This is a genomic window from Bradyrhizobium sp. UFLA03-84, assembly GCF_002289535.1.
Lineage (GTDB): Bacteria > Pseudomonadota > Alphaproteobacteria > Rhizobiales > Xanthobacteraceae > Bradyrhizobium > Bradyrhizobium viridifuturi.
Genome location: NZ_NSJY01000016.1, coordinates 165,749 through 274,310, shown reverse-complemented (window position 1 = coordinate 274,310; position 108,562 = coordinate 165,749). Strand labels below are relative to the sequence as shown.

Annotated in this window: 113 protein-coding genes, 1 tRNA gene and 1 pseudogene (2 of these 115 cut by a window edge); 72 read left to right on the top strand and 43 right to left on the bottom strand. The window is 65.3% G+C overall.

All coding sequences use genetic code 11. The features are described 5' to 3' along the window. The 3 genes in view from CK489_RS31300 to CK489_RS31290 are tightly spaced (at most 11 nt apart) and all read left to right on the top strand, a layout consistent with a single transcriptional unit that may run on beyond the window. Positions 1-478 carry the 3' portion of a DUF4166 domain-containing protein gene (locus CK489_RS31300; protein ID WP_095735031.1) on the top strand. Its footprint begins 188 nt before the window's first position, so 478 of the gene's 666 nt are visible here — the last part of the coding sequence; its start codon lies off the left edge, out of view; its stop codon occupies positions 476-478. After that, a complete protein-coding gene (locus CK489_RS31295; RefSeq protein ID WP_095735030.1) occupies positions 475-1,911 on the top strand; it encodes a TIGR01777 family oxidoreductase in 1,437 nt (478 codons plus the stop codon). Before CK489_RS31300 ends, CK489_RS31295 begins: the two co-directional genes overlap by 4 nt. Before the next feature lie 11 nt (positions 1,912-1,922). Then, positions 1,923-2,348 (top strand): hypothetical protein, encoded by a 426-nt coding sequence (locus CK489_RS31290; protein ID WP_095735029.1) that lies wholly within the window; start codon positions 1,923-1,925, stop codon positions 2,346-2,348. 18 nt (positions 2,349-2,366) lie between these two features. Here the strand turns inward: CK489_RS31290 and CK489_RS31285 are convergent, their stop codons facing one another. Further along, positions 2,367-3,224 carry a LysR family transcriptional regulator gene (locus tag CK489_RS31285; RefSeq protein ID WP_095735028.1) on the bottom strand — a complete coding sequence of 286 codons (858 nt, stop codon included), beginning with the start codon at positions 3,222-3,224 and terminating at the stop codon, positions 2,367-2,369. Positions 3,225-3,339: 115 nt separating this feature from the next. On the opposite strand from CK489_RS31285, the gene CK489_RS31280 reads away from it, so the two are divergent. Further along, the gene (locus CK489_RS31280; protein WP_050630843.1) at positions 3,340-3,765 is read left to right on the top strand and encodes a tautomerase family protein; all 426 of its coding nucleotides are present in this window, start codon (positions 3,340-3,342) and stop codon (positions 3,763-3,765) included. 3 nt (positions 3,766-3,768) lie between these two features. On the opposite strand, the gene lipB is transcribed toward CK489_RS31280, so the two are convergent. After that, positions 3,769-4,497, bottom strand: coding sequence for a lipoyl(octanoyl) transferase LipB (gene lipB / locus CK489_RS31275; RefSeq protein ID WP_095735027.1), 729 nt, complete (start codon positions 4,495-4,497; stop codon positions 3,769-3,771). Positions 4,498-4,557: 60 nt separating this feature from the next. Between lipB and CK489_RS31270 the strand changes: the two genes are divergently transcribed. From CK489_RS31270 to CK489_RS31260, 3 genes are all read left to right on the top strand, one after another. After that, positions 4,558-4,803, top strand: coding sequence for a FliM/FliN family flagellar motor switch protein (locus tag CK489_RS31270; RefSeq protein ID WP_021080574.1), 246 nt, complete (start codon positions 4,558-4,560; stop codon positions 4,801-4,803). A 92-nt stretch (positions 4,804-4,895) separates the two neighbouring features. Beyond that, a tRNA-Leu gene (locus CK489_RS31265) sits at positions 4,896-4,980 on the top strand. A 250-nt stretch (positions 4,981-5,230) separates the two neighbouring features. Continuing rightward, positions 5,231-5,605, top strand: coding sequence for a hypothetical protein (locus CK489_RS31260; protein ID WP_095735026.1), 375 nt, complete (start codon positions 5,231-5,233; stop codon positions 5,603-5,605). A 9-nt stretch (positions 5,606-5,614) separates the two neighbouring features. Here the strand turns inward: CK489_RS31260 and CK489_RS31255 are convergent, their stop codons facing one another. Together CK489_RS31255 and CK489_RS31250 are read right to left on the bottom strand one after the other, a co-directional pair. After that, positions 5,615-6,988 (bottom strand): polysaccharide deacetylase family protein, encoded by a 1,374-nt coding sequence (locus CK489_RS31255; RefSeq protein ID WP_095735025.1) that lies wholly within the window; start codon positions 6,986-6,988, stop codon positions 5,615-5,617. 96 nt (positions 6,989-7,084) lie between these two features. Continuing rightward, positions 7,085-7,900: a polysaccharide deacetylase family protein gene (locus CK489_RS31250; RefSeq protein WP_095735024.1), complete on the bottom strand. Its 816-nt coding sequence runs from the start codon at positions 7,898-7,900 to the stop codon at positions 7,085-7,087. A gap of 83 nt (positions 7,901-7,983) precedes the next feature. Between CK489_RS31250 and mgtE the strand changes: the two genes are divergently transcribed. Beyond that, entirely contained in the window at positions 7,984-9,405 is a 1,422-nt protein-coding gene (mgtE, locus tag CK489_RS31245) for a magnesium transporter (protein ID WP_095735023.1), read from the top strand. 94 nt (positions 9,406-9,499) lie between these two features. Then, on the top strand, positions 9,500-9,820 hold the full coding sequence (locus tag CK489_RS31240) for a helix-turn-helix domain-containing protein (protein ID WP_050630847.1): 321 nt from the start codon (positions 9,500-9,502) through the stop codon (positions 9,818-9,820). A 130-nt stretch (positions 9,821-9,950) separates the two neighbouring features. Here CK489_RS31240 and CK489_RS31235 read toward each other — a convergent pair whose 3' ends face one another. After that, positions 9,951-10,478, bottom strand: coding sequence for a DUF6428 family protein (locus CK489_RS31235; protein ID WP_502694154.1), 528 nt, complete (start codon positions 10,476-10,478; stop codon positions 9,951-9,953). Positions 10,479-10,527: 49 nt separating this feature from the next. Between CK489_RS31235 and CK489_RS31230 the strand changes: the two genes are divergently transcribed. The 6 genes from CK489_RS31230 (at position 10,528) to CK489_RS31205 (ending at position 13,995) form a co-directional block, all read left to right on the top strand. Continuing rightward, complete coding sequence (locus CK489_RS31230; RefSeq protein WP_095735022.1) at positions 10,528-10,887, top strand: ArsR/SmtB family transcription factor; 360 nt, start codon at positions 10,528-10,530, stop codon at positions 10,885-10,887. Then, positions 10,887-11,573 carry an aquaporin gene (locus CK489_RS31225; RefSeq protein ID WP_095735199.1) on the top strand — a complete coding sequence of 229 codons (687 nt, stop codon included), beginning with the start codon at positions 10,887-10,889 and terminating at the stop codon, positions 11,571-11,573. Before CK489_RS31230 ends, CK489_RS31225 begins: the two co-directional genes overlap by 1 nt. Then, complete coding sequence (arsC, locus tag CK489_RS31220; protein ID WP_095735021.1) at positions 11,570-11,992, top strand: arsenate reductase (glutaredoxin); 423 nt, start codon at positions 11,570-11,572, stop codon at positions 11,990-11,992. Before CK489_RS31225 ends, arsC begins: the two co-directional genes overlap by 4 nt. Beyond that, a complete protein-coding gene (locus CK489_RS31215) occupies positions 11,989-13,152 on the top strand; it encodes an MFS transporter (RefSeq protein ID WP_095735020.1) in 1,164 nt (387 codons plus the stop codon). Before arsC ends, CK489_RS31215 begins: the two co-directional genes overlap by 4 nt. 129 nt (positions 13,153-13,281) lie before the next feature. Then, complete coding sequence (locus CK489_RS31210; RefSeq protein ID WP_050630852.1) at positions 13,282-13,491, top strand: hypothetical protein; 210 nt, start codon at positions 13,282-13,284, stop codon at positions 13,489-13,491. A 75-nt stretch (positions 13,492-13,566) separates the two neighbouring features. Beyond that, positions 13,567-13,995, top strand: a complete 429-nt coding sequence (locus tag CK489_RS31205; RefSeq protein WP_095735019.1) for a DoxX family protein — start codon at positions 13,567-13,569, stop codon at positions 13,993-13,995. 43 nt (positions 13,996-14,038) lie between these two features. On the opposite strand, the gene CK489_RS31200 is transcribed toward CK489_RS31205, so the two are convergent. Continuing rightward, the gene (locus CK489_RS31200; RefSeq protein ID WP_095735018.1) at positions 14,039-14,926 is read right to left on the bottom strand and encodes a LysR substrate-binding domain-containing protein; all 888 of its coding nucleotides are present in this window, start codon (positions 14,924-14,926) and stop codon (positions 14,039-14,041) included. A gap of 80 nt (positions 14,927-15,006) precedes the next feature. Here CK489_RS31200 and psrA point away from each other — a divergent pair, with 80 nt between their 5' ends. The 16 genes and pseudogenes from psrA to tolA all read left to right on the top strand — a co-directional run bounded on the left by psrA (position 15,007) and on the right by tolA (position 33,292). Further along, on the top strand, positions 15,007-16,137 hold the full coding sequence (gene psrA / locus CK489_RS31195) for an iron-containing alcohol dehydrogenase PsrA (protein WP_095735198.1): 1,131 nt from the start codon (positions 15,007-15,009) through the stop codon (positions 16,135-16,137). Positions 16,138-16,165: 28 nt separating this feature from the next. Continuing rightward, a complete protein-coding gene (gene phnA / locus CK489_RS31190) occupies positions 16,166-17,410 on the top strand; it encodes a phosphonoacetate hydrolase (RefSeq protein WP_095735017.1) in 1,245 nt (414 codons plus the stop codon). A gap of 23 nt (positions 17,411-17,433) precedes the next feature. Continuing rightward, positions 17,434-18,882 (top strand): phosphonoacetaldehyde dehydrogenase, encoded by a 1,449-nt coding sequence (gene phnY, locus CK489_RS31185; RefSeq protein ID WP_095735197.1) that lies wholly within the window; start codon positions 17,434-17,436, stop codon positions 18,880-18,882. A gap of 84 nt (positions 18,883-18,966) precedes the next feature. Next, positions 18,967-20,283: an MFS transporter gene (locus CK489_RS31180; RefSeq protein WP_095735016.1), complete on the top strand. Its 1,317-nt coding sequence runs from the start codon at positions 18,967-18,969 to the stop codon at positions 20,281-20,283. Between the two features lie 377 nt (positions 20,284-20,660). Further along, complete coding sequence (locus tag CK489_RS31175; RefSeq protein ID WP_095735015.1) at positions 20,661-21,965, top strand: MFS transporter; 1,305 nt, start codon at positions 20,661-20,663, stop codon at positions 21,963-21,965. Between the two features lie 55 nt (positions 21,966-22,020). Beyond that, a complete protein-coding gene (locus CK489_RS31170) occupies positions 22,021-22,800 on the top strand; it encodes a maleate cis-trans isomerase family protein (protein WP_095735014.1) in 780 nt (259 codons plus the stop codon). Then, a complete protein-coding gene (locus CK489_RS31165; RefSeq protein ID WP_095735013.1) occupies positions 22,793-23,599 on the top strand; it encodes a GntR family transcriptional regulator in 807 nt (268 codons plus the stop codon). Before CK489_RS31170 ends, CK489_RS31165 begins: the two co-directional genes overlap by 8 nt. Further along, positions 23,596-24,360: an aspartate/glutamate racemase family protein gene (locus tag CK489_RS31160; RefSeq protein ID WP_095735012.1), complete on the top strand. Its 765-nt coding sequence runs from the start codon at positions 23,596-23,598 to the stop codon at positions 24,358-24,360. The genes CK489_RS31165 and CK489_RS31160 overlap by 4 nt, the downstream gene beginning before the upstream one ends. After that, positions 24,360-25,772 carry a dihydropyrimidinase gene (hydA, locus tag CK489_RS31155; RefSeq protein ID WP_198961069.1) on the top strand — a complete coding sequence of 471 codons (1,413 nt, stop codon included), beginning with the start codon at positions 24,360-24,362 and terminating at the stop codon, positions 25,770-25,772. Before CK489_RS31160 ends, hydA begins: the two co-directional genes overlap by 1 nt. A gap of 45 nt (positions 25,773-25,817) precedes the next feature. Next, on the top strand, positions 25,818-26,702 hold the full coding sequence (locus CK489_RS31150) for an alpha/beta fold hydrolase (protein ID WP_095735011.1): 885 nt from the start codon (positions 25,818-25,820) through the stop codon (positions 26,700-26,702). A 152-nt stretch (positions 26,703-26,854) separates the two neighbouring features. Further along, positions 26,855-27,826: a 2,3,4,5-tetrahydropyridine-2,6-dicarboxylate N-succinyltransferase gene (gene dapD, locus CK489_RS31145; RefSeq protein ID WP_095735010.1), complete on the top strand. Its 972-nt coding sequence runs from the start codon at positions 26,855-26,857 to the stop codon at positions 27,824-27,826. Between the two features lie 124 nt (positions 27,827-27,950). Next, a pseudogene (locus tag CK489_RS42420) lies at positions 27,951-28,139 on the top strand (helix-turn-helix transcriptional regulator); the annotation flags it as partial. A 130-nt stretch (positions 28,140-28,269) separates the two neighbouring features. Further along, positions 28,270-29,970: a phospholipase C gene (locus CK489_RS31135; protein ID WP_245350559.1), complete on the top strand. Its 1,701-nt coding sequence runs from the start codon at positions 28,270-28,272 to the stop codon at positions 29,968-29,970. A gap of 46 nt (positions 29,971-30,016) precedes the next feature. Continuing rightward, the gene (locus CK489_RS31130; RefSeq protein WP_245350558.1) at positions 30,017-31,366 is read left to right on the top strand and encodes a cytochrome-c peroxidase; all 1,350 of its coding nucleotides are present in this window, start codon (positions 30,017-30,019) and stop codon (positions 31,364-31,366) included. Between the two features lie 43 nt (positions 31,367-31,409). After that, positions 31,410-32,195, top strand: coding sequence for an aldo/keto reductase (locus tag CK489_RS31125; protein WP_050630859.1), 786 nt, complete (start codon positions 31,410-31,412; stop codon positions 32,193-32,195). A 185-nt stretch (positions 32,196-32,380) separates the two neighbouring features. Further along, positions 32,381-33,292, top strand: a complete 912-nt coding sequence (gene tolA / locus CK489_RS31120; protein WP_050630860.1) for a cell envelope integrity protein TolA — start codon at positions 32,381-32,383, stop codon at positions 33,290-33,292. Between the two features lie 210 nt (positions 33,293-33,502). Here the strand turns inward: tolA and CK489_RS31115 are convergent, their stop codons facing one another. Beyond that, positions 33,503-34,180, bottom strand: a complete 678-nt coding sequence (locus CK489_RS31115; RefSeq protein WP_050630891.1) for a DUF599 domain-containing protein — start codon at positions 34,178-34,180, stop codon at positions 33,503-33,505. A 121-nt stretch (positions 34,181-34,301) separates the two neighbouring features. Between CK489_RS31115 and CK489_RS31110 the strand changes: the two genes are divergently transcribed. From CK489_RS31110 to CK489_RS31090, 5 genes are all read left to right on the top strand, one after another. Further along, a complete protein-coding gene (locus tag CK489_RS31110) occupies positions 34,302-34,955 on the top strand; it encodes a glutathione S-transferase family protein (RefSeq protein ID WP_050630892.1) in 654 nt (217 codons plus the stop codon). A 116-nt stretch (positions 34,956-35,071) separates the two neighbouring features. Continuing rightward, positions 35,072-35,440 carry a YidB family protein gene (locus tag CK489_RS31105; RefSeq protein WP_050630861.1) on the top strand — a complete coding sequence of 123 codons (369 nt, stop codon included), beginning with the start codon at positions 35,072-35,074 and terminating at the stop codon, positions 35,438-35,440. 218 nt (positions 35,441-35,658) lie between these two features. Then, a complete protein-coding gene (locus CK489_RS31100; protein ID WP_094194249.1) occupies positions 35,659-35,862 on the top strand; it encodes a hypothetical protein in 204 nt (67 codons plus the stop codon). A 153-nt stretch (positions 35,863-36,015) separates the two neighbouring features. Beyond that, positions 36,016-36,972 (top strand): hypothetical protein, encoded by a 957-nt coding sequence (locus CK489_RS31095; protein WP_095735007.1) that lies wholly within the window; start codon positions 36,016-36,018, stop codon positions 36,970-36,972. A 141-nt stretch (positions 36,973-37,113) separates the two neighbouring features. Continuing rightward, positions 37,114-37,554 (top strand): DUF1489 family protein, encoded by a 441-nt coding sequence (locus CK489_RS31090; RefSeq protein WP_095735006.1) that lies wholly within the window; start codon positions 37,114-37,116, stop codon positions 37,552-37,554. Positions 37,555-37,596: 42 nt separating this feature from the next. On the opposite strand, the gene CK489_RS31085 is transcribed toward CK489_RS31090, so the two are convergent. Beyond that, positions 37,597-38,343: a hypothetical protein gene (locus tag CK489_RS31085; protein ID WP_050630864.1), complete on the bottom strand. Its 747-nt coding sequence runs from the start codon at positions 38,341-38,343 to the stop codon at positions 37,597-37,599. A 144-nt stretch (positions 38,344-38,487) separates the two neighbouring features. Continuing rightward, complete coding sequence (gene panC, locus CK489_RS31080) at positions 38,488-39,339, bottom strand: pantoate--beta-alanine ligase (RefSeq protein ID WP_095735005.1); 852 nt, start codon at positions 39,337-39,339, stop codon at positions 38,488-38,490. A 274-nt stretch (positions 39,340-39,613) separates the two neighbouring features. Between panC and CK489_RS31075 the strand changes: the two genes are divergently transcribed. Then, positions 39,614-40,537 (top strand): division plane positioning ATPase MipZ, encoded by a 924-nt coding sequence (locus CK489_RS31075; protein ID WP_050630866.1) that lies wholly within the window; start codon positions 39,614-39,616, stop codon positions 40,535-40,537. A 227-nt stretch (positions 40,538-40,764) separates the two neighbouring features. On the opposite strand, the gene CK489_RS31070 is transcribed toward CK489_RS31075, so the two are convergent. After that, positions 40,765-41,850, bottom strand: coding sequence for an alcohol dehydrogenase catalytic domain-containing protein (locus CK489_RS31070; RefSeq protein ID WP_095735004.1), 1,086 nt, complete (start codon positions 41,848-41,850; stop codon positions 40,765-40,767). A 103-nt stretch (positions 41,851-41,953) separates the two neighbouring features. Between CK489_RS31070 and CK489_RS31065 the strand changes: the two genes are divergently transcribed. The 3 genes from CK489_RS31065 to CK489_RS31055 all read left to right on the top strand — a co-directional run bounded on the left by CK489_RS31065 (position 41,954) and on the right by CK489_RS31055 (position 44,826). Then, entirely contained in the window at positions 41,954-42,730 is a 777-nt protein-coding gene (locus tag CK489_RS31065; protein ID WP_095735003.1) for a helix-turn-helix transcriptional regulator, read from the top strand. A 321-nt stretch (positions 42,731-43,051) separates the two neighbouring features. Beyond that, positions 43,052-43,996 carry an alpha/beta hydrolase family protein gene (locus CK489_RS31060; protein ID WP_050630869.1) on the top strand — a complete coding sequence of 315 codons (945 nt, stop codon included), beginning with the start codon at positions 43,052-43,054 and terminating at the stop codon, positions 43,994-43,996. 89 nt (positions 43,997-44,085) lie between these two features. Next, the gene (locus CK489_RS31055; protein ID WP_095735002.1) at positions 44,086-44,826 is read left to right on the top strand and encodes a vWA domain-containing protein; all 741 of its coding nucleotides are present in this window, start codon (positions 44,086-44,088) and stop codon (positions 44,824-44,826) included. Between the two features lie 10 nt (positions 44,827-44,836). On the opposite strand, the gene CK489_RS31050 is transcribed toward CK489_RS31055, so the two are convergent. After that, positions 44,837-45,244 (bottom strand): DUF302 domain-containing protein, encoded by a 408-nt coding sequence (locus CK489_RS31050; protein WP_095735001.1) that lies wholly within the window; start codon positions 45,242-45,244, stop codon positions 44,837-44,839. A gap of 128 nt (positions 45,245-45,372) precedes the next feature. Here CK489_RS31050 and CK489_RS31045 point away from each other — a divergent pair, with 128 nt between their 5' ends. Further along, the gene (locus tag CK489_RS31045) at positions 45,373-46,092 is read left to right on the top strand and encodes a DnaJ domain-containing protein (RefSeq protein ID WP_050630870.1); all 720 of its coding nucleotides are present in this window, start codon (positions 45,373-45,375) and stop codon (positions 46,090-46,092) included. A gap of 242 nt (positions 46,093-46,334) precedes the next feature. Here CK489_RS31045 and CK489_RS31040 read toward each other — a convergent pair whose 3' ends face one another. Then, positions 46,335-48,122: a D-alanyl-D-alanine carboxypeptidase gene (locus tag CK489_RS31040; protein ID WP_095735000.1), complete on the bottom strand. Its 1,788-nt coding sequence runs from the start codon at positions 48,120-48,122 to the stop codon at positions 46,335-46,337. Between the two features lie 422 nt (positions 48,123-48,544). Here CK489_RS31040 and CK489_RS31035 point away from each other — a divergent pair, with 422 nt between their 5' ends. After that, positions 48,545-48,880, top strand: coding sequence for a phasin family protein (locus CK489_RS31035; protein WP_021078275.1), 336 nt, complete (start codon positions 48,545-48,547; stop codon positions 48,878-48,880). A gap of 73 nt (positions 48,881-48,953) precedes the next feature. On the opposite strand, the gene CK489_RS31030 is transcribed toward CK489_RS31035, so the two are convergent. Further along, complete coding sequence (locus CK489_RS31030; protein ID WP_095734999.1) at positions 48,954-50,855, bottom strand: TadE/TadG family type IV pilus assembly protein; 1,902 nt, start codon at positions 50,853-50,855, stop codon at positions 48,954-48,956. 168 nt (positions 50,856-51,023) lie between these two features. Next, complete coding sequence (locus CK489_RS41070; protein WP_143278268.1) at positions 51,024-51,389, bottom strand: hypothetical protein; 366 nt, start codon at positions 51,387-51,389, stop codon at positions 51,024-51,026. Here CK489_RS41070 and clpS point away from each other — a divergent pair. Both clpS and clpA read left to right on the top strand, forming a co-directional pair. Next, complete coding sequence (clpS, locus tag CK489_RS31025) at positions 51,382-51,714, top strand: ATP-dependent Clp protease adapter ClpS (RefSeq protein WP_050630893.1); 333 nt, start codon at positions 51,382-51,384, stop codon at positions 51,712-51,714. The genes CK489_RS41070 and clpS overlap by 8 nt on opposite strands. Before the next feature lie 260 nt (positions 51,715-51,974). Then, complete coding sequence (gene clpA / locus CK489_RS31020) at positions 51,975-54,383, top strand: ATP-dependent Clp protease ATP-binding subunit ClpA (protein WP_050630873.1); 2,409 nt, start codon at positions 51,975-51,977, stop codon at positions 54,381-54,383. An 87-nt stretch (positions 54,384-54,470) separates the two neighbouring features. Here the strand turns inward: clpA and CK489_RS31015 are convergent, their stop codons facing one another. The 3 genes from CK489_RS31015 to CK489_RS31005 form a co-directional block, all read right to left on the bottom strand. Continuing rightward, positions 54,471-55,892 carry an MFS transporter gene (locus CK489_RS31015; RefSeq protein WP_095734998.1) on the bottom strand — a complete coding sequence of 474 codons (1,422 nt, stop codon included), beginning with the start codon at positions 55,890-55,892 and terminating at the stop codon, positions 54,471-54,473. A gap of 163 nt (positions 55,893-56,055) precedes the next feature. Continuing rightward, positions 56,056-56,409 carry a PilZ domain-containing protein gene (locus CK489_RS31010; protein ID WP_050630875.1) on the bottom strand — a complete coding sequence of 118 codons (354 nt, stop codon included), beginning with the start codon at positions 56,407-56,409 and terminating at the stop codon, positions 56,056-56,058. A 232-nt stretch (positions 56,410-56,641) separates the two neighbouring features. Next, on the bottom strand, positions 56,642-57,598 hold the full coding sequence (locus CK489_RS31005) for an AraC-like ligand-binding domain-containing protein (RefSeq protein ID WP_050630876.1): 957 nt from the start codon (positions 57,596-57,598) through the stop codon (positions 56,642-56,644). 208 nt (positions 57,599-57,806) lie between these two features. On the opposite strand from CK489_RS31005, the gene CK489_RS31000 reads away from it, so the two are divergent. Both CK489_RS31000 and CK489_RS30995 read left to right on the top strand, forming a co-directional pair. Beyond that, a complete protein-coding gene (locus CK489_RS31000) occupies positions 57,807-58,817 on the top strand; it encodes a carbon-nitrogen hydrolase family protein (RefSeq protein ID WP_095734997.1) in 1,011 nt (336 codons plus the stop codon). Positions 58,818-58,853: 36 nt separating this feature from the next. Beyond that, positions 58,854-59,906 (top strand): phenylacetaldoxime dehydratase family protein, encoded by a 1,053-nt coding sequence (locus CK489_RS30995; protein ID WP_095734996.1) that lies wholly within the window; start codon positions 58,854-58,856, stop codon positions 59,904-59,906. Positions 59,907-60,019: 113 nt separating this feature from the next. Here the strand turns inward: CK489_RS30995 and CK489_RS30990 are convergent, their stop codons facing one another. Then, a complete protein-coding gene (locus CK489_RS30990; RefSeq protein ID WP_050630879.1) occupies positions 60,020-60,871 on the bottom strand; it encodes a LysR family transcriptional regulator in 852 nt (283 codons plus the stop codon). Positions 60,872-60,973: 102 nt separating this feature from the next. Between CK489_RS30990 and CK489_RS30985 the strand changes: the two genes are divergently transcribed. Continuing rightward, positions 60,974-61,978 carry a bile acid:sodium symporter family protein gene (locus CK489_RS30985; RefSeq protein WP_095734995.1) on the top strand — a complete coding sequence of 335 codons (1,005 nt, stop codon included), beginning with the start codon at positions 60,974-60,976 and terminating at the stop codon, positions 61,976-61,978. Positions 61,979-62,132: 154 nt separating this feature from the next. Here CK489_RS30985 and CK489_RS30980 read toward each other — a convergent pair whose 3' ends face one another. Next, a complete protein-coding gene (locus CK489_RS30980) occupies positions 62,133-63,062 on the bottom strand; it encodes a glycine/sarcosine/betaine reductase selenoprotein B family protein (protein WP_050630881.1) in 930 nt (309 codons plus the stop codon). Between the two features lie 91 nt (positions 63,063-63,153). Between CK489_RS30980 and CK489_RS30975 the strand changes: the two genes are divergently transcribed. The 5 genes from CK489_RS30975 to tsaA all read left to right on the top strand — a co-directional run bounded on the left by CK489_RS30975 (position 63,154) and on the right by tsaA (position 67,105). Continuing rightward, a complete protein-coding gene (locus tag CK489_RS30975) occupies positions 63,154-64,269 on the top strand; it encodes a lytic transglycosylase domain-containing protein (RefSeq protein WP_245350557.1) in 1,116 nt (371 codons plus the stop codon). A gap of 205 nt (positions 64,270-64,474) precedes the next feature. Continuing rightward, entirely contained in the window at positions 64,475-65,227 is a 753-nt protein-coding gene (locus tag CK489_RS30970) for an AzlC family ABC transporter permease (RefSeq protein WP_050627473.1), read from the top strand. Beyond that, complete coding sequence (locus tag CK489_RS30965) at positions 65,224-65,568, top strand: AzlD domain-containing protein (protein ID WP_050627472.1); 345 nt, start codon at positions 65,224-65,226, stop codon at positions 65,566-65,568. The genes CK489_RS30970 and CK489_RS30965 overlap by 4 nt, the downstream gene beginning before the upstream one ends. 61 nt (positions 65,569-65,629) lie before the next feature. Then, the gene (locus CK489_RS30960; protein WP_063781809.1) at positions 65,630-66,610 is read left to right on the top strand and encodes a Bug family tripartite tricarboxylate transporter substrate binding protein; all 981 of its coding nucleotides are present in this window, start codon (positions 65,630-65,632) and stop codon (positions 66,608-66,610) included. Positions 66,611-66,613: 3 nt separating this feature from the next. Beyond that, entirely contained in the window at positions 66,614-67,105 is a 492-nt protein-coding gene (tsaA, locus tag CK489_RS30955) for a tRNA (N6-threonylcarbamoyladenosine(37)-N6)-methyltransferase TrmO (protein ID WP_050627471.1), read from the top strand. A 62-nt stretch (positions 67,106-67,167) separates the two neighbouring features. On the opposite strand, the gene CK489_RS30950 is transcribed toward tsaA, so the two are convergent. The 4 genes from CK489_RS30950 to CK489_RS30935 form a co-directional block, all read right to left on the bottom strand. After that, positions 67,168-67,590, bottom strand: coding sequence for an HIT family protein (locus CK489_RS30950; protein WP_050627470.1), 423 nt, complete (start codon positions 67,588-67,590; stop codon positions 67,168-67,170). A 52-nt stretch (positions 67,591-67,642) separates the two neighbouring features. Continuing rightward, positions 67,643-68,893: a GNAT family N-acetyltransferase gene (locus tag CK489_RS30945; protein WP_095734994.1), complete on the bottom strand. Its 1,251-nt coding sequence runs from the start codon at positions 68,891-68,893 to the stop codon at positions 67,643-67,645. 155 nt (positions 68,894-69,048) lie between these two features. After that, the gene (locus tag CK489_RS30940; protein ID WP_095734993.1) at positions 69,049-69,801 is read right to left on the bottom strand and encodes a glycerophosphodiester phosphodiesterase; all 753 of its coding nucleotides are present in this window, start codon (positions 69,799-69,801) and stop codon (positions 69,049-69,051) included. A gap of 3 nt (positions 69,802-69,804) precedes the next feature. Then, positions 69,805-70,272, bottom strand: a complete 468-nt coding sequence (locus tag CK489_RS30935) for a RidA family protein (RefSeq protein WP_095734992.1) — start codon at positions 70,270-70,272, stop codon at positions 69,805-69,807. Between the two features lie 263 nt (positions 70,273-70,535). On the opposite strand from CK489_RS30935, the gene CK489_RS30930 reads away from it, so the two are divergent. Then, complete coding sequence (locus tag CK489_RS30930) at positions 70,536-71,399, top strand: cell envelope integrity EipB family protein (RefSeq protein ID WP_095734991.1); 864 nt, start codon at positions 70,536-70,538, stop codon at positions 71,397-71,399. A 251-nt stretch (positions 71,400-71,650) separates the two neighbouring features. Further along, positions 71,651-72,052: a RidA family protein gene (locus CK489_RS30925; RefSeq protein ID WP_050627467.1), complete on the top strand. Its 402-nt coding sequence runs from the start codon at positions 71,651-71,653 to the stop codon at positions 72,050-72,052. Between the two features lie 127 nt (positions 72,053-72,179). On the opposite strand, the gene CK489_RS30920 is transcribed toward CK489_RS30925, so the two are convergent. Continuing rightward, a complete protein-coding gene (locus CK489_RS30920) occupies positions 72,180-73,490 on the bottom strand; it encodes a DNA polymerase IV (RefSeq protein ID WP_095734990.1) in 1,311 nt (436 codons plus the stop codon). Continuing rightward, on the bottom strand, positions 73,469-73,768 hold the full coding sequence (locus CK489_RS30915; protein WP_050627466.1) for a DUF3572 domain-containing protein: 300 nt from the start codon (positions 73,766-73,768) through the stop codon (positions 73,469-73,471). Before CK489_RS30915 ends, CK489_RS30920 begins: the two co-directional genes overlap by 22 nt. Positions 73,769-73,996: 228 nt before the next feature. On the opposite strand from CK489_RS30915, the gene CK489_RS30910 reads away from it, so the two are divergent. Together CK489_RS30910 and CK489_RS30905 are read left to right on the top strand one after the other, a co-directional pair. After that, a complete protein-coding gene (locus tag CK489_RS30910) occupies positions 73,997-74,362 on the top strand; it encodes a response regulator (RefSeq protein WP_028336390.1) in 366 nt (121 codons plus the stop codon). A gap of 15 nt (positions 74,363-74,377) precedes the next feature. Beyond that, entirely contained in the window at positions 74,378-75,751 is a 1,374-nt protein-coding gene (locus CK489_RS30905; RefSeq protein ID WP_050627465.1) for a PleD family two-component system response regulator, read from the top strand. 157 nt (positions 75,752-75,908) lie between these two features. On the opposite strand, the gene CK489_RS30900 is transcribed toward CK489_RS30905, so the two are convergent. Beyond that, positions 75,909-77,114, bottom strand: a complete 1,206-nt coding sequence (locus tag CK489_RS30900; protein WP_245350556.1) for a serine hydrolase domain-containing protein — start codon at positions 77,112-77,114, stop codon at positions 75,909-75,911. A gap of 133 nt (positions 77,115-77,247) precedes the next feature. Continuing rightward, positions 77,248-77,850, bottom strand: a complete 603-nt coding sequence (locus CK489_RS30895) for a TetR/AcrR family transcriptional regulator (protein ID WP_095734989.1) — start codon at positions 77,848-77,850, stop codon at positions 77,248-77,250. Positions 77,851-77,983: 133 nt separating this feature from the next. Between CK489_RS30895 and CK489_RS30890 the strand changes: the two genes are divergently transcribed. The 3 genes from CK489_RS30890 (at position 77,984) to CK489_RS42690 (ending at position 81,316) form a co-directional block, all read left to right on the top strand. After that, positions 77,984-79,216, top strand: a complete 1,233-nt coding sequence (locus tag CK489_RS30890) for an MFS transporter (RefSeq protein WP_095734988.1) — start codon at positions 77,984-77,986, stop codon at positions 79,214-79,216. 498 nt (positions 79,217-79,714) lie between these two features. Beyond that, complete coding sequence (locus CK489_RS30880) at positions 79,715-81,112, top strand: ammonium transporter (RefSeq protein WP_095734986.1); 1,398 nt, start codon at positions 79,715-79,717, stop codon at positions 81,110-81,112. Positions 81,113-81,184: 72 nt separating this feature from the next. Beyond that, positions 81,185-81,316 carry a hypothetical protein gene (locus tag CK489_RS42690; RefSeq protein WP_283806267.1) on the top strand — a complete coding sequence of 44 codons (132 nt, stop codon included), beginning with the start codon at positions 81,185-81,187 and terminating at the stop codon, positions 81,314-81,316. A gap of 97 nt (positions 81,317-81,413) precedes the next feature. Here the strand turns inward: CK489_RS42690 and CK489_RS30875 are convergent, their stop codons facing one another. Both CK489_RS30875 and rpmG read right to left on the bottom strand, forming a co-directional pair. Then, positions 81,414-81,944, bottom strand: a complete 531-nt coding sequence (locus CK489_RS30875) for a hypothetical protein (protein ID WP_050627461.1) — start codon at positions 81,942-81,944, stop codon at positions 81,414-81,416. A 109-nt stretch (positions 81,945-82,053) separates the two neighbouring features. Then, entirely contained in the window at positions 82,054-82,221 is a 168-nt protein-coding gene (rpmG, locus tag CK489_RS30870) for a 50S ribosomal protein L33 (protein ID WP_018271988.1), read from the bottom strand. Positions 82,222-82,441: 220 nt separating this feature from the next. On the opposite strand from rpmG, the gene CK489_RS30865 reads away from it, so the two are divergent. After that, a complete protein-coding gene (locus tag CK489_RS30865) occupies positions 82,442-82,990 on the top strand; it encodes a hypothetical protein (protein WP_050627460.1) in 549 nt (182 codons plus the stop codon). A gap of 21 nt (positions 82,991-83,011) precedes the next feature. Here the strand turns inward: CK489_RS30865 and CK489_RS30860 are convergent, their stop codons facing one another. Next, positions 83,012-84,337: an LLM class flavin-dependent oxidoreductase gene (locus tag CK489_RS30860; protein WP_095734985.1), complete on the bottom strand. Its 1,326-nt coding sequence runs from the start codon at positions 84,335-84,337 to the stop codon at positions 83,012-83,014. A gap of 379 nt (positions 84,338-84,716) precedes the next feature. Here CK489_RS30860 and CK489_RS42415 point away from each other — a divergent pair, with 379 nt between their 5' ends. Next, positions 84,717-85,001 carry an SGNH/GDSL hydrolase family protein gene (locus tag CK489_RS42415; protein WP_245350554.1) on the top strand — a complete coding sequence of 95 codons (285 nt, stop codon included), beginning with the start codon at positions 84,717-84,719 and terminating at the stop codon, positions 84,999-85,001. A 27-nt stretch (positions 85,002-85,028) separates the two neighbouring features. Here CK489_RS42415 and CK489_RS30850 read toward each other — a convergent pair whose 3' ends face one another. The 4 genes from CK489_RS30850 to topA are packed head-to-tail and all read right to left on the bottom strand — an operon-like array spanning position 85,029 to position 91,390. Beyond that, the gene (locus CK489_RS30850; protein WP_050627458.1) at positions 85,029-85,778 is read right to left on the bottom strand and encodes an NUDIX hydrolase; all 750 of its coding nucleotides are present in this window, start codon (positions 85,776-85,778) and stop codon (positions 85,029-85,031) included. A gap of 37 nt (positions 85,779-85,815) precedes the next feature. Continuing rightward, entirely contained in the window at positions 85,816-86,253 is a 438-nt protein-coding gene (locus CK489_RS30845) for a DUF983 domain-containing protein (protein WP_050627457.1), read from the bottom strand. 4 nt (positions 86,254-86,257) lie between these two features. Beyond that, a complete protein-coding gene (gene rnr / locus CK489_RS30840; protein ID WP_095734984.1) occupies positions 86,258-88,621 on the bottom strand; it encodes a ribonuclease R in 2,364 nt (787 codons plus the stop codon). Beyond that, positions 88,622-91,390, bottom strand: a complete 2,769-nt coding sequence (gene topA, locus CK489_RS30835; RefSeq protein ID WP_095734983.1) for a type I DNA topoisomerase — start codon at positions 91,388-91,390, stop codon at positions 88,622-88,624. Between the two features lie 295 nt (positions 91,391-91,685). Here topA and CK489_RS41925 point away from each other — a divergent pair, with 295 nt between their 5' ends. After that, positions 91,686-91,859 carry a hypothetical protein gene (locus CK489_RS41925; protein ID WP_198961068.1) on the top strand — a complete coding sequence of 58 codons (174 nt, stop codon included), beginning with the start codon at positions 91,686-91,688 and terminating at the stop codon, positions 91,857-91,859. A gap of 97 nt (positions 91,860-91,956) precedes the next feature. On the opposite strand, the gene CK489_RS30830 is transcribed toward CK489_RS41925, so the two are convergent. After that, the gene (locus CK489_RS30830) at positions 91,957-92,436 is read right to left on the bottom strand and encodes a winged helix-turn-helix transcriptional regulator (protein ID WP_050627454.1); all 480 of its coding nucleotides are present in this window, start codon (positions 92,434-92,436) and stop codon (positions 91,957-91,959) included. Positions 92,437-92,597: 161 nt separating this feature from the next. Between CK489_RS30830 and CK489_RS30825 the strand changes: the two genes are divergently transcribed. Both CK489_RS30825 and CK489_RS41920 read left to right on the top strand, forming a co-directional pair. Continuing rightward, a complete protein-coding gene (locus CK489_RS30825; RefSeq protein WP_095734982.1) occupies positions 92,598-93,371 on the top strand; it encodes an SDR family NAD(P)-dependent oxidoreductase in 774 nt (257 codons plus the stop codon). Between the two features lie 160 nt (positions 93,372-93,531). Then, positions 93,532-93,702: a hypothetical protein gene (locus tag CK489_RS41920; RefSeq protein ID WP_094193845.1), complete on the top strand. Its 171-nt coding sequence runs from the start codon at positions 93,532-93,534 to the stop codon at positions 93,700-93,702. A 56-nt stretch (positions 93,703-93,758) separates the two neighbouring features. Here CK489_RS41920 and CK489_RS30815 read toward each other — a convergent pair whose 3' ends face one another. After that, the gene (locus CK489_RS30815; protein WP_050627453.1) at positions 93,759-94,367 is read right to left on the bottom strand and encodes an FMN-dependent NADH-azoreductase; all 609 of its coding nucleotides are present in this window, start codon (positions 94,365-94,367) and stop codon (positions 93,759-93,761) included. 99 nt (positions 94,368-94,466) lie between these two features. On the opposite strand from CK489_RS30815, the gene CK489_RS30810 reads away from it, so the two are divergent. Further along, entirely contained in the window at positions 94,467-94,865 is a 399-nt protein-coding gene (locus CK489_RS30810) for a winged helix-turn-helix transcriptional regulator (protein WP_095734981.1), read from the top strand. A gap of 139 nt (positions 94,866-95,004) precedes the next feature. Here CK489_RS30810 and dprA read toward each other — a convergent pair whose 3' ends face one another. Continuing rightward, entirely contained in the window at positions 95,005-96,120 is a 1,116-nt protein-coding gene (gene dprA, locus CK489_RS30805) for a DNA-processing protein DprA (RefSeq protein ID WP_095734980.1), read from the bottom strand. 103 nt (positions 96,121-96,223) lie between these two features. On the opposite strand from dprA, the gene CK489_RS30800 reads away from it, so the two are divergent. Continuing rightward, positions 96,224-97,462, top strand: a complete 1,239-nt coding sequence (locus CK489_RS30800) for an amidase (protein WP_095734979.1) — start codon at positions 96,224-96,226, stop codon at positions 97,460-97,462. Positions 97,463-97,576: 114 nt separating this feature from the next. On the opposite strand, the gene plsY is transcribed toward CK489_RS30800, so the two are convergent. From plsY to CK489_RS30785, 3 genes are all read right to left on the bottom strand, one after another. After that, positions 97,577-98,173 (bottom strand): glycerol-3-phosphate 1-O-acyltransferase PlsY, encoded by a 597-nt coding sequence (gene plsY, locus CK489_RS30795; protein WP_095734978.1) that lies wholly within the window; start codon positions 98,171-98,173, stop codon positions 97,577-97,579. A gap of 232 nt (positions 98,174-98,405) precedes the next feature. Then, entirely contained in the window at positions 98,406-99,707 is a 1,302-nt protein-coding gene (locus tag CK489_RS30790) for a dihydroorotase (protein ID WP_095734977.1), read from the bottom strand. Between the two features lie 5 nt (positions 99,708-99,712). After that, the gene (locus tag CK489_RS30785) at positions 99,713-100,666 is read right to left on the bottom strand and encodes an aspartate carbamoyltransferase catalytic subunit (RefSeq protein WP_026192854.1); all 954 of its coding nucleotides are present in this window, start codon (positions 100,664-100,666) and stop codon (positions 99,713-99,715) included. A gap of 186 nt (positions 100,667-100,852) precedes the next feature. Here CK489_RS30785 and CK489_RS30780 point away from each other — a divergent pair, with 186 nt between their 5' ends. The 5 genes from CK489_RS30780 (at position 100,853) to CK489_RS30760 (ending at position 105,207) form a co-directional block, all read left to right on the top strand. Next, positions 100,853-101,620: a M15 family metallopeptidase gene (locus CK489_RS30780; RefSeq protein WP_095734976.1), complete on the top strand. Its 768-nt coding sequence runs from the start codon at positions 100,853-100,855 to the stop codon at positions 101,618-101,620. Between the two features lie 128 nt (positions 101,621-101,748). Further along, entirely contained in the window at positions 101,749-102,162 is a 414-nt protein-coding gene (locus CK489_RS30775; RefSeq protein WP_050627447.1) for a hypothetical protein, read from the top strand. A gap of 26 nt (positions 102,163-102,188) precedes the next feature. Beyond that, a complete protein-coding gene (locus CK489_RS30770) occupies positions 102,189-102,641 on the top strand; it encodes a hypothetical protein (protein WP_095734975.1) in 453 nt (150 codons plus the stop codon). Positions 102,642-102,775: 134 nt separating this feature from the next. Beyond that, on the top strand, positions 102,776-104,419 hold the full coding sequence (locus CK489_RS30765; protein WP_095735193.1) for an acyl-CoA dehydrogenase family protein: 1,644 nt from the start codon (positions 102,776-102,778) through the stop codon (positions 104,417-104,419). Positions 104,420-104,436: 17 nt separating this feature from the next. After that, entirely contained in the window at positions 104,437-105,207 is a 771-nt protein-coding gene (locus CK489_RS30760) for a CPBP family intramembrane glutamic endopeptidase (protein WP_050627488.1), read from the top strand. 5 nt (positions 105,208-105,212) lie between these two features. On the opposite strand, the gene CK489_RS30755 is transcribed toward CK489_RS30760, so the two are convergent. Further along, positions 105,213-105,887, bottom strand: a complete 675-nt coding sequence (locus CK489_RS30755) for a hypothetical protein (protein WP_143278267.1) — start codon at positions 105,885-105,887, stop codon at positions 105,213-105,215. A 405-nt stretch (positions 105,888-106,292) separates the two neighbouring features. Here CK489_RS30755 and CK489_RS30750 point away from each other — a divergent pair, with 405 nt between their 5' ends. Continuing rightward, complete coding sequence (locus tag CK489_RS30750) at positions 106,293-107,504, top strand: ABC transporter substrate-binding protein (RefSeq protein WP_095734973.1); 1,212 nt, start codon at positions 106,293-106,295, stop codon at positions 107,502-107,504. 38 nt (positions 107,505-107,542) lie between these two features. Here CK489_RS30750 and CK489_RS30745 read toward each other — a convergent pair whose 3' ends face one another. Next, the gene (locus CK489_RS30745) at positions 107,543-108,469 is read right to left on the bottom strand and encodes an AEC family transporter (protein ID WP_095734972.1); all 927 of its coding nucleotides are present in this window, start codon (positions 108,467-108,469) and stop codon (positions 107,543-107,545) included. Between the two features lie 2 nt (positions 108,470-108,471). After that, a protein-coding gene (gene ruvX / locus CK489_RS30740; RefSeq protein WP_095734971.1) for a Holliday junction resolvase RuvX crosses the window boundary here: on the bottom strand, positions 108,472-108,562 show its 3' end. It continues 392 nt past the right edge of the window; only the last 91 of its 483 coding nucleotides appear in the window; its start codon lies beyond the right edge, outside the window; its stop codon occupies positions 108,472-108,474.

The following is a 108,562-nucleotide window of genomic DNA, read 5'->3' as shown; positions in this document are numbered from 1 at the left end:
AGCCGCGAGCAGCCGCGCCGGCTGGTGGCTGGCGCAGGTTGCGCGGCTGATCGGCGGGCCGCTCCCGACCGGCAGCGAGACGCGCGTGCCGATGATCGTCACGGTCACCGAGGACGCCGCCAGCGGCGGCCAGATCTGGACCCGCATCTGCGCGCGGCGCGACGGCTTCCCGCAGGTGATTCATTCCGCCAAGCGTTTTGCCGGCCCGACCGGACTTGAGGAGTATGTCGGCTTCGGCCTCAGCATGGCGCTGACGATCGCGGTCGAGCACGAGGCGCTGGTGTTTCGTAGCGTCGGCTATTCGCTGCAGCTCGGTCCATTCCGGCTGTTGCTGCCCGAATGGCTCACCCCCGGCGATCTCACCGTGACCCATTCCGATCTCGGCTGCGGCGACTTCCGCTTCACCTTGGAGATCATCCACCCGCGTTTCGGCCGGCTGATCCGTCAGTCCGCCGTGTTCAGGGAGGCTTCGTTATGACGCCGTTACTGTGGATCCTGGTCGCCATCCAGATCGCGATGGGCGCGTTCGATACCTTCTATCACCACGAATTCACCGAGCGGCTCGCATGGCGTCCCTCGCAGCGCCATGAGCTGCAGCTGCACAGCGTGCGCAACATGCTTTATGCGCTGCTGTTCCTGGTGCTCGGCTGGCTCGAGGTCCACGGCATTCTTGCGATCGCCATCATGGCCGTGCTGGTCGTCGAGGTCGTGATCACGCTGATGGACTTCGTCGAGGAGGATTTGAGCCGGAAGCTGCCGCCGAGCGAGCGGATCAATCACACGCTGCTGGCGATCAATTACGGCGCGATCCTCGTGCTGCTGGTGCCCGTGCTGATCGGCTGGGCGATGCTGCCGGCTGCCGTCGCGCCGGCCTTTGCAGGGCTCCTGAGCCTGTTCGCGACGGCCGCGGCCTTTGGAGCTGCGCTGTTCGGCGCACGAGACTTTGCTGCGGCCACGCGCCTCGCACGGATGGCGAGCCGGCCGGCCGCGACGCTGGTCGAGAAATTGCCAGCGGGGCAGACCGTGCTGGTGACCGGCGCGACCGGCTTCATCGGCAGCCGCCTAGTCGCAAGCCTCACCGCGTCGGGCCATCAGGTAATCGCGCTGATCCGCAATCCGGCGAAGGCCGAGATGCTGCCGCCACCGGTGGCGTTGATCACGAGCCTCGATCAGTTGCCAGCCGAGACCAGGATCGACGCCATCGTCAATCTCGCGGGCGAGCCGATTGGCAACGGGCTTTGGACCGAGGCCAAGCGCCGCAGGATCATCGCCTCGCGGATCGACATGACGGCCGATGTCGTCAAGCTGATCGCGCGGCTCGAGCGCAAGCCGCAGATCTTGGTGAGCGGCTCCGCGATCGGCTGGTACGGGCTTTGGCAGGACCAGGTGCTCACGGAGTCGGCGAAGTCCCATGCCTGCTTCAGTCACGAGCTGTGCGAGGCCTGGGAGAATGCGGCGAAGCCCGCCGCCGACCACGGCGTGCGCGTGGCGTATTTGCGGATCGGCCTCGTGGTCGGTACCGATGGCGGCTTCATCACGCGGATGCTGACGCCGTTCGAATTCGGTCTCGGCGGGCCGCTCGGCTCCGGCAGGCAGTGGATGTCGTGGATCGAGCGCGACGATCTGGTGCGCCTGATCGCCCATGTGATCGCGAAGCCTGAGTTTTCGGGACCGGTCAACGCAACCGCGCCGATCCCGGTGACCAACACGAAATTCACCGAGGAGCTGGGACGTCGCCTGCACCGGCCCACGATCTTTCGCGTGCCGGCCGCGCTGCTCCGTGCCGTCGGCGGCGATTTCGCCAATGAGCTCTTGCTCGGCGGCCAGCGCGTGTTGCCAAACAAGGCGCTGAGCAACGGTTTCGTGTTCCGGCACGAGACGCTACGCAGCGCGTTCGACGCGATCTTGTAGAGGAGGGGCGTATGTCCAGCACGTGTTGTCGTTCAATCGGCGGCTGGCTCGCGGGCTGCGGCGCCGCGACCGCGGTTCTTTCCGGTGTCGTCCAGACCATTCTGATGATCACGTCGGGTGGCAACATAACGAGATTGCTGGGCGGCATCGTCGTGCTGCTGCTTCCGTCGGTCGTGGTCTTCGTCATCACCTGTCTGCTCACCGCAATTCCCGCGGCGTTGGTCGTCTGGCTCGCCGAGGAATTCCGAATCCGGGCTGCCGGCTTCTTCGCTTGCGCCGGCGCTGCGATCGGCGCGTTGAGCATCAGCGTGCTCGTTCGCTCGCCGGCCGTCTGGACTTCAGGGCTTGTTTGTCTGTTCATCGCGGCCGGATGTATCGCGGGCCTGACCTACTGGTTCGTCATGGGCGAACTGGCGGCCCGCGAGGACTCGATGTGACCCATGGTGTTGCTTGCACTATGTCGCGGCCGCCACGCTCCGAAACGTCGCAGCCAACGTCGGTAACGCCGCGAGCTTGGCGGGGGCGCTGACCTTCGAATGCAGCATTACCTTTGACGCACCGAGCCGCGGGAGCTTGTGGGTTGGTCCGATATCGATCAAACCCGGCGGCGCGATGCGGCGGACGAGGGGCGCGACGGCGAGACCCGCGAGCGCGGCTGATACCACCGCGGTGACGCCGCCGCCGACGAAGCTTTCGGTCCAGGCGATGCCGGCCTTGTCGAGTGCGCGGACGGCCAATGCGCGCACGCCGCACGGTGGCGCGAGCGTTGCCAGCGGCAAGGCATCGCCGCGCGGCCAGACGAAGCGCCTGGCGGCGAACCAGCCGAATTCATCCTCGGTCAGTTTCTCGCCGCCGCGCCGGCTGCCTTCCTGGCGCACGATGACGGCGTCGAGTTCGCCGGCATCATAGGCATCGAGCATCTTGCGCGAGAATCCGATGGTCACGGAGAGTGCAAGCTGCGAGGCCATCGCGTGCAACCGCTCCAGCAGCGGCACCAGCTCCGGGCCGGCGGCGTGATCGCTGATCCCGAGTGTGAGCTGCTGCCGCGCCGGCTTCTCGCCGGACAGTGCGCGATCATGCACCTCGATCAGCGCGCGGGCGTGCTGCAGGAAGGCGGCACCGTCGGCGGTCAGCCGCACCGCGCGCGGCGACCGCTCGACCAGCCGCTTGCCGAGCACGGTTTCGAGCCGCTGCAATTTCATGCTGATCGCCGCCTGCGTGGTGCCGAGCGCCTCGGCGGCGCGGGTGAAGCCCTGCAGCTCGGCGACGAGGAGGAAGGCCTGCACGGTATCGATGTCGAGCGTGACGGTCATGATCAATGATCGTTATCATTGCTATCCATATAGATAAGATACCAAGATGATACGCAAAGGTCTAGCTAGAGGAGGCGCGATTGACCCGCGCCAACCGAACTCAAGGAGACCGATCATGCCCCTCATCACAGTCACTTATGCAACCTCCCGCGAGAGGCCGTCGCTGAAGTCCGACATCGCGGGCGCCGTGTCGGAGCTGACCGCCGGGATTCTGCACAAGGACCCCAAGGTCACCGCAATTATCGTGAAGTCCGCAGATGCCGCCGACTGGTTCGCCGGCGGCAAGTCGCTCGCCGAGCAGGGGCTGGCAAGCTACTGGCTCGACGTCCATGTCAGCGAAGGCACCAACACCAAGGACGAGAAGGCGGCCTATCTCGCCGCGCTGTTCAAGCGGATGGGCGAGCTGCTCGGGCCGCTCCACACCGAGAGCTACGCGCATGTCGACGAAGTGAGGGGCGATGCCTACGGTTTCGGCGGCCTGACCCAGGAACGCCGCTACATCGCCGGCAAGCTCGAAGTCGCGCCGCAGAAGGCGGCGTGAACGTTACAGCGTCGCTTCCGGCAGGCGCGCCGCGGTGTCGCCGAACACCTCGATAAATGCCTGCCGGAGCGCGACATCGACATCGGCCATCGTGACCGGCAGCCCGAGATCGATCAGGGAGGTGACGCCATAGCGCGGATCGACCACGCCGCAGGGGACGATCGCCTGGAAGTGGGAGAGGTCGGGCTCGACATTAATCGCGATGCCGTGGAACGAGACCCAGCGGCGCAGCCGCACCCCGATCGCGGCGATCTTGTCCTCATGGCCCGGCCCCTTGTCCGGGCGCTTCACCCAGACGCCGACGCGGTCTTCGCGGCGCTCACCGCGGACGTTGAAGGCGGCGAGGGTGCGGATGATCCATTCTTCCAGTGAGGCGACATAGGCACGCACATCCGGCCGCCGCCGCTTGAGGTCGAGCATCACGTAAGCCACGCGCTGGCCCGGGCCGTGATAGGTGACCTGGCCGCCGCGGCCGCTCTGGAAGGTCGGAAAGCGTGGATCGAGCAGGTCGTCCGCCTTGCCGCTGGTGCCGGAAGTGTAGAGCGGCGGGTGCTCCAGCAGCCACACCAGCTCCGCTGCCTCGCCTGTGGCGATCGCGGCAACCCGTGCGTCCATCGCAGCGAGAGAATCGGGGTAGGGCACCGGACGATCCGAGATCCGCCATTCGACGGCTTCGCCGCCCGCAGGGCGCGCAAAGGTCGTCAAATCGAGGCTTTGGCGGTCGTTAACCATTAGCTAACCCTAACGTGGTCAGTTGAACCAACAATTTAGTTCCCGTTCGGCGGTTCAGAAGTGCCCACCCTCGATAAAGTCAGCGTTGATCTCATGGTGGTCCTTGGCACCACCACGATGCCGATTCACCAGGTGATGCGGCTCTCCCGCGGCGCCATCATCGAACTGGATGCCACCGAGGCCGACGAGGTCAAGATCCTCGCCAACAACCTGCCGGTGGCCAGCGGCGTGGTCCTGGTCGACCGCAACCGGATTGCGGTCGAGGTCAAGCAAATGCTGCCGAAATCTCCCGGGGTTCGCAGTTAATTCAAGCATCAAGCGGCTTGTCCCTGCATCCGTGATTTGTTACATGGCCCCGTCGATGCGGCGGCGCCTTAGGGTTCCATCCGACATCCTTAGCGCTCGTGGCGGAATTGGTAGACGCGCTGCCTTGAGGTGGCAGTGGGTAACACCGTGGGGGTTCGAGTCCCTCCGAGCGCACCACCCTCAGCTGATCCTTGAAATCGCTGGATTTTTCGATGCAGGGCCGGTCGCCGGCGGTGCCGGTCCTATACTCGCCGGGCAGCTCCCGGCGAGGGCCGGCTGCGGCGCTGAGGTGCCGCTCGATGCGCTCCTGTAACACCGGTCAGATAGATTCGCGGTTGCGTGGCCTGCCGGTTCGGCGCCGCCGATCGGAGGGGCAGCCGCTTTTCCTCAGCGCGCCGCCGCAAGCCTGCCCCACCCGGAGCTCCCGATGATCTTTGCTAGCTACGCCTACCGTGCCGTCTCCAATTTCGTGTTCCTGGGGCTGGTCTATTTCACGCTGAACCTGCTGGAAAAATACGAGCAGCGCGCGACGGTCGCGATCCTGGTCCTGGTCTATGCGGTGATGCATGCGCTTTCCGGTCTGCGCTCGTTCTATTTCTTTCAGCGCATCGAGCGCCTCGAAGGCGAGACGCGGCGGCTGGCCGCAGCGGCCGGCGAGGGGCCCAATGCGAGCGCCTCGCGCAAGCAAATCGTCGCCGATGTCACCGAGCTCAGGCATGCCGGCGAGATCAAGTCCTACATCGACATCTTCTTCCTGGCGCTGGTGATTCTGCTCTGCGTCGCCAAGATCGTCGCCAGCTAGGATCGCGCGCTAGTCCTGCACGCGCTTGCCGGCCGCCGAGGCTTCGGCGCGCGGGGTGCGCTTGGCGACGTGAACCGATGCGTTGCTTGCAGCCGGCGGCGCGACGTGCATGAGCCCGCCGCGGCCTTTGCCATGAGCTGCCGCAGGGATCTGATGCGCGGCTTGCTTCGGATGCCTCGCCTGCCGCGCCGAGATCGCCTGTGCGCGCGGTGTGCCGGCGGCTGGAGCAGCCGCGCGCTGCGCGAGGCGTCGATTCGTCGCCGAGCGCGCCGCGAGCAGGGTCAGGTCCAGCGCTTCGGGAACGCGAAACACGTCGGCAGCCGGGATCGGCAATGTCGAGACCGGCGCGAGCTGCGCGACCTGCGGCTGCGGCCATGCCGTGCGGACCGGCACGCCGATCCGGGCGCGCTGGGCATGGTCGAGGATGTCGGCGTCACGCCAATCCAGATCGGCAAAGACAGGTGCCGGCAGCATCCGCGTCGCGGTGAAGACGAAGTTGGGGATTCTCGGCCAGCGCGTGGTCGCCACCGTCTCGGTCGGCGGATGCATGAACCATTGCTGTGGCTCAGTTGGCGTCGCCGGACGGTCAGGTGTCGCCGGCACGACGTGGACGATGCGGTAGCCGCGCTCTTTCAGCGTGTTGAGGATGCGCGGCAGCGCCGCCACCGTGCGCGGCTGGATGTCGTGCAGCAGCAGGATGCCCTTGTGCTTGGCTTCGATGCGCTGGATCGCGAGGTCGTAGACCCGCTGCGGCGAGATGTGGCGCCAGTCGTCGGCCGGGAAGTCGGCGCTCCAGACCTGGATGCCCTGCGACGCCAGATAGGCTTCCGGGATCTCGGCGCGCATCAGGCCGGGAATCCGGAAGAACGGCGCGAGCTTGCTCTTGTCACCGTTGAGCGCGGCGAGCGTCGAGGCGATGCCGTCGTCGACCTCCTGCTTCACCCGCTCGAGCGGCATCTTGTTCATCGTCAGCGGATGGTTCTGGCTGTGCGTGCCGACGGTATGGCCAGCCGCGATCAGCTTGCGCACGCCCTCCGGATTGAACCGGGCCTGGGAGCCGATCGTGAAGAAGGTCGCCTTGACGCACTGGCTGGCGAGGATCGCCAGCACCTGGTTGCTGTATTTCGGCAGCGGCCCGTCGTCGAAGGTCAGCACCACCTCGTGATCGGCGAGCGGCAGCGTCTCCGGATACTGCATGGTGCCGATCCGCGGATGCTCCTTGGGATCGACGACGATGGTCCGCGATGTGCCGAGCGCGTTGGGGTTACCTGGGCAGTCCACAGCAAGGGCGGCCTGCGGCGTCATGAAGCAGCAGCCCAGCAGTGCCGCGCCGATCACGGTCCGCGACCGCTTCCGGATCATCACCAGGACGTTTGCAATCATCGAATCTCGGCCGCATTCCAAACGCACTGACGAATCCTTAAGGGCGGCCCCATGAATGCCGCCTTAACGGTCTGTAATCCAGCTTGGGTGCCGGGTTCAACGTGTCCGGTCAGACACGGTCTTCATCGCCGTCGGGACGATGTGGACGATGTGATAATTATGCTCCTGCAGGTACCTTAGAAAGGCCGGAAGCATCTCGGCGGTCCGCATTTGCGGGTCATGCAGCAGGATAATTCCCTTGCGGTGGCCTTCGAGCCGCCCGGTGAGCAGCTTGAGTTCCTCCTCGGGGGTCATCTTGTTCCAATCGCTGGCCCAGAAATCGGCTCCGAACACCGCGATACCGCGCTTTTCCAGGCGCCCGAGCAGCGCAGGTGTCGACTCGAAATAGGGGAACCGGAAGAACGGCGTGCTCGGGACCGTGCTGGCGGTGCCGCGCAGGGCCATCTGGACCGCTTCGATCCCTCGGTTGATGTTCGCCTCGGCCTGATCGAGAGGCATCTTGTTGAGATGCGGATGGTCCCAGGTGTGGTAGCCGATGGTGTGGCCGAGGCGGGCGATCTTGCGCACCATGTCGGGGTGATCAGCCGCGTTGCGGCCGACCATGAAGAAGGTGGCCTGCACGCATTCGGCGGCCAGCGCCGTCAGCACCTTGTCGGTCACACCGGGCGTCGGTCCGTCGTCGAAGGTCAGCACGACCTCGCCATCCCTGAGCGGCAGGGTCTGCGGGAAGCTCTTCAGCCCGACGCGCGGATAGGTCGCAGGATCGACCTCGAGCACACGCGAGGTGCCGAGCGCATCCTTACGAAGGCATTCGGCGGCGTGCGCCGTGCCGAGCAGCGCACAAGGCGCGAGTGCGAGCAACGTCGCGATGACGTTCAGGATCGGTCGTGGTGCGCTCGACATATTTCTCATTGCACTGGCCCCCGCCGATTAGGTAATCCGGTCCGCATCAATCAAGCAGTTTTTCACCTCCTGTCAAACCGGCGAAACACGGCATGGCCGAGAATATCGACGTTGCCGAACCCGCCGAGGCCGACCCGCTCGCCCGGATGCCGATGCGGGACGAGGAGGGCCAGCTCCGCCCGGAATTCGTCGAGGAGATCACCCGGGCGATCCATGCCGCCGACCGACCGCTGCTGTGCGAGGTCGTGGCGGAACTGCACGAGGCGGACCTCGGCGACCTGATCGCGGCGCTGGAGCCGGACGACCGCGTCACCCTGGTCGAGATCACGGGCACCGATTTCGACTTCTCGGCGCTCAACGAGGTCGACGAGACGGTCCGCGAGGAAATCCTTGAGGAACTCGAGCCGGAGACGGTCGCGGAGGGCGTCCGCGAGCTCGAATCCGACGACGCCGTCGAGCTCCTGGAAAGCCTCGACGAGGAGGACCAGGAAGAGATCCTGGAAAAGCTGCCGGCGGCCGAGCGCGAGGACATCGAGCGCAGCCTGCTGTATCCGGAGAATTCCGCCGGCCGGCGGATGCAGACCGAGTTCATCGCAGTGCCGCCGGACTGGAAGGTCGGGCAGGCGATCGACTACATGCGCGATACGCCCGATCTGCCCGATCGATTTTACGAGATCTATGTGGTCGATGCCGACAAGCATCTGCTGGGCGCGGTGCCGCTCGACGTGCTGCTGCGCACGCGGCGCCCGGTTCCGATTGCGGACCTGATCGACGAGGACCGTCGCCGGGTCTCCGCGCTGGAGGACCAGGAAGAAGTCGCGCGGATCTTCGGCAAGTACAATCTGGTCGCAGCGCCCGTGGTCGACACCATTGACCGGCTGGTCGGCGTGATCACCATCGACGACGTCGTCGACGTGATCGAGGAGGAGGCCGACGAGGACCTCAAGGCGCTTGGCGGCGTCACCCATCCCGAAGAGCTGTCCGACACGGTCTGGACCATCGCCCGCGGCCGCTTCAACTGGCTGCTGGTCAATCTCGCCACCGCGTTTCTGGCCTCGTCGGTGCTCGGCCTGTTCGAAGGCCAGCTCGAGAAGATGGTGGCGCTCGCGGTGCTGGCGCCGATCGTGGCGAGCCAGGGCGGCAATGCCGCGACCCAGACCATGACGGTCGCGGTGCGCGCGCTCGCCACCCGCGAGCTCGGTGCGTTCAACGCCATGCGCGTGGTGCTGCGCGAGACCATGGTCGGTCTCGTCAACGGCATCGCCTTTGCGGTGATCACCGGCATCGCCGCGGTGGCCTGGTTCAAGATCCCGGGCCTTGGCGTCGTGATCGGGCTTGCGATCATCTGCAACCTGGTTGCCGGCGCGCTCGGCGGCATCCTGATTCCGATGGTGCTGGAACGGGTGCGCGCCGATCCTGCGGTCGCCTCCGGCACCTTCGTCACGACCGTCACCGACGTGGTCGGCTTCTTCTCGTTTCTCGGCATCGCCACGTTGTGGTTCGGGCTGAAATAGGCCGGCGCCCGAGGGCCGGTTTATCGTTAATCGCGCCTTAACGGGGTTGGCGGATGATGCTCCTATCTCCAAAGGGGCCATCACGGGGGCCATCATGCAGCGGTTGCGGCTCAAGGCGGACGGACGGATCGTCGAATTGCGCGACGGGCAGGAAATCCCGCTCGTGCCCGCACACCCGGCCGAGGTGGCGATGCACCCTGCGGTCGCGCGACCCGCGGTGCGGGATCTGCGCCGCCGCGCCCAGCTCACCCAGCTCGAATTCGCCGCCAAGCTCGGCGTACCCGTGGAAACCATCCGCAACTGGGAGCAGGGCAAGCGCGCGCCGCGGGGACCCGCTCGCGCGCTGCTCGCCGTGATCGCGCATTCGCCGGAAACCGTGTTCGCCGCTCTGTCGAGCGAGCCGACCGCCGCTTGAGCGGGTAGGGCGTTCTTCGCCATCATTGTCAGCGAATAGATCGCGCCAACGCGCCACATTCGCCGCCGTCGTCCTGGCGAAAGCCAGGATCGATAACCATGCAGGGGACAGCGGCCCCAGTGATCGGCGTTCAGCCGCAGCAAGGCTGCTTGGCCTTTGGAGCGCAGCAGGATTGCTGTTCCTGCAGCCACCGGTCGCGGGGCTTGCAGCTCGACGGACGCGCCGAGAGATAGACGCGGATCGCGGTGTCGCCGACGTCCATGCGCTCCGCGCGATAGATTTGCATCGGCCGCACGCCGTCGCTCACCTCAAAGGTCAGCTTGGCCTGCGGATCGAAGCCGACCGCTTCGTCGACCTTGCGGATGATTGCGAGGAACTTGCCGGCCGGCATGTGGCCGCGGTTTTCCTCCTCGATGTCCCAGAGTTGAATGAAGGTCTCGCTCCAGCTCTCGGGGTTCGCGCCGCAATCGAGTCCTCTGAACGAACCGGTCTTGACCTCGGTCACGTGGTAGCTGGGGCGGACGTCCCGGCCGTCGTAGGTGAAGATCAGCGGCTTTTCCTTGTGCGCCTCGAGGCCGGAAAGCAGCGCTTCGGATGAGAGCTCTTCCACCGGAAGCAGGGCGCCGACGATCGATCGGGTATTGGCAAGCGTGTTCACGGCTGCTATCCTCATTTCAATGATTATTGAATTGTAGGATTATCGAAAGATGGACGAGCGTCAAGCCCGAACCGCCTTCGCCGCGCTGTCGCAGGAAACGCGGCTGCGGATCGTGCGGTTGCTGGTGCAGGCGGGTCCCGACGGAATGGCGGCAGGGGCGATCGCCGAGGCGGTCGCAGCGTCGCCGTCCAACGTGTCCTTTCATCTGAAGGACCTCGAGCATGCCGGCTTGATCGCGCCGCGCCGCGAGGCGCGTTCGATCATCTATTCGGCGGATTTCACCGGCTTGAGCGATCTCATCGCCTTCCTGATGAAGGATTGCTGCGCCGGCCACCCGGAAATCTGCGCTCCGGCGCTCGCCGATGCCCAGTGCCGGCCCTCCACGGCCAAGAAGAAGGCGCGGGCCTGATGAGGGAGTTCGACCTGCCACGACGCCTTGCGGCCGAGGGCCTTGGTACGTTGCTGCTGGTCGCGACCGTCGTCGGTTCCGGCATCATGGCCGAGACCCTGACCAAGGACGTCGCATTGGCGCTGCTCGGCAACACGCTTCCGACCGGCGCCATTCTGGTGGTGCTGATCACGATCCTTGGGCCGGTATCCGGTGCGCACTTCAATCCGGCGGTCACGCTGGTGTTCACGCTCAAGGGCGAGCTTCGTCCGCCGCACGCCGCGCAGTACATCGCGGCACAAGTGCTCGGGGGAATCCTGGGCGCAATCATCGCACATGCCATGTTCGGCCTGCCCCTCCTGGAGTTCTCCGCAAAGGCAAGGACGGGATTTCCGCAGTGGTTTGCGGAATTCGTTGCAGCGTTCGGACTGGTCGCAACGATCATCGGTGGCCTCCGGTTTCGCGAGGCCGCGATTCCATGGCTGGTCGGGCTCTATATCACTGCCGCATACTGGTTCACCGCATCAACATCCTTCGCCAATCCGGCGGTCGCGATCGCGCGATCATTCACCGACACGTTTTCCGGCATCCGCGCGCAGGACCTGCCGGGCTTCATCGTCGCCGAAGTTTTGGGAGCGATCGTCGCGCTCGCATTCATGACGTGGCTCCTGCGGGGCGCGGAACCGACAAAGGAAGCAATCCGATGACGATCACGATCTATCACAATCCCAATTGCGGGACCTCGCGTAACACCCTGGCGATGATCCGACAGAGCGGGGAGGAGCCCGAGATCGTCGAATATCTCAAGAATCCTCCCTCGCGCGACAAGCTTGTCTCGCTGATCGCTGCCATGGGCATGACACCGCGTGCGCTGCTCCGCGAGAAGGGCACGCCCTTTGCGGCGCTCGATCTCGGCGATCCGAAATGGAGCGACGACGAGCTGATCGATTTCATGATGGCGCATCCGATCCTGATCAACCGGCCGATCGTGGTCTCGCCGAAGGGCGCGAAACTGTGCCGGCCGTCCGAAGCTGTCCTTGACCTTCTCGCCACCGATATCGGCCAATTCGCCAAGGAAGACGGCGAAGTGGTGTCGCCCAAGACGCCGGGTGCTCGCGCCGGATGAGCCGCCGCGCCGATAACCTGCTGATCGTCGCGCTCGGCACCACGCAAACCCTTGCCTGGGCGTCGAGCTACTATCTGCCCGCCATTCTCGCGGACCCGATCGCGCGAGATCTCGGCATATCGACGAACTGGCTGTTCGCCGCGTTTTCGATGGCGCTGGTGATTTCCGGATTGCTCGGTCCGCGCGTCGGCCGCCAGATCGACCGCATGGGCGGGCGCGAAGTGCTCTGCGCGTCCAACCTTATTCTGGCGTCCGGGCTGATCCTGCTTGGGCTCGCGCAGGGCGGTGTGCTGATGGCAGTGAGCTGGCTACTGCTCGGCGTCGGCATGGGCCTTGGTCTGTACGATGCGGCCTTCGCTGCGCTCGGGCGCATCTATGGCGACACCGCGCGCCGCTCCATCACCGGCATCACCTTGATCGCAGGGTTTGCCAGCACGATCGGCTGGCCGCTCAGCGCGTGGGGCCTCTCAACCATCGGCTGGCGCTGGACCTGCTTCGGCTGGGCGGCTGCACATATTCTGATTTGCTTGCCGCTCAATGGCCTCCTGATCCCCAGGCTGAAGCGAGAACACCGGATCACGGCCGATGCAGCCAACCCGAATATCCCGATCGACCGTGCGATGGTGTTGCTTGCCTTTGCATTCGCGGCGGCCTGGAGCGTCACGTCGGCGATGGCCGTGCATTTGCCCCGCATTCTGGAATCACTCGGCGCGACGCAGGCGCAGGCGATCGCGGCGGGCGCATTGATCGGCCCGGCGCAGGTGGCGGCGCGGATTGTCGAAGCGAGCCTGCTCAAGCGCTTCCACCCGCTGTGGTCGGCGAGATTGGCCTGCATCACGCATCCGCTGGGTGCGTGCGTCATCGGCCTGTTTGGCGGTGGCTTCGCGGGAGTCTTCGCTCTGTTGCACGGTGCCGGAAATGGAATCCTGACGATTGCGCGCGGCACGCTGCCGCTGGCGATCTTCGGTCCGAAGGACTACGGCTACCGCCTGGGGCTGCTCGGCGCACCGTCGCGGCTGTCCCAGGCCATCGCACCGCTGGTTTTCGGCTTCCTGATCTCGCCGCTCGGCGGCTACACGCTGGCAGTCACATCGGCACTCAGCGTGGCCGCGCTTCTGGCGCTGTTCGCACTCAAGGCCGAGCCGAAGACCCCATCATAGATCTCCACCATGCGACCGCGGCGGCGCGAGCGAGCTTCCGGCACAGCGTCATGGGGCTTGCCAGGATAGCCATTTAGCCGTTTTAATCGAGGGATTGCAGCACGTTATTTTTTGAACCGTGGATTTCCAATGAACGCCATCGAGCAGATCATTGCCGGCTATGTATCGTTGAAGAACCGTCAAGCGCTGCAGGACCTCAGGGACCACCGCCAACGGCTGTTGGACGGTGTTCAAGCACACAGCGTCCCAGGCTTCAGGCCATCGGTCGTGAATGACACGCTCCGCGAGGAGATCGAGCTCATCGAGGCCGCCTTGGCTCGCTTCGACGAGGACGCATAGTTTGCGACCGCGGCGCAAGCCCGGCCGATCATCGCTATTCTGGGATTGCGACAGACGACTCCTTGGGAGGTGCTCATGATCGATCAGAGAACTGCCCCTTATGCTGCCTTGCTGTTGCGCGTGACGATTGCGGGGCTGTTCATCGCGCATCTCTACGGCAAGTGCGTGCTCAAGCCGATCAGCCTGTGGTGGAACGGCCTTGCCAAGCTCGGTTATCCCGAATGGGTTCTTGGCTATGCCTTGAGCGCCGAATTCGGGGCGGCGGTTCTGCTGCTGCTTGGCATCTATACGCGCTGGATCAGCATCTACGCGATCCCGATGATGCTTGGCGCAACCCAGTTCTGGATGCAGCGGAAGGGCTATTGGTTCACGGAAGCGGGTTGGGAGCTGCCGTTCGTCTGGGCGATCATGCTGGCCGTCCAGGCGTTGCTCGGCGATGGCGCGTTTGCAGTGAAGGTTCCAAGGCTGCCTTGGCAGCGCCGGCTTCAAGCAACCGCGGCCTGACGGTCGCAATTGGATTGGCGCATGCGTGCGGCGCGCGAGCGCTTCACCTGCTGCGGCCGCTGCCCTTCATCCGCCGAACCGTATCGATGAACGCCTTGATGATCGGGGAGTGGCTGCGCCCGCTGTGATGGGCGATGCTGTACTGGGTCTTGATGGTGCGGTCGCTGATTTCGAGCGCGCGCAGGTTCGGATGCGGCACGAATTCGAAGTCGGCGACGACGCTGATGCCGAGCCCGCGCTCAACCGCCTTCCAGACGCCTTCGCGGCTTTCGATCTCGAATACCGGCTCGATGCTGATGCCCTCGGCCTGAATCGTCGCCTCGAAGGCGCGCCGGGTGGTCGAGCCGCGTTCGCGCAACACGATCGGCTGGTCGGCAAGTTCGCGCAGCCTGACCGACTTGCGCTTGAACCAGGGGTGATCGCGATTGACGAACACGATCACGCGGTGGGTGCGGTACGGGATCATGGTGACGCGCGGGTCTTCGGGCACCTCGGCCAGGATCGCGACGTCGGCCTCGAAGTCGACGATGTGGCGGAAGGTGCGCTCGGAATTGCCGAGCAGGGTCGAGATCTGCACCTCCGGGTGATCGCGCTTGAAGGCGGCGATGATCTCGGTGGCATGGAACGGCCCGACGGTCGCGACCCTGAGATGGCCCTTGGTCGCCTTGCCGTGCGCGGCCAACAGGTCGTGGGCCTCATCGCAGAACGTCATGATGCCGCGGGTGATCTCGAACAGCGCGGCTCCGGCCTCGGTGAGCTCGGTATGCCTGGGCTTCCGGATCAGAAGCTCGACGCCGTAGGTCTCCTCCAACTCCTTGACCTGGATGGTCAGCGTCGGCTGCCCGACATGGAGCACACGCGAGGCCGCGGTGAAGCCGCCATGGGCCGCGACCGCATGGAAGGCGCGCAGCTGGCTGAACACTATTGACATAATCAATAGAACGCATCCGTAGAATGAATTTGTCAATAGCAGCCGGTGCCGTAGCTTCGCGCCAAATGGAGGACGCGCGGATGGACTGGACTTATTCCAACCCGGTAAGGATCGAATTCGGGGCCGGCAGCTTCGACAAGCTGCCGGCGCTGATCGGCAAGCGCGCCTACGCACTCGTCACCTATGGCGAGCCGTTCTTCGACGAACTCGAGCGCCGACTGCGCGCCGCGGCGGGGCCTTCGATCCTGACCATCCGCGACGTCGCGCCCAATCCGGACTACCGGCTGCTCACGGCACAGACCGCGCGCTTTGCCGGGCTTGCGAAACAGCCGGAAGTGATCGTCGCGCTCGGCGGCGGCTCGGTGATCGACTCCGCAAAAGTGTTCGCTGCCGCCGGCGGCGACTTCGCGACCGTGAAGACCTATCTGGAGACGCAACAGGGCGCCGAACGGCTTGCGGCGATCCCGATCATCGCGGTGCCGACCACCGCGGGCACCGGCAGCGAGGTGACGTGCTGGGGCACGGTGTGGGACGAGGCCAACGGCAAGAAATACTCGCTGGCGCGTCCCTCGCTCTATCCGACCCATGCGGTGATCGATCCGCGCCTGATGCTCGGCAAGCCGCAGCTTCTCACCATCAGCACCGGGCTCGACGCGCTGTCGCATGCGCTGGAGAGCATCTGGAACGTCAACAACAATCCGGTGTCGGCCAACCACGCTGTGGCGGCGGCGCGCGGTGTCCTCGACGTGCTGCCGAAGCTCGCCAACGATCTCGGCAATCTCGAGCTGCGCAGCCGCATGGCGCAGGCGGCACTGTTTGCAGGGCTGGCGTTCTCCAACACCAAGACCGCGATTGCGCATTCGCTGTCCTATCCCATCACGCTGCGCCACGGCGTGCAGCACGGCATCGCCTGCTCGTTCTCGCTGCCGATGGTGCTGCGCAGCGTGAAGGGGGCGGGCGGCCTTTGCGAGGACAGCCTCAGGCAGATCTTCGGCACCGACCTGGCGCGCGCCGCGGACGATCTCGAGGACTTCATGGCGCGGCTCGGCATCTCCTGCAATCCGGCCGCCTACAGGATCGAGCGTGCGGAATGGCACGCGCTGATCGCGGACTCGCTCGAAGGAGAGCGCGGCCGCAACTTCCTGGGATCGAAGGAGCGGTTGATCGAGGCAGCGCACACCCAGCGCATGCCGAGCGCCGTGAGCGCGTGACGACGGCGCAGCGATAAGGAGACATCTCATGCAAGACAATCGCAAGACCATCACCGTCAACGGGCGTGATTACGACGCACCGACCCGGCCGACAGTCGTGATCTGCCTCGACGGTTCGGAGCCTGGCTACATCGAGCGAGCGATCGAGGCCGGCGTCGCGCCGACCTTCGCGCGCTTCATGAAGGAGGGCGCGCATGTCCATGCCGCCAGCGTGATCCCGAGCTTCACCAATCCGAACAACCTCTCGATCATCACCGGACGACCGCCTGCGGTGCACGGCATCGCCGGCAACTATTTCTACGACACGGCGAGCAACGCCGAGGTCATGATGAACGATCCGAAATTCCTGCGCGCACCGACCATCCTCGCCGGGGTCCATGACGCGGGCTACAAGGTGGCCGCCGTTACCGCCAAGGACAAGCTGCGCACCTTGCTGGCCTACGGGCTCGACTATGCGAGCGGCCGCGCCATCGCGTTCTCGTCGGAGAAAGCCGACCAGGCCACCAAGGCCAATAACGGCATCGATAACGTGCTCGATTTCGTCGGCCTTCCGCTGCCGGAAGTCTACTCGGCCGATCTGTCGCGTTTCGTGTTCGCCGCCGGCGTCAAGCTGGTCGAGCGTCATCGTCCGGATTTGATGTACCTGTCGACCACCGACTACATCCAGCACAAGGTCGGGCTCGGCACCAAGATCGCCAATGACTTCTACGCGATGATCGACGGCTATCTTGCCAGGCTGGATGCACTCGGCTGCAACATCGTGGCGACCGCCGACCATGGCATGAACGACAAGTTCTTGCCGGACGGCAAGCCCGACGTGATCTACCTCCAGGACGTCATGGACGACTGGACGGGGGCGGGCGCCGCGCGCGTGATCCTGCCGATCACCGATCCCTATGTTGCCCATCACGGCTCGCTCGGCTCGTTCGCCACGATCTACACGCCCGAGGGCGCCGACGTCGGCACGCTGCTGATGCGGCTGCGCGACACCAAGGGCATCGAGGTCGCGCTGACCCGCAAGGACGCCTGCGCCAGGTTCGAGCTGCCGCCGGACCGGATCGGCGACATCGTGGTGATCTCGACCAGGCACAAGGTGCTCGGCACCAGCGAGTCTCGCCACGATCTCTCAGGCCTCACCGAGCCGCTGCGCTCGCATGGCGGGCTGACCGAGGAGCGGGTGCCGCTGATCGCCAACCGCAAGATTGCGCTGCCGGCCGGTCACGCCCTGCGCAATTTCGACGCCTTCGACGTCGCGCTCAACCGCATCCAGTGACATCCGGACTTGAGGACACCAACATGAACATCCAGAGCGCTGCCGCTCGCCATGAGCAGATGCGGATCGCGGGCAGCCTCGTCGACACCGACGAGCATGTCGAGGTTTTCAATCCCTACACCAACAAGGTGGTGGGCACGGTTCCGGCGGCGCGGCCGGAGCATGTGCGCAGCGCCTTCGCCAAGGCGGCGGCGTTCAAGCCGAAGCTGACCCGCTACGAGCGCCAGCGCATCCTGCTGCGCACCGCCGAGATACTCGCAAGCCGCAAGGAGGAGTTCGCGCGGCTGATCACCGCCGAATCCGGCCTGTGCTGGAAGGATTCGCTCTACGAGGCAGGCCGCGCCTACGACGTCTACTCCTTTGCCGGCCAGCTCGCGATCCAGGACGACGGCGAGACCTTCTCCTGCGACATCAGCCCGCAGGGCAAGGCGCGCAAGATCTTCACGACGCGCACGCCGCTGCTCGGCGCGATCTCGGCGATCACACCGTTCAACCATCCGCTCAACATGGTGAGCCACAAGATCGCACCGGCGATCGCCACCAACAACCGCGTGGTGCTGAAGCCGACCGAGCTGACGCCGCTGACCGCGCTCGCCCTCGCCGACGTGCTGTACGAGGCCGGGCTGCCGCCGGAGATGCTGTCGGTGGTCACAGGCAATCCGCATTCGATGGGCGATGCGATGATCACCGATCCGGACGCGGATCTCGTGACATTCACCGGCTCGGTCAGGGTCGGCAAGCACATCGCCACCAGGGCAGGCTACAAGCGCCTGGTGCTCGAGCTCGGCGGCAACGATCCACTGATCGTGATGGAGGACGCCGACCTCGAAAAGGCGGCGGAGCTTGCGGTCACCGGCGCGACCAAGAACTCCGGCCAGCGCTGCACCGCCGTCAAACGCATCCTCTGTGTCGAGGCGGTGGCCGACGATTTCGCTGCCCTCGTTTTGAAGAAGGCGCGCAAGCTGAAGTGCGGCGATCCGATGGACCCGACGGTCGATGTCGGCACCGTCATCCATGAGGGCGCGGCCAAGGAATTCGAGCGGCGCGTCAACGCGGCGGTCGCCGACGGTGCCGAACTGTTGCACGGCAACGGCCGCGACGGCGCGCTGTATCCGCCGACGGTGGTCGACCGGATTCCTCACACCAGTGAGCTGGTGATGCAGGAAACCTTCGGTCCGGTGATCCCGATCATCCGGGTGCCCAACGACATCGACAGCGTGATCCGGATCTCGAATTCGACCGCGTTCGGCCTGTCGTCCGGCGTCTGCACCAACCGGCTCGACTACATCACGCGGTTCGTCAACGAGCTCGATGTCGGCACCGTCAACATCTGGGAAGTGCCGGGCTACCGGATCGAGATGTCGCCGTTCGGCGGGATCAAGGACTCCGGCCTTGGCTACAAGGAAGGCGTGCAGGAGGCGATCAAGAGCTTCACCAACGTCAAGACCTACTCACTGCCCTGGCCGGTCTAGAGCAGCGCCGACGAGGGGCCGCACGCACAGAACAACAACATCGCGGCGGCCGACAGAATCAACCAAAACAAAGGGGAGGCCTCAATGTCGATTACGTTCAGTCCGTCGAGCGTCGGCTCGGTCGGGGTGCAGAATCCGGAGCTTGCGACGTCGTTCCGCCGCGCGCAGTGGCGGATGCTGTTCGCGGCGATGTTCTGCTATCTGTTCTTCTACACCGGGCGGCAAACCTTCGGCTTCGCCATTCCCGGCATCCAGGCCGAGTTCGGCGTCACCAAGGAGGCGCTGGGCTGGGCCAGCGCGGCGCTGCTCTGGTGCTACGCCGTCGGGCAGGCGATCAACGGCAACCTCGGTGACAAGTTCGGCGGCCGCCGCGTGATGAGCGCAGGCGCGATCCTCTCCTTCATCATGAACTGGGCGACCAGCCTGTCGACGGGCATCGTCAGCCTGACCGCGTTCTGGGGCATCAATGGCTATTTCCAGTCGATGGGATGGGCGCCCGGCAGCCGGCTGCTGTCGAACTGGTGGGGTCGGCACGAGCGCGGCACGGTCTACGGGCTCTACACATTCGCGGCCGGTCTCGCCTCGGTGCTGTCGTTCGTCACCTCGCTGGTCGTAGTCGGCTATTTCCAGCTCGACTGGCGCTGGATCTTCCGCATCCCCGTCGTGTTGCTGCTGCTCGGCGGCATCGCGTTCTATCTGATCGCGCGCGAGAAGCCGGAGGACATGAGCTTTGCCTCGCCGCATGACGAGGCCGACGATGTCACAGCAACGGAAGCCGCGGTCGACGCCAATGAGGGCTCGCTGGCGCGGTACAAGGCCGTGCTGTCGAACTGGCGCCTGCTGGTGGCGGGCGTCTCGATCGGCTTCCAGAACGCGGCGCGCTATGGGCTGCTGGTGTGGGTGCCGGTGCACTTCCTCGGCAGCAACTGGGCCAAGGCCGGCGCCACTTCGGCGGTCGATCCGCGCTGGATCAGCATCGCGCTGCCGGTCGGCATGGCGGTGGGTGCGTTCAGCAATGGCTGGATTTCGGACAAGGTGTTCGGCTCGCGGCGTTACCTTGCCATCGTGCTTTACATGGTTCTGGCCGCTGTCACCGCGCTCTGCATGTATGCGATCCCGACGTCCGACATCTATCTCGGCATGACGGTGCTGTTCCTGTGCGGCTTCTTCACCTATGGCCCGCAATCCTCGTTCTGGGCGCTGTGCCCGGACCTGGTCGGCCACAAGCGGGCAGGGACCGCAACCGGGGTGATGAACTCCTTCGCCTACCTGTTCGCGGGTCTCGGCGAGCCCATCATCGGTCATGTCATGGACAAGCATAACCAGACCTCGCTGGTGTTCCTCGTCGTCGCGATCTGTGCGACGTCGAGCGCGGTCGTGGCGGCCTTCATCCGCCGCTGACGAGCGGCCCGCAGCAGCGGCTCCAAGACAGGTCCGCGCTTCCACGGGAAGCGCGGACCGCTGTTTTTTGGAAAGCGCAGACCACCGATCTGCGCGATCGCCGGAGCCGCAACGCCGGGCCAAGGCCCTGAAAAAGCCCGCGCGGGCAAGCGAACCGGCGCCCAATTCCTCGCCATTACCTGATTAATGTCAGGGCTGGATGGATATAATATCGCGCAATATCAGTATGATATAAAAAAGTGTATGCAGAATACAAAATGTGCTTGTCGCCTCGACCGCCTTGAAGCAGACTTCTCGCGGGGCAGGAGAGGCCAACGACCTTCGATGACGAGGGTCACGCCAGGGCAAGAAACAATCTGCCGGCAGAGGAGCGAACAATGAGCGATCAGGTGTCCACCATCGCAATGGCAGATGCGGCGAAGCCTTCCGGCGTGCGCTGGAAGATCTTCCTGCTGATGCTGTTCCTGATCTCGATCAATTATATCGATCGCGCTTCGCTGTCGGTCGCGATGCCCGTCATCGCCAAGGAGTTCGACATCGATCCGGCGATGCAGGGCCTGATCCTGAGCTCGTTCTTCTGGACCTACGCGCTGATGCAGGTGCCGGGCGGCATGCTAGCCGATCGCTTCAAGCCGCGCATCGTGATCGCGCTCGCGACATTGTTCTGGGGCTTCTTCCAGGCGCTGGCGGCGCTGTCCACCAGCTGGACGCTGCTGCTCATGACCCGGCTCGGGCTCGGCGCGTCGGAAGCGCCGATCTATCCGGCCGGCGGCAAGCTCAATGCGATCTGGATGACGCAGACCGAACGCGGCCGCGGCGCCACGCTGCTCGACGGCGGTGCGCCGCTCGGCGCAGCGCTCGGCTCGATCGTGATCGCCTGGCTGATGGCGGCGTTCAGCTCCTGGCGCGTTGCCTTCGTCGTCGCCGGCATCGGCACCATGCTGTGCGGGCTGTGGGCCTGGTACTACATCCGCAACGTGCCGCGCGAGCATCCGTCGGTCAACGAAGCCGAGGCGCGCTATCTCGAGGAGGCCCATGCGATCGAGGACGCCGCGACGCCGCCGTCATCCGGCGCAAGCTGGATGGCCTATTTCCGCTTCCGCTCGGTGTGGTGCATGTGCCTCGGCTGGATGTTCTTCAACACCACCTTCTACGGGCTGCTGACCTGGATGCCGACCTATCTGTTCAAGGTGCACGGCTTCGACATCAAGGCGCTCGGCGGCGCGTCCTTCATCATCTTCTTCGCGGGCTTCGTCGGCGAATTGGTCGGCGGCTGGATCGGCGATACCTGGCGCGAGCGGGGCGGGGCGCCCAACACCGTGTTCCGCACCCTGTTCGGTATCGCCGCGATCATGGCGACGGTGTCGATCTTCCTCGTCGCCTACGTCACCAATGCGGTTGCGGTGGTGGTGCTGCTGTCGACGACGCTGTTCTTCCTGCGCTGGTGCGGCATGTACTGGGCGATCCCCTCGGCGCTGGCAGGCCGCGGCAAGTCCGGCTTCCTCGGCGGCTGCATGAATCTCGGCGGCAACATCGCCGGCGTCACGACGCCGCTGATCGTCGGCTTCATCGTGCAGGCCACCGGTTCCTACTTCCTGGCCCTGATGTATTTCGCCGCCGCTGGCATTGCGCTGTTGATCTGCTCGACTCTGATCGATTACAGCCGCAAGCTCCCGGTCTAGAATCGAAGCGCGGCCGAGCGTGTCAAGGGTTCGGCCGGTTGATGAGGCCTCGCGAATGATACGTCCCATCCGGCTCGGCATGCTGACGCCGTCGTCAAATACCGCACTCGAGCCGATCACCTGCGCGATGCTGGCCGGGATCGACGACGTCTCGGCGCATTTCTCGCGCTTCAAGGTGACGGAGATCGCGCTGTCGGAGCAGGCGCTGCGCCAGTTCGATGCCAGCGAGATTCTGCGCGCAGCGGAATTGCTCGCCCATGCCAAGGTCGACGTGATCGCCTGGAACGGCACCTCGGCAAGCTGGCTGGGCTTCGATCGCGACGAGAGCCTGTGCGAGCAGATCACGGCGGCAACCGGGATCAAGGCCTGCACCACGGTGCTGGCCTATCGCGACCTGCTGCGGAGGATCGGCGCCAAACGCATCGGATTGGTGACGCCGTATCGCCGGGACGTGCAGGACAAGATCATCGCCAACTGGAATTCGGAAGGGCTGCACTGCTTCGCCGAGCGGCATTTGTCGTTGCAGGATAATTTCTCCTTTGCCGAGGTCAGCGAGGCTGAGATTGCGGGTATGATCGAGCAGGTGGTGCACGAGGGCTGCGATGCCGCCGTCGTGCTATGCACCAACATGCGCGGCGCCGGCGCCGCCGAACGGCTGGAGCGCCGATCTGGCGTGCCTGTGCTAGACTCGATTGCGGTGACGCTGTGGGCGTGCCTCGCGGCTGTAGGCTGCGATCCGTCGCGCGTGCATGGCTGGGGCAGCCTGTTCACGAACCCCGATCTGCGGGCGGCTGCCGCGATCTCCAATCATGAAATGAAGGCTAGCGGTGACTGAAGCCAAGCCGACCAGACGCAACAAGGAACCCAAGCGGGCGATGACGGCGCTGCAACGGCGTCGTCTGCGCGTGCCGCGGGTCGGGCTGCACGAGCAGGCGGCGGCGCGGCTGCGCACCATGATCGTGCGCGGCGAGCTGGCGCCGGGACAATCGCTGGGCGAGGCGGATCTGTCCGACGCGCTCGGCATTTCGCGCACCCCGCTGCGCGAAGCGCTGAAGCAACTGGCGAACGAGGGCCTGGTCGAGCTTAGGCTCAACCACAGCGCCGTGATCACGCCGTTCCGCCGCGCCGAGCTGACCGAGTTGTTCGAGGCCGTCAGCGGCATCGAGCGTTGCGCTGCCGAGCTCGCCGCACTCCGCATGGAGGAGGCCGATTTCGAGCGGCTCGAGGCGCTGCAAGACAAGATCGAGTGGCATCACGGCCGCGGCGAGCTGCGCGACTATTTCCAGGCCAACCAGCAGATCCATTCGGCGATCGTCGGCTTCGCGCGCAACGCGGTGCTGAGGGCGACGCACGAGGCGCTGCTGGCGCGGGCCGAGCGCGCGCGCTTCTTCGCGCTCACGGTGCTCGGGCGCTGGGATGAATCGGTGCGCGAGCACCAGGAAATCTTGGCCGCGCTTCGGGCCCGCGATGCGGCCCGCGCCGGGCAGATCCTGGCCCACCATGTGCGCCGCACCGGCGAGATCGTCGCCGAGACGCTGGATGGAAAGGCGCTGGATGGCAAGGCGGACGCCGCCGCAGCAGCGCACCTGACCGCCACGCCGCGCGGCCGCAAGACGAAGAAAGTTGCGCCATGAAGATCCTGCTGCTCAATCCCAACACGACGGCTGATGTGACCGATCTGCTCCATGCTGCCGGCAGCAAGGCGGCCTCGGCCGGCACCGAGCTGGTGCCGATGACCGCCGCGCGCGGCGTGCCCTATATCGCGACCCGCGCCGAGGCACAGATCGGCGGTGCGATCGCGCTTGAGATGCTGGCCGAGGCCGGCCCCGGCATCGATGCTGCCATCATCGCCGCGTTCGGCGATCCCGGCCTGTTCGGCGCGCGCGAGCTGTTCTCCTATCCCGTGGTGGGATTGGCCGAGGCCGCGATGCTGACCGCCTGCATGCTCGGCCGGCGGTTTGCGATTGTGACCTTTGCCGGCGCGCTGGCGCCCTGGTACGAGGAATGCGTCGCGATGCATGGGCTGAGCGGACGCTGCGCCGGCATCCGCACGCTCGACGGCAGCTTCCGGTCGATCTCCGAGGTGCAGGCCGAGAAGGAAGAGCTGCTGGTCGCGCTCGCCAACCGGGCGGTCGAACAGGACGGCGCCGACGTCGTCATCCTGTCGGGCGCGCCGCTTGCCGGGCTTGCGGCGAAAGTGCGCGACCGCATTCCGGTGCCCGTGGTCGATCCGGTTGCTGCGGCTGTGCGCCAGGCGGAGACGCTCGCCGTGCTCAAGCCGCGCAAGGCGGTCGCCGGCACCTTCCGCCGCCCCGATCCGAAACCGACGCGCGGGCTGGCCGAGCCGCTCGCCGCCATCATCGAACATCGCGCACCGAAGGAGGGGACAAGCTGATGTCCTTCGACACCATCATCCGCGGCGGCACCGTCGTCACCGCCGCCGACACCTTTGCCTGCGACGTCGGCATCCGCGACGGCAAGATCACCGCGCTCGGCCATGATCTCGGCCCGGCAACCGCCATCATCGATGCGACCGACCGGCTGGTGCTGCCCGGCGGCATCGATAGCCACGTCCATTTCGCCCAGCCGTCCGGCGACGGCATCGTGATGGCCGATGGCTTCGCCTCCGGCACCCGCTCGGCGGCGTTCGGCGGCAACACCACGGTGCTGCCGTTCTGCCTGCAGGAGAAAGGCCAGACACTGCGCGAGGCGCTGAAGCACTATCATTCGCTGGCGGATGGCGAATGCCATGTCGACGTCGCCTTCCATCTCATCGTCACCGATCCGACCGAGCATGTGCTGGGCCAGGAGCTGCCGGCGCTGGTCGAGGACGGCTACACCTCGCTCAAGGTCTTCATGACCTATGAGGGGCTGGCGCTGTCGGATCGCGAGTTGCTCGAGACCATGTCGGTGGCGCGCGAGACCGGCGCGATGCTGATGGTGCATGCGGAAAACTTCGACGCGATCCGCTTCCTGACCGATCGGCTCGAACGCGCCGGCAACACTGCGCCGCGCTTCCACGCGACCTCGCGGCCGATCCCGGTCGAACGCGAGGCGACCCACCGCGCCATTTCGCTGTCGGAGCTCGTCGACGTGCCGATCATGATCGTGCATGTCTCGAACCGTGAGGCGATGGAGGAGATCCGGCGGGCGCAGCAGCGCGGCCTGCGCGTGATGGGAGAGACCTGTCCGCAATACCTGATGCTGACCGAGAAGGACCTCGACCAGCTCAACATGGAAGGCGCAAAATATGTCTGCTCGCCGCCGCCGCGCGACGTCGCGAGCCAGCAGGCGTGCTGGGAAGGCCTGCAGCAGAAGGTGTTCTCGGTGTTTTCGTCGGACCATTGTCCGTTCCGTTACGACGACCCGCAAGGCAAGCTCGCGCCCAAGGGACGCACCAGCTTCCGCTGGGTGCCGAACGGAATCCCCGGCGTCGCGACGCGGCTGCCGATCCTGTTCTCCGAGGGCGTGGTGAAGGGCCGTATCGACCTCAACAGTTTTGTCGCCTTCAGTGCCACCAACCACGCCAAGATCTACGGCCTCTATCCGCGCAAGGGCACCATCGCGGTCGGCTCGGATGCCGACATCGCGCTGTGGGACCCCAAGCGCAAGGTGACGATCCGCCACGAGCTGATCCATGACGGCGCGGACTACACGCCCTATGAAGGGCTCGAGGTCACCGGCTGGCCGGTGCTGACCATGGTGCGCGGCAAGGTGGTCGTCGATGACGGCACCCTTGTCGGCAGCAAGGAGCACGGCACATATTTGCCGCGTGCCAAGCCTCCGACGGGAGCGACCATCCCGTAATACGCCAAGGAAGTAACCCGCAAAACAAGAAGGCAGGAGACCACCATGCCCTATGCGACAACCGATGACGGCGTACGGCTCTATTTCGAGGAGACAGGATCCGGTCATCCGGTGATCCTGGTGCACGAGTTCGCCGGTGACCTGCGCAGCTACGAGCCGCAGATGCGGCATTTCGGCAAGCGCTTCCGCACCATCGCCTACAATGCCCGCGGCTTTCCGCCGTCGGATGTGCCGGAGCAGGTCTCGTCCTACTCGCAGGCGCGTGCCGCCGACGATATCCTCGCGGTGCTCGATCACATCGGCGCGCCGAAGGCGCATATCGTGGGCCTGTCGATGGGCGGCTTCGCGACCTTGCATTTCGGCATCCGTCACCCGGCGCGGGCGCTGTCGCTCTGCATCGGCGGCTGCGGCTACGGCGCTGAGCTCGACAAGCGCGAGACCTTCCGCGCCGAGGCCGATGTGATCGCCGCCACGATCCGCAAGGAGGGCATGCCCGCCTTCGCCGAGCGTTACGCCTACGGGCCGACGCGTGTGCAATACGAGAACAAGGACCCGCGCGGCCACGCCGAGTTCAAGCGCATGCTGGCCGAGCACTCGGCGGTCGGATCGGCCAACACCCAGCAGGGCGTGCAGAAGGAGCGTCCGTCGCTCTATACGCTGGTCGACGAGATGAAGCGGATCAATGTGCCGACCCTGATCATCACCGGCGACGAGGACTGGCCGTGCCTGCAGCCGGGCATCCTGATGAAGCAGAGCATCCCTTCGGCCGCGCTCGCGGTGATGCCGAATTGCGGCCATGCCATCAACATCGAGGAGCCCGACGAATACAACCGCATTGTCGGCGAATTCCTGTCACAGGTTGAGAGCGGCCGCTGGCCGCAGCGCGATCCCCGGGCGCTGAGCGCCTCGATCACGGGAATGAAAGACTAGCTCCGCGGGACGCTGACTTATCAAGACGCCGCGATCGCCTGTGGCCACCTCGAAAATGAACCGAAGCGGACGTGTTTGAGGCGCCGGAAGTTGTGTTGCCACCAGAACCCGCGTATGCACCAGGTGTAGGGAACGCAGTGTGAGAAACTCAAATGGCGATGGAATTGAGGGGCGCGAGCGGGGAGGGATTTGCGACGATCGCCGCTGATGGTCGCGTGCTGGATTCCTGGTTTCTCCGGGTCAGCCTGGTTGCAGAGGCCGGCAAAGCAGAAACGCTGCGGCTGGCGAGCGAGGAGATCAGCCGATCGTTGGGTGAGTCAGCAGGCGGATATGCGCGGCACGATGACATCCGCAATGTCGACATCGTTCCCGTCCATACCAAAATTGGCTCCCTTGCGTCTGCGCCGGCCGATGTGCACGACGCATATCTTCGGCTCCATCTGTTGAGCCACCGGCTCGTTCAGCCGAATTGCCTGAACCTTGACGGAATTTTCGGTCTGCTGCCCAACGTCGCCTGGACGACGCTCGGTCCCTGCGAATGCTCGCGTGTCGCGGATGCGCGAATCCTGGCGCGGAAGCGCGGTGTCGCGTTCGAGGTGACAGGCGTCGATAAGTTTCCGCGCATGACTGACTATGTGACGCCTGAAGACGTGAGAATTGCAGATGCGGATCGCGTCAGGCTCGGAGCCTACCTGGCGCCGGGCACAACCGTCATGCATGAAGGATTCTGCAATTTTAACGCGGGTACGCTCGGTCCCTGCATGGTCGAAGGCCGGATCAGCGCCGGTGTGGTTGTGGGAAGCGGCAGCGACGTCGGTGGCGGAGCGTCGATCATGGGCACCCTGTCCGGAGGGGGCAAAGAGCGAAATTCGGTTGGGGAACGCTGCCTGATCGGAGCCAACGCCGGTATCGGCATTTCACTGGGTGACGACTGCATCGTCGAAGCAGGCTGTTATGTCACGGCAGGCGCGCGCATCCTTTTGGAAGATGGCCGGGTCCTGAAAGCCAAGGAGCTCTCGGGCCAGAACGGCCTGCTCTTTCGCCGGAATTCTCAGAGCGGCGCTCTCGAGGCAACCAGACGCACACCAAATTGGGGCGGCCTCAACGCACAGCTTCACGGCTAGGCGGTTCGCTCGAAGGCGTGGGCGGCGACAATTGTGGAGCGTATCATGGCGCTCCACCATGTTATGCATCACCGCGCATCCAGGTCGGTGATCTCGTCGGGAATCGCACCGGTAGAACGAAAGCGGCAGTGCCGAGATCGCCGAGCGCGTCGGGTACGGCTCCGCAAGCGCATTCAGCGTCGCATTCACCCGTCATGCCGGACTGTCGCCGACGCAATATGCGCTTGAGCGATTGTCGCGTGACGCACATGCCGGCGTCATCCCGATAGAAATCAATCCAGCATCTTTCGCAAGCGCTGCAACCAACGCGTGAAAACGAACGCGTGATGATGAATCGCGGTGATGATGCGTCGCGCGCACAAAACTTACACAGCGCTGTCATCCGCGATGGCTAACTTGTCGCACGTCGACGTCACAAATCCTTTAAAAAAATGGGGCATCAGGTGAAGGCGAAATTCCTTTCAACGGTCGGATTCTGTGTGATCGCCGCGGCGATCGCGAGCAGCGCGCCCGCCGCGCAGGACGATCACGACCGCGATCATCGTCATCCGCACGACATCCACACCGCAACGCCAATCAAGCATCTCGTCGTCATCTTCAACGAGAACCGCTCGTTCGATCATTACTTCGCGACCTATCCGAACGCAGCCAACCCGACCGGCTCCATTCCGTTCAAGGCGAAGCCGCATACGCCGAAGGTCAACAACCTCGCCAGCGCCAATCTGCTGACCAACAACCCGAACCTCAACCCGGCCAACGGCACCGGCGCGACCAATCCGTTCCGTCTCGACCGCACCCAGGCCAACACGCGCTCGCAGAACCACGCCTACACGCCCGAGCAGCAGGCGGTCGACAACAGCAACGAAGACCTGTTTCCGAAGTTTACCGGCCGGGGCACCGCCGGCGGCGTCGGCGCGTTCGGCACCAACGGGCAGGTGATGGGTTATTTCGACGGCAACACCGTCACCGCGTTCTGGAATTACGCCCAGAACTTCGCCATGAGCGATAACACCTGGACCGACACCTTTGGTCCGTCGACGCCCGGCGCGCTCGAGGTGGTCGCCGGCCAGACCAACGGTGCGCAGAACATCGTCGGCACGACGTCGTCGATCGCCGACGGGCAGGGCGGCCTGACTTTGATCGGCGATACCGACCCTGCCTATGACTCCTGCTCGAGCACGACCAGCCAGGTCCTGATGACCAGCAAGAACATCGGCGATCTGCTCAACGCCGAGCACATCAGCTGGGGCAGCTTCATGGGCGGCTTCGACCTGACGCTCAAGAACAGCAACGGCACCACCAACTGCCTCCGCAGCACCTTCTCGAGCAACGTCAACGGCAGCATCGCTGACTACATCCCGCACCACGCCTGGTTCCAGTACTACAAGTCGACCGCTAACCCGACCCATGCGCGGCCGAGCTCGGTGAACGCGATCGGCCACACCTACGTTCCCGGCAGCAAGACGGTCGATCCGGCCAATCATGCCTACGATCTCGAGGATTTCTATGCCTCGGTGAAGGCCGGCAACTTCCCGGCCGTCTCCTACATCAAGATGCCGGCCTATCAGGACGGCCATCCCGGCAACTCCGATCCGCTCGACGAGCAGGCGGGCAATGTCGAGTTGATCAACTTCCTGCAGACGCAGAAGGAGTGGCGCGAGACCGCGGTCATCATCACCTATGACGACTCCGACGGCTGGTATGACCACCAGTACATCGCACCGACCAGCGCCTCGTATGATCCGACCGCCGACCAGGTCAACGGTCCCGGTCAGTGCGGCCGTGGTATCGGCAAGCAGACGCAGCCGAACGGCCTCAACGGCCAGCCGGTGAACGGCCGCTGCGGTCCCGGCACGCGCATCCCGTTCATCGTGGTCTCGCCCTTCGCCAAGAAGAACTTCGTGAGTCATACCCGCATCTCGCAGGCGTCGGTCGTTCGCTTCATCGAAGACAACTGGCTGCACGGCCAGCGTCTCGGCGGCGGCTCGTTCGATGCCAGCGTCGAATCGATCGGTGACCTGTTCGACTTCGACCATGGTCGCGATCACGACCATGACGGCGACGATCGGCAGACCAAGCTGTTCCTCGATCCGACCGCCGGCACGGTGATCGTCGGCCCGTCTGACGATCATCATCATCACTGACGCATCGGGCGCCCTTGGGATCATTGGACGTCATATGAACGGCCGCATGTTGTGGCTTCTCGGCGCCGGCCTGCTTTGCATGGCCGGCGCCGTTGCGGCAGTCGAGACGCAGGGACTTCCCGGTACAAACCCGAACCCGGTGCAGCTCAGGCGTCCGCCGGTGGCCCCGCTTTCCGCAATGGCGCAGCTCGGCCAGAAGATCTTCTTCGACGCCTCGCTGTCGTCGTCAGGCGCGTTGTCATGCGCGTCGTGTCACAGTCCGGACCACGCCTACGGCCCGCCCAATGATGCGGCGGTCATGTTCGGCGGGCCCGCGCAATCCCGGCAGGGGACGCGCGCCGTTCCGGGCCTGACCTATCTCGAGCGTCAACCCAACTTCAGCATCGGGCCCGAGAAGGACGAAGACGACAACGTCGTCGACCTCGCGCAACTGGCGGCGGTGGGCCAACAGGCCGTGCGCGCCAAGAAGGTCGCGACTGGCACCGCCGCATCGGCGGTCAACATCGTGCCGCAGGGCGGACTGTTCTGGGACGGCCGCGCCGATACGCTGCAGGACCAGGCGATCTTCCCGCTGCTCGATCCCAACGAGATGGACGGCGGCAGCATCGAGGTGGTGGCGCAGAAGCTGCGCCGCGCGAGCTACGCGCCGCGCTTCGCCGAGCTGTTCGGTGCCGGCGTGTTCGACAATACACGGCTGCTGGTCGCCGAAGCGATGTTTGCGGTCGCGCGCTATCAGGTCGAGGAGCCGAGCTTCCATCCCTACACCAGCAAGTTCGACTTCTGGCTGGAAGGCAAGGCACGGCTCAGCGAGAGTGAGCTGCGCGGCCTGCAATTGTTCAACGATCCGGACAAGGCCAATTGCGCAGGCTGCCACACGTCGGCGCCGACCCGCGACGGCCTGCCGCCGCTGTTCACCGACCATCAGTATGAAGCGCTCGGCGCGCCGCGCAACGCCGCGCTCGGCAGCAACCGCGATCCCAACCACTTCGACCTCGGGCTCTGCGGCCCGTATCGCACCGACATTGCCGAGCAGACGCAATATTGCGGAATGTTTCTGACGCCGACCTTGCGCAACACCGCAACGCGCCGGGTGTTCTTCCACAATGGCGTCTTCACCAGCCTCGAGCAGGTGCTCGATTTCTATAATTTCCGCGATACCAATCCGGAGAAAGTCTATCCGCGCGCCGCCGACGGAACGGTGCGGAAATACGACGATCTGCCGGCGAAGTATCACGGCAATGTCGACGTCGCCGATCCGCCGTTCGAGCGCCATCTTGGCGACACGCCCGCGATGACGACGCAGGACGAAGCCGACATCATCGCCTTCCTGAAGACGCTGACGGACGGTTACCGGCAGGAGCCGGAGGCCGTCGCAACCGTCCCGTCGCGGAACTGATCGGTGAGTTGGCAGCTCCTCGTCATGCGCGCATAATGGGCGCATGCATGTCGTCGAAGGCAACGGCGCAAAAATCCCCGCAATCGGGCTCGGCACATGGGAGCTGCGCGGGCGGACCTGCGCCCGCATCGTGGAGCAGGCGCTGCGCCTGGGCTATCGGCACATCGACACCGCGCAGATCTATGACAATGAGCGTGAGGTCGGCGAGGGGCTGCGCGCCTCCGGCATCAAGCGCAACGATGTGTTCGTGACCACCAAGGTCTGGACCACGCATTTCCAGGCGAAGGATCTCGAACGCTCCGCAAAGGAGAGCCTCGCGCGGCTACGCTTGACCGAGGTCGACCTGCTGCTGTTGCACTGGCCCAATCCGCACGTGCCGCTTGCCGAGACGCTCGGCGCGCTGGCGCGGGTCAGGCAGGCCGGACTGGCGCGGCATATCGGGCTCTCGAACTTCAGCGCGGCGCAGATCGAGGAGGCGGTTGCGGCATGCCCCGAGCCGCTCGGCTGCGATCAGGTCGAGTATCATCCCTATCTCGGCCAGGCCGATGTGATCGAAGCCTGTGCACGCCATGGCATGGCGTTCGTCGCCTACAGCCCGATCGCGAAAGGGCGCGTCAAGGGCGACCGGGCTCTGGCGCGGATCGGCGACCGCTATCGCAAGACGGCTGCCCAAATCTGCCTGCGCTGGCTGGTGCAACAGAATGTCTCGGCGATCCCGCGCACCTCAAAGCTCGAGCGGCTCCAGGAAAATATCGACATCTTCGATTTCGAGCTGTCGGATGAGGACATGCGCGAGATTTCGGCGATGGGGAGCGCGGCCGCGCAGTGAAGGCCCGATGGCACATTGCGACCAGCTTCCGCGCCGCTTCGCGGAAAATGGCTGGGCGCCGGTCCGGATCGTGCTATTGCCCGCTGGCTGATCGCGGTCTTGGATCGCGAATGGGGGATTGAGGCAGGCGGGTTCCAGCCGGTATTGTGGCCGGCGGGGAGACGATACTGATGTGATCGAGTGGGATGAAGTTCCGGCCAAACGCGGATATGATGGCATCGGTGTTCGTGCACCTGATGCTGCTCGCGCTGATTTTCCTGTATTCGGAAGTGCATCAGTTCGATCCGGTCGCCGCTGACACGGTGCCGGTCGAGATCGTGACGCCGCAGGAGATTGCCAAGGCGGAGATTAAGCCCGAGCCCGATCCGGTGCCGAGCCCGTCGCCGACGCCCGAGCTGCGATTGCCCTCGCTCGACAAGCCGATCGACACCGCCAAGCCCGAACCAGCGACTCAGGCACAACCACCGCAGCAGCAGCCGTCCGCGCCGCAGCCGGCGCAGAAGCAGGCGACGCCACCGGCGCCCAAGCCCAGCCCGGCGCCGCAACCTGCCGCGGCCGAGCAGCCGCCCGCGCCGCCGGCGCCCCAGACGCCACCGATGCCGCAGCCGGCGCCGCAGCAACAGGCGGCGGCGTCACCGCCTGCCTATACGCAGCCGGAGCCTGACCTGTCCGTCAAATACAACGTCATGCTTGGCCTGCCGCCCGACATCTCGGTGAAGCCGCCTGCCGGAGCGCCGTCGGGTCCTGGTCCCGGCAAGGATAATTTCGACGCCGCGGCCACCGAGCAGGCCGAAATCGGCTCCAGCGTGGTCGCCGAATTCCGCCGCCACCTGAAGACCTGCCTTAAGCTCCCGGCGACGCTGAGCACGGGCGATGACGTCAGGATCAAGCTGCGGGTGTTCATGAAGCCCGACGGCAAGCTTGCCGCATCGCCTTTGCTGATCGAAGCCACCGCGTCGGAGAAGGGGCCGCTGTTGCTCAAGAGCGCGACCGAGGCGCTGCAGGCCTGCCAGCCCTATGCGATGCTGCCGCGCGATCGCTACGGCGAATGGAAGGTGCTCGACCTCGATTTTACGCCGCGCGATTTCGCGTCGTAGGGCGCCAACAACGACCGCTGTCGTCCCGGCCAAGCGAAGCGCGAGCCGGGACCCATAACCACAAATATTCGTGTTACGCAGCGCTAGGGCCACAGCATCGTGCCGTAGCTGACGGCTGTGGTTATCGGTCCCTGCTTTCGCCGGGACGACGTGAGATCAATTTCGGAAACGCCGTGCGTCGGTACACCGTGGCATCACAAGGCCCAGCGTTCAGCTGCCCATCGCCTGCCAGGCGTTCGAGGCGAACTGCCGGCGCCAGATCACGATCACGACCGCGGCTGTCGTGACGAACAGCACCCAGGGGCTGACGAACCAGCCGAGATAGCCGAGCGCGAAGAAGAACGCGCGCTGGCCGCGGTTGAAGTGCCGGCCGGCGGTCTCGAACAGGCGGGTGGTGCGGATCACATGGGCCTCCGCCTCGGGCGTGTCGCGCTGGCCGGCTGGCGGCATCGCGCCGAACAGGATCGCGACATAGTTGAACAGGCGATAGGCCCAGGCGAATTTGAAGAACGTGTAGATGAAGATCAGGATCAAGCCGATGCACTTGACCTCCCACAAAGCGGGCGAGGGCGTCAGGTTGACCGGCAGCGCACCGAGCACTGCGAGCGCGTCATTAGTCGCGCGCAGCAGCGCCAGCGCGCCGCCGATCGCGATCAGGCTGGTGGATGCGAAGAACGCGGTGCCGTTCTGCAAGGAGGCCATGATCTGCATGTCGACCATCCGCGCCTCGCGGTGGAGCAGATTCCGCACCCAGATCTCGCGATAGACATGCATGCGCGCCGACAGGCTGTCGCGCCCATAGGCGGTGTGCTCAAGCGTGATGGCGTAGACCAGCCATTCAAGTGCAAAGAAGCCGACGGCCAGGATGTCGACCCAATAGCCGGTCATGGTGCCTTCCTTCATGAACGCGCGGCTGCCCGTCCGCGCCGCGCTGCATCTCGCGTCATGTACAGGTTGAACGCGTGCGATGCACTATGGCAAACTGCGCCGGCAACAGGATTCCCCCGACATGCTCAAGCTCGTCATCGGCAACAAGAACTACTCATCATGGTCGATGCGGCCCTGGCTGGCGCTGCGCGCCAACGACATCCCGTTCGAGGAGGTCTTCATTCCGCTCTACACTGACCAGGCCGACAAGGACCGCATCCTCGCTTTCAGCAAGGCCGGCAAGGTGCCGACGCTGATCGACGGCGAGGTCACGGTGTGGGATTCGTTGGCTATCATCGAATATCTCGCCGAGAAATTTCCCGAGGCGAAGCTGTGGCCGGCGGATCGTGCCGCGCGCGCGCATGCCCGCGCGATCTCGGCGGAGATGCATTCCGGCTTCGTGCCGTTGCGCAGCGAATGCGGCATGAACCTGCACCGGCCGATCAAGGCCGTCGCGCTATCGAACGACGCGCGCGGCAACGTGGCGCGGATCGAGGAGATCTGGGCCGATTGCCACGCGCGCTATGGCAGGCAGGGGCCGTTCCTGTTCGGGGCATTCTCGGCAGCGGATGCGATGTACGCCCCCGTGGTGCATCGGTTCCGCACCTACGCGATCCCGGTGAAGGCGGCGGCGCAGCATTATGTTGACGCCATGATGGCGCTGCCGGCGTTCCAGGAATGGACCCGCGACGGTCTGGCTGAGACGCTGCGGATCGACCGATTCGAGGACGCCTGACTGGTCCAGCGCTTCCGAATTGTGACGGCGGCTGCAAAGATCGCGGCTTGACGCCGCGCGGCCGAAGGCGTCGAATCCGACAGGCTGGTTTCGCAAGTCGTGAAAGGACTTAGACCATGGGCATTCTGGATTCCCTGGAGAATTCGCCGGAGCTCAAAGGCATGCTCGGCCAGCTCGGCGCGGCCGTGATTCCCGTCGTGCTCGGCGAGGTGATGGGCAATGGCGGGCAGGGCGGCTTGTCCGCGATCGTCGCCAAGCTCGAGCAGGCCGGCCTCGGCGAGCAGGTCAAATCCTGGATCGGCACCGGCCAAAACCTGCCGATCACGGCCGACCAGCTCCAGCAGGTGCTGGGCAGCGACACGGTCAAGCAGCTCGCAGCCAGGTTCAACATCCCCGTCGACCAGCTGTCCAAGGTGCTGGCCCAGCAGCTTCCGGGTGCGGTCGATAGCGCGAGCCCGAACGGCAAGCTGCCGCATACCGCCTGAGCCGGTGGAACCGGGTTCCTGCGGAGGCCCGGCGGGCAATTTCGGGCTGGCACGTAAATTGCTGCCTATCACCCTGAAAAACCTGCAAAAATCGTAGCTTTGCCATGCCCCAATCTTGCTGGATTTGGGGCAGGGCGATGTGCTAGCTTGCCGCAGGGTTCTCAAAATGCCGGCCAGAGCTATCGGGACTGTCAGCCCGGCCAGCAATCTCTAAGAAAATGGAGAGGGCGTTGAAGCATAAGTACTCGATTGGCGAGATCGTCTATTTCACGGCCAGCAACGTGGCGCGCCCCGCTGCGAGCGGCACCTATGAGGTGATCCGCCTGCTGCCGACCGAGGGAGACGACTGCCAGTATCGCATCAAGAGCTCGACTGAAGCTTTCGAACGGGTGGCCAAGGAGAGCCAGCTCGCGCTGTCCTGAACGAGTTGTGCGCAAGCCGGCGGCTGGAGCGGGTTTCGCGCCGCCGCCGTCAAAAGGCCCTGTTCGCAGACCCATTGTGCTGAAGGTTGGACGTCGAGGTGGCGACGTTGGCCGTCGCCGATTGTGCTTACGCTGCGTTGAGGGACATCGCGCATGAATTGGGCTTCCTCGCTGGATCAGATCTGGCGCTCACCGACCTTCCCGATGTGGCTGACGCTGGCCGCAGCGGGCTTCTTTGGGATCGTTGTTCTGGTCACGCTGCTGCGCGCGGAGAAGTCCGTCGCCAATGGTGCGCTGACCGTCATCACGCTGCTATCGATCGCGGTCGCGGTCGCCGCGACGATCCGCGGCTTCGGGCCGGGCGGGCAGGCGGCGTCGCCGAGCGAGACACGAACCGCGCAATTGACCGGCCAGACGCTGCCGGCGCTGGCCTGCGTCGACGACCTCGCCGGAGACGCCGTGCTCAATGCCTGCGAGAAGGTGCTGTTCGGTTCGTCCGATACGGCCGCGGCGGCGGTCAGCTACGCGGCGGCGCAGATCTCACGCCTGACAGCGCTCGGCGACATCGCAACCGCGGAGCGCAATTCGACCACCGAGTTGCAGGCGCTGCGCCGCGCCATCGAGCATGACCGGTACGGCCTGGTGGCCTATGCGCTGATGGCGCGCGACCACTGCACCCCGACGGCGTGCGCCGCTTTCCGCTCGCTCGGCGACAACCATCAGATCGTCGCCAACATGAACGATCGGACCTACGAGAACCTGATCACCCGCTACGCCGCGTCATGGAACGCGCCGGCCATGGCCGCCCAGGCGTCGGCCGCCGGGCTGGTTGCCGCACTGCCGCCATCGATGCCCACCGGCCGGCCGACCAATGCGGAGTTTCCGAGCTCGGCGGACACCCCGCCGGTCAGCATCATGACGCCGGTACCGGCGAAGCCGGCCGCTGCGGCGCCGCCACCGGCCGCGCGCGCTGCCGCCGCGCCGCCCGCTGCCTCGAAGCGGCCGCTTGCCGCGAAGCGTCCGGTCCAGATCGCGCCGGCTGCTGCTCCTGCGGCGGCGGCGCCGCCACCTGCCGCGGCGAGTGCGCCAGCGGCCGCGAGCCAAGACTAAGCGTCGACTAAGCGCGGGCTTGAGCGTGATGACGGCGGCCTGAACCGCCGTCATTGCATTGTTCCCTGCGCTAATCCCGATATCCACTGCCGCTTTGATCACTCCCTTTCCAAAGCGCGCGCCGGCCGCTACATCCGCCGTATGCCGCTTCATCTCATCAAACTCGCCGTCGGTTGCGACTCGGTCAAGGAACTCAAGGGCTGGGTTGCCGAGCGGATGGCGACCGCCAAGAAAAGGGGCTTGCCGCTCCGTCACGTCCACATCACGAGGATGACGCCGAAGCGCGAGGAGGAGATCCTCGCCGGCGGCTCGCTGTACTGGGTGATCCGCGGCGAGATCGCGGCGCGCGAGAAGATCGTGGCGATCGAGCCGTTCCGCGACAAGGACGGCATCGGACGCTGCCGGCTGGTGATGCAGCCCAAGGTGATCGCGGTCTCGCCGCGGCCGATGCGGCCGTTCCAGGGCTGGCGCTATCTGACCGCGGACTCCGCGCCCGCAGACCTCACCAAATCGAGCGCGGCCAGCGTGGCGTCGATGCCGGAGCCAATGCGCCGCGAGCTGCGCGACCTCGGATTGCTCTGAGCGATCGGATTGCTGTGAGCAGCAAGCGGCGGTTGGCGCGGATCACTGCGTGACGAGATGCAGCCGGCCCCATTCCGATGCCGGGATCTCGACATAGCGGCCGCCCCCGGCATTGCTGACCGCGACGTCGAGCAGCTGGTGATCGATCCCCATCTCGCCGAGGTAGCGGCGAAACTGGTCGGTGAAGATCGAGGTCAGGTTCTCGCGATGCTCGGCCGAGACGTTGGGTGCCAGGCGGTTGTGGATTTCCATGCCGCTCAGCACCACGTGGCTGCCCGCCGGCAGACTGCGATGCACGCCGCCCGACAGCATCAGCACGCAGGCGAGATCGCAGGCAATGGCGGACGGCTTCTCCTTCGCATCCAGCGGGCCGCCGGGCCGCTTCAGTGCAAAGCATTCCTCCTCGGATTTCCCGTTGCAGGCCTCGACCTCGGTCGCCGCGACCACGGCATCGATGCCGCGATCGCGCAGGATGCGGCCGAGGCTCGTGGCGACGTTGAGGTTGGAGTTCCCCTTGATGTTGATCACCACCGGAAGCTTGCGGCCGTTTTGTCGGTCGAGGATCGCCAACAGGCGCTTGTAGGTGTCCCATTGCACGGAGCCTTCGGCGGCGATCCAGTCCGAGCAGCCCGGACCGCAGGCGTCAGGTGCGCCATGCGCGACGTAGAAGATCATCGCGCCGGGTGCCGAATTGACGCCGCCGACCGGTGGCCGGGTCTGCGCCTGCGCCATCCCGGCGGCCAATAGTGCGATGCTGAGAAGAATGCCCTGCCTGAAATACCTGCTCATTCCGACCGCCTGTGAAAGGCGCGATCATCCCCGCGTCGCGCGCGTGGCGCAAGCACGACCCGGCCGCGCGGATGAGGCCGGGGCCCTCATTACAGGTTCGCAGCCTGCTTGCGCGTGAACCGCATCACACTTTCGGATCCGGCTCTAGACCGCGATGTTGTCGATCAGGCGCGTGCTGCCGAGCCTTGCCGCGACCAGCATCCGCATCGGGCCGTCCTCCAGCGATCCGATCGGCGCCAGGGTGGCGGCGTGGCGAACCTCGAGATAGTCGAGCACGAAGCCGGCCTTGGTGATCTCAGCGGCACCGGCGGCCATTGCGGTTGCGGTGTCCTCGCCGGCGCGCAGGCGGCCTGCCGCTTGCTTCATCACTCGGTTGAGTTCGGGCGCCGCGCGCCGTTCCTCCGGCGAGAGGTAGACGTTGCGCGAGGACATCGCGAGGCCATCGCGTTCGCGCACCGTCTTGGATCCGATCACCTTGACGCCGAGGTCGAGGTCCGCGGCCATCTGGGTCACGACCCGGAGCTGCTGAAAGTCCTTTTCGCCGAAGATCGCAATGTCGGGCCGGACCTGGGTGAACAGCTTGCCGACCACGGTGGCGACGCCGCCGAAGAAATGCGGCCGGAAGCGATCCTCGAGCCCGGCGATCGCCGGTCCCTCCGGCACGATCCTGGTGGCGAAGCCGTCCGGATACATCGCCTTCACCTCGGGGTGCCAGATCAGGTCGACGCCCTCGGCGGCGAGCTTGGCGACGTCTTCCTTCCAGGTGCGCGGATACGAGCCGAAGTCTTCGGTGGGAGCAAATTGCGTCGGGTTGACGAAGATCGACACCACGACCCGCTTGGCGCGGCGCTTGGCGAGCCGCACCAGCGACACGTGGCCGTCATGGAGCGCACCCATGGTCGGGACCAGCGCGACGGTCGCCTTCTTGGCGCGCAGGGCGTCGACGGCGCGACGAAGGGCGGGGACGGTACGGACAACGGTGGGATTTCTCGGCATCTGGTCTCGACTCGTGGGGCAATCCGGGTGGGATGTCTGGTGTTCGGCAGGTAGCGCAGCTTACCAAGTCCGGGCCGCTATCGGCAAACCGCCGTGCACGCATTACCCGATCTCGAGCACGCACGGATCGCGGGCCTCGTGCCGCCGATCGACGCAGCCGGCCTGCTCGTTCGATTCATCATTAAGGACGGCTGCAATTGATTTCCTCTCGCGGTGATGCATTTCACTTGACCGCAGCCGTGCTCGATTTGAAGATCATCGCGGGGATTGAATCATGTTGGTGCAGGCTAGTCAGGGTCAATCCGGCTCCGCACATGTCGTGGTGCTCGGCAACGAGAAGGGTGGTTCGGGCAAATCGACCACCGCCCTGCATATCGCCGTTGCGCTCCTGAAGGCCGGACAGCGCGTCGCCACCATCGATCTCGATTGCCGCCAGCAGAGCTTCACCCGCTACATCGGCAATCGCCAGGCCTGGGCGCGGCGCTCCGGGCTCGATCTCGAACTCCCCGCGCACCACTGCATCAAGTACGGCGAGACGATGCAGATCGAGGAGAACGAGAACGCCGAATTCCAGCAGTTCATGGCCGCGGTGAGCGCGGTCGAACGTGCCTATGATTTCATCGTGATCGATACCCCCGGCTCGGACAGCTACCTGATGCGGCTCGCGCATTCGATGGCCGACACGCTGGTGACGCCGATCAACGACAGCTTCCTCGATTTCGACGTGCTGGGCACCGTCGATCCGGCGACCTATGCGGTGATCGGCGAGAGCCATTACGCTGAGATGGTGCGCGACGTCAGACGCAAGCGCCGCCAGCTCGACGGCGCCTCGACCGACTGGATCGTGGTGCGCAACCGGCTGTCGATGCTCGGCTCGCGCAACAAGCAGCTGGTCGCCGACGGCTTGAAGCAGCTGTCGCTGCGGATCGGGTTCCGGGCGGTGGACGGCTTTGCCGAGCGGGTGGTCTACCGCGAATTCTTCCCGCGCGGGCTGACGGCGCTCGACGACATCGACGAGGCGACGCTCGGCACCCGCCCGAACCTCGGCCACGTCACCGCCCGCGAGGAGGTGATGAGCCTGCTCCGCCAGCTCAAGCTGCCGCTCGACGAGCGCGGCCGCCGCCGCGCCGCCAACCGGGCCGAATGGTTCAGCCAGGTCGACAAGCCGCTCGAAGTCGACGACATCATCGGCAGCTAGCGATCGTGAATTGATCGGGTCCGCTTCCAAATCGCTCGCGCGGGAGGCGGGTGGCCAAAATATCGAAAACAACCCCATACAAAGCAGCCGAGGCGGCCAGCGTTCGACCAGGTCCGGGCCTTGGGAGTTGAAAGCCGCGATGATCGCGGCAGGGCCGAAATAGCGTATTCGCTTCAGGATCCGGCGCCGCTGATCCTCCCGGCTGCCGGGCTGAATCGGCAGCTCCGCTATCGGTTCGGCGTCAGTACCGTCATCTTGAACGGCCCGCCATTGGCGGCGGCATGCGCCACGGCATCGTTGGCGTGGTCGAGATCGAAGGTCGTGACCTCGAACTGATCGAGCCGCAACAGCCCGGCGCGGGCGAGGTTGACGAGGCCGAAGGTTGCCTCCGGCGGATACATCCAGACGCCGTGAATGCTGATGCATTCGCGCATGATCCAGGGGTAGGGCAGCTCGAGCCCCGGTCCACCCTGCATTCCGACGCCGCCCATCAGGAGGACCCGGCCATAGGGACGCACCGTCATGATCGCGGCGCGGACGGTCGGCGTCGTCACCGATGGCGGCATCAGGTCGAGCACGCAGTCGATGGGACCGGGCGCGGCGCGCCGCATGCGTTCCCGATCGTCGTCCTCGTTGCCACCGAGCTTCACGGTACGCACGCGCGGTCCGAACCTGCGGACCAGATCGGCCAGCACCTGCTCGTTGCGGCCGGGCGCCACGACGCAGGCTGCGCCCATTGCGAGCGCGACGGCGACGGCGGCGCTGCCGAAATTGCCGGTCGCGCCGCTCACCAGCACGGTCTCGCCCGGTTGCAGGCGCGCCGCCAGGAATCCGCCATAGGGCACAAGGCAGGTGCCGAGCGCGCACCATGCCGGCGCATCGGCCGGATCGATCGCGCCGATCCGCTTGACGTTCTCGGTCGGCACCAGGGTCTGCTCGGCGAACGAACCGTGGCGGAAGTGCCGTTGCAGGCGGAGCCCGCCTTCGCCGCGCGCGCTCCAGCCCTGCAGCGTAATGTCCGGCGAGATGCTGTCGTCGCGCGAGCGGAAGGTCGGATCGCAATACACCCAATCGCCTGCGGTGAGGTGGGTCGCGTCCGGACCGACGGCGCGAACCCGTCCGATCGCGCCCGGACCCGGAACGGCCGGCAGCTCCAGCAGGTAGCTGCGCTCGCCGCTAAAGACCTCGTTGGCGTAGGACAGCACGCGCGTCGCGATGACGTCGACGAGGACTTCACCGGTGCCCATCGGGGGTGCGGGGATTTCGTCGATCACGAGCGGTGAGCCGAACGATTTCAGGATTGCTGCTTTCATCTGGGCTTGTCCCCGGTTGAGAGCGGCATCATGCCGCGCGCCGTTGCACCAATGAAGACCTGGTATTATCCTAGGACTACCAAACCCACTCAGGAGCTCCCTGATGGCCACCGCACGGCAAAGCGAACTCGGTGATTTCCTGCGATCGCGGCGGCAGAAGCTGACGCCCAAGCTGACCGGCGCCCAGGCCGGGCGGCGGCGCCGAACGCCCGGCCTGCGCCGCGAGGAGGTGGCCGAGCTCGCCGGCATCGGGGTCGACTGGTACATCCGCCTCGAGCAGGGGCGCTCCGTCAGCCCGTCCGCCACCACGATCGACGCGCTGGCGCGGGCGCTGCGCCTCAGCAAGGCCGAGCACGCGCATCTGCGGGCGCTTGCGAAGGATGGCGACCGCCGACCATTTGCCGCCGAGACCGTGCCGCCCGCGATCCGGCGGGTCGTCGAAAGCCTCAACCAGCCGGCCTATGTCACGGGGCGGCGATGGGACGTGCTGACCTGGAACGCGGCCGCAGAGGAGGTCTTCGCGTTCGGCCGCGTACCCGAGGACGAGCGCAATACGCTGCTCTTCGTGCTGACCAACCCCAAGAGCCGGCAGCTGTTCGGCGCAGGCTGGCCCGAGGAGGCGCGGCGCATCGTGACCCAGTTCCGCCGGACCCACGACCTCTGGGCCGGCGATCCGGCCTTCCTCGATCTGCAGGGGCGGCTTCGCGCAGGCTGTCCGGAGTTCGACGGCTGGTGGGGGACCCACGACGTCAGCGTCAGCGTGGCCGGAAGGAAGGTGCTCAATCACCCCAAGCGCGGTCGCCTGACCTTTGAATACGCCACGTTCCAGGCCAATGACGATCCGGGCCTAAAACTGATCATTTATACCGAAATCGGTTGAAATCCGGGGTTTTCCGGTGATTTTTGTCACAGAGCGGCCAAAAAGCCGGAACAAAGGTGCCGGAATCCGGTTTTCCCCTCAACGTCGATCCAGAGGTCGAACGCAACCTTGGGAACTCACGTCAAAGGGTAAGAGGAGGGCGCAAGCCACCGCGTTGGTGGTGTGCAGCTGCACAAACTATAGGTGCAACGCACAACGTTATGCCACCGAAGCCACAATATTTGGACTTCCTGTCACGGCGCTGTGACATATATTCTTAAAAGGGGGCCGAAGAGCCTCCCGCCAAAATAGCCCCGTAAAGGCGGGCACCTCGAGGACGTCATGAAGCGTGGAATTCTCGTTCTGCTTTCGCTCTCCGTGGTGATCACGGGTGCTTATTTCACCGCGAGCAAGTGGGCGATCCGTCACGAAACCATCATGTTCAAGGATCCGACGCGCGACGAGCGGCCGGTCGCGGTCGATGTTGCGGTGCGCTTCGACAAGGAGATGCAGGCCGACGCGGGCATGATCAAGCTTCCGGTTGCGATCCTCAATCATGGTAATACCGTCAAATTCACCGAATATTCCTTCCTCGCGAACGTGTTCGCGGCGCGCGGCTATCTGACCATCAGCATTCAGAACGACCTGCCGTCGGATGGACCGATGGTGACCAAGGTCGGCGAGCTCTATGTCGGCCGTCTGCCGCAGTATCAGCGCGGCATCACCAACATCAAATTCGCCATCGAGGAGATGAAGAAGCGCCAGCCGAACGCGGACTACAGCAAGCTGACGATGGTCGGCCATTCCAATGGCGGCGACATCGCGATGTATTTCGCCAAGCAGTATCCCGACGAGATCAAGAAGGTCGTCACGCTGGACAATCTGCGTGTGCCGTTCATGACCGACGGCAAGTTCAAGATTCTGTCGTTCCGTTCGCATGATCAGCAGTTCAAGCCCGATCCTGGCGTGGTGCCGGATGAGGAGCAGTGCGAGAAGGCCGGCATCACCGTCGTGAACACCAACTTCCAGCACAACGACATGCGCGACACCGGACCCGAGAAGGCCAAGGACTCGATCCAGGCCATGCTCGATAAATTCCTGGCTGACACCGATAGCGCCGTTGCGCCGGTCGACACGCGCAATGCACCGCCGAAGATCCTGGAGCCGGGCCCGGTCTCGCTCTACGTGCCGGTCGAGAAGCCGCCCCAGACCTTCGGCGAGAAGCTCAAGAAGTCGCTCTCGCTGACCAAGACCGAGACCAAGAAGGATCCGTCGGTCACGAATTGACGGTGCCGCTCGCGATCAAGGCGGGCCGCTCACGTTGACCAATCCGATGCCGCGGCCCACATAGTGTTTGCTGTACGAGGCAAGCGCTGATGGCTGGCAAGACGATCAAACCGACATCCGGAAGCGACGTGCGCCCGGCCGATACGCCTGGTGTGCCGACATCGAGCGCGAACGACATCGCCGCCTTCGTTGCGAAGGCGCGGGCGATGTCGCCGCATCGCGCCGGTGCACGCGGCCGCCTGGTGTTCGCGCTCGACGCCACGATGAGCCGGCAGCCGACATGGGACATGGCGTGCGCACTGCAAGCCGACATGTTCCGCGAGGCCGGCGCGCTCGGCAGCCTCGACATCCGCCTCGTTTATTATCGCGGGTTCAATGAGTGCCGGGCCACCGGCTGGATCTCGGACAGTGCGCAGCTTGCGCGGCTGATGAGCAAGATCGATTGCCAGGGCGGCAATACCCAGATCGGCAAGGTGCTGTCGGAGACACGCCGCGAAGCGGTCGCCTCAGGCGTGCGCGCGTTGGTGTTCGTGGGCGACGCTATGGAGGAGAACGCCGACGCGCTGTGCGCAAGCGCCGGCGAGCTCGGCCTGCTCAAGGTGCCGGTGTTCATGTTCCAGGAGGGCGCGGACGCCACCGCCGAGCAGACGTTTCGCGAGATCGCGCGGCTGACCGGCGGCGCGTGGTGCAGGTTCGATCCCGGCGCGGCGGCGCAACTGCGCGAATTGCTGCGTGCCGCTGCGGCCTATGCCGCCGGCGGCCGCGAGGCGCTGCTGCGACTGGCGAAGACGACGAGCGGCGCGGCCAAGCTGATCGGCCAGATGAAATAGGCTTGCCGGGTCAGGCTTTGCCTGACGTTGCGGCCTTTGCAATCGTGCCGAGCAGCGTCGACATGTTGGCCGTGACCTGTCTGGCCGTTTCGGCGACGCCGTGCCGTTCTGCGAGCCAGGCCGGATCGTTGTAGGAGAGCCAGCAGTCGCCTGCGTCGTCCTGCCAGACCAGCGCCTTGAGCGGCAGATCGATCCCGATCGTCTGGGTAACCTGCATCAACGGTGTGCCGCCCTTCGCATTGCCAAACACGAACAGTTCGGTTGGACGGAGCGCGAGGCCGGCGCTCGCGGCGCCCGCAGCATGATCGATTTGCGCAAACAAGGTCAGCCCACTGGCCTGAAGTTCGGCCTTGAGCCGGTCGGCAGTCTCCTTCGGCCCGGCATTGCTGCGAAGGCTGATCAGTCCGTCAATCGCCATCGGGCGTCCTCCAGCGCGGTCGGTGCAGGCTACTCAAGCGCAGCGGGCGACGCCACGCGTGGCGCTTCACGCTCCGGTGAGACGAAGCTTCGCATGCTTTTTGCGGCCGGGCCGCTTATATTCCGCGCATGCCAACTCTGATCGCCGGCGTCGTCGCCGTTGTCGTCCTTTATTCCGCGCTGCAGATGTTTCGTGCGGCCAATCCCGCCGTGCTTGCGCGTGCGATCAAGATCGGCGGCGGGGTGCTCGCGCTGGCGGTGGCGGCCTTTACCGGCGTGCGGGGCGAACTGGCGGTGGCGATCCCGCTCGGCATCTTCGGCGCCGGACTGCTCGGCTGGTCGCCGTTCGGCAACACCGGGCTTCCCAATTTCGGCGGCATGTTCGGCGGTTCGCGCAGCCCCGGGCAAAGCTCGCGGGTGCGCTCGCAATATCTCGACATGAGCCTCGATCACGGCAGCGGCGTGCTCTCCGGGCAGATCGTGGCCGGACCGCAGGCCGGCCGCATGCTCGACGAGTTCGACCTGTCGCAGCTCTTGGCGATGGTCCCTAGCTTCGACGCCGAGAGCGTCGCGCTACTTGAAAGCTATCTGGACCGCCGCTTTCCCGCCTGGCGTCAGGACGCACAGGGCGACCGGACAGGGGGGCAGGGCCGTGCGGCGACGAGCGGCAAAATGACGAACGAGGAGGCCTATCAGATCCTTGGCCTGCAACCGGGGGCGTCGCGTGACGACATCAGCCGGGCTCACCGCACCCTGATGAAGAAACTGCATCCCGACCAGGGGGGCTCGACGTATCTCGCTGCCCGTGTGAACGAGGCCAAGGATACTCTGCTTCGCACGCATCTCTAACTCCGACGCTACCAACGCCACAGCCGAGAGCCGCCTTCCGCTTCTGATTGATGCCCCGTCTGGCCCGCCGCTGTCCGGCGTGGCCGATCGTTGTTTCGGGAAAACTTAACCGTAAAATCTTGACGAGAAGTTTTCATGGCGGCGCCATGCGCGGAAGGACCGCTCGTTCCCGTGCGCCGCCCGCAAAGCAAAAGGGCCGGCGCTTGCGGCGCTGGCCCTTTGCGATCGGTCGATCGAGTCGATCAGTTGCGAACGGTGATGCAGGAGATCTCGGCGCGCTTCAGCGTCTTGCACGCCGCCTCGGCCTGATCGCGCTCGAGACCGGCAAAGCGGGCGCGGTAGAGCTTGCGGTTGTCCTTCGCCACGACCTCGGTGAACGGGTCCGCCTTGCTGAGCAGGCCGCGGGCCGAGCTGCGCGCGAGGTCGATGCGCTTGTTGGCCTCGCCCTCGGATTCCAGCGCGCCGACCTGGATGATCCAGCCGGAATGCGCGGCACCGGGCTTGACGGTGTTGCTCTGCGGGGCGGCCTGGAGGCTGCGGGTCGGCTCGATCGAGGCCACGGCCTGCGGTGCCGGGGCGGCGGCGGGGGCATGCACGGACGACGCCGGCAGCACGCCGAGGATGCCGTTGCCGGTGCCGAAATTGGCCGGCTGCGGCGGCATCTCGGGCCTCGAGGTCTCGGCGGCCCGCGCCATCATCGCGTTTGAGGTTTCGGGAATCTCACCGCGCGACGGGATCGTGCTGGTGATCGGCGGTGCGGATTGTGCCGGACCGGCCGCGGCGAGCTTGATCTGGCCGGCCTTGACCTGAACGGTCTTCACCTTGACCGGCTTCATCGGCTCAGCCGAACCCGGAATCGCCGCGAGCTGCTGGGTCTGGATCACGCCTGAGGTCAGCGGCGCCGGTTCGGGCTTGGCCTGCGGCTCCGGCTTTGCCGGGGGCGGCGGCAGCGCGGCGGCGGCTGCGGCGATCAGCGAAGGCTTGCTGGCCGGGCGTGGTGCTGGCAACGGGGCGGGAGCGGGCTCCGACGCGGCAACCGGCGAGCTATCCGCTTCGCGCGCATCGTCGGCATCGGCGACCTGGACGTTGGCGTCGGCCGGGTTGCGCTCGGTGATCGCGGCGACGGTGCGATTGGTGGCGCCCTTGCCGATATTCTCGGCCAGCAGGTTGCGCATGATGGCGTCGCGGGAGCCGCCGCTGCGGCCGCCGAGCACGACGCCGACCAGGAAGCGATTGCCGCGGTGGATCGAGGTCACGAGGTTGAAGCCGGAGGCGCGGGTGTAGCCGGTCTTGATGCCGTCGACGCCCTCGACGCTGCCGAGCAGGCGATTGTGGCCGGTGATGGTGTGGCCGCGGAAATTGAACGCCGTCGTCGAGAAATAGCGATAATAGCGCGGGAAGCGATCCTGGATGGCGCGGCCGAGCGTCGACTGATCGCGCGCCGTGGTAATTTGCTCGTCGTTGGGCAGGCCCGAGGCGTTGCGATAGGTGGTCCGGCTCATACCGAGCGCGCGGGCCTTGCGGGTCATCATGCGGGCGAAGTCGTCTTCGCTGCCGCCGATCGCCTCGGCGATCACGACTGCCGCGTCATTGGCGGAGCGGGTGACCAGACCCTTGATGGCGTCTTCGACCTTGATGGTCTGGCCGGGCCGCAGGCCGAGCTTGGTCGGGTCCTGCTCGGAGGCGTGCTCGGAAACCGGCATCTCGGTGTCGAGCTTCATCTTTCCGGAATCGAGGCGCTCGAACAGCAGATAGAGCGTCATGATCTTGGTGAGCGAGGCGGGGTGCCGCAGTCCGTCGGGGCTGGTTGAGGTCAGCACCGAGCCGCTATTGCCGTCGACGATGATCGTCGCGAATTGCGGGCTGTAGCTTTCGCGCGCGGCCTCGCTGTGGTGATGACGGGCGGTGTGGCGCCGATGACGGCGCGCCTCCGCGCTATCACTGGTGATCAGGATCGCCGTCGTGACGGTAACGAGCCCAAGAACGCCAACTCGCAGCGCCCGCGAGGAGGCCAAGGTTGTTCGAAGCATCTACTTCCCCGTCCCAATTTCTATCTAGATCACTGGCTCGTGAGGCGAAATTGTGCCCGGCGGCCGTCGATCCTTGCCTGCGCAACAGACCATTTCGGGCAGAACCATCGGCCCTCGTGGCGGCTCAGGTCGCTCTTCTAGCTAAGGTGTTGTTCACAAACAGCTTTCAAGGCTGCCCGTCGGAAGGCGAACAAAGTCCGGGAATCAGGTTAGGCGGACCGAGTTTCCAAAAGATTAAGCAACCGTTGCGTAGTCCCCCGGGGTTTAGCGCAAATGCCCGGGAATCGCGCAGTGTGATTGTGCGCTGCACAATATTTGTTGACTTTATTGTGCGATGCGGTATTCTAATCAAGTCAGGGGGCCGGGAGCTTCCCGGCAATGGGAATTTGCGCCTTCAAGTCTGGGAAAAGGAATTCCAATCCATGGTCAAGATCGAAGACATTCAGAACTACGGCAAAGAGCATTTCGAGTCGGTCACTGCGTCTGCGAACAACCTGCAGAGCGGCGTCCAGGCGATCGCCACCGCCTACGGCGACTACGCCAAGAAGTCGTTTGAGGACACCAAGTCGTTCGTCGAGAAGCTGTCGGGCGTGAAGTCGCTGGACAAGGCGCTCGAGGCGCAGACCGAATACCTGCGCTCGTCCTACGAGACCTTTGTTGCGGAATCGCAGAAGATCGCCGGCCTGTACAGCGACTGCGCCAAGCAGACCTTCAAGCCCTATGAGGGCCTGGTCTCCAAGTTCGCGCCCGCTCAGTAAGCGCTGCCGATCAAGACAAACGAAAAGCCCGGCCGTTTCGGCCGGGCTTTTTTGTTGGGCGGGAGGCGGGCGGTTATTTCGCCAGCCGCAGCTTGCTGAGGGCCGTGCCGATCGTGTTGAACGTGGTCAGGATCTGGGTCGAGCTGGTCAGCATGAAGAATTTGTCGGGGCTGCTGGCGCAGTTCTTCAGGACGGTTGAGGTCGGATCGGCTGGCGAGCTCGTGTTCACCTGGATGGTGTAGATCGTGTACGCCGGGTTTCCACCGGAATCCCTCGCGGCCTGCAGGTTCTGACATTGCAGGGCCTGCCTTGCGTCGATCGGATTGCCCGAGGCCTGCGAGCTGCCGTCGCCGTAGACGGGCCAGCGGTCCTCGGTGTTCAAACCGTCGGACAGCAGGATAATCACCCGATTGTAGGTCGTGTTGGAGTCCTCTGCCGGCGCGTTCAGCGGGCCGTTCGCCAGCAGCGACTGCCACGCCCAGGCGAGGCCGACCGACTGGTCGGTGCCGCCGGTCGGCTGCATGGCGTTGACCGCGTTCTTCAGCGCGGTCCAGTCGTAGCTCAGCGGGATCAGCGGTTCGAGCTGCGGCGAGGCGCTGCTGCTGCAATAATACGAGCTGTTCTCGTAATACTCGTTGGCCGGAAACAGCGTGGTGACGTCGGATGTATTCGGCAGCACGCCGGTCGCATCGTTCGGCTGGGTGCGGTCCGTGACGCAGCCGGTCCAGTTGCTGATCGGATTGGTGGATGCTTGCAGCCAGTTGTTCGCGACCGTCGGGAGCTGATTGGTCGACGTCCACTTGTTGTTGGTCCAGCCCACCACGGCGCTGACGCGCGGCTGCGCCAGATTGTGAACGAGGTCCAACGGGCCCGGCTGGGTCCAGTCGTGGGTGTAGAGATTGCCGGAGCAGGACGTGACGCCGCCCGTGGTCGTGCAACTGCAACCAGTGACATTGTTGCCGGACGAATTCTTCGGACAGGAACAGGACGACGACCCCGTGCAGAATACGCCGGTGCCCGCCGGCGTGCTCACCCAGCAGCCGTTGTAGCGGGTGTGAGAGTTATAATCGACGCTCGGGCAGATGTAGCCTGAATAGGTCCCGCTCGACGGGATGTAGTTCGCGTTGGACGTGCTGGTCGGGCTGGTGTTGCAGGTGAAGCCGCCATTGCTGTTGGTCCAGGGGCATTTCGCGCCGGGGCCAACCGCGTGCCAGTTCATCGGGAGGCTCGCCTGCAGGCTCTGGCTGCCGGTCCCCATGCTGCCGTTGTTGGGCTGGGTGGTCGGTGGATTGAGCCAGTCGGTCCAGTCGATCCAGTTCTGGCCGGAATTGTTGGTGCCGACATTGACGACCTTGGCGAACGGAATGACGGAGACATAGACGTCACCATTGTTCTTGCTCAGCGCGCTGAGCTGGTCGATCAGGCCGCCGGATCCGGCCACCGCGTTTCGCAGCGCGGTAATCTTGCCGTCCTGGGCCATCGATCCCGTGTTGTCGAGGGCGAGGGCGACGCGCATCTTGACGTTGCCCCAGGTGGTGGTGGTCGAACTGCTGAAATTCAGCTTTGGAAAACCGGCAAGCTGCATGAAGTCGGTTTTGACGAAGCCGGACCCGCTCAGCAGGATGGTCGCCGCCGCGCTCGAGGTCGGGGTCGTATAAGTGGCCGAGACCGCAAGGCCCTGGCCGTCCTTGTTGGTGTAGAGGCCATTGAAGTAGGACTGGGCCTTGCTCGGGATCTGCGCGGCCGTGATGTTGCCCATGGTGAGGTCCTTGGACAGCATCAGCGCGGTAGAATCGAGCGCCGCCTGCATCGAGGACCGGGCGCTGTTGGCGCGGGTATAGTCGATCGCGGCTCCCACGAAGGCGATAATCGGCAGAATCGCGAGCGTGAAGATAACAGCGACATTGCCGTCCTTTGCCCTGGAAAACCGGCGGGCAGCGGCGCGGCCGCGATTGAAAATGGCTGAGCCCAGCATGACACTCTCATCGAAATTATTGATGGCGCCATCATCTCTACGCGTGCGGCTAAACAGTTGGTGAATCGGGCCAGGGAAACCTGGCAACTGGTACCGGTGGGGCGCAAAAGCAGGGCAAAAGCGCGCGCTATCCTCAATGCCGTCTAAATCGGCTGCCCCGATCCTTTGTCAAATCAGGCAGAAATGATTAACCTTCCAAGGGTTGCCGCGCCGGGAATCGGACCGGTGGGCTGCGGCGGGTCTGCGCTTGCGGCAGGGCGTCGCGAGGCCCATATTCGGGAGGTTGATCCGGCCGCCGGATCGGACCGGGAGCGGCAATCTGGAAAGGTTGCTGGGGGTTCCGCGATCAGTCTTGCGGCAATCGCGACCACCTTCCAATCGCCATCCGGTTTCCTGCCGGCATCCCTTGGGGAATTCGAACGCCTGAACCATGTTGCGACCCACGTTGACAGTCCCGATCTCCGAGCCGGTTTCGGCCAAGCCGGCGGTGCCCGCCGCGCCGGTGCCGACAACGCCGGTGCCGACAATGAGCAATGACGACAACCGCAGTGGCGCGGGCAGCGGCCCGTCGACCTCGGTCATCACCAAGGTCAAGCCGAAGACCAAGCGCCCGAACCTGTATCGCGTCCTGATCCTGAACGACGATTACACGCCGATGGAGTTCGTCGTTCACGTGCTGGAGCGATTCTTCAACAAGGACGCCGAGGCCGCGACCACGATCATGTTGCACGTTCATCATCACGGGATCGGTGAGTGCGGCGTGTTCACCTACGAGATCGCCGAGACCAAAGTGACACAAGTCATGGACTTCGCGCGCAAGCATCAGCATCCACTGCAATGTGTGATGGAAAAGAAGTAGTTCGCGGGAACGATTGACCCGGCGCGACGAGCGGAACGGGTCTTGCAACGCGTTTTCTGACGGTTGTGAGGGGCGTTCCCGTACGATCACGGGGCGCGGTCGCACGGCGTCCCGGTGCCCCGAATTTAGAAGAAAACCATCACCGCGGGACCGGTCTTTCGCCACGATCCGTCGTAACTATATCAATGGCGATCACGAAGGTTGTTATTGCCTGACCCGGTAATGGCGATCATGATGGCCGGGGGCCATAGAGGACGCGAATGCCAACTTTTTCTCAAAGCCTTGAACAATCGTTGCACCGTGCATTGGCGATCGCGAACGAGCGTCACCATCAGTACGCGACGCTGGAACATCTGCTGTTGTCGCTGATCGACGACTCGGATGCGGCGGCGGTGATGCGGGCCTGCAGCGTTGATCTCGACAAGCTCAGGACCAGCCTCGTCAACTATCTCGAGACCGAATTCGAAAACCTGGTGACGGACGGCGCCGATGATGCGAAGCCGACCGCCGGGTTCCAGCGCGTGATCCAGCGCGCGGTGATTCACGTCCAGTCGTCCGGTCGCGAGGAAGTGACCGGCGCCAATGTCCTGATCGCGATCTTCGCCGAGCGCGAGAGCCACGCCGCGTATTTCCTGCAGGAGCAGGACATGACGCGCTACGACGCCGTGAACTACATCAGCCACGGCATCGCCAAGCGGCCCGGCGTCTCCGAGGCGCGGCCGGTGCGCGGCGTAGACGAGGAGACCGAGACCAAGGGCAACGAGGACTCCAAGAAGAAGGGCGAGGCGCTCGAGACCTATTGCGTCAACCTCAACAAGAAGGCGCGCGACGGCAAGATCGATCCGGTGATCGGGCGCAATGCCGAGATCAACCGTGCGATCCAGGTGCTGTGCCGCCGCCAGAAGAACAACCCGCTGTTCGTCGGTGAAGCCGGCGTCGGCAAGACCGCGATCGCCGAAGGCCTCGCCAAGCGCATCGTCGACAGCGACGTGCCGGAGGTGCTGGCGGCCGCGACCGTGTTCTCGCTCGACATGGGCACGCTGCTCGCGGGCACCCGCTACCGCGGCGATTTCGAGGAGCGGTTGAAGCAGGTCCTGAAGGAACTGGAGGCGCATCCGAACGCCATCCTGTTCATCGACGAGATTCACACTGTGATCGGCGCCGGCGCCACTTCCGGCGGCGCGATGGATGCGTCCAATCTGCTGAAGCCGGCATTGGCTTCGGGCACGATCCGCTGCATGGGCTCGACCACCTACAAGGAATACCGTCAGCACTTCGAGAAGGACCGCGCGCTGGTGCGGCGCTTCCAGAAGATCGACGTCAACGAGCCGACGGTGGAAGACGCCATTGCGATCCTTAAGGGCCTGAAGCCCTATTTCGAGGATTACCATCGGCTGAAATACACCAATGAGGCGATCGAGGCGGCGGTGCAGCTGTCGTCGCGCTACATCCACGACCGCAAGCTGCCCGACAAGGCGATCGACGTGATCGACGAGTCCGGCGCGGCGCAGATGCTGGTCGCCGAGAGCAAGCGCAAGAAGACGATCGGCATCAAGGAGATCGAGACCACGATCGCGACCATGGCGCGGATTCCGCCGAAGAGCGTGTCGAAGGACGATGCCGAGGTGTTGAAGCATCTCGAGCAGACCCTGAAGCGCACGGTGTTCGGCCAGGACAAGGCGATCGAGTCGCTGGCAGCGTCGATCAAGCTGGCGCGAGCCGGCTTGCGCGAGCCGGAGAAGCCGATCGGCAGCTATCTGTTCTCGGGTCCGACCGGCGTCGGCAAGACCGAGGTGGCCAAGCAACTCGCCGCGTCGCTTGGTGTCGAGCTGCTGCGCTTCGACATGTCCGAATACATGGAGCGGCACACCGTGTCGCGCCTGATCGGCGCGCCTCCCGGCTATGTCGGCTTCGACCAGGGCGGCCTGCTCACCGATGGCGTGGACCAGCATCCGCATTGCGTCGTGCTGCTCGACGAGATCGAGAAGGCGCATCCGGATCTGTACAACGTGTTGCTGCAGATCATGGACCACGGCCGGCTCACCGACCACAACGGCAAGCAGGTCAACTTCCGCAACGTGATCCTGATCATGACCACGAATGCGGGCGCGGCCGATCTTGCGCGGCAGGCCTTCGGCTTCACCCGCTCGAAGCGGGAAGGCGACGACCACGAGGCGATCAACCGGCAGTTCGCGCCGGAGTTCCGCAACCGGCTGGACGCGATCGTGTCCTTCGCTCACCTCAATGCCGAGGTGATCGGCATGGTGGTCGAGAAGTTCGTGCTGCAGCTCGAGGCGCAACTCGCCGACCGCGACGTTACGATCGAGCTGTCCGAGCCCGCCAAGGCCTGGCTGATCGAGCACGGCTATGACGAGCAGATGGGCGCGCGTCCGATGGCGCGCATCATCCAGGAGCACATCAAGAAGCCACTCGCGGATGAAGTGCTGTTCGGCCACCTCAAGGGCGGCGGACATGTCCGCGTCGTGCTGGTCAAGGACGAGGCTGCTGCCAAGGACAAGATCGGCTTCGAATATGTCGAGGGCCCGGTCACGCCGAAGCCCGAGAACCTGCCGCCGCGCAAGCGCAAGCCGCCGAAGGGTGGTCCGAACAACGGTGGCGGAGGCGGCACCAAGGGGCCGGCCTCCAAGGGGCCGATGGTCAAGGCCTGAGGCGAAAGCAGGTGATCAAATGAAAAAGGGCCGGCTGAACAGCCGGCCTTTTTGTTTGCGCCGTCGAGTCTTACGTCACGTGCAGCCTCACTCCCCCTTCAATCGCTGCCCCTCCTGGACCCGTACTCGCTCGGCGCCGCGGCTGCCGGCGGAGGACAGCCTGAGCGTGCTGAGCACGGCGCCGACGACGGCAAAGCCGACGCCGACCATCAGCGAGATCCTTGTGCCGTCGGCCGGATAGCGCGCCAGCAGCATCGCCACCAGCGCGGCACCGATGGTCTGTCCGAGCAGGCGCGCGGTGCCCAGCATGCCGCTGGCGCCGCCGGAGCGCTCGCGCGGCGCGGCGGCGATCATGGTGCGGTTGTTCGGGGTCTGGAACAGGCCGAAGCCGACGCCGGCGAGCGCCATGCGCCAGATCACGTCGATCGGCGCTGCGTTGGCCGGCATCAGCGCCAGCGAGCCCAGTCCGGTCGCGAAGATCAGCAGGCCGATGCCGCCGAGCAGGCCGGCCGGGTAGCGCTCGACCAGCCATCCCGCGAGCGGGGCGGCGAACGCGACCGCGATCGGCCACGGCGTGATCAACAGGCCGATCTGCACCGCCGAATATCCGAAATGGTTTTCGAGGTAGAACGGCATCGCGACGAAGGCCAGCATCTGGCCGCAGAACGAGGCGATCGAGGTGCCGATCGACAGCGCGAAGATCGGAATCCGCAGCAGGTCGACCGGCAGCAGCGGCGAGGGCAGATGCTGCTGGCGCCGGTACAGCAGATGCGAGGCGACCGCGGCGACCGCGAACTCCAAGGCGCAGACATACAGCGCCTCGCCATGGCCGGCGCTGTCGATTGCGCTGATGCCGAACCCGAATGCAATGGCGCTCATCGCTGCGCTCAGCCAGTCGAAGGCGTGAACCGCGGGCCTGGTGTGCGGCAGGAAGCGCCAGCCCAGCGCCAGCGTCACGACGCCGAGCGGGACGTTGATGGCGAACAGATAGGGCCAGGTCCCGACCGCCAGGATGAACGAGGCGATGGTCGGGCCGACCGCGGCCGAGATCGCGACGACCAGCGCATTGACGCCGATGCCGCGGCCGAGCTGCGAATGCGGATAGATGAAGCGGACGAGAGCGGTGTTGACGCTAAGGATGCCGGCGGCGCCGAACCCCTGCAGGATGCGGGCGATCGTCAGCAGCGGCAGCGTATGCGACAGCGCGCAGAACAGCGACGCCAGCGTGAACAGCAGCAGCCCCGCCAGATAGACGCGGCGATAGCCGATGATCTCGCCGAGCGAGGCCAGCGGCAGCAGCGAGATCGTGATCGCCAGCTGATAGCCGTTGACGATCCAGATCGAGAATGCCGGGCTGGCGTTGAGATCCCGGGCAATGGTCGGCAGCGCGACATTGGCGATCGAGCCGTCGACGACGGCCATCACGAGGCCCAGCGCGATCGTGAGAATGGCCCAATTGCGCTGCGGCTGCGGCAGCCCGTCGGGATGCTCAATAATCGCGGACGACATGTCGTGAGGTTGCTCTCGGTTCCAGCTTGGCGGGCTTACCGGATGCTGGATTAACCTGACCTTTGCAACCCCCGAAATGTCCGCCCCGGGTGCACCGAAACGAGGCTGGGGAACGCCAAGAAGCTCAGCCTCGATGTTAGCCTTGATTGTTAGTCTCTATTTGTTAGCCTTGGCCGAGCAGTTCCTTGATGCGCCGCTGCAGCTGCCGCTTCTTGATCTCGCTGCGGCGGACCCGCTCGTCGAGATCGCTTACCGGGTTGTCCGAGGTCATGATCCGGAAGGCGAGGCCGACCTTGTTGGCCTGGCGCCAGATCAGGCGCGCCAGGAACGAGCGGCCCTTGCGCGCGACGTTCAGATTCATCTCCTCGGGCAGGCGTGCGGCATCGCCAAATTCGACGCAGGCGCCACGTTCGCTGATGTTGCGGACGACGCAATCCATCGTCGAGCCGCGTTCATTGATCTCCGCAACCGCACCGTAAAACACCTTGTCGCGTGGGCTCTGGCGCCGGTCCTGCATGGGAAATCCTCCTCAAATGAACGGCACAACTGTACCGGTCCGGACCTGCGAAAAGAAGGGTACGAACGGAACCCGTTGCAGTTAGTGTAAATTGTTTGCATCCGTGAAGGCTTGGATTCCCGGCTATTTTGCGCCGCAAAGCGCCGCCGGAGCCTTGTCCTGACGGGTTCTCTTAACGCGAACCGGTACCCATCCCGCGTCAGGTGCGGCACAGGCTTCGCTCGACAACACTTCAGTTCGGCAGCCGGCTGTGCCGCCACTCGCGCGGCGACAGGCCGTAATGGTCGCGGAACACGCGGCCGAAATGCGAGAGGTCGTTAAAGCCCCAGGCGAACGCGATCTCGCTGATGTGGCGATGCGCGTGTGCCGGCGAGGCGAGGTCGCGCTTGCAGCGCTCCAGCCGCTCTGCCAGCACGAAGCGCTGGAACGAGGTGTCCTCGTCGGCGAGCAGGCTGTTGACGTAGCGCGGCGAGATGCCGAGCGCCGCGGCGGTTTCGGTGAGGCCGAGCTCGGGGTTCGGCAGATGCGCGAGCACATGCGCCTTCAGCCGATAGAGCAGGGCGGAGCGGTGGGTCGAGGCCGGCAGCGCGGCGCCGCCGACGCGCTCGCTGATCGCCATCGCGAGCAGGTCCGCGGCCTGATCGGCGAGGCGGATCGCGCTGTCCGGATCAAGCCTGTCGGCGATATCGGCGAGCCCCGAGATGAACTGCCAGGCGAGCCGCTGCACCGGGCGATCGGACGTGAATGTCGTCGCCGTCAGACCCTGGGTGCCGGCAAAGCGCCGGTGCAGCATTGCGCGGGGCACCTGGAAGATGCTCTGCGTGAAGTCGTCGTTGAAGCGCAGCTCATAGGGCCGCGTGGTGTCGTAGAATGCGAACTCGCCGGGCTGGATCACGGTCTCGCGGCCGTCCTGCACCACGCCGCCCGAGCCGCTGCGGCCGAGCGCGAACAGAACGAAGTCCTCGCTGGCGCGCGCGATCCGCGACGGTGTGCGCAGCACCCGCTGCCGGCTCGACGAAACGACCGAACACTTCGCCGGCCCCAGTTGCGTGCTGGTGATGGCGCCATGGAAGGCGGTGCCGAGGTCGGACTTGCAGTCGAGCTGCACGAACACGTCGCAGACGATGTCTTGCCAGAGCGCCAGGCGCCGATGCGTGGGCGCGGTGTCCGTGGTGAACAGGGCCGGCATGATTTCCTCCCTTCACGAGTGCAAACGCTGGCCACGCAAACAAAGCAAGCTTCGTACCGGTGACGGCCGGGGGAATCTCCTCCGCAGTCGAATTTTCCTTCCGTTCTGGTCGAACGGCAGGCCCGGTCCCGAGGCAGCATGATGTCAGAGCCCGCTAGGGCCGATCAAGACCGAACCGGCCGGAGCGGCCGGCTGCGAGGAGGACATCATGGGTATCGAACATCCGAAATATCGCGTTGCGGTGGTGCAGGCCGCGCCGGCCTGGCTCGACCTCGACGCCTCCATCGCCAAGAGCATCGCGCTGATCGAGGAGGCAGCCGCCAAGGGGGCCAAACTGATCGCGTTCCCCGAGGCGTTCATCCCCGGCTATCCCTGGTACATCTGGCTGGACTCGCCGGCCTGGGCGATCGGGCGCGGTTTCGTGCAGCGCTATTTCGACAACTCCCTGTCCTACGATAGTCCGCAGGCGGAGAAGTTGCGCCTTGCGGTGAAGAAGGCCGGCATGACCGCGGTGCTCGGCCTGTCCGAGCGCGAGGGCGGCAGCCTCTACCTCGCGCAATGGCTGATCGGACCTGACGGCGAGACCATCGCGAAGCGGCGCAAGCTGCGGCCGACCCACGCCGAGCGCACCGTCTACGGCGAGGGCGACGGCAGCGACCTTGCGGTGCACGACCGCCCCGGCATCGGCCGCCTCGGCGCGCTGTGCTGCTGGGAGCATCTGCAGCCGCTGTCGAAATACGCGATGTATGCCCAGAACGAGCAGGTGCATGTGGCGGCCTGGCCGAGCTTCTCGCTGTACGATCCGTTCGCGCCGGCGCTCGGCTGGGAGGTCAACAACGCGGCCTCACGCGTCTATGCCGTCGAGGGCTCGTGCTTCGTGCTGGCGCCCTGTGCCACGGTCTCGCAGTCCATGATCGACGAGATGTGCGACCGCGAGGACAAGCACGCGCTGCTGCATGTCGGCGGCGGACACGCCGCGATCTATGGGCCCGACGGCAGCTCGATCGCCGAGAAGCTGCCGCCCGATCAGGAGGGGCTGCTGTTCGCCGATATCGATCTCGGCGCGATCGGGATTGCCAAGAATGCCGCCGATCCGGCCGGGCATTATTCGCGGCCCGACGTCACGCGCCTGCTGCTGAACAAGAAGCCCTCAAAGCGCGTCGAGCATTTCGCGCTGCCGCTCGACAGCTTCGAGGAGATCGACGCGGCCGCGAGCTGAACGCGTCAGGGCAACATCCAACCGGAGGTGACTGTCATGGAATCCGCGATTCCTCCTCATTTGCAGACGGCGCGCTCCCGCCATCGCCGTGTGCCTGACGACTATGCGCCGCCATATCCGTCCTTCGTCGCGCGCCACAAGCCCGCGGTCGCAAGCGTGATCATGGCCTATTTCGGCGTGCAGTTTCGCGGCGAGCCGACGGCCGCCGCGACCGGGGCGCTGGCGCAAATCGCAAGGCGCTTTGCCGCGGAGAATGGCCCGACCCATTGGGATCGCGCGCAATATGTCGACCAGGCCGGATTCACCAATGTCGTCTCGGTCGCCTATTGGGACGATGCCGGGCGTTTCGACGCCTGGTTCGGCGGTGCGCGCGAGGCCTGGACCGGCAGCGGCGCCAGCGATGGCGTCGGCCGTTTCATCGAGGTGCTGCGGCCGCAAGTTGCGCGCTACGAGACGCTGTTCTCGTCGCTCGGCCGCCCGGAGGGCGTCGCGGTTCTTGCCGATGGCATGAGCGGCGAGGTGCAGGAGCACGCCTATTGGGGCGGCATGCGCGACCGCATCCCGCTGTCGCAGACCGACGCGATGACGCCCGGTGGCGAGCCGCGCGTCATCCGCGACGGCGCGCGGATCCGCGTGGTCGCGCATGACAATCTCTGCCTGATCCGCTCCGGACAGGACTGGAGCGACACCGAGGCCTCCGAACGCAAGATGTATCTCGACGACGTCGAGCCGGTGCTGCGCGAGGGCATGGATTTCCTGCGCGACGACGGCGTGCCGATCGGCTGCTACGCCAACCGCTACATGCGTGTCGTCGATGCGGATGGAAGAGTGATGGAAAAGTCCTACGGCCAGAGCTGGTGGAAGAGCCTCGCTGCGTTGGAGCGCTGGGCGGAATCGCATCCGACCCATGTCCGGATCTTCGGCGCGGCGATGAAGTATCTGTCCACGTTGGGGCCGTCAGCGAAGCTCAGGCTGTATCACGAGGTCACGGTCGCCGCTGCCGACGAGCAGTTCTTCGAATATCTCGGCTGCCACGACCGCACGGGCATGCTCGGCGCGGTGCAGGTCACGGAAGCGCAGCCCGCCTGACGTTCGACTTGCTCGGATCGCCCGAGCGCTGGCCGCGTTGGAAGTGCATTCCCTCCCCCGCAAGCGGGAGAGGTGCAGCGAGTTTGCCGCGGGACCGATCCACACTGCCGTGACTACGGCCGTAGCCGGCCGCCATGCGCGGTGATGGCCTGCGCCAATTCGACGGCCGGGCCGCGCCTGGTCCGGCGCGCGGTGCGGACCACGAACTCGACGCTGCCGAGCGGCGGCAGGCCTGCCGCCGGCATCGCCTCCAACCCGTCTGGGATCAAGCCTTGCGCCTGCGGCGTGATGCCGAGGCCGGCAAGAGCCGCGGCGCGCAGGCCGCTGAGGCTGCCGCTGGAGCAGACGATGCGCCATGGCCGCCCGAACCGCTCCATCGCCTCCAGCACCACGCTGCGGCTGACGCTCGGCGGCGCGTAGAGGATCAGCGGCAATGGCTGCTCGGGATCGAGCCGCATGCCCGGCGCGCCAGTCCACACCAGGCGGTCCTGCCACACCAGCTGTCCCAGCGCGTCGCCGGGCCGCCGCTTGCCGAGCACGAGGTCGAGCTCGCCGGCGTCGAGCTGCTGGTACAGCACGGCGCTGAGACCGATCGTCAGCTCGAGATCAACCTGCGGATGGCGGCGGACGAAATCGCGCAAAAGATCTGGCAGGCGGGAGCTGGCAAAATCCTCGGCGGCGCCGAACCGAACCTTTCCGCGTACCTGCGACCCCGCGAAGTAGTCGCGGGCGCGCGCATTGGCCTCGAGGATCGGGCGCGCGAAGCCGGTCATCGCCTCGCCGTCGGCGGTGAGCGCCACCGAATGGGTGTCGCGCACGAACAGCCGACGGCCGGCGGCGGCTTCCAGCTTGCGGATGTGCTGGCTGACCGTCGACTGCTTCAGGCCGAGGCGGCGACCGGCCTCGGTGAAGTTCTGGGTCTGCACCACGGTGAGGAAGGTCTCTAACTGGGCGGGGTCGAGCATGGCGGGTCCGTCATTACGTAATGTAATGACAATAACAGCGGTAAGTGCGGTTCACAATTGGCCTGAGAGGCGCCACCTTCCGATCAAGGAAAGGAACCTGCCATGACCATCAGCCGCCTGCGATCACTCGTACCCGTCGACCCCTATATCGCTGCCATCGTCGGCATGGTCGGGCTTGCCACGCTGCTGGCGCTGCACGGGCAGGGCACCGTGATCGGCGGCTACGCCACCGACGCTGCGATCGCGCTGCTGTTCTTCCTGCACGGCGCCCGGCTGTCGACCACGGAGGCGCTGGTCGGCGCCCGGCACTGGAAGCTGCATCTCGTGATCTTCCTCTCGACCTTCGGTTTGTTCCCGCTGCTTGGGCTCGCTGCCCATGCGCTGGCGCCGCATCTGCTGACGCCGGCGCTGTGGGCGGGCGTGATCCTGATCTGCATCCTGCCGTCGACCGTGCAGTCCTCGGTCGCCTTCACCTCGATCGCGCATGGCAATGTGTCGGCGGCGCTGTGCTCGGCGACCGCCTCCAATCTGCTCGGCATCGTCGCGACGCCGCTGCTGGCGGGCGTGCTGCTCTCCAGCCATGGCGGGTTCTCCGGCAATGCCGCGCTCGACATCGTCGTGCAGTTGCTGCTGCCGTTCGTGGCGGGGCAATTGTCGCGGCCGCTGATCGGAAGCTGGGTCGCGCGGCACCATGCGATGCTCGGCCTGGTCGATCGAGGCTCGATCCTCCTGATTGTCTACACCGCGTTCAGCGACGGCGTCAGCCACGGCATCTGGCACCAGGTCAATGCGACGCAGATGGCCATCGTGCTCGGCCTCGATGCACTGCTGCTCGCGGTCGTGCTGCTGATCACCAATTTCGGCAGCCAGCTGCTCGGGTTCTCGCGCGCCGACCGCATCGCCATCATGTTCTGCGGCTCGAAGAAGAGCCTGGCGAGCGGATTGCCGATGGCGAGCGTGCTGCTTGCAGGGCAGTCGGTCGGGCTGATCGTGCTGCCGCTGATGCTGTTTCACCAGATCCAGCTGATGACATGTGCGGCGCTGGCGCGGCGTTATGCGGGGGCTGAGGAAGGGACGTCACGTGATGCCGTCCCTGTGCACGCGTAGGCGTTTCACCACCAGTGTCGTCCCCCGGCTTGACCGGGGGACCCAGTACGCCGCGGCTTCTCCGTCTTCACAAACGTCTCTGGAGTACTGGATCGCCCGGTCGAGCCGGGCGATGACACCGTTAGCTTAGTGAGCGTGGACGCAACGCCCGGCGCTACGCGACGCGCAGGCCCTTGGCGATTTCCTTCTGCGCGTCGAACTCACGACGCAGCCGTGCCAGCTCCTCGGCGCTCAGCGCCTCGGCATTGCTGTAGTCGCGCTTCCAGGACGCATCCGCGTTCCAGCGCAGCGGCGATTGCACGGTGGTCTGCGGGCCGGGCGCAGACTCCAGCACGCGCAGCGCGAGCTCCAGCGTTAAGGCCTGTGAGGCCTCGTCATGTGGCTTGCCGGCCGAATTGCCGAGCGGGAAATCGGAGAACAGGAAGCGCGGCACCGCAGCGTGCTCGACGATGTCCTTGGCGCAGCCCATCACGACGGTCGGGATGCCGTTGGCTTCGAGATGCCGCGCCACCAGGCTGACGGTCTGGTGGCAGACCGGGCAGTTCGGCACCAGCACCGCGGCGTCGACCTTGTCGTCGCGGCAGCGCTTGAGGATTTCGGGCGCGTCGGTCTCGATGGTGACGCGGTGGCTGCGGTTGGTCGGAGCGCCGAAGAAGCGCGGGGCGACTTCGCCGATCGTGCCTGCCGCGGCGAGGCGCTTGAGCTGCGCCAGCGGGAACCAGGTGCCGCTGTCGGTCGCCGTGGTGTGGGTGCGGTCATAGGCGATGTGCGAAATTCGCAGATCGTGCTGCTGCGACGTATCGCCGTCGTAGACAGAATAGAATTTTGCCCCGCCGTTGTATTTCGCGCCCGGACCCTGGTCGCCGCGGGCAGGATCGAACGGCGCCGCCGTCGTGATGATGGCGACGCGGGACTGGCTCAGCGGCTTCGTCAACGGCTGGAACGGGGCCGAAGTGTAGTGCGCCCAGCGGTAGGGGGTGGTGTAGCCGATCGCCGCATAATAATCGCGGGTCCGCTTCATGTAGCCGATCGGGGCGTCGTCGTCGGGGGCAAAGCCGAGTTGATCGTCCGTAGCTGCGGCCATTTTGCGCTCCCTTTTGCGCGCCATCATTTCAGTCCATAGCTAGACCACGAGCTTGCGGTGTCAAGCCGCGCTGCGCGGGAACAGATTTGCGATGCGAACAGGTCGTTGCGCCGCATTGGTTCTGCTTTTGACGCTGGTGCCGCCGATCGGCGCCGGCGCGGAGGACGCGCCTGCCGCAGCCCCGGCGCCCGGCGCCGAGCAGCCCGCAGCGCCGCCTGCGGACAAGCCGGCTGCGCCCGCCGAAAAGCCCGCTGAGGTGCCGGCCGAGGCGCCTGCGCCGCCGCCGGCAGGGCAGGTCGCTCCATCGGCGGAGAAACCTGCGACGCCTCCGGTGGAGCCGCCCGCGACGTCCGCCGAGAAACCTGCGGCCACAGCCGACAAGCCGGCGGATGACGCGCGCGAGAGCGACACCCGCGAGGCGATGTGCCTGATGATCGAATCGGCGGCGCGGGCCAACGATCTACCGCTCGAATTCTTCGCGCGCGTGATCTGGCAGGAGAGCCGCTTCCAGGCCGATGCGATCGGTCCGATCACCCGCAACGGCCAGCGTGCGCAGGGCATCGCGCAGTTCATGCCGGGCACCGCAAACGAGCGCGGGGTGCTCGATCCGTTCAATCCCGTCCAGGCGCTGCCGAAGTCGGCCGAATTTTTGAGCGAGCTGCGCAACCAGTTCGGCAATCTCGGCCTTGCAGCGGCCGCCTATAACGCCGGTCCGCGCCGGATCCAGGACTGGCTCGCCGGCACCGGCTATATGCCGCAGGAGACGCGCAACTATGTCTCGGCGATCACCGGCTCCAGCGTCGACGACTGGGCTGCCGCCGCTCGTAACAACGGCAAGATGCGGGCGCGTCCGCCGACCAAGAGTTGCCGCGAGCTGATGGCGCTGTTGAAGCGTGCGCCCAACCCGTTCGTGGCCGGGCTCGAGCAGCACATCACGCTGTCGGCGGCCAAGGTGTGGGGCGTACAGCTCGCCGCCGGCTTCAGCCGCGACAAGGCGCTTGCGATGTATGCCCGCGCCATGAAGCGGCTGTCCGCGGTGATCGGCGATCAGGATCCGAGCCTGCTCGGCTCGCGGCTGCGCAGCCGCGGCAGCGCGACGTTCTACCAGGTGCGCATCGGCGCCGACACTCGCCCCGAGGCCGACGGCCTGTGCAACCGCATCCGCAAGGCGGGCGGAGCATGCTTCGTGCTGAAGAACCGGGCGTGAGGCACGGACCTCTCCACGTCATTGCGAGGAGCGAAGCGACGAAGCAATCCATCTGTCCGTGCAAGCAGAGCAATGGATTGCTTCGCTCCGCTCGCAATAACGAGTGGGGTTATCGCCGCTGCATACCCGCCCTGTGCAGCCGCTTGCTTGACCCGTTGAGCACCGCGCCCTAAGCCGCCGCCATTGCAAAACCATCCGGTTCACCGTGGCGCTTCCTCCGCTCGATTCCCCGCAATGGCAGACCTCGTTCCGCGCCTTCCTGTGGGGCGCGCGGTCGATCGGCGCGACCGTGCTGACGCTGGTGCTGTTTGCCACCTATCTCGGGATCGGCGCGCTGGCGCATGATAGCGGCTTCTCGTTGGGCTGGACCCTGGCGAGCACGGCGTTCGTCTGGGCGGGGCCCGCGCAGATCATCGTGATCACGACGCTCGGCTCCGGCGCCACCGTGCTGCAATCGGCGATCGCGGTCACCGTGAGTGCGATCAGGCTGTTTCCGATGGTGGTCTCGGTGTTGCCGCTGATGCGCACCGAACAGACCAAGCGGCGGCATCTGATCCTGGTGGCGCATCTTACCGCCGTGACGTTGTGGGTCGAATGCTACCGCTTCCTGCCGCAGGTGCCGCGCAACCGCCGGATCGCCTTCATCCATGGGCTCGGCTTGGGGCTGGTCTCGGTTTGCCTGATCGCGAACACGATCGGCTATATGCTCGCCGCCAACCTCACGCCGCTGCTCGCCGCCGGCATGCTGATGCTGACACCGCTCGCCTTCCTGTTCTCGACCGCGCGCAACTGCCGCGAGTTCGCCGACGTCATCGCGCTGGTGCTTGGGCTATTGCTGTTCCCGCTGGCCGCGCTGCTCAACAGCGGCGTCGACATCCTGGTCAGCGGCGTCGTCGCGGGAACCATCGCCTATGGCGTGCATCGCGCGCGGGCCGGCACGGTGAGGGCGCGGGCATGAGCACCTTCATCGGCGACTGGCACGCGCTTGCGATCCTGTTCGTGGCGGGCGTCATCCCCAATCAGATCTGGCGTATGCTCGGCCTCTGGTTCGGCGGCGGCATCGACGAGAACTCTGAACTGCTGGTCTGGGTGAGGGCGGTCGCCACCGCGATCCTCGCCGGGATCATCGCGCAGATCGTGGTGCAGCCGCCGGGCGCGCTCGCCGGCGTGCCGGACTGGCTGCGTTACGGCGCCGTCGCCGCCGGCTTCGTCGCGTTCATGCTGGCGCGAAAATCGATCTTCGCCGGCGTGATCGTCGGCGAAGTCGTGATGATCGCGGGCAAATACTGGCTCGGCTGATTGCGGCCACCGCATTATCCGCTAGTCTCGTTTCCCAAGAACAAGACAACGGGGAAACGGCATGCAGCGGCGCGTATCATCGCACTTCATTGTTGCTCTGACGGTGTTGCTGGTGGCGGCGCTGCCGGCGCGCGCCGCAGACTATCCGATGCGTCCGATCAAGCTGGTGGTGCCCTATGCCGCAGGCGGACCGACCGACGTGCTCGGCCGCCTCGTCGGCGAATATCTCGGGCGCGATCTCAAGCAGGTGGTCGTGGTCGAGAACAAGGCCGGCGCGCAGGGCGCGATCGGCGCCGAGGCGGTGGCGCGCTCCGATCCCGACGGCTACACGCTGTTCGTGACGGCCGCCTCGATCTTCGTGCTCAATCCGCTGCTCTACAAGAAGCTGCCCTACGATCCCGCCAGGGATTTCCGCCTGCTGTCGGTCATCACCGATGCGCCGATGATCATGGAGGTGAATCCTTCGGTGCCTGCGAAGACGGTGGCGGAGTTCGTCGCCTACGCCAAGAAGAATCCCGGCAAGCTCAATTTCGGATCGGCCGGCACCGGCGGCACGGTTCATCTCGCCGGCGAGATGTTCAAGCAGATGGCCGGCGTCGAGATGACCCACGTGCCCTACAAGGGCGCCGGACCCGCGCTGCAGGATTTGCTGTCCGGCAACATCCAGTTGATGTTCGATACGCTCGGCACCGCGCTGCCGCCGGTCAAGTCCGGCATGTTGCGTGCACTCGGCGTCAGCTCCACCGCGCGCATCCCGGATTTACCTGACCTTCCGACGATCGCCGAGAGCGGCTATCCCGATTATGCGGTCAGCGTCTGGTATGGTATTGCAGCGCCGTCGAAGGTGCCTGACGAGATCGCCGGCAAGATCAAGGCGAGCCTCGACCGGGCCTTGAACGACGAGGCGTTCCGCGCTTCGCTGGTCAAGATCGGTTTCCCGCCGCTGCGTGCGAAGAGCCAGGCCGAGATCGACAAGTTCGTGGATGCCGATCGCGCGCGATGGGCTGATGTAGTCAAGGCGCTGAACATATCGCTGGATTGAGACATGGTACGTGAAATGGAATTGCGCCAGGGCGAGGTCGCCGTCGACATGCCGGCGGCGCGCGATGCCTGGCTGGTCTTCATCGGCCGCATCCGTACGCCCTGGACCTCGCGGCTGGCGACGCCGCGGCAAGGGCGGCATGACGGCCCGGTGTGCCGGCTCGAGATCTTCGAGCCCTGGGTCGCCGCCATCAAGGGCGTCGATTTCTACAGCAATCTCGAAGTGCTGTACTGGCTGCACCAGTCCCGCCGCGACATCGTGCTGCAAAGCCCGAAGAACAACGGCAGCACCCGCGGTACCTTCTCGTTGCGCTCGCCGGTGCGGCCCAATCCGATCGGGACCTCGATCGTCAAACTGGTCGGCGTCGAGGGCAACGTCATCCTGGTGCGCGGCCTCGACTGCCTCGACGAGACGCCGCTGATCGACGTCAAGCCCGATCGCTGCGAGTTCACCCCGCTGGCTCCGCCGCAGGCCGGGGATTTCGAGACGGAGTGAAGTCTCACCGCGGTCATTCCGGGCTCGCGCTACGCGCGCCCGGGAATAACGGGCAGTGAAGGTTACTTCAACGCTGCGATCAGCTTCGCCGCGTGCGCCTCCAGCACCTTGCCGTCTTCCTTGTGGCTCGCGGGCGGCAGCAGCGCGACGCCGTTCTTGCGCGGCATCACATGCATGTGGAGGTGGAACACGACCTGGCCGCCGGCGGGCTCGTTGAATTGCTGCACCGTGATGCCGTCGGCTTCAAAGGCCTTCATTCCGGCGGCCGCGATCTTGTGGGCGGCACGCGCGACATGGGCGAAATCATCAGGCGTGATGTCGAGGATGTTGCGGGCAGCGGCCTTCGGGATCACAAGCGTGTGTCCGGGCGAGCGCGGCATGATGTCGAGGAACGCCAGCACGTGCTCGTTCTCATAGACCTTGTAGGACGGAAACTCGCCGCGCAGGATTTTTGCGAAGGGGTTGTTGTTGTCGTAGGCGGGCATGGCGGCGGCTCCTCAATTTTATTGCGCTAATGTCTAGGTCGCGGCCGAAACGTCAAGCGTCGTCGTCGACCGTCTTGCGGAACGGGCCGGCCTCGGCGAGCTCGCGGCCGACCTCGGCGACATAGTCGCGCTCGCGCTTGAGGTAGTCGGCGATCGCGCGGCGCAGCCCGGGATCGGCGATGAAGTGCGCCGAGTGGGTGGTCTGCGGCAGGTAGCCGCGCGCCAGCTTGTGTTCGCCCTGTGCGCCGGCCTCCACCACCTTGAGCCCGCGCTGAACCGCGAAATCGATCGCCTGGTAGTAGCAGACCTCGAAATGCAGGAACGGGTGGTGTTCGATCGCACCCCAGTTGCGGCCGAACAGCGTGTCCGAGCCGATGAAGTTGATTGCGCCGGCGATCCAGCGGCCGTTGCGCTTGGCCATCACAAGCAACACGTCGCGGGCCATGCTCTCGCCGATCAGCGAGAAGAATTCGCGGGTCAGATACTGCCGGCCCCATTTGCGCGAGCCGGTCTCCATGTAGAACTCGAAGAACGCGTCCCAGGCGTCCTCGGTGATGTCGGGGCCGGTCAGCCAGTGGATCGTGATTCCGGCGGCAAGCGCCTCGCGACGTTCGCGCTTGATGCCCTTGCGGTGACGGGAGTTCAGCGATCCCAGGAAATCGTCGAAGGTCTTGTAGCCTTCATTGTGCCAGTGGAACTGCTGGTCGGTCCGCAGCAGGAAGCCGTGTGCGCCGAGGAATTTTGCTTCGTCCTCGCGGGCGAACGTCACGTGGACGGAAGAGGCCTCGGTGGCATCGCAGAGCGCCCGCAGGCCCCGCGCCAAGGCGGAGCCGATCACCTCGCGGTCGACGCCGTCACGGATCAGGAGCCGCGGCCCGGTCGCGGGCGTAAAGGGGACGGAGACCTGCAGCTTCGGATAGTAGCTGCCGCCGGCACGGTGATAGGCCTCGGCCCAACCACGATCGAATACGTATTCGCCCTGCGAGTGCGATTTCAGATAGCAGGGCACGACACCGACGATCCGGCCATCGAGTTTCGCCACCAGATGCCGCGGTCCCCAGCCGGTCCGCGGGCAGGCCGATTTGGAGGCTTCGGCAGCGGCGAAAAACGCGTGGGAAACGAACGGGTTATAGCTCGAACTTGCGGCGGTCTGGCAATCGCTTGCGGCGGCGGGCGAGGCCAGCGTGTCGAGGTTATGGATGCTGTCGGCGTCCGCCTTGGGATTGGCACAGGCGTCCCACTCGGCGGCCGGAATGCCGCCGATGTCAGCCACAGCCTCTAGGGTGATTTCAGACGACGCCATCGAGAGTGAAGACCGGTGCCTCGTTTGAGCATGATCTTTCCGGAACAGCTGGCTCCACTTCCGGATCATGCTCCGCATTCCGCCATCGCCGATGACGACCAACTCCCGACAACATCGTGCGTCGCAGCGACGAGTTCAAGACTGCCGGTGGCATGTCAGGTTCCCGGCACAAACCCCTCGAAGATCATCTGGTCGGCATAGCGGGCCGCACGCGCGCGCTGTTCCGCCGTCCGCACGGTCCACGCCAGCAGCGGGCAGCCGAACACATTGCGGGCGATCCAGGGCGCCGGCGCCGGGAGCTGGTTGACCCAGAAGGCGACGAAATGCGGCTCGGTCCTGAAGCCGTGGCGCAGATACAGCATGCCGTCGCGCTGCGCCGGCGTCAGCTTGGTCCAGGAACTGTCGTCATAGGTGCGCTGGGCGGTGATGCCGCGCGGCAGGTTCGGCATGATCTCGCGCAATCCCAGCACCTGGTCGGGATCGAAGGACATGCCGACAACAGGGCCGGAATAGGACGACAGCACCTCGGCCATCCGCCGCAGCAGCCTGCGGTCGCCGTCGAAATGGCTCTTCACCTCGACCACCAGCGGCACGCGGCCGGCGACCAGCGCGCAGAGCTCCCCGAGCGTCATCATCTGCTCGGGGGTGCCTTTGAACTTCACAGCCTTCAGCTCGGCCGCGGTCTTGTTTGCCAGCAGGCCCGTCCCCTCGGTGAGGCGGCCGAGCGCATCGTCGTGATGCACCATGGCCTCGCCGTCGGCGGTGAGCTGGATATCGCACTCGATCGCGAAGTTGCCGGCGACCGCGGCGGTGGCCGCGGCCGGCATGTTCTCGATGATACCGCGTGCGGCATCGTGCAGGCCGCGATGGGCGACCGGCCGTTTCGTCAGCCAATCAGGCGCGCGCATCGATCAGGCGACTTCGAACACGCCTTCGACCTCGACCGCGGCATCTGCGGGCAGCGAGGCGACACCGACGGTGGTGCGGGCGTGGCGGCCCTTGTCGCCGAACGCCGCGACCATCAGATCGGAGGCGCCGTTCAGCACCTTCGGGCCGTCGAAGAAGTCGGGCGCGGAGTTGATGAAGCCGCCCAATCGCACCACGCGCACGACCTTGTCGAGATCGCCGAGCGCGGCCTTGATCTGCGCCAGCAGGTTGATCGCGCAGCCCCGCGCCGCGGCGACGCCTTGCTCGAGCGTGACGCCGGCCCCCAGCTTGCCCTTGGCGATCAGCTTGCCTTCGGCGTTGAAACAGACCTGGCCGGAGATGAACAGCAGGTTTCCGCTGCGGACGAAGGGGACATAGTTCGCGACCGGGGAGGTCGGCTCGGGAAGTGTGATGCCCTGTGACGCCAGTTTCTGTTCGACGGTACCCGCCATTTTTTGTCCCCCAATTGGATTGCACGAAGCCTGAAACGCGGTCAGGGCCAAGTTTGTTTCGATTGTTTCGCGCATCGTGCCGCCGGTTGCAAGCGACGGTCACGTGAGGGCGTGGTGTCCGTGACGTGCGGAATTGCAGGGAAAACTGCCGAAAACGACGGCAAATTCGCCGCCGACATTGCAATTTTGTCAGACTTGCCCCAGTTGCGGCGCAATACCACCGTCACTATTGTGCCGAATCCCTGCCTCCTCGAGGACAAACCATGATCTTGCCGTTCCGGAATCCGTCGCGTGCCCTGGTGCTCACGATCGCCGTTGCCGCAGGATCCGCTCTGGTTCATGGGGCCGCCGCCGCGGCAAGCGGGCCGTTTCTCGCGCACCAGGCGCTGTACGATCTGAGTCTCGTGAAATCACGCGGCTCCAATTCGGTCAGCGATGCACGCGGGCGCATCCTGTACAATTTCTCCGGCAACTCCTGCGAAGGCTACACCTCGGAATTCCGCCAGGTGTCCGAGCTCGACAGCGGCGAGGGCAAGGTGACGCTGTCCGACCTGCGCTCCTCGTCCTGGGAGGACGCGTCGGGCAAGAGCTACCGCTTCAAGATCGACACGCGGATGAACGACAGTGCATCCTCGCCGGTCGACGGCATCGCCGAGCGGATCGGCGATCATATCACCGTGAAGCTGACCCAGCCGGTGAAGAAGACATTCAATATCGACGGCAAGATCGTGTTCCCGACCGAACAGATCCAGCACATCATCGCCGCGGCCCGTGACGGCAAATCGGTGCTCGAACAGACCGTCTATGACGGCTCCGACAATGGCGAGAAGATCTACAACACGCTGACCGTGATCGGCCGGCCGATCGCGGGCGACCGCGCGCCGTCGTCGCCCGATCCGTCGACCGCGAGCGATGCGATGAAGACCATGACGCGCTGGCCGGTGACGGTGAGCTATTATGACAGCGACGCGCGGGCCAAGGATGGCGAGCAGACGCCGGTCTACGCGATGTCGTTCGAGCTCTACGAGAACGGTGTCTCCCGCGCGCTGGTGCTGGACTACAACGATTTCGTGATCTCCGGCGCGCTGGACAAGTTCGACGTCAGGGATTCCAAGCCCTGCAAGTGAGCGGCTGGCTGTAGCCACACATTCAGTGTCGTCCCGGGCAAGCGGAGCGCGACCCGGGACCCATAACCACCGCGTTGAGTTATTAAGGGGGCTGTGGCTCCAGCGTCGCGCAATAATCACCTTCGGTGGTTATGGGTCCCTGCTTTCGCAGGGACGACAGGCGGAGCAAAAAATCCCCCGCGAGACTGCTCTGGCCGGAACCATCCGACACGAGTACGCTTCCCGATACATTCGTGTCAGGGAGGCACATCATGAGCAAGCGCGACCACCTTCGTCCCAGCGGCCTGCATCACAATCCGGCTTACTCCCACGTCGTCGTCGCCTCTGGCGCGCGCACGATCTACATTTCGGGTCAGGTGTCCACGGACGAGGAGGGGCGGGTGGTCGGTGCCGGCGATCTCGCCGCGCAGACCACGCAGGTGATGCAGAACCTCGGCATGGCGCTGAAGGCCGCCGGTGCGAGCTATTCCAACATCGTCAAGATCACGACCTTCGTGGTCGGCTACAAGCCGGAGCTCCGCCCGATCATCGGCAAGGCGCGCTCGGCGTTCTTCGAGGGCATGGAGCCGCCGGCCTCTACGCTCGTCGGCGTCACCGCGCTCGCAGCGCCGGAATGGCTGATCGAGATCGAGGCTGTTGCGGTTACGGATTGAGGGAAGACGCTCTCCGTCATTGCGAGCGCAGCGAAGCAATCCATACCTCCGCGCGTGCGGAGCGATGGATCGCTTCGTCGCTGCGCTCCTCGCGATGACGGAGTTCGCGTCGCGGTCGAGCCCCGGACTATTCCGGCTTTCCCGGCCCCTCATAGGCGATGCCCCGGATCACGGCGGCATTGCCGAACTTCTTGCGCAGATTGTCCATCGCGCGTTCGGCGTGCGCCGAGCGGCGGTCAAGCATGTCGGAATCATTGGCCTGCGCGCCCGGGCGCAGCGCGCTGACGCCGGCGCCCATCAGGCGGAACGCGGTGCCATCGATCTCCCTGGCCAGCATCTCGCGCGTCACCGCAAAGATCTTTGCGGCCAATTGGGTCGGGGTCTGGATCGATTGCGATCGGGTGCGCTGGCGGAAGTCCGCGGTCTTCAGCTTCAGCGTGATGGTGCAGCCTGAGAGGTCGCTGCTCTTCAGCCGCGCCGAGGTCTTCTCCGACAGCTTCCAGAGCAGTTTTTCCAGCGTTGCGAAATCGCGGATATCGGTCTCGAAAGTGGTTTCGCTCGAGATCGTCTTGGCGCCGCGATCGGGCACCACGCTGCGGTCGTCGATGCCGCGCGCCAGCCGCCACAGCCTGCGGCCCTCGCTCGCGAACTGCTTCATCAACTCGTTCTCGTCGGCGCGCTGCAAATCGGCGATGACGCGGAAACCGCGCTGCACGAGCTTCTCCTGGGTCGCCGGGCCAACGCCATAAATGAAGCCGACCGGTTTGCTGGCCAGCATCTCGCGTGCCTCGTCCTGGTCGAGCGCGGCAAAGCCCCTCGGCTTGTCGAGATCGGAGGCGATCTTGGCGAGGAACTTGTTGCAGGACAGCCCGACCGACACCGTGATGCCGATGTCGCGCTCGACCTCGCAGGCGAATTTGGCGAGCACCTTGGCAGGGATCATGCCGTGGACGCGCTGCGTGCCGGAGAGATCGAGGAACGCCTCGTCGATCGACAGCGGCTCGACCAGCGGCGTCAGCGCCTGCATCGCCTGGCGCACCTCGCGGCCGACCCGGACATATTTCGCCATGTCGGGCGAAATCACGGTTGCGTCGGGGCAGAGTTCCAGCGCCTTGAACATCGGCATCGCCGAGCGGACACCGTAGGTGCGGGCGATGTAGCAGGCGGCCGACACGACGCCGCGTTTGCCGCCGCCGATGATGACGGGGCGGTCGGCGATCTCAGGATTGTCGCGCTTCTCGACGGTGGCGTAGAACGCGTCGCAATCGATATGCGCCAGCGCCAGCGCGGGCAGGGTGCGGTGACGTACCAGCCGCGGCGACCCGCAATGGCTGCATCGCTTCACCTTGATATCGAGATCGCCGAGGCAGTCTCGGCAGAAACTGAGGGGGCCGTCGGGAGCTGCCGCCGCCGTCGTCACGGCACGTCGCGCTCCCATCTCGGGTCGCCCAGCGCCTGGTGGGCGGCAGCGATGTTGGTCGGGTGCAGTTCGGAGGCGGCGGCGAACGCCTTCACGGTGGCGTCGTCGCGCATCACGAAATCGAGCACGCTCGCAAGAAATTGAGGATTGGACGCAGCGTTCCGCAGCGTCTCCGGACCGATTCCGGACTCAGCCAGGAACAAGCCCAGCCGTTCGGGATCGCCGGCAATGAAGCCGAGCGCCTGAATCGCAACGATTTCAGCAACTTCCCGGGGGTTGTGAACAGGCTTTTTCAACGCGCCGGTTTGCCTTTCCGTTAACTTATGGTCTCTATTGAGAAGCCCATCATGCCCGAGTCTTCCGCGTGTGTTCAAGCAACGGAAACCACGCTGCGGAAGTTGGATGTCGGGTTAACGGGTTAGAGCGATTCTGGCGCTAGTTTGAATTCACATTTTCGACGCGTCCCGAGCGCGGTGCGTGAGGTGCCGCAGCCGGGCCCGTCTCCTGGGTTTGGGAGGGACGGGATGGCCAAAACCGTCCTGATCGTGGAGGACAATGAGCTCAACATGAAGCTCTTTCGCGATCTGTTGGAAGCGCATGGCTATCAGACTTCGGGCACCAGCAATGGCTTCGAAGCGCTTGATCTCGTCCGCAAGCTGCGCCCCGATCTCATTTTGATGGATATTCAGCTGCCCCAGGTTTCCGGCCTCGAGGTCACGCGCTGGATCAAGGACGATCCCGATCTGCGTGCGATTCCGGTGGTCGCGGTCACCGCCTTCGCCATGAAGGGCGACGAAGAACGCATCCGCGAGGGCGGCTGCGAAGCCTATTTGTCCAAGCCGATCTCGGTCGGCAAATTTATTGAGACTGTCCGACGCTTTATCGGATAGGGGAGTTGTGGTGCAATGTCCGCGCGTATCCTCGTCGTCGATGACGTTCCGGCGAACGTCAAGCTGTTGGAAGCCCGCCTGTCGGCCGAATACTTCGATGTGCTGACCGCCTCCAACGGGACCGAGGCGCTGGAACTCTGCGCGCGCGCCGAATGCGACATCATCCTGCTCGACGTCATGATGCCTGATATGGATGGCTTCGAGGTCTGCCGCCGGCTGAAGTCGAATCCGGCGACCCATTTCATTCCGGTGGTCATCGTCACCGCGCTCGACAGTCCCGCCGACCGCGTGCGTGGGCTTGAAGCCGGCGCCGACGACTTTCTGACCAAGCCGGTGTCCGACGTCGTGCTGATCGCGCGCGTGCGCTCGCTGACGCGGCTGAAGATGATGACTGATGAGCTGCGCATGCGCGCCATCACCTCGCTCGAGATCGGCATGCAGGCGCCCGAGCGCAGCGCGATTGCGGATCGTGGCACCGGCGGCCGCATCCTCTTGGTGGACGACCGGCCATCGTCCTACGAGAAGCTGGCGCCGATCCTCGCCGCCGAGCATACCGTCGATGTCGAGGTTAATCCGTCGGAAGCCTTGTTCCACGCCGCGGAGGGCAATTACGACCTCCTGATCGTGTCGCTCAGCCTCGACAATTACGACGGCCTGCGGCTGTGCAGTCAGGCCCGCTCGCTGGAGCGCACGCGGCAGGTGCCGATTCTCGCCGTCTCCGATGCCGACAACAACACGCGGCTGATGCGCGGGCTCGAGATCGGCGTCAACGACTATCTGCTGCGTCCTGTCGACAAGAATGAATTGCTGGCACGGGCGCGCACCCAGATCCGCCGCCGCCGCTACACCGATCATCTGCGCGACAACGTGCAGAACTCGATCGAGATGGCGATCACGGATGCGCTGACCGGCCTCAACAACCGGCGCTACATGGAGAGCCACCTCGCGACGCTGGCGGAGCAGGCCTCGGTCCGCGGCAAGCCGCTGGCGCTGATGATCCTCGACATCGACTACTTCAAGGCGATCAACGACACCTACGGCCACGATGCCGGCGACGACGTGCTGCGCGAATTCGCCGTTCGCATCCGCAAGTCGATCCGCGGCATCGATCTGGCCTGCCGCTATGGCGGCGAGGAGTTCGTGATCGTGATGCCCGAGACCGATCTGCATGTCGCCGGCATGGTTGCCGAGCGGTTGCGCCGCTCGATCGCGGGCGAACCCTTCGCCGTCGACAAGGGCGGCAAGCGGATCACGGTGACGATCTCGATCGGCCTCACCACGCTGGAGCGCAAGGGCGAGCCGGTCTCGGACGTGCTCAAGCGCGCCGACACCGCGCTCTATCGCGCCAAGCACGACGGCCGAAACCGCGTGGTTTCCGCGGCGGCCTAACGGCCGCGCTTCACACCATCCGCAACACTCGTCGTCATACCCCGCGAATGCGGGGTATCCAGTACGCCGCGGCCTCTCGATTCAAGCTGAGCCGTCTCTGGAATACAGGGTCACCCGCTTTCGCGGGTGACGACAGCATTGTCGTAAACGCAGTCTGCTAACGTCCGCGCTTCACCGCGTCATACGCCATCCGCTTGAACTCGAACGAGAACGGATGGACGAACGCCATCTGGCGCTGCGCCATCATTACACCGGCAATGCCCTTTCTGGGCGAAATCCACCACTGCGTGCCGGCGACGCCGCCCCAGTAGAATTCGCCGGCCGCATCCGGATGATCGATCGGCGAGGGATTGAGGATCAGGCCGCCGGCCAGTCCATGCGCCTTGCCGGGCTGCTCGCCCATCATCGCAAAGCGGATCCATTGGCCGTCGGGCAACTGGTTGGACATCATCGCTGCAATGGTGTCCGGCTTCAGCAGCGTCGGACCGCCGGGCAGCAGGCTGCGGATCAATGCGACCATGTCGGGCAGCGTCGACACCAGGCCGCCGCCGCCGTTGAGGCGTGCGACCGGGCGCAGATAGGCGCTGGGGAAGGGCGCATTGTCGGTGCGGGTGAGGCCCGGCTTCATCGGCTCCATCAGATCCGCGCCAGCGTAATACGCGACGAGGCGACCCTGGTCCTGCTCGGGAACGACAAAGCCGGTATCGACCATGCCGAGCGGATCGAGGATGCGCGCCTTGATGAATTTGTCGAAGCGCTGGCCGCTGACCACTTCGACCAAGCGCGCGACCACGTCGATCGCGAGCGAGTATTCCCACGATGTGCCCGGCTGGTAGATCAGCGGCAGACCGGCCAGCACATCGACCATCTCGGCCAGGGTCGCGTTGGGATTGTGCACGCCGCGCTCGTTCAGCGCCTGGAAGATCACGGTGCCCGGATCGAAGAAGCCGTAGCTCAAGCCGGCGCTGTGGCTCAGCAATTGGCGGATGGTGATCGAGCTCCGCGCCGGCTCGGTGTCGTCGATCGACGTTGCACTCTGCCGCAGCACCTTTCGGTTTCCAAGCTGCGGGATGTAGGTCTCGATCGGATCGTCGAGCCGGAATCGGCCTTCCTCGAACAGCAGCAGCGCGGCGCAGGAGGTGATCAGCTTGGTGTTGGAGAACACCCGGAAGATGTGGTCGGTGCGCAGCGGGATCTGCGCTTCCTTGTCGGCCCAGCCGACGCAGGAGACATCGACGAGATCGCGACCGACCATGACCGCGGACGAGATGCCGGACAGCAGATTGTTGTCGATATAGCGCTGCATGGCGGCGCGCGCCGGCGCGAAATCGTAGCCGGTGGCCGTCACCTTCAGATCTTCCATGGTCGTTCCCCAGTTGTGCCGCAGGTTGTCGCGCGGTCGCTGTCAATCTCGCCGGACGGAATATCCAAACTGGGAACGCCGTCGCATGCCGTCGCCGCTAACAACCAAACCGGACCTGTCTACGCAACCGGATTTATCCAGTGCGTTTCTTGTCCGCGGGCGCGGAGCCGCCGACCTTGACGCCGGCGTTGGCCAGCAGCACGCGCGCCGCTTCCCTGGCCGCGCGCGCCATGGCCGGATCGTCGCGCACCAGGTCCTGGGCGATCGATCCGTCGACCAGCAGCGTGAGCTGGGTTGCAAGTCCCTCCGCATCGGCGACGCCGAGCTGCCGCAGCAGATCGCGAAACCAGACCCGGCGGCTTTCCTTGAAGGCGACGGCGATGTTGCGAACGCTGCGGTCCTCGTCCTCCGGGCCGAGCTCGGCCACCGCATTCACGAACGGGCAGCCGCGAAAATCCTTTGCCGCGAAGCGCCGCTCCAGCGAATCGAAGGTTGCGAGAATCTGCTCGGCCGGCGGCTTGTCGGACGGGCGGGGCTGGACGAAGCGGCGCTGCAGATAGGCTTCGATCAGCGCGTCCTTCGACGGGAAGTGATTGTAGAGCGTGCGCTTGCTGATGCCGATCTCGGCCGCGATGGTGTCGACACCGATCGCACGAATGCCCTGCAGGTAGAACAATTTGTCGGCGGTCTCGAGGATCCGCTCTTTCATGGTCTGTTTGGGAGGCGGGGAAGCCATGCGCCGGCGGTGATCCTGTTCGCTTGACAACAGCGGCTCTGTATAGCCTAGTTACACAGATCTGTGTACCTAAAATAAGCGGGAATCGCAGGCTGCGGCTATCGTGCCGCGCCCCTTTGGGAGAACAAGAACAATGCCCCTGTTGCAGGTCCTGCGTCCCACACTTCCCATTCTGATCGGCGCCTCCATCATGCTCACGCTGAGCATGGGCCTGCGGCAGAGCCTCGGCATCTTCATGCAGCCGCTGACGCACGACATCGGAATTACGGTGTCGCATTTCACGCTCGCGCTCGCGGTGCAGAACCTTGCCTGGGGCTTCCTGCAGCCGCTCGCGGGCGCGATGACCGTGCGTTACGGTTTCCGCCCGATCATGGTGGTCGGCGCGCTGGCCTACATCGCGGGCCTCGTGCTGATGACGACGGCGCATGGCCTCGTCAGCATCATGATCGGCGCCGGCGTGCTGATCGGCATTTCGCTCGCCTGTACCGCGAATGCGATCGCGATGTCGGTCGCCGCGCGCGCCGTGCCGGAGATGGTGCGCTCGACCGTGCTCGGCATGGTTTCTGCCGCGGGCTCGCTCGGCGCGCTGCTGTCGGCGCCGATCGGCCAGATCCTCAATGAGGGTTTCGGCTGGCGCGTCGGGCTCGCCGGCTTTGTCATCCTGTCGATCGGCATGATCCCAGCGGCGTTGTATGCCGGTCGTGTCGACAACATCCCGCTGCCGAAGCCCGCGGGTGACGACATCGGCAACGCGACGGCGGCGACCGCGGCGAAGACCGCGTTCGGCAACGCGTCCTTCGTGGTGATGACCTGCGCCTACATGGTCTGCGGCATGCAGCTCGTCTTCCTCACCACGCATCTGCCGTCGTATCTCGCGATCTGCGGGCTCGATCCGATGCTGAGCGCGCAGACGCTCGGCATGATCGGCGGCTTCAACGTGCTGGGTTCGCTGTTCTTCGGCTGGGCCGGCCAGCGCTGGAACAAGCTCGCGCTGCTCGGCGGCATCTACATCCTGCGCTCGCTGGCGCTCGCCTGGTACTTCATGCTGCCGGCAACGCCCGGTTCGACGCTGTTGTTCGGCGCGATCATGGGATTCCTCTGGATGGGTGTCGGGCCGCTGGTCGCGGGCGCGGTGGCCGAGATGTTCGGGCTGCGCTGGCAGGCGATGATCCAGGGCCTTGCGTTCATGAGCCACCAGGTTGGCAGCTTCCTCGGTGCTTACGGAGGAGGGGTGATCTATGACGCGCTCGGCTCCTACACCATGGCCTGGCGTATCGGCGTCGCGCTCGGTCTTGCCGGCGGCATCATCCAGCTCGCCTTCGCGCTGATCCGGCCGGCGCAGCCGCCGCTGCTCAAGGCCGTGTGAGCTTCCGATCTCGCCAAACCGGCGACTGCCCCATACGAGGGCAGTCGTCGATTGCTGCCTATTTTTCCATCGATCGCTTGCTGCGAGAACGTGCAGTGGTGCGCGATGCCGTTCCGCGCGCGGATTGAATTTACTGCGTATTCAATCCGTTGCTCGGTACGCGCCGGTGGCACGAATCTTGATTGAATATGGCTAGAAATCATGCCGGACCGTCGTTGAGGTTCCGGCCTGGGGACCCATGGGAAGGGCTGGCCGCGATGAGGCTAGTCGCCGTCATTCTCCAGCCATCCGCGCACCACGGCCTTTGCCGCGCCGCCGAGCAGGAGGCGCTTGTGCCTTGCGCCCGGCCTGATGCCGCTGCGCCTTCGCCGCATCCAGCCAGCCGTACCGCGGCGCTTCGAGCGATCCCGATAACCGAAAGCGCGCTGTCTTCGGCGTTCGCGCTCCGAACGCGCCGCGCCCATTCCGAACGCCAGCATTTCTTGTGATGGGAGGACGATGATGGAGTCTGCGACATACACGCGCCCGAAGCTCGTGAGAATCGTGATTGCTCTGCTGGGAGTGGCGTTTCTATGCCTGCTGTTCAGTGACATTGCGCTGGCTGAAGATGCGGCGGCGCCGCCTGCCTGCGGCGGCAAGATTCTCGAGAAGTGCACGCCGAATTCCGGCGACACCGCCTGGATGCTCACATCGGTCGCGCTGGTCCTGATGATGACGGTGCCGGGGCTCGGCCTGTTCTATGGCGGCATGGTGCGCAAGAAGAACGTCGGCGACACCGTGATGACCAGCTTCGCCGTCACCTGCCTGGTCACGATCCTGTTTGCCGTCCTCACCTACAGCCTGGCGTTCCGTGCCGGCACGCCGTTTATCGGCGGCCTGGATCGCATGTTCCTCAAGGACATCCTGAGCGACATCGGCAAGGGCGGCATCGGCAATCCCAATCCGCTCGCCGCGACCATTCCTGAGTCCGTCTACATCTGCTTCCAGATGACGTTCGCCATCATCACGCCGGCCTTGATTGCCGGCGCGTTTGCCGAGCGGATGAAGTTCTCGGCGATGCTCTGGTTCATCGGGCTGTGGGCGATCCTCGTCTATGCGCCGATCGCGCACTGGGTCTGGGGGCCGGACGGCATATTCTCCGCGGGCAACGACGCCGCCTATGTCAAGGTTCTCGATTTCGCCGGCGGCACCGTGGTGCACATCAATGCCGGCGTCGCCGGCCTGATGTGTGCGATCATGCTCGGCAAGCGCGTCGAGACGGGGCCGGCGCACAACATGGTGCTGACCTTCATCGGCGCCTCGCTGCTGTGGGTCGGCTGGTTCGGCTTCAATGCCGGCTCCGCCGTCACGGCCGGAATGCAGGCCGGCATGGCCATGCTGGTGACCCAGATCGCCACCGCGGTCGCGGGCTTCACCTGGATGCTGGTGGAATGGGCATTGAAGGGCAAGCCGACCGTCGTCGGCATCTGCTCGGGCGCCGTCGCGGGCCTCGTCGCGATCACGCCGGCCTCGGGTTTCGTCGGGCCGGTCGGTGCCTTCGCCATCGGCATCGCCGCCGGCGTCTGCTGCTACTGGGGATGCACCGGCTTGAAGCGCATGTTCAGCTATGATGACGCGCTGGACTGCTTCGGTGTCCATGCTCTCGGCGGCATCGTCGGGGCGCTGCTGACCGGCGTGTTCGCGGTCGAGCAGTATGGCGGAACGGCAGGCGTTCTGGAGGGAAATCCCGGGCAGTTCCTCAATCAATGCATCGGCGTCGCGACGGTTTTCGTGTATGATGCCGTCGTGAGCCTGATCATCCTGTTCGTGATCAATCTCTTCGTCGGGCTTCGCGTGACGCGGGATATCGAGCGCGAAGGGTTGGATCTGGCGCTGCACGGCGAGGTCGTGCAGTAGACTTGGCGGCATTCCTCGCCGGCCGGCGATCGTTGCCGGCTGGCACGGATCAAAGCTGTTCGAGGTGATCCGATGAACTGGTTCTATTGGAACACAGCGTGGTCGCTGTTCTTCAGCCTCATTTGGTTCATGACCATCACGCACAATCCCGATGCACGCATCGCGGATGCGCATCTGCCTGATGAGGCGTTTGGCGGCCGCTAGAGCGTGATCCGGAAAAGCGCGAAGCGGTTTTCCGAAGAGATCATGCCCCGACAATGAGCCAGAGCGCGATGACGATTCAACCAGATCTCATCGCGCTCTAGCTGCGATAGTAGCGCCACATCCTGAGGAACGTCCGGTGGATCTCGTCGGGCGTCCGGTCGAACGGCTCGAGATTGATGCGCACCACGCCGCGATGGTCCATGCGCCATGGCAGGCGCATCAGCAGCCGATAGGCTGGCCGCTTGCGCCAGTCGGCCACCAGTGCGCTGCCGAGTGGCACATTGAGCGCGATCTGCAATTCGTGGACGCTCATCGCCCGCTCCGCGATCTCGACGAGGTCGATCTGCGCGATGGCGCGCCAGCGGATCAGCCCGAAGGCCTGGATAAAGATGCCGTACTGGTTGGCCCCGATGGTGGGACGACCCGCCTCCAGCAGGGGGATGTTGTAATAGGTGAAGCCGGTAGCGGCCGCCGCCAGCGCCAGCCACCAGATCGCGCCCGTGATCCACGTCGCGGTCAGGAAGACCGCGGCGAGGGCGGCCGTGACATAGACGGGAAAGTAGGTGTCCTCGCGGCCGTAGGCGACCGAGTAGCCGCCGACATTGCCCTCGTCCAAGCCTGCGACCATGTGAGCCCTGCGCCCGGGACCTGCCCGAAAGACATGAGGGATGACGCTAGGCCACAAAGCAAAAACGGGGCCGCGAGGGCCCCGTTTGAAACGTCTGAAGCAGGCGATCTTACTTGATCTTGGCTTCCTTGAACTCGACGTGCTTGCGCGCGACCGGGTCGTACTTCTTCTTGACCAGCTTGTCGGTCATGGTGCGCGAATTCTTCTTGGCGACGTAATAGAAGCCGGTATCGGCCGTCGACACGAGCTTGACCTTGATGGTGACCGCTTTGGCCATGTGCAAATCCTCGAAAATGAAGGGGTATCGGGAGCCGGCCAAATCGGCCCGCGTTTGGCCCGGAAACTAGCCACAAACCGTGAGAAGTCAAGGATTTCCCGGCCGAAACGGGCCCGATTTCGGGGTGTTTCGCCGCAAAAGGGGGCGATTCTCGTCGAACCTCGCGCCCCGGACTGCCGACTACCGCCTGTTCCAGTTTCAACTGATGGCAGAGGACAGGATGTCGGTAGCGATCACCCATGACGAACAGGGGCTGCGAGTCGAGTGGCTGAAGGAGTGGTACTTCCGCCTCGCTTCGCTGCCGTTCCTCGCGGGCGGCCTCTACTTCGCCTACTACGTCGGCCTCATCCTCAAGGCCGATCTGACGGGGGCCGGCTACTGGAGCGAGGACTGGGTCGGGCTGCTGTTCCTGACCGGCTTTGCGCTGGTGATTGGCCTGCCCGGGCTGATCCTGGCGACGCTGCGCTACTTCATCGAGGTCGATCCGATCACGCGCCGGCTGGTCGTCACCAAGCAGTTCGGTCCGCTCAGGTTTCGCAGCCTGCGACAACTCACCGAATTCAAGTTCATCAGCATCACCGACGATAGCGATCCCGATTGCAGCCTCGTGATGTACGACGTGAATCTCTGCGGCGGTCGCGGCGTGACGCCGATCCAGGTGTCCTCATTCACCAAGCGCGACGAAGCGAACGCGTTCGCGCGCACGCTCGGCGCCGAGCTGAAGCTGCCGGCCAAGGATTATGTCGGCACCGAGCCGGACGCGGACTAGTTTGAACCCGCCGCCTCATCATCAGCCTTCGAAGAACTGGTTCTTCGGCCGCGGCAGGCCCAGATTTTCGCGCAGGGTCTTGCCCTCGTACTCTGTCCGGAAGATCCCGCGCTTCTGCAACTCCGGGACGACCTTGTCGACGAACTCGAACAGCCCCTGCGGCAGATAGGGGAACATGATGTTGAAGCCGTCGCTGCCGCGACCGGTCAGCCATTCCTCCATCTGGTCGGCGATGGTCTGCGCCGTGCCGACGAAAGCGAGCCCGCCATAGCCGCCGACGCGCTGGGCGAGCTGGCGTACCGTGAGCTTGTCGCGCGCGGCGACGTCGACGAGGCGCTGCCGCCCGCTCTTGCTGGCGTTGGTCTCAGGGATCGGCGGCAATTGCCCGTCGGGATCGAAGCCTGAGGCATCGGTGCCGAGGATCACCGACAGCGAGGCGATCGCGCTGTCGTAATGCACGCGGCTGTCGAGCAGTGCGCGCTTCTCCTTGGCTTCCTCGACACTGTCGCCGACCACCACGAAGGCGCCGGGCAGGATTTTCAGGTGGTCGGGATCGCGCCCGATCTTCTCCATGCGGCCCTTGATGTCGGCGTAGAGCTTCTGCCCGTCGGCAAGGCTGCCGCCGCCGGTGAACACGGCTTCCGCCGTCTCGGCCGCAAGCTGCCTGCCGTCGTCGGAGGCGCCGGCCTGCACGATGACCGGCCAGCCCTGCACCGGGCGCGCGATGTTCAGCGGTCCGCGCACCGAGAGATATTTGCCCTTGTGATTGAGCACATGCATCTTGTCGGGATCGACGAACAGCCCGGACTCGACGTCGCGCACGAAGGCGTCGTCGGCAAAGGAATCCCAGAGGCCGGTGACGACGTCGTAGAATTCGCGGGCGCGCTTGTAGCGCTCGGCGTGCTCCATGTGATCGTCGAGGCCGAAATTCAGCGCCGCGTCCGGGTTGGACGTGGTGACGATATTCCAGCCGGCGCGGCCGCCGGAGATGTGATCGAGCGAGGCAAAGCGCCGGGCGACGTGGTAGGGCTCGTCGAACGTGGTCGAGCCGGTCGCGATCAGGCCGATATTCTCGGTCACTGCCGCGAGCGCCGAGAGCAGGGTGAACGGCTCGAACGATGTGACCGTGTGGCTGCGCTTCAGCGCATTGGTCGGCATGTTCAGCACGGCCAGATGGTCGGCCATGAAGAAGGCGTCGAACTTGCCGGCCTCGAGCTTGCGGATCAGCGTCTTGATATGGTCGAAGTTGAAATTGGCGTCGGGCCACGCCCCCGGATAGCGCCAGGCGCCGGTGTGGATGCTGATCGGCCGCATGAACGCGCCGAGCTTGAGTTGACGCTTCGCCATTGCCCCGTTCCGTTCTTGATGTCGTTAACGGAACAGATAGGGAGGCCGGCGGGTAACGCCATGAGGGCGGCCAAGAAGAATCTTGCAATCTGGGCGACGAGCGGAGGATATTTTCAACCCGGTGTCGTCGTTATTGGGGAGCGGGACATGAATTATCCGGCGAGGCCTTTGCCGATCTTTGCCGTCCTGCTCGCGCTGGTGTTCTGTTTTGGCAGCCAAGCACGGGCCCAGATCGTTGCGATCGGCGCGAGCAATGTCGCGGGCAGGGGTGTGAGCAGTTCGGACGCCTGGCCGGCGCAGCTGGAGGTCATGCTCGCCGCCAAGGGCCGCAATGTCCACGTGACCAACGCCGGAATCAACGGCGATACCCAATGCCGGCATGCTCGCCCGGCTCGATTCCGCGGTCCCCGAAGGGACCAGGATCGTGCTGCTCGACCGCTTCGGTGGCGGCTGGAACGCCAGGCGATTGGGCCGAGGGGATCAGAACGCCGAGCTTGCTGCGATCGAAGCCAAGCTGCGCAGCCGGCACATTCGCGTAATCCCGATGTGGTGGAATGCGGTCCTGCGCAATTACCCGCAGCCGGATCACATTCACTTCACGCCGGAGGGACACAGGGTGGTCGCCGCCCACATGCTGCCCGCAGTGGTGGGCGCGGTGCGCTGACTGACACTCTATCGCGGCGCTCGGAGCTTACGCCCCCAGCACGTCCTTCTGCATCTTGCCGCCGTAGAAATGGAAGAACGGCACCGGCGCGTCGTGGCGGAGCGGGCCGGTGGCGAGACGGCGGTCGAGCTCGGCGAGCACGTTCTTGGTCATGGCGTGCGCGTCGGCGAGCGGCTCGGAGCCGATCTCGACCCAGACCAGCTCGACCAGTTCGGCATCAGCATGCACCACGCCCTCGACGCGATGCGCGATGGTCGACGCATCGGCGGTGAAGAAGCGGGTGTCGAAGCGGCGGACGCGGCCGGGCGGAGTGATCGCACGCGCGATCAGGAACAGGCCGGACGGATCCGGCAGCAGGCCTGCGTCGGCGAATGGCGCCCAGGGGCCGTCGAGCTTCGCTGTCTTCTCGACCTTGCGGCCGAGGCAGAGCCCGGTTTCTTCGCAGGCTTCGCGGATCGCGGCATTGGCGAGCGCGCGCGCGCGGCCGGGCGTGATCTTCGGGCTGCCCTTCAACAGATTGGCTTCGAGCTCGGGCGTGATCGGGGCCGCGACCGGCACGCGGTTGTCGGCCTTGTCGACACGGCCGCCGGGGAAGACGAACTTGCCTGGCATGAACACCACCTTGTCGTGGCGCTTGCCGACCAGCACCTTCGGCTTGGCGCCGGAGCGATCGATCAGGATCAGCGTCGCGGCGTCCTTCGGCCGGAAATACGCGTGATGATCGGCTTCTTTTTCGCCCTGGTGGACGACGGCGGCGGGTGCGGCAGCTTCAGTCATTTCATCCCTTCCATTTCTTCTTTGCGGCCCGGTTTAGCTAGACCGGCGGGATGTCGCTAGGGGGATTCTCGTCAAAGCCATGCATGCGCAGAGCCCATTGCAAGCCGATCACGGCTCCTTTCACCGGCTGCAACAGCGCCAGCGACGCGAACAGCGTGAACGGCAGATAGATCGCAAGTTGCAGCCACACCGGCGGTGAATAGTTGGTCTCGATCCACAGCGCGGTCGGTACCACGATATGGCCGACAATGACGATGACGAGATAGGCGGGCAGATCGTCGGCGCGATGCGGTGAGAAGTCGAGATCGCAGACCGGGCAGTGGCCGTCGCATTTGAGAAACTTGCGGAACAGCCTGCCATTTCCGCAGCGCGGACAACGGCCGCGGAACCCGCGCTTCATCGCGCTCCACACGTCGCGCTTTTCAGGCTCGGCCGCATCGCGAGTCCAGACCACCGTCGGCGGTGTCACGTCCATGACTTCACGTCCATGACTTGCCTCGCTTCGATTTGCCGGGCTTCGACTTTGCCGGCTTGCGGTCCTTCTTGCTGCGCTTCTTCCCTTCCTTGTGCGCCTTCTTGCCGGACCCTTTACCAGGCCCCTTGCCAAATCCCGCGGCGCGGCGATCGGCTCTCTTGCCGTCGCGTTTTCTGTCACGCGGAATTGCCTGGCCCTCGGATAATAGCTCAAAGCGCAGCGCGCCCGCCACTGGTGCCGCCTCGACCAGCCGCACGTCGACGACGTCGCCGAGCCGATACATGGCGCCGCTGCGCGTGCCGATCAGCGCGTGGCGCGTCTCATCGTAGTTGAAATACTCGCTGCCGATGGTGCGGATCGGGATCAGGCCGTCGGCGCCGGTGTCGTCGAGCTTGACGAACAGGCCGGCGCGCGTCACGCCGGAGATGCGGCCCTGGAACGAGGCGCCGACCTTGTCGGCAAGGAAATGCGCGATCAGCCGGTCGGTGGTCTCGCGCTCCGCCTTCATCGCCCGGCGTTCGGTGACCGAGATCTGCGCGGCGATCTCGGCCAGCGTCTCCACGCTCTCGTCGGTCGGCAAGGCGCCTTCGCCGAGACCGAGCGCGCGGATCAGCGCGCGGTGCACGATCAGATCGGCGTAGCGGCGGATCGGCGAGGTGAAGTGCGCGTAGCGGCGCAGGTTCAAGCCGAAATGGCCGTAGTTCTCGGCGGAGTATTCGGCCTGCGCCTGCGAGCGCAGTACCACCTCGTTGACCAGCGGCTCGTAATCCTCGCCGGCGACCTGCGCCAGCACACGGTTGAACTGCGACGGACGCAGCGCGCCCTGTTTGGTGAAGGGCAGGTCGAGCGTCTTCAGGAATTCCTGGAGATTATGCACCTTCTCCTGGCTCGGCTCGTCATGCACGCGATAGATCAGCGGCAGCGCCTTCTTCTCCAGCATCTCGGCCGCGGCGACGTTGGCGAGGATCATGAATTCCTCGATCAGCCGGTGCGCGTCGAGCCGCTGCGGCACGATCACCCGATCGACGGTGCCGTCCGGCTTCAGCAGGATCTTGCGCTCGGGCAGATCGAGATCGAGCGGGTCGCGCTCGTTGCGCGCGAGCTTGACCAGTTCATAGGCCGCCCACAGCGGCTTGAGGATCGGATCGAGCAGGGGACCCGTCGTGTCGTCGGGCCTGCCGTCGATCGCGGCCTGCGCCTGGGCGTAAGCGAGTTTTGCGGCCGAGCGCATCAGCACGCGGTGGAACGTATGCGAGCGCTTGCGGCCGTCGGCGCCGATCACCATCCGCACCGCGAGCGCGCCGCGCGGCTCGCCCGGCACCAGCGAGCAGAGATTGTTGGAGATCCGCTCGGGCAGCATCGGCACCACGCGATCGGGAAAATACACCGAGTTGCCACGTTGCAGCGCGTCGCGGTCGAGCGCCGAGCCGGGCCGCACATAGTAGGCAACGTCGGCGATCGCGACATGGACGATGAAGCCGCCCTTGTTGTTGAGATCGGGGTCGACCTCGGCATGCACGGCGTCGTCGTGATCCTTGGCATCGGGCGGATCGATGGTGACGAGCGGCACGTCGCGCCAGTCTTCGCGGCCCTGCAAGGTCGCGGGTCTTGCCTCTTCGGCCTCGCGGAGCGCGGAAGACGAGAACACCTGCGGGATGTCGTGAGTGTTGATCGCGATCAGGCTGATCGCCTTCTCGCTGGCAATGGAGCCGAGCCGCTCCTTGACGCGGGCGGAGGCGAGCCCATAGCCGCGGGTGCGGATCAGGTCGACGCTGATCAGGTCGCCGTCCTCGGCGCCGCCGGTATCTGGCTTGGCGATATTGAGCTCGCGGCCGGCCTGCTTCTTGTCGACCGGGATCAGCCGCCCGCCGCCATCCGGATTGCGGCGGAAGATGCCGAGGATGCGGGTGCGTCCGTGATCGATCACCTTGATGACGCGGCCGCGATAGGGCGTACCGTCTTGCTCGTCGGTCACCTCGACCCGCAGCAGCGCGCGGTCGCCGACGCCGGCGGTGGTGCCGGGCTTCGGCCGCCGCGGCGTCTCGATACGGATTTTCGGCGCGGTGCCGTTTTCCTCGGAGTCCCACTCGGCGGGGGTGGCGATCAATTCGCCGTCGCTGTCACGGCCGGTGATGTCGGCGAGCACGGTCGGCGGCAGTGCCGCCGGCTCGTGGATCTTGCGGCCGCGCTTGGCGACCGTGCCGTCGTCGGCGAGCTCGCGGAGGATCCGCTTCAGCTCGATGCGGTCGGCGTTCTTCAGGCCGAACTCGCGTGCAATCTCGCGGGTGCCGACCTTGCCTGGATTGGCGCGGATGAAGGCGACGATGGCATCCCGGCCCGGAAAGCCATGGTCGGGTTTTCGTTTCACTTATCCTCGTGCCTTGCCGGCGCTTTTCTTCGCGGGCGCTTTCGCTGGTGCCGATGATTTTGAAGGCGACGTCTTGGCACCGGAAGCGACCGGCGCGCGCGCCTTGCTGGTCGCATCCGCTTTCGCCGCGGCCTTCTTCGACCCAGCCTGCTTCGCGGGCTTGGCCTCGGCGTCGCCGTCAGCCGCTTCGGCCTTGGCTTTCTCAGGCTTGGCCTTGGCCACCTTGGCAGGCTTCGCCGCCTTCTTGGCCTTCTTGCCGCCGGCCTTGGCCGCGCGCTCGTCGATCAGCGCGATCGCCTCCGCAAGCGTGACCTCGTCGGGCGTGCGATCGCTCGGGATCGTCGCGTTGACGCCGCCGGCCGCGACATAGGCGCCGTAGCGGCCGTTCTTTAGCGCGACCGCGCCGAGCGTCGGGTGATCGCCGAGCGGCTTGCCGGGATCGGCGCCGAAGCGGCGGCCGCTCGGGCCCTTGGCGATCTTCTCCGCGATCAGCGTGACGGCGCGGTTCAAGCCGATGTCGAACACCTCGTCGCCGGCCTCGAGGCTGGCATAGGTCTTCTCGTGCTTCACGAACGGCCCGAACCGGCCGAGGCCGGCGGTGATCGGCTGTCCGGTTTCCGGATGCTTGCCGATCTCGCGCGGCAGCGACAGCAGCTTCAGCGCCAGTTCGAGATCGACATCGGCAGGCGAGGTGCCCTTCGGAATGCCTGCGCGCTTCGGCTTCTCGCCTTCGGCATAATCCTTTTGCTCGCCGAGCTGGATGTAGGGGCCGAAGCGGCCGGCCTTCACGGTGACGTCGAACCCGGTGTCGGGATCGGTGCCGAGCACGCGGTCGGCGCTCTCGGCGCTGTCGGCCGCGAGCGGACGGGTATAGCGGCATTCCGGATAGTTCGAGCAGCCGACGAAGGCGCCGAACTTGCCGGCCTTGAGGTTGAGCCGGCCGGTGCCGCAGGTCGGGCACTGCCGGACGTCGCCGCCATCCGCGCGCGGCGGATAGATGTGCGGGCCGAGCATCTCGTCGAGCGCGTCGAGCACTTCGGCGACGCGGAGGTCCTTGATGTCGTTGACCGCGCCGATGAAGCCGCGCCAGAAATCCTGCAGCACCTGCTGCCAGGCGATCTCGTTGTTGGAGATGCGGTCGAGCTGCTCCTCGAGATCGGCGGTGAAGTCGTATTCGACGTAGCGCGAGAAGAAGTTCTCCAGGAACGCGACCACGACGCGGCCCTTGTCCTCGCCGTGCAGCCGCTTCTTCTCGAGCTTGACGTAGCCGCGGTCCTTCAGCACCTGCAGGATCGAGGCGTAGGTCGAGGGGCGGCCGATGCCGAGCTCTTCCATCCGCTTCACCAGCGATGCTTCCGAGAAGCGCGGCGGCGGCTCGGTGAAATGCTGGGTGACGGCGAGGCTCTGGCGCTTCACGGCCTCGCCCTCGCTCATCGCGGGCAGGCGGCGCGAATCCTCGTCCTCCTCGTCGTCGCGGCTTTCCTGGTAGAGCGCGAGGAAGCCGTCGAACTTGATGACCTGGCCGGAGGCGCGCAGCTCCAGCACGCGGGAGCCGGCCTTGGCCTCGATGTCGACCGTGGTGCGTTCGAGCTCGGCCGACTCCATCTGGCTCGCGATGGTGCGCTTCCAGATCAGTTCATAGAGCCGCGCCTGATCGGCATCGAGCCGGCGGCCAATGGTGGCGGGGCGACGTGAGAGATCGGTCGGGCGGATCGCTTCGTGGGCTTCCTGGGCGTTCTTGGCCTTGGCCTGGTACTGGCGCGGCGCATCCGGCACGTAGGCATTGCCGTAGTCCTCGCCGATCACCTTGCGGGCCTGCGTGATTGCCTCGGGCGCAATCTGCACGCCGTCGGTTCGCATATAGGTAATGAGGCCGGTGGTCTCGCCGCCGATGTCGATGCCCTCATAGAGCCGCTGTGCGATGCGCATGGTGTGCGCCGGCGCGAAGCCGAGCTTGCGGCTGGCTTCCTGCTGCAGGGTCGAGGTGGTGAAGGGCGCCTGCGGATTGCGCCGTGCCGGCTTGGCCTCGACGGTCGCAACCTTGAACAGCGCGGCCTCGATCGCCTTCTTGAGGTCCTCGGCTTCCGCGCCGGACCCGATGTCGAGTCGCGCGATCTTCTTGCCGTCGGCGCCGACGAGGCGCGCCTCGAAGGCTTCGCCGCGCGGCGTCAGCAGCGTCGCGACCAGCGACCAGTACTCCCGCGGCACGAACTTCTCGATCTCGAGCTCGCGGTCGCAGACTAGCCGCAGTGCGACCGATTGCACGCGGCCGGCCGAGCGGGCGCCGGGCAGCTTGCGCCACAGCACCGGGGAGAGGGTGAAGCCGACCAGATAATCCAGCGCGCGGCGCGCCATGTAGGCGTCGACCAGCGCGCCGTCGATCTGGCGCGGCGCCTTCATGGCCTCGGAGACGGCCTGCTTGGTGATGGCGTTGAACACCACGCGCTCGACCTTCTGGTCCTTCAGCGCGCGCTTCTCCTTCATCACCTCCAGCACGTGCCAGGAGATCGCCTCGCCCTCGCGATCAGGGTCGGTTGCGAGGATCAGGCGGTCGGCGCCTTTCAGTGCCTTCGCGATGTCGTTGAGCCGGCTCGCGGCCTTGGCATCGACCTCCCAGATCATCTGGAAATTGGCGTCCGGATCGACGGAACCGTTCTTGGCCGGGAGGTCGCGAACATGGCCGAACGACGCCAGGACCTCGTAGGAGGACCCCAGATATTTGTTGATCGTCTTGGCCTTGGCCGGCGACTCCACAATGACGATATTCATGTCATTCCAATAGCTTACGGGAAAACTTGAAGGCGGGTTCTGCTAGACTCGCGGCCCGCCGTGTCGGGGCGAACATGGGTGCTGGGGCGGTCGGTGTCAAATCGCCAGATATTGAAAGCAGGGCTCAAACTGTGGAGTTCCTATCTCAAAGGTTGAAAAATGCGTCCTAGAGTTGCGGTCGGAAAGGGCGTATCTCTTTATATATAGGGTGGGAATCGGATTAGGCCTTTTGAGCAGCATAGGGGGCGGCCGGAAGCGCAAGCCGCCCAGCCGGCGACGACCGGCGAGCGAGGACATGGCTGGGGAGGGCGGATCCGACGACGCCCTGGTCCTGATCGCAGCCGCCGCGACCGAACTCGCCAAACTCGCCCAGCGCCACAAATTCGAAGTCCTGGATCATCTGCTCGCCATGACGCGCCTCGAGGCTGACGAGCAGTTGCGGGCGCGCAGCCGGCGGAAGCTGTCGTGAAGGATGAGGGAGCCGGCCTTTTGCGCAAGGCTCCCTCCATTCGTCGTCCTGGCTCTCGCCAGGACGACGGCAGTGGAGCGCCTGCGCTTCACCCAACTCACGCAGTCGCGAGGCGCCGCGCGCGCTTTGGTGCAGGCCGCGGCTTCAGTGTCGTGTCCGCGGCACCCAGCACGCGGCCGTCCTGCGACAACAGCGCAAGCTTCTTCACCGGTTTGCCGTTGGCGCGGTCCACCATGATGGTCGCGATCTCGTCCGGATGCTCGTCGAACTCCTCGGTCCATTGCCGGAGCGCGACCAGGATCGGGAAGATGCCGTGGCCCTTCGGCGTCAGGACATATTCCTGATAGGCGCTGCCGTCGGAGGCGGGGACCGTCTTCAGGATGCCGCGCTCGACCAGCGTGCGCAGCCGCGTGGCGAGGATGTTCTTTGCAAGACCGAGGCTCGCCTGGAATTCGCCGAAACGGCGCCGGCCGAGGCTGGCGTCACGGATGATCAAAAGCGACCACCAGTCGCCGAACACGTCGAGCGCGCGCGCCACCGGGCAGCTGTCGCCTGCAAGGCTGGTTCTCTTCACCACGCATCTCCGGAATCTTGTGTTGACGCGTTTTCTTCACGCGAACCGGTATCCACGCTCGAAAACGCTTTGATGGGTCATCACGACCTTGTGTGGTTGCAATATTAAACCTGATGCCCTACGTAGGCAACGAAGTTTAATAATGCAACCAACTGGAGGCGGACATGAGACTGGCAAACAAGACGGCACTGATCACCGGCGGCAACAGCGGCATCGGGCTTGCGACAGCAAAGCTGTTCATCGCCGAAGGCGCCAAGGTCGTTATCACCGGGCGCAACAAGGAGACGCTCGCGGCGGCGGCCAGGGAGCTTGGGCCGAACGCGCTCGCTGTCGTGGCCGATGCCACCGATGTCGCGGCGCTGGAAGCCGCGGTGAAGCAGGGCGCGGAGAAATTCGGCAAATACGACGTGCTGTTCGCCAATGCCGGCATTCCCGGCCAGACGCCGATCGGCGGCACCACGCTAGCGGCATTCGAGAACGTGATCCGCACCAATCTCACCGGCGTGTTCTTCACCGTGCAGGCGGTCGCGCCCTATCTCAATGACGGCGCGTCGATCATTCTCAACGGCTCGGTGATTTCGGTGCTCGGCAATCCCGGCTACTCGGCCTATGCCGCGAGCAAGGCCGGCGTGCGCGCGATGGCGCGGGTGATGGCGTCAGAACTGTCGCCCCGCAACATCCGCGTCAACGTGGTGGCGCCGGGCGCGGTGCGAACGCCGATCTGGGGTGCGGCGATCGCAACGCCCGAAGCCGAGAAGGCATTCGAGCAGCGGATCGGCAAGTCCACGCCGCTCGGCCGAATCGGTGAACCTGATCACATCTCGAAGACCGTGCTGTTCCTTGCATCCGACGACGCAGCGCATGTGCAGGGCCAGGAACTCTTTATCGATGGCGGCGCAACGGCGTCGCCCGCCGGCGCGCCGATCTATCGCGGATAAAGTTTGTTTCTCATTGTAAGCAACGGCCGGTGTGAAACCGATCACACCGGCCGAGTTCGTCTGCGACTATCATCGCGCGCATTGAACCTTTGTCGTACTCCCGGGACTCCTGAAGAGGGCGGGGAATTTTTTCACCACGGAATCATTTTGGAGTGCCGTCATGCCGAAAGCAGCAGCTCGCATTTCGACGTCGATCCCCGTTTCGTCAGCGTCCCAGAGTTCAGACAATTCAGACACGGCACAGTTGGTGACCGTCGCGCTGTTTTCCGGCATCGGCTTGTTGATTTCGCTCGTCGCCGTCATCTGCGGCATTCAAGGCGTCTGGTTCTGAGTTCCATCAACTGAAGGCCTGCCGCCGCCAGGGGTGACGGCAGGTGTTCGATCACATCAGGCCGCGTTCAAACTACCAGCGGCTTGCAGCGCGCCCGCAACCGCCTTCTCGCGATGCTCGGGGCCGACCTGGATGCCGTCGGCCGGGATGAATTCGAGATTCCTGACACCGATGAAGCCGAAAACCCCGCGCAGATAGGTCTCGAGGTGCTCGAGCGCGGCCATCGGTGTGTCGGCGCCGTAATAGCCGCCGCGCGAGATCGCGATGATGACGCGCTTGTTGCCGGCCAGTCCCTCGACGCCGCCGGCGCCATATTTGAAGGTCTTTCCCGCGACCACGATGCGATCGATCCAGGCCTTCAGCTGGCTCGGGATGGTGAAATTGTACATGGGAGCACCGATCACGACGATGTCGGCGGCGAGGAACTCGTCCAGCACCGCCTGGCCGGTCGCGATGTCGTCGCGCACCGACGGGTCGGGCGCCGCGCCCTGGCTGGCCGCAAGGTGCAGGCCGGAGAGGTGGGCGAGCGGGGTCTGGCTGAGGTCGCGGTAGCTCACGACCAGGCCGGGATTGGCCTGGCGCAGCCGCTCGACGGCAGCGGCGGAGACCTGGCGGCTGACGGAGTGGGGGCCGAGGACCGAGGAGTCGATGTGCAGAAGTTTCATGGCTGAAGTCACCTTTGGTATAGGTTTGTAACTGGCGCTATATGAGTGACCGCCCTAAATCTCCGCAAGAACGCACATTTTTGAAACCCGAGCACACCGATGAGACCTGAGCACATCCATGTAACCGGCCCGCCGCCCAATCCGGCGGAGCATCAGGACTGCCGCGGCGTGGCCTCGGTGCTGTCGCGCGTCGGCGACAAATGGAGCGTGCTGGTCATCATGCTGTTGCGTGACGGACCGCGCCGCTTCAACGAACTGAAGCGCATGATCAACGGCATCTCGCAGCGCATGCTGACCCTGACTCTGCGCGGGCTGGAGCGCGACGGGCTGGTGACGCGCACGGTGTTTCCAACCATTCCGCCGCGGGTCGATTACGAGTTGACCGATCTCGGGCGCGGGCTCGCGGTGCCGGTAATGGCGCTCGGCGAATGGGCGTTCGCGCATCTACCGGAGATCGAGGGCGCACGGAACGATTTTGACGCGCGCAATGCAGGGTGATCCGTCACCCTGGGGAGCGCGCCCTTGCGCGCGTCTCGAAGGGTCGACGGCCAGCGGCGGGGCCGTACATTCTTCGAGGCTCGCTCTGCTCGCACCTCAGGATGACGGTGCGGGTTTAGAGCAAACCGTCTAGTCGTCGCTAGATCATCGACACCAGCCCGCCGCCATGACGCTCGAGCTTGCCCGCCAATTCAAGCTCGAGCAGCACGGCACGGACAATGGCCGGTGACACGTCCGCCATGCGGATCAGATCGTCGAGGCTGATCGGGCTCGGCCCGAGCAGGTTGACGATGCGGCCGCGATCACCGCCATCAGTGGCAAAATCCAGCGGCTCGTCGTCTTCGCGCGCGCCGAGCATGATGGGCCGCTCCATGATCGGCGTGACCGCGTTGATGACGTCGGCGGCTTCGGTGACCAGCGTGGCGCCTTGCTTGATCAGATCGTTGGCGCCGGCGGCGCGCGGATCGATCGGCGAGCCCGGCACCGCGAACACCTCGCGGCCCTGTTCGGCAGCCATCCGCGCCGTGATCAGCGAGCCAGAGCGATGCGCGGCCTCCACGATCACGACGCCGAGCGAGGCGCCCGAGATCAGCCGGTTGCGGCGGGGGAAGTCGCGCGCCCGCGGCACGTGGCCGAGTGACATCTCCGAGATCGCCGCTCCCCGTTCGAGCAAGGCGGCCAGCAGATCCTCATGCTCCGGCGGGTAGATGCGGTCGTGGCCGCCGGCGAGCACCGCGACCGTGCCGCTTGCGAGCGTTGCGCGATGCGCCGCCTGGTCGATGCCGCGGGCAAGGCCCGAGATCACGACAAAACCGGCGTCGCCGAGATCGCGCGCCAGCGCGCCTGCAAATTTCAGCCCGGCGCCGGAGGCGTTGCGCGAGCCGACGATCGCGATCATCGGGCGCATCAGGCTGTCGCGGTCACCGCGCACGCCGAGCAGCGGCGGCGCATCGTCGATGGTGGCGAGCCGCGCCGGATAATGCGCTTCTTCGGGCGCGACGAGATCGATCCCGAACCTGCGACAGGCCGCAAGCTCCGCGGCTGCGTCGGCCTCGCTGCAGATCCGCGAGGAGCCCGAAGTGCCGCCGCGCCGCGCAAGATCGGGCAGGCGCTCCAGCGCATGCGCCGCATCGCCAAAATGGCGGAGCAGCGATGCAAAGGTGCGCGGGCCGACATTGTCGGAACGGATGAGCCGCAGCCGGTTGAGCCGTTCGGCCTCGGTGAGTTCTGCGGAGTTGGGGGATCGGTCATGCATGAGGGGTGCAGCTTCGCCCAACCTGAGATTGTGATCAACTGCGACATTGGCGCAGCTCGGTACAACGCGCTAAAAGCAGCCGCCAATTTCAGGGAAGCCGCCCATGATCTCACTTGCCGACCTCACAACGCGTATCGAGCAGGGCGCGCTGTCGCCTGAAACGGCCGTGCGCCAATCGCTGCAGGCGATTGCTGCGCAGGACAAGGCGATCGGCGCCTTTGTCTGCCATGACGCGTCGGCGCGCACGCAAGCTGCCGGGCCGTTGCGCGGGATCGCGGTCGGCATCAAGGACATCATCGATACCGCTGACTTCCCGACCGAGATGGGCGCTGTGATCTACCGCGGCCATCGGCCGCGCGCCGATGCGCCTGTGGTGATGGCGCTGAAGCAGGCCGGTGCGACCATCATCGGCAAGACCACGACGACCGCATTCGCGGCGAACGATCCGACCGCGACGGTCAATCCGCACAATCATGGGCACACGCCCGGCGGCTCGTCGTCTGGCTCGGCGGCCGCGGTCGCCGCCGGAATGATCCCGCTGGCGCTGGGCACGCAGACCGGCGGCTCGGTGATCCGGCCGGCCTCGTTCTGCGGTGTCGCCGCAATCAAGCCGAGCTACCGGTTGCTGCCGACCGTCGGCGTGAAGTGTTTTTCATGGACGCTCGATACTGTCGGGCTGTTCGGCGCCGGCGTGCGCGATGTCGCGCTGGGGTTGGCTGCGATGACGAGGCGGCCCGACCTGGTGGTGCCATCGGGGGTCGCAGCGCCGCGCATCGGCGTGGTGACACAGGCTTTCGCCGGCGCGCCTGAACCGTCCGGCGCGGAGGCGCTGCAGCGGGCCGCGCGCGCGGCGGAGCGGGCGGGCGCCAAGGTCCGCGAGATTGCGGTGCCTGACGTCATCGCGGAGGCGTGGCGGATCCATCCTGACGTGCAGGAGTTCGAGGCGCATCAGTCGCTCGCCTGGGAATACCGGCAGAATTACAATGCGATGCCGCCGCTGCTGCGCGGCCGGCTCGATGAGAGCAAGGGCGGCACACCGGCGGAATACGACGCGGCGATGGGCGTCACGCTGCGCGCGCGGCAGGCGCTCGCCGCTGCTCTCACCGAGGTCGACGTACTGCTGACGCTGTCCGCGCCGGGCGCCGCGCCGAAGGGCCTGACCTCGACCGGCGATCCCCGTTACAACCGGCTCTGGACCTTGATGGGCGTGCCCTGCGTCAACGTGCCGACGCTGACCGCCGAGGGCGGATTGCCTGTCGGCGTGACAGTGATCGCGGGCTTCGGCGACGACGCCAAGGCGCTGGCGGCGGCGAGCTTTGTCGAGGACGCATTGAAAGTCTAAGTGCCGTCATTCCGGGGAGCGACGCAGTCGCGAGCCCGGAATCCATTTCACGGCAATACGCGCGGCCCAATGGATTCCGGGATCTCGCTTCGCGAGCCCCGGAATGACAAAGAGCTACCTCTTCTCGCCGATCTTGCCTTCGGTGCCGGCCTGCAGGCGCTTGATGTTCTCGCGGTGCATGTAGAACAAGAACAGCGTCAGCACGGCGAACAGCGAGGCGAGCGCGTTGTGGCCGAAGAACCACAGGAACAGCGGCGTCACGAAGGCGGCGATCAGCGCCGACAGCGACGAGTAGCGTGTGGTGTAGGCGGTGCCGAGCCAGATCACGGCAAAGATCAGCGCGGCCGGCCAGAACAGGCCGAGCAGCACGCCGAGATAAGTCGCGACACCCTTGCCGCCGCGGAATTTCAGCCAGACCGGGAAGAGGTGGCCGAGGAATGCACCGAGCGCCGCCAGCATGGCCGCATTCGGGCCGTCGATCGTCCCTGCGATGATGACGGCAACTGTGCCCTTCAGCATGTCGCCGATCAGCGTCGCCGCGGCGAGGCCTTTGCGGCCGGTGCGCAGCACGTTGGTGGCGCCGATATTGCCGGAGCCGACGGTGCGCAGATCCTGGGTGCCGGCGAGCCTCGTCAGGATCATGCCGAACGGGATCGAGCCCAGGAGATAGCCGATCAGCAAGGCGGCCGGCAGGAACGCGTCAGCAGACATCGCGGTGGCTCCCCGGACGGTCGGTCCGGTCCAATTTGGACGAATCCGTCAACGAAATATTAACCATCAATCCGCACCATGGCCGTGAAAATGAGGGAGCTTATCATGGCTTCTGTTCGCAGGCGGCTGGAGCAGGTTTTCTTTGTCGTTTACGTTGCGGCCATCGTCGTTGGAACGACGATGGAGGCGATGTCGCAACTCGCGGCGCGCTAGGTTCCACTCCGAAAACGCTTCAGACGTGTTCGTAAACCGTCCGACCACCGACGATCGTCCGCGTCACGCGGCCCGAGAAGCGGGCGTCGTCGAACGGCGTGTTCTTGCACAGTGATTTGAGGTCGTCGCGGTCGAGCACCCAGGGGGTGTCGGCGTCGATCACGATCACGTCGGCCGGGGCGCCGGCGCGCAGCGTGCCGCCGGGCAGGCCAAGCAGTTCCGCCGGCCGGGTCGACATCGCCCGGATCAGCGTCTTGAACTCCATCTCGCCATTGTGGATCAGCCGGAGCGCCGCCGGCAGCATGGTCTGCAGGCCGACCGCGCCGCTGGCCGCTTCCGCGAACGGCAGCCGCTTGACCTCGACGTCCTGCGGATTGTGATCGCTCATCACGACGTCGATCAGCTCGGAGGCCAGCGCCGCGACCAGCGCCCGGCGGTCGTCCTCGGTGCGCAGCGGCGGCGCCAGCTTGAGGAAGGTGCGGTAGGGGCCGATGTCGTTCTCGTTCAGCGTCACATGGTTGATCGAGACCGAGGCCGAGACGTTGTGGCCGGCGTCGCGGGCGCGCTTGAGGATCTCCAGCGACTCGGTCGAGGTCAGCGACGCCGCGTGATAGCGCCCGCCGGTCAGGCCTGCGAGCCGCATGTCGCGCTCGAGCATGATCGACTCGGCGGCGGTCGGGATGCCGGCGAGGCCGAGCCGGGTGGCGAACTCGCCTTCGTTCATGACGCCTTCGCCGACCAGATGCGGGTCTTCGGTGTGATGCACGATCAGCGCATCGAAATCGCGGGCATAGGTCAGCGCGCGCCGCATCACCTGGGCGTTGGTGACGCTGCGGTCGCCGTCGGTGAAGGCCACGGCACCAGCGGCCTTGAGCAGGCCGATCTCGGTCATCTCGTGGCCCTGCATGCCCTTGGTCAGCGCCGCCATCGGATGGATGTTGACGATCGCGGTGTCGCGGGCGCGGCGCAGCACGAAGTCGACGGTCGCCGAATTGTCGATCACCGGCGAGGTGTCGGGCTGGCAGATGATGGTGGTGATGCCGCCGGCGGCCGCGGCCTGGCTGGCGGAGGCGAAGGTCTCGCGATGACTGGCGCCGGGTTCGCCGACGAAGGCGCGCATGTCGATCAGGCCCGGGGCCACGATCTTGCCGGCGCAGTTGACGATGTCGGTGCCTTCGGGGACACCGGCGGCACCGATGCCGCGCTTGGCGTCACGGATCACGCCGTCGGCGATCAGGACGTCGCCCGGACCGTCGAAGTCGCGCGACGGATCGATGACACGGGCGTTGGCGAGCAGGATGGGGCGGCGATCGGTCAGCATCGGTCTCACGCGTTCGGCAGGTTGCGGGCGAGCGCTTCCAGCACCGCCATGCGCACTGCCACACCCATTTCAACTTGTTCACGGATCAGCGACTGCGCGCCGTCGGCGACGAAGGTGTCGATCTCGACACCGCGGTTCATCGGGCCCGGATGCATCACCAGCGCGTCCGGCTTGGCATAGCCGAGCTTCTTCTGGTCGAGGCCGAAATAGTGGAAATATTCGCCCGACGACGGCACGAAGGAGCCGTTCATGCGCTCGCGCTGCAGCCGCAGCATCATCACGATGTCGGCGCCGTTCAGCCCCTCGCGCATGTCGCGAGCGACCTCGACGCCCATCCGCTCGATGCCGGGCGGCAGCAATGTGGAAGGCGCCACCACGCGGACGCGGGCGCCCATCGTGTTGAGTAGGAAGATGTTGGAGCGCGCCACGCGCGAATGCAGCACGTCGCCGCAGATCGCGATCGTGAGCCCCTCGAGCCGGCCCTTGTTGCGGCGGATGGTCAGTGCATCGAGCAGGGCCTGGGTCGGGTGCTCGTGGCTGCCGTCGCCGGCATTGATCACGGAACCGTCAACCTTGCGCGCCAAGAGCTCGACCGCGCCGGAGGCATGGTGGCGCACCACCAGGATGTCGGGATGCATCGCGTTCAAGGTCACCGCGGTGTCCATCAAGGTCTCGCCCTTGCGGGTCGACATCGATGACACCGACATGTTCATGACGTCGGCGCCCAGGCGTTTTCCGGCGATCTCGAACGAGGACTGGGTCCGGGTCGAGGCCTCGAAGAACAGATTGACCTGGGTGCGGCCGCGCAGACTGGCGCGTTTCTTGTCGACCTGGCGGTTGAGCTCGACGTACTCCTCGGAGAGGTCGAGCAGGCCCGTGATGTCGTCGGCGGAAAGGCCCTCGATACCCAGCAGATGCCGGTGACCAAGGACAAAAGTCGATTTCAATGATGGGGTCATTAAAGCCAGAGCTATAGGCGCGGATGGCCGGTGGGGCAAGCGCGAAGAGGGCCCTCAGGAGTTTTCCCCGAGTAAGATGCGGCAGGGTTTCCCGGCCGCCACGACCGGGCTTCCGCGGGGCATCCGCGCCTTGCTTTTGCAGGTGTTTCCGGAACAAGAACTGGAGGGCCGGGGATCAACCCGGCGATGACGCCGGAGCGTGCGCTCGTGAAAATTGTCGTGATCGCCGTCGCTGTTGCGGGCCTGATCTGGCCGGCGCTCGCTCAGGGCCTGCCGGGCGACTTCGTATTTCTCCGCGACATCGACCCGACCATCATCCAGGACATCCGCTACGCCGGTGCGAACAACTTCATGGGGCGGCCGATCGCGGGCTACGGCGCCGCGCAATGCGTGGTGAAGCGGGAGGTGGGGTTGCGCCTCAAGGCCGTGCAGCAGGAGTTGGCGCGGCAACGACTGTCGCTGAAGATGTTCGACTGCTACCGGCCCGCCCGCGCGGTCGCCGACATGGTGGCGTGGTCGCGGAACGGCAAGGAGACCGCCGCCGAACGGCGCTACAACCCGGCATTCTCGAAGGTGGATTTGTTCCGCCTCGGCTATATCGCCACCCATTCCGGTCATTCGACCGGGTCTGCCGTCGATCTCACGCTGGTCGATCTTGGCGCCGACAATTCGCACAAGTTCGATCCGGTCAAGGACTATGCCGACTGCACTGCGCCGGCCACAGCTCGTGCCCCGGAGGGCAGCGTCGACATGGGCACCGGCTATGACTGTTCCGATATCAAGGCCCATACCGCCACCGGCTCGATCACGCCGGCGCAGAAGCGCTGGCGGGCGAGGCTGGTCGCGGCGATGGCCGGGCAGGGATTTGTGAATTATTCAAAGGAGTGGTGGCACTTTTCGCTGCCGGGGGCCGGTGGCTCGGCCTACGATTTCCCGATCACACGCGGGCACTAGCGCCGGTTTTCCTCAAATCCGAGGCATTCCGGCAAGACAAAGCTTGCCATCGCATAAGTGGCTGAATGCCGTTTCAACACTCTTTAATTGTGGCCGTGTGAGGTGCGGGCATTGCGGGAGCACGAAGCATGCGTTTAGCAGCCTTTGCACTTATTGCCGTCGGCGCCGCCGGCATCGCGATCTACGATCAATACGACAAGGGCGCGAATTATCAGCGTGTCGATGCACGCATCAGTGCCGTCAACGAGCAATGCTATCTGGAAAAGGTCGAGCGCGGCGTCATCACCAAGACGACGTGGACCTCTGACCTGACCCGTTGTGAGGTTGCCGAGTTGCTCCGCAAGGAGCATCCGAAGTGGCAGGGCTACGACCTGAGGCACAAGATCGAGGTTCGCGTGGTCTACGTCTCGCCGGTCGACGGCGTCTCGCATCAGTCGAGCCTGCAGATGTCCTACTTCCCGAACGGCAAGCCGCTGCGCGCCGGCGACATGTTTCCGGTGCTGGCCTCCAAGACCAAGGCGGACAAGACGCGCATGATCTGATCATCGCGGCGGTTTGGGAGCTCGTCATGCGTATCGGCGTCTACGGGATGATCGTGATCGGCCTTGCGGGCTTCTACGCCTATCGCGAGTTCGACAAGCGGGTGAACTTCCGCCCGATCGATGCGCGCGTCAGCAGCGTCAAGGAGCAGTGCTATCTGGACAAGACCGAGGGCAATCGGAGCTCGAGCTCCGATCTGCTGCCGTGCGAGCTCGCCGAACTTCTGGCGCGCAACCATCCGAAATGGCAGGGCTACGACATCAAGCACAAGATCGAGATCCGGTTTGCCTATATCTCCCCGGCGGACGGGGCGACGCATGAGTCGAATCTGCAGACGGCGGCCTATCCCGACGACCGCCCGCTGCACGCCGGCGACATCTTCCCCGTCCAGGCGTCCCGCAACGATGCCAACAAGACCCGCGCCAACGACTGGCTGGATCTTAAGCTCGGCCGCCACGCGCCGAGCCACGGAAGCATCTAGCCGAGTGCGCATTTTTCGCTGCCCCGCGCCGGCGCGCGGGCTTATTATCCCACGATTCCAGCTGCCGCGATCCCCGACCGGAGCAGGCCAGTTGTCCGGGTACTATGCCGCAGAAAGACCATCCCGAGGAGACCATGACGCAGGCTCCGTTCGCCACCCACGACGTGCTGAACCAATCGCCGCCGTTTGAGAACATCGACCTGTTCTCGACCGATGCGCCGCTCGTGGCCGCGGTGGCCGCCAATGGCGGGGCGTCGGCGTCAGCTGAGCTCTCCGATTTCGGCAAGCATTGGGGCTCCGCTGTTATGGCCGAGCGCGGCCGCGTCGCCAACGAGAACACGCCGAAGCTGCGCGCCTTCGATGCCAGGGGTAATCGCCGCGACGAGGTCGAGTTTCATCCGGCCTATCACGAGCTGATGGCGCATTCCGCCCATGCCGGGGTGCACAATTCGACCTGGGCTGCGGACGGCAAGCCGGCCGGCGGCGCGGCCGAGGTAGTGCGCGCGGCGAGATTCTACATCGCTTCCCAGGTCGAGACTGGCCACCTTTGTCCGATCACGATGACGCGCGCTTCGGTCGCGGCGCTGGTTTCGCAGCCGGACATTCTCGCGAAGACGATGCCGGTGATCGGCACGCGCGCGTATGACCCGAGCTTCGCGCCGTGGTGGACCAAGCGCGGCATGACGCTCGGCATGGGCATGACGGAGAAGCAGGGCGGCACCGATGTGCGCGCCAACATGACGCGCGCCGAGCGCGATGGCGACGCCTGGCGCATCACCGGGCACAAATGGTTCATGTCGGCGCCGATGTGCGACGCGTTCCTGGTGCTGGCGCAAGCGAAGGACGGTCTGAGCTGTTTCTTCATGCCGCGCTTTGCGCCCGACGGCACCGTCAACGCGATCCACTTCCAGCGCCTGAAGGACAAGCTCGGCAACCGCTCCAACGCCTCGTCCGAGGTCGAATTCCACGGCGCTCATGCCGAGTTGATCGGCGAGGAGGGCAAGGGCATCCGCACCATCATCCAGATGGTACAGCTGACGCGGCAGGATTGCGCGATCGCATCCGCAGGCCTGATGCGCTCGGGGCTGGCGCATGCGCTCAATCATGCGCGGCACCGCAGCGTGTTCCAGAAGCATCTCGCCGACCAGCCGTTGATGCAGGCGGTGCTGTCCGACATGGCGCTGCATGTCGAGGCGTCGGTCGCGCTGGTGATGCGGCTCTGCCGCGCCTTCGACCGCGCAGGAGCCGATGCGGGCGAGGCCGCCTACATGCGGCTGCTGACGCCGGCGATCAAATACTGGACCTGCAAGAGCGCGCCCGGCTTCCTCTATGAGGCGATGGAGTGCCTCGGCGGCAATGGCTATGTCGAGGAGGGCATTCTGGCGCGACACTATCGGGAATCGCCGGTCAACGCGATCTGGGAAGGCTCGGGGAATGTGATGTGCCTCGACGTGCTGCGCGCACTCGGCCGCGAGGCCGATGCCGCGCTCGCCGTGCTGCGTGCGCTCGCCGATGAGACCAAGGGTCTGCCGGGCGCCACAGAGGCCGTTGCGTCGATCGGTCAAGCGTTCCGCCGCCCGGACAGCGAACGCATCGCGCGGCTTGCGGTCGAGCAGCTGGCGCTGCTGGCGGCGTCAGCGGCGCTCAACCAGGTTTCGCCTGACAATGCCGAATTGTTTGCGGCGACAAGGCTTGCCGAACGCCACGCCGGCATGTACGGCGCGGTGGACCTATCCGATGCCGATCAGCGCGCGCTGCTGGCGCGGGCGTTGCCATGAACCATGAAGGTTTGCCGATGGACGCTCTCAATCCCGATAACCCGCCGGCCTCCCTCGAGCCACCGCCGCGCCCCCCGCGGGTCTGGAAGTTCTGGGGCACCGCGGTGTGGGGCTTTTTGATCTTCGCCGCGATGTTCGTCGGCCAGGTCGCCGTTATCGTCTGGCGCATCATCGCGCAGGGCGGCGAATTGTCGGCGGCCGGCATCACCCATGTGGTCGCGGACGGCCTGACGATCTCGCTCTCGGTCCTCGCCGGCCTGCCGATGGTGCTGCTGGTGCTGTGGTTCGCGATCCGCCGGACCCGGATTTCGTTCGCCGATTATCTCGGGCTGCGCGGCACGTCGTGGAGGAACGTGATCATCGGCATCGTCGCGCTCGTCGTGCTGGTCGGCGCCTGGGACATGGTGTCCCGCGCCGCGGGCCGCGAGGTGACGCCTGGCTTCATGGGCGACGTGTTGAAATCGGCACAGGAGCACAGCGCGCTGTGGCTCCTGGTGATCGCTTTCGCCGTGGCCGCGCCGCTATGGGAGGAACTGTTCGCGCGCGGCTGGCTCTATCGCGGCTGGTCGGAATCCAGGCTCGGCCCGTATGGCGCGATCCTGTTGTCGTCGCTCGTGTGGACGGTGATGCACCTTCAGTACGACTGGTTCTTCCTCTGCCAGGTGCTGACGATCGGGCTCCTGTTCGGCTATCTGCGCTTCCGCACCGGCTCGACCTGGCTGACCATCCTGCTGCACGGGCTGAACAATTTTGCCGCAACGATCCAGACCTGGTGGCTGGCGGGCTGATCGGCTCAGGACAGCAGTGAGGGTTTGCCGGGGCGCTCGGCATACATCTCGGCCGTCCATTCCATCAGACATTGCTCTGCATAGCGCAGGCCTTTGGTAGTCCGCTCGAGGCAGTCCTGGCCAACATCGCTGTCGGGACCACGCGAAATGGCCTCGGCGATGTACAGTCCAGCCATTGAAACACCCTTACGGATCTCTTCCAGTGCCAGGATGCAGTCGCGCTGCCGAGCCTGGGCTTCACCGGTCCTGGGCTTCGCTTCCTGCGCAAGCGTTAGTTGGGAAATTGTTCTCAGGCCCAGCCAACTGAAGACACCGCACAGCTGCCTCACGCGTTCCGGAGCGCTAGCGTCGAAGCCCTTGACGTTCCTCATGAGCTGCACTTTTCGGCTGACAAGCTCGGCAAGTGCGGTCCGCACGGCGCGCGCGCCCGCCTCAGTGAAGGTGTAACTGCTTGCCAGGTGCGCCATGGGCACGTCGTCGACTGCGATCCGTTGTGTCCAGTCTGCGCGCTCCATCTGCGACCACAGCACATCATTGTGGCTCCCCACCGATGTGATCATCGCGCTACCGGGGCGTGCCGCCGCGCCTTCATTTACGGACAGATCGCCGGGCGAAAGGGTCGCGAGCCAGAGGCAGAGCTGACGGGAGTCAAAGGCCGACGAATTGGAATTGTTGTTCACGCATGCGGCCCGCTGGTTGCATCAAAAGGCACGCATGGGTCTAGCAACGTAGACTTGAAATGACGGTAAAGGCAAAAAGTCGATTTGTGTGCATTTTCCGCGAACGAAGGCTTTTGGCCCAGGGCCGACGCATAGACGCGTGCGCCTTGACGTCGCCATGCGAGGCAGAGCGGACGTGATGATTCTGCAAGTGCGCCTCCAATGCCCCACCGCGCCGATCACGACCTGTACCGATCGGCGCCAAAATCGTCCGCAGCGAGGTGGGCCGGACGAGCAGCAGCGCGTCGGGAACCTGACGAAGAGGATGCAAGCGCCTCCGTCATAGTGCTATGATCTAAATCTACGAATGAGCGCGGGCCGGATCGAAAACAGGCAGCGGCGGCTGCCGTCGTGCGAGCTCTTGCCATGGCTACGTTGTTCCGAACTGTTCTGGCCGGCGTCGTCGCGCTGGTGTCTCTCGGCGCCATCACGCAGCAGGTGCGCGACCAGGGTGCGACCGATACCGAAATCCGGATCGGCAATCTGATGCCGTATAGCGGCACGCTGGAAATCTTCGGCCAGATCGGCAAGGCCGAAGCCGCCTATTTCGACATGATCAACGAACGCGGCGGGATCAACGGCCGCAAGGTCCGCTTCATGTCCTACGACGATCTGTCCGACGCCTCCAATGCGATGGACCTCACGCGCATTCTCGTCGAGACCGACAATGTGCTCCTGATGTTCGGTTCGTTCGGGACGCCGGACAATCTCGCCGTGCGGAAGTATCTCAACGAACGGCAAGTCCCCCAGCTTTTCGTTGCCTCCGGCGATCAGGACTTCGGCGAGCCGTCGGCCTTTCCGTGGACCATGGGCTGGCAGCCATCATACCGCGAGGAGGGGCGGATCTACGCCAACTATATCCAGGCTTTCTATCCTGGAAAGAAGATCGTGGCGCTCTGGGAGAACGACCAGTTCGGCCGTGAATTGTTCAAGGGGCTGGTGCAAGGGCTGGGCGACGTCGCCCACAACATCAGGGTCGACATCGCCTATGATGTCGACGATCAGCATCTGGACGGCCACATCTCGATCCTGAAGCAATCGGGCGCCGAGGTCTTCGTGTTTGCTGGCGTGCCAGAAAATGCCGCCAAGGTGATCCGGGCGGCGGCCGACCATGGCTGGCGGCCGGTATTTGTCGTGAACCAGATGGCGTCATCGATTGAGACGGTGCTCAAGCCGGCCGGCACGGAGAACGCGACCGGCGTCATCACCGCCGCCTTCCTGAAGGATGCGAGCGATCCGGCCTGGAGGGAAGATCAGGGCGCCTGGCACAGCTTCCTGGACAAATATACCAAAGCCGGCGGCAAGGACGACGCTGCCGCCGTCTATGGCTATGCGGCCGCCGAAACGATGGTCCAGGTGCTCAGGCAATGCGGCAACGATCTGTCGCGCGAAAACGTCATGAAGCAGGCCGCCGCGCTCAGGGACTATCAGGCATCGGCCTTGCTCCCGGGCATCAAGATCAACACCGATCACTTCCGACCGGTCGAGCAATTGCGGTTGCTTCAATTTGATGGCCGCAGCTGGCAGCCGATCGGCGATGTGCTCGATACGGCGTTCACTGGTTCGTCCGGAAAGTAGCGACGACGCTTCGCCCGCTCGGTCACAACATCAAGCGCCTACGGCCCGACCGCGGCGATCACGATCGGCATGGTGATCGCAGCCAGGATCGTCTGCAGCGTGATGATCTGGGCGAGCAGGGGGCCGTCGCCGCCCATCTGGCGCGCCAGCACATAGGCTGACGGCGAGGTCGGCACCGCGGCGCAGGCGGCGACGATGGCGAGATTGGCGCCGGTGACGCCGAACCAAACCGCGAGCGCGACCGTGAGCACCGGCATCAGGACCAGCTTCAGCACCAGTGCGATGCTGGCGGCGAGGCTGGGGCGGAAGATGCCTTCCAGATGCAGCCCGGCGCCGGTCACCAGCAGGCCGATCGCCAGCGACGAGCCGCCGAGCGCGTCGGCGACATCGTGCCAGATCTGCGGCAGCGGGATGTGCGCGACGTTGATGACGAGCCCGATCACGCAGGCCCAGATCAGCGGGTTCTTCAGCACGGTCATCACGATGGCGCTCACGGACCGCTTCTCCGAGGAGGCATATTTGGCCAGCACGGCGACGCTGAAGACATTGACCAGCGGGATGATGGCGACCATCGCGACCGAGGCGAGCGCGAGCCCCGTGCTGCCATAGAGATTGCGCGACACCGACAGCGCGACATAGGTCTGCCAGCGTGTCGCGCCCTGGAAGATCGAGCTGAAGGCGGGGCCGTCGACGCCGGCGCGGGCCAGCGGGGCCCGCAGGGCAAGACAGAGCAGGCACATCACAAGCGCCGCCAGCAGCAGCGCGCCGCCGACGCCGGCGACCGGCACCTTGGTCAAATCGGCCTTGACCAGCGTCTGCACCAGCAGCACCGGGAACAGCACGTAATAAGTGAGCTGCTCCAGCCCATGCCATTGGCTGTCGAGCCGCATCAGCGTGCGCTTCAGGATGAAGCCGAGCACGATCAGCAAGAACACCGGCAACAGCGCCGCGATCACCACGGCCATCGTCAGCGCTCTCCGCGCAGCTTTGCGAGCCGGTCGAGTGCGCCTTGCAGGATGAAGATCGCGGCGTGCTCGTCGATCACCTCAGCGCGCCGG

What these genes read in the sequence shown, in the direction of transcription:
- CK489_RS31295 (WP_095735030.1), top strand. Translation starts at nt 475, where the DNA reads ATGACGCCGTTACTGTGGATCCTGGTCGCCATCCAGATCGCGATGGGC.
- CK489_RS31290 (WP_095735029.1), top strand. Translation starts at nt 1,923, where the DNA reads ATGTCCAGCACGTGTTGTCGTTCAATCGGCGGCTGGCTCGCGGGCTGC.
- CK489_RS31285 (WP_095735028.1), bottom strand. Translation starts at nt 3,224, where the DNA reads ATGACCGTCACGCTCGACATCGATACCGTGCAGGCCTTCCTCCTCGTC.
- CK489_RS31280 (WP_050630843.1), top strand. Translation starts at nt 3,340, where the DNA reads ATGCCCCTCATCACAGTCACTTATGCAACCTCCCGCGAGAGGCCGTCG.
- lipB (WP_095735027.1), bottom strand. Translation starts at nt 4,497, where the DNA reads ATGGTTAACGACCGCCAAAGCCTCGATTTGACGACCTTTGCGCGCCCT.
- CK489_RS31260 (WP_095735026.1), top strand. Translation starts at nt 5,231, where the DNA reads ATGATCTTTGCTAGCTACGCCTACCGTGCCGTCTCCAATTTCGTGTTC.
- CK489_RS31255 (WP_095735025.1), bottom strand. Translation starts at nt 6,988, where the DNA reads ATGATTGCAAACGTCCTGGTGATGATCCGGAAGCGGTCGCGGACCGTG.
- CK489_RS31250 (WP_095735024.1), bottom strand. Translation starts at nt 7,900, where the DNA reads ATGAGAAATATGTCGAGCGCACCACGACCGATCCTGAACGTCATCGCG.
- mgtE (WP_095735023.1), top strand. Translation starts at nt 7,984, where the DNA reads ATGGCCGAGAATATCGACGTTGCCGAACCCGCCGAGGCCGACCCGCTC.
- CK489_RS31240 (WP_050630847.1), top strand. Translation starts at nt 9,500, where the DNA reads ATGCAGCGGTTGCGGCTCAAGGCGGACGGACGGATCGTCGAATTGCGC.
- CK489_RS31230 (WP_095735022.1), top strand. Translation starts at nt 10,528, where the DNA reads ATGGACGAGCGTCAAGCCCGAACCGCCTTCGCCGCGCTGTCGCAGGAA.
- CK489_RS31225 (WP_095735199.1), top strand. Translation starts at nt 10,887, where the DNA reads ATGAGGGAGTTCGACCTGCCACGACGCCTTGCGGCCGAGGGCCTTGGT.
- arsC (WP_095735021.1), top strand. Translation starts at nt 11,570, where the DNA reads ATGACGATCACGATCTATCACAATCCCAATTGCGGGACCTCGCGTAAC.
- CK489_RS31215 (WP_095735020.1), top strand. Translation starts at nt 11,989, where the DNA reads ATGAGCCGCCGCGCCGATAACCTGCTGATCGTCGCGCTCGGCACCACG.
- CK489_RS31210 (WP_050630852.1), top strand. Translation starts at nt 13,282, where the DNA reads ATGAACGCCATCGAGCAGATCATTGCCGGCTATGTATCGTTGAAGAAC.
- CK489_RS31205 (WP_095735019.1), top strand. Translation starts at nt 13,567, where the DNA reads ATGATCGATCAGAGAACTGCCCCTTATGCTGCCTTGCTGTTGCGCGTG.
- CK489_RS31200 (WP_095735018.1), bottom strand. Translation starts at nt 14,926, where the DNA reads ATGTCAATAGTGTTCAGCCAGCTGCGCGCCTTCCATGCGGTCGCGGCC.
- psrA (WP_095735198.1), top strand. Translation starts at nt 15,007, where the DNA reads ATGGACTGGACTTATTCCAACCCGGTAAGGATCGAATTCGGGGCCGGC.
- phnA (WP_095735017.1), top strand. Translation starts at nt 16,166, where the DNA reads ATGCAAGACAATCGCAAGACCATCACCGTCAACGGGCGTGATTACGAC.
- phnY (WP_095735197.1), top strand. Translation starts at nt 17,434, where the DNA reads ATGAACATCCAGAGCGCTGCCGCTCGCCATGAGCAGATGCGGATCGCG.
- CK489_RS31180 (WP_095735016.1), top strand. Translation starts at nt 18,967, where the DNA reads ATGTCGATTACGTTCAGTCCGTCGAGCGTCGGCTCGGTCGGGGTGCAG.
- CK489_RS31175 (WP_095735015.1), top strand. Translation starts at nt 20,661, where the DNA reads ATGAGCGATCAGGTGTCCACCATCGCAATGGCAGATGCGGCGAAGCCT.
- CK489_RS31170 (WP_095735014.1), top strand. Translation starts at nt 22,021, where the DNA reads ATGATACGTCCCATCCGGCTCGGCATGCTGACGCCGTCGTCAAATACC.
- CK489_RS31160 (WP_095735012.1), top strand. Translation starts at nt 23,596, where the DNA reads ATGAAGATCCTGCTGCTCAATCCCAACACGACGGCTGATGTGACCGAT.
- hydA (WP_198961069.1), top strand. Translation starts at nt 24,360, where the DNA reads ATGTCCTTCGACACCATCATCCGCGGCGGCACCGTCGTCACCGCCGCC.
- CK489_RS31150 (WP_095735011.1), top strand. Translation starts at nt 25,818, where the DNA reads ATGCCCTATGCGACAACCGATGACGGCGTACGGCTCTATTTCGAGGAG.
- dapD (WP_095735010.1), top strand. Translation starts at nt 26,855, where the DNA reads ATGGCGATGGAATTGAGGGGCGCGAGCGGGGAGGGATTTGCGACGATC.
- CK489_RS31130 (WP_245350558.1), top strand. Translation starts at nt 30,017, where the DNA reads ATGTTGTGGCTTCTCGGCGCCGGCCTGCTTTGCATGGCCGGCGCCGTT.
- CK489_RS31125 (WP_050630859.1), top strand. Translation starts at nt 31,410, where the DNA reads ATGCATGTCGTCGAAGGCAACGGCGCAAAAATCCCCGCAATCGGGCTC.
- tolA (WP_050630860.1), top strand. Translation starts at nt 32,381, where the DNA reads ATGAAGTTCCGGCCAAACGCGGATATGATGGCATCGGTGTTCGTGCAC.
- CK489_RS31115 (WP_050630891.1), bottom strand. Translation starts at nt 34,180, where the DNA reads ATGACCGGCTATTGGGTCGACATCCTGGCCGTCGGCTTCTTTGCACTT.
- CK489_RS31110 (WP_050630892.1), top strand. Translation starts at nt 34,302, where the DNA reads ATGCTCAAGCTCGTCATCGGCAACAAGAACTACTCATCATGGTCGATG.
- CK489_RS31105 (WP_050630861.1), top strand. Translation starts at nt 35,072, where the DNA reads ATGGGCATTCTGGATTCCCTGGAGAATTCGCCGGAGCTCAAAGGCATG.
- CK489_RS31100 (WP_094194249.1), top strand. Translation starts at nt 35,659, where the DNA reads ATGGAGAGGGCGTTGAAGCATAAGTACTCGATTGGCGAGATCGTCTAT.
- CK489_RS31095 (WP_095735007.1), top strand. Translation starts at nt 36,016, where the DNA reads ATGAATTGGGCTTCCTCGCTGGATCAGATCTGGCGCTCACCGACCTTC.
- CK489_RS31090 (WP_095735006.1), top strand. Translation starts at nt 37,114, where the DNA reads ATGCCGCTTCATCTCATCAAACTCGCCGTCGGTTGCGACTCGGTCAAG.
- CK489_RS31085 (WP_050630864.1), bottom strand. Translation starts at nt 38,343, where the DNA reads ATGAGCAGGTATTTCAGGCAGGGCATTCTTCTCAGCATCGCACTATTG.
- panC (WP_095735005.1), bottom strand. Translation starts at nt 39,339, where the DNA reads ATGCCGAGAAATCCCACCGTTGTCCGTACCGTCCCCGCCCTTCGTCGC.
- CK489_RS31075 (WP_050630866.1), top strand. Translation starts at nt 39,614, where the DNA reads ATGTTGGTGCAGGCTAGTCAGGGTCAATCCGGCTCCGCACATGTCGTG.
- CK489_RS31070 (WP_095735004.1), bottom strand. Translation starts at nt 41,850, where the DNA reads ATGAAAGCAGCAATCCTGAAATCGTTCGGCTCACCGCTCGTGATCGAC.
- CK489_RS31065 (WP_095735003.1), top strand. Translation starts at nt 41,954, where the DNA reads ATGGCCACCGCACGGCAAAGCGAACTCGGTGATTTCCTGCGATCGCGG.
- CK489_RS31060 (WP_050630869.1), top strand. Translation starts at nt 43,052, where the DNA reads ATGAAGCGTGGAATTCTCGTTCTGCTTTCGCTCTCCGTGGTGATCACG.
- CK489_RS31055 (WP_095735002.1), top strand. Translation starts at nt 44,086, where the DNA reads ATGGCTGGCAAGACGATCAAACCGACATCCGGAAGCGACGTGCGCCCG.
- CK489_RS31050 (WP_095735001.1), bottom strand. Translation starts at nt 45,244, where the DNA reads ATGGCGATTGACGGACTGATCAGCCTTCGCAGCAATGCCGGGCCGAAG.
- CK489_RS31045 (WP_050630870.1), top strand. Translation starts at nt 45,373, where the DNA reads ATGCCAACTCTGATCGCCGGCGTCGTCGCCGTTGTCGTCCTTTATTCC.
- CK489_RS31040 (WP_095735000.1), bottom strand. Translation starts at nt 48,122, where the DNA reads ATGCTTCGAACAACCTTGGCCTCCTCGCGGGCGCTGCGAGTTGGCGTT.
- CK489_RS31035 (WP_021078275.1), top strand. Translation starts at nt 48,545, where the DNA reads ATGGTCAAGATCGAAGACATTCAGAACTACGGCAAAGAGCATTTCGAG.
- CK489_RS31030 (WP_095734999.1), bottom strand. Translation starts at nt 50,855, where the DNA reads ATGCTGGGCTCAGCCATTTTCAATCGCGGCCGCGCCGCTGCCCGCCGG.
- clpS (WP_050630893.1), top strand. Translation starts at nt 51,382, where the DNA reads ATGAGCAATGACGACAACCGCAGTGGCGCGGGCAGCGGCCCGTCGACC.
- clpA (WP_050630873.1), top strand. Translation starts at nt 51,975, where the DNA reads ATGCCAACTTTTTCTCAAAGCCTTGAACAATCGTTGCACCGTGCATTG.
- CK489_RS31015 (WP_095734998.1), bottom strand. Translation starts at nt 55,892, where the DNA reads ATGTCGTCCGCGATTATTGAGCATCCCGACGGGCTGCCGCAGCCGCAG.
- CK489_RS31010 (WP_050630875.1), bottom strand. Translation starts at nt 56,409, where the DNA reads ATGCAGGACCGGCGCCAGAGCCCACGCGACAAGGTGTTTTACGGTGCG.
- CK489_RS31005 (WP_050630876.1), bottom strand. Translation starts at nt 57,598, where the DNA reads ATGCCGGCCCTGTTCACCACGGACACCGCGCCCACGCATCGGCGCCTG.
- CK489_RS31000 (WP_095734997.1), top strand. Translation starts at nt 57,807, where the DNA reads ATGGGTATCGAACATCCGAAATATCGCGTTGCGGTGGTGCAGGCCGCG.
- CK489_RS30995 (WP_095734996.1), top strand. Translation starts at nt 58,854, where the DNA reads ATGGAATCCGCGATTCCTCCTCATTTGCAGACGGCGCGCTCCCGCCAT.
- CK489_RS30990 (WP_050630879.1), bottom strand. Translation starts at nt 60,871, where the DNA reads ATGCTCGACCCCGCCCAGTTAGAGACCTTCCTCACCGTGGTGCAGACC.
- CK489_RS30985 (WP_095734995.1), top strand. Translation starts at nt 60,974, where the DNA reads ATGACCATCAGCCGCCTGCGATCACTCGTACCCGTCGACCCCTATATC.
- CK489_RS30980 (WP_050630881.1), bottom strand. Translation starts at nt 63,062, where the DNA reads ATGGCCGCAGCTACGGACGATCAACTCGGCTTTGCCCCCGACGACGAC.
- CK489_RS30975 (WP_245350557.1), top strand. Translation starts at nt 63,154, where the DNA reads ATGCGAACAGGTCGTTGCGCCGCATTGGTTCTGCTTTTGACGCTGGTG.
- CK489_RS30965 (WP_050627472.1), top strand. Translation starts at nt 65,224, where the DNA reads ATGAGCACCTTCATCGGCGACTGGCACGCGCTTGCGATCCTGTTCGTG.
- CK489_RS30960 (WP_063781809.1), top strand. Translation starts at nt 65,630, where the DNA reads ATGCAGCGGCGCGTATCATCGCACTTCATTGTTGCTCTGACGGTGTTG.
- tsaA (WP_050627471.1), top strand. Translation starts at nt 66,614, where the DNA reads ATGGTACGTGAAATGGAATTGCGCCAGGGCGAGGTCGCCGTCGACATG.
- CK489_RS30950 (WP_050627470.1), bottom strand. Translation starts at nt 67,590, where the DNA reads ATGCCCGCCTACGACAACAACAACCCCTTCGCAAAAATCCTGCGCGGC.
- CK489_RS30945 (WP_095734994.1), bottom strand. Translation starts at nt 68,893, where the DNA reads ATGGCGTCGTCTGAAATCACCCTAGAGGCTGTGGCTGACATCGGCGGC.
- CK489_RS30940 (WP_095734993.1), bottom strand. Translation starts at nt 69,801, where the DNA reads ATGCGCGCGCCTGATTGGCTGACGAAACGGCCGGTCGCCCATCGCGGC.
- CK489_RS30935 (WP_095734992.1), bottom strand. Translation starts at nt 70,272, where the DNA reads ATGGCGGGTACCGTCGAACAGAAACTGGCGTCACAGGGCATCACACTT.
- CK489_RS30930 (WP_095734991.1), top strand. Translation starts at nt 70,536, where the DNA reads ATGATCTTGCCGTTCCGGAATCCGTCGCGTGCCCTGGTGCTCACGATC.
- CK489_RS30925 (WP_050627467.1), top strand. Translation starts at nt 71,651, where the DNA reads ATGAGCAAGCGCGACCACCTTCGTCCCAGCGGCCTGCATCACAATCCG.
- CK489_RS30920 (WP_095734990.1), bottom strand. Translation starts at nt 73,490, where the DNA reads ATGGGAGCGCGACGTGCCGTGACGACGGCGGCGGCAGCTCCCGACGGC.
- CK489_RS30910 (WP_028336390.1), top strand. Translation starts at nt 73,997, where the DNA reads ATGGCCAAAACCGTCCTGATCGTGGAGGACAATGAGCTCAACATGAAG.
- CK489_RS30905 (WP_050627465.1), top strand. Translation starts at nt 74,378, where the DNA reads ATGTCCGCGCGTATCCTCGTCGTCGATGACGTTCCGGCGAACGTCAAG.
- CK489_RS30900 (WP_245350556.1), bottom strand. Translation starts at nt 77,114, where the DNA reads ATGGAAGATCTGAAGGTGACGGCCACCGGCTACGATTTCGCGCCGGCG.
- CK489_RS30895 (WP_095734989.1), bottom strand. Translation starts at nt 77,850, where the DNA reads ATGGCTTCCCCGCCTCCCAAACAGACCATGAAAGAGCGGATCCTCGAG.
- CK489_RS30890 (WP_095734988.1), top strand. Translation starts at nt 77,984, where the DNA reads ATGCCCCTGTTGCAGGTCCTGCGTCCCACACTTCCCATTCTGATCGGC.
- CK489_RS30880 (WP_095734986.1), top strand. Translation starts at nt 79,715, where the DNA reads ATGATGGAGTCTGCGACATACACGCGCCCGAAGCTCGTGAGAATCGTG.
- CK489_RS42690 (WP_283806267.1), top strand. Translation starts at nt 81,185, where the DNA reads ATGAACTGGTTCTATTGGAACACAGCGTGGTCGCTGTTCTTCAGCCTC.
- CK489_RS30875 (WP_050627461.1), bottom strand. Translation starts at nt 81,944, where the DNA reads ATGGTCGCAGGCTTGGACGAGGGCAATGTCGGCGGCTACTCGGTCGCC.
- rpmG (WP_018271988.1), bottom strand. Translation starts at nt 82,221, where the DNA reads ATGGCCAAAGCGGTCACCATCAAGGTCAAGCTCGTGTCGACGGCCGAT.
- CK489_RS30865 (WP_050627460.1), top strand. Translation starts at nt 82,442, where the DNA reads ATGTCGGTAGCGATCACCCATGACGAACAGGGGCTGCGAGTCGAGTGG.
- CK489_RS30860 (WP_095734985.1), bottom strand. Translation starts at nt 84,337, where the DNA reads ATGGCGAAGCGTCAACTCAAGCTCGGCGCGTTCATGCGGCCGATCAGC.
- CK489_RS42415 (WP_245350554.1), top strand. Translation starts at nt 84,717, where the DNA reads ATGCTCGCCCGGCTCGATTCCGCGGTCCCCGAAGGGACCAGGATCGTG.
- CK489_RS30850 (WP_050627458.1), bottom strand. Translation starts at nt 85,778, where the DNA reads ATGACTGAAGCTGCCGCACCCGCCGCCGTCGTCCACCAGGGCGAAAAA.
- CK489_RS30845 (WP_050627457.1), bottom strand. Translation starts at nt 86,253, where the DNA reads ATGGACGTGACACCGCCGACGGTGGTCTGGACTCGCGATGCGGCCGAG.
- topA (WP_095734983.1), bottom strand. Translation starts at nt 91,390, where the DNA reads ATGAATATCGTCATTGTGGAGTCGCCGGCCAAGGCCAAGACGATCAAC.
- CK489_RS41925 (WP_198961068.1), top strand. Translation starts at nt 91,686, where the DNA reads ATGGCTGGGGAGGGCGGATCCGACGACGCCCTGGTCCTGATCGCAGCC.
- CK489_RS30825 (WP_095734982.1), top strand. Translation starts at nt 92,598, where the DNA reads ATGAGACTGGCAAACAAGACGGCACTGATCACCGGCGGCAACAGCGGC.
- CK489_RS41920 (WP_094193845.1), top strand. Translation starts at nt 93,532, where the DNA reads ATGCCGAAAGCAGCAGCTCGCATTTCGACGTCGATCCCCGTTTCGTCA.
- CK489_RS30815 (WP_050627453.1), bottom strand. Translation starts at nt 94,367, where the DNA reads ATGAAACTTCTGCACATCGACTCCTCGGTCCTCGGCCCCCACTCCGTC.
- CK489_RS30810 (WP_095734981.1), top strand. Translation starts at nt 94,467, where the DNA reads ATGAGACCTGAGCACATCCATGTAACCGGCCCGCCGCCCAATCCGGCG.
- dprA (WP_095734980.1), bottom strand. Translation starts at nt 96,120, where the DNA reads ATGCATGACCGATCCCCCAACTCCGCAGAACTCACCGAGGCCGAACGG.
- CK489_RS30800 (WP_095734979.1), top strand. Translation starts at nt 96,224, where the DNA reads ATGATCTCACTTGCCGACCTCACAACGCGTATCGAGCAGGGCGCGCTG.
- plsY (WP_095734978.1), bottom strand. Translation starts at nt 98,173, where the DNA reads ATGTCTGCTGACGCGTTCCTGCCGGCCGCCTTGCTGATCGGCTATCTC.
- CK489_RS30790 (WP_095734977.1), bottom strand. Translation starts at nt 99,707, where the DNA reads ATGCTGACCGATCGCCGCCCCATCCTGCTCGCCAACGCCCGTGTCATC.
- CK489_RS30785 (WP_026192854.1), bottom strand. Translation starts at nt 100,666, where the DNA reads ATGACCCCATCATTGAAATCGACTTTTGTCCTTGGTCACCGGCATCTG.
- CK489_RS30780 (WP_095734976.1), top strand. Translation starts at nt 100,853, where the DNA reads ATGACGCCGGAGCGTGCGCTCGTGAAAATTGTCGTGATCGCCGTCGCT.
- CK489_RS30775 (WP_050627447.1), top strand. Translation starts at nt 101,749, where the DNA reads ATGCGTTTAGCAGCCTTTGCACTTATTGCCGTCGGCGCCGCCGGCATC.
- CK489_RS30770 (WP_095734975.1), top strand. Translation starts at nt 102,189, where the DNA reads ATGCGTATCGGCGTCTACGGGATGATCGTGATCGGCCTTGCGGGCTTC.
- CK489_RS30765 (WP_095735193.1), top strand. Translation starts at nt 102,776, where the DNA reads ATGACGCAGGCTCCGTTCGCCACCCACGACGTGCTGAACCAATCGCCG.
- CK489_RS30760 (WP_050627488.1), top strand. Translation starts at nt 104,437, where the DNA reads ATGGACGCTCTCAATCCCGATAACCCGCCGGCCTCCCTCGAGCCACCG.
- CK489_RS30750 (WP_095734973.1), top strand. Translation starts at nt 106,293, where the DNA reads ATGGCTACGTTGTTCCGAACTGTTCTGGCCGGCGTCGTCGCGCTGGTG.
- CK489_RS30745 (WP_095734972.1), bottom strand. Translation starts at nt 108,469, where the DNA reads ATGGCCGTGGTGATCGCGGCGCTGTTGCCGGTGTTCTTGCTGATCGTG.